Origin of the sequence: Jatrophihabitans cynanchi, from assembly GCF_027247405.1 — a bacterium.
GTDB lineage: Bacteria > Actinomycetota > Actinomycetes > Mycobacteriales > Jatrophihabitantaceae > Jatrophihabitans_B > Jatrophihabitans_B cynanchi.
The window spans coordinates 3911802-4025363 of record NZ_CP097463.1; the positions used below are offsets into that span (position 1 = coordinate 3911802).

The window sequence follows — 113562 nt, forward strand, 5'->3', positions numbered from 1 at the left end:
CCCCAGCCCGTTGGTGACCGCGCGCAGGTCCGGGCCGAACGAGTCGGTGGTTCCGCCGACGTGCCAGCACAGTGAGCCGGCCGACGAACCGGTGAGCACGACGCCGGCCTGCCACGCGGTCCGCAGCGCCGGGCCGAGATCGTGCAACTGCCACATCGCCAGTAGCCCGGCGACGCTTCCGCCCCAGACGAAGATCACGTCCTGCTCGAGCAGGTGCTCCGGCACGTCCCCGACGTTCGGCATCGGGAACAGCGCGAGGTGGCTCGCCGCGACACCCCGTGCCTGCGCCGCGGCGTAGAACGACGCGACGATGAACGGGTCGTCGCCGACGGCGGTGGCCAGCAGGCAGACCCGCGGTGCTCGCCCGTGCACGCCGGACAGCTCGATCGCGTACTCGCTGAGCGGTCCGAACTCCCACCGGACGCGGTGACCCGGCACCACGCCGCCGGAGTTGGCGAGGATGGTCGGAGCGTCGGCAGGCATGCGATCACCGTACTGAGCCGCGCCCTGTGGACAACCCGGGAGTCCGGTCCGGATCGTCCTAGCCTGGGTGGCTATGACGGGCGGGTCGGTGCAGGTGCCGGGCTACGTCCTGGACGTGCCGATCGGCTCGGGCGGGTCCGGGCAGGTGTGGCGCGCCCACCCCGCCGCCGGAGGCAGCGCGGTCGCGATCAAGCTGCTGCCGGCGGTCGGGCCCGAGCAACTCGCGGCGGCGCGGACCGAGGCGGCGATGCTGGCCGGCCTCGACCATCCCCACCTGGTCCGGCTGCACGAGGCGGTGCCGTTCGCCGGTCGGCTCGCTCTCGTGCTCGAACTGGCCGCCGCCGGGTCGCTCGCCGACCTGCTGGAGCGACGCGGCCGGCTCGCGCCGGGCGAGGTGGTCACCGCGGTGGCGCCGGTCGGGGCCGCGCTCGCCTACGCGCACAACGCCGATGTCGTGCACGGCGACGTCAGCGCGGCGAACATCGTGTTCACCGCGGTCGGGCTGCCGCTGCTCGCCGATCTGGGCGTCGCGCGGCTGGCCGGCGACGCGCGCCCCGCGCGCAGCACTCCGGCGTACCTCGATCCGGTCGTGGCGGCAGGCGGCCAGCCGCAACCCGCGTCGGACGTGTTCATGCTGGCCGCGGTCGCGCTGCACGCGCTGACCGGCGAGCCGCCCTGGCGGTCGGGCGCGGCCGACAGGGCGCTGCAGGAGGCTGCTCGCGGTGACCTGGCCGCCGTGCACGCGCGCCTGTCCGCAGCGCCCGCGCCGGCGCCGATGGTCGCGGTGCTGGCCGCCGCGCTCGAGCCCGATCCGGTGCGCCGGCCGACCGCGGCGGAGTTCGCCCTCGACCTGCGGCACGCCGCCGAGCCGGTCGCCGTCGACCTGAACGCCGGGCGCGGACCCAGGCATGCGTGCCCGAGTGCCGACGCCCGTGCCGACGCCCGTGCGGACCAAGCGGCCGCCGACCCGGCGTTCACCCGGCTGGTTGCCCGCGCGCGCCAGCCCGCCGCGCCGCGTGCGGACGCTGGCCGGCGAGAGCGCCGCGGCCACCTACCCAGGGCGGCGCTGGCCGGGGTCGCGGCCGTTGCCGCGGCAGGCGCGGTCGTGGCCCTGGCGCTCGCACTCTGGCTGCCCGGCCACGCGCCGGCCAAGAGCCCGATGGCAGCGCGGTCCGCCCCGCTGCCCGCCGGCCCGCCGCCGGGCGGACCACGGCACCGCACCGCGCCGGCTCCGCACACGATGGCGCCCGTCCCACTCGACGTGGCTGGCGCCGCGCAGGTGCTGGCCACCCTGGACGTGGTGCGTGCGCAGGCGTTCGCGCGGCGTCAACCCGGCCTGCTGGCCCAGGTCTACCGGCCGGGGCCGCTGCGTGACCAGGACGTCGCGACGCTTACCCGGCTGGTGCCGCGCGGTTGCGGGCTGTACGGCGTACGCACCGATTACACCGGGGTACGGATCACCGCGCGCGGAACCGGACGGGTGGTACTCAGCCTCAAGACGACGTTGAGCCCATCAGTGCTCAAGTGCGCAGGCTCGGCGAGGGCGCGGGCGCCCGGCAGCGGCCCGACCGCGCTGCGGGTGGTGCTACAGGCGGTCGACGGCCGCTACCTGCTGGCCGGTATCACCCGGTGACGGTGCTCAGACGCCGCCGGACAGGCCGAGCGAGTGCTCGAACGCGCCGGTCTCCAGTCGCTCCTTCATCGTCGCCAGGAACCGCGCGGCGTCCGCACCGTCGACGATCCGGTGATCGTAGGACAGCGCCAGGTACACCATCGAACGCACCGCGATGGTCTCGCCGAACTCGGGGTCGCTCACGACAGTCGCGCGCTTGACCACCGCACCGGTGCCCAGGATCGCCACCTGGGGCTGGTTGATGATCGGGGTGTCGAACAGTGCGCCACGGCTCCCGGTGTTCGTGATGGTGAAGGTCCCGCCACCGAGCTCGTCCGGGCTCACCCTGTTGGCGCGCGTGCGCTCGGCGAGATCGGCGATCTTGCGCGCGATGCCGGCGAGGTTGAGGTCCCCCGCGTCGTGGATCACCGGCACCGCCAGGCCACGCTCGGAGTCGACGGCGATGCCCAGGTGCGCGGCCTCGTGGTACGTGATCGTCTTGGCCGCCATGTCGACGGAGGCGTTCACCACCGGGTGCGCCTTGAGCGCCTCGATCGCCGCGACCGCGAAGAACGGCAGGAAACTCAGCTTCACGCCCTCGCGCGACTCGAAGTCTGCCTTGGCCGCCGCGCGCAACCGGGCGATCTTGGTGACGTCGACCTCGACGACGGTCGTGAGCTGGGCGGACGTCTGCAGCGACTCGACCATGCGCGCGGCGATCACCTGGCGCATGCGGGACATCGGCTCGGTGCGGCCGCGCAGGTTCGCCGCGGCAGCCGCCGGTGCTGCGGCGCCCGTTGCCCTGGCCGCGGCGGGTGCCGGTGCCTGAGCTGCCTCGGCTTGCGCGGCCTGGGCAGCCTGGGCCGCCTGGGCAGCCGCGAGCACGTCGGACTTGCGGATCCGTCCGCCGATCCCGGTGCCGGAGATGCTCGACAGCTCCACGCCGTGCTCGCTGGCCAGCTTGCGGACCAGCGGGGTCACGTAGGTGCCAGCGACGTCGTCCTCGTCGTCGTCGGACGATGCGGCGGGCTGGGCCGCCGGCTGCGGGGCGGCGGCCGGAGCTGGTGCCGGGACAGGAGCCGGGGCAGGAGCCGGGGCAGGAGCCGGCGCAGGGGCGGGAGCGGGAGCCGCCGCAGCGGCCGGCGGCTGTGGCTGCTCGGCCTGCACGGGCTCGGCCGGCGGTGCCGCCGGTGGCTGCTCCTGTGCCTGTGGTTCGGGTTCGGGCTGCGGTTCGGGTGCGGCCTGCTCGGCCGGCTGCTCGGGTTCGGCGTGCGTGGCCCCCGCCTCCTGCGCGGCCGGCTGCGCGGCCTCCTGCGCGTCGCCGATCACCGCGAGTTCGACGCCGATGTCGACGGTCTCGTCCTCCTGGACCTTGATCGAGAGCACCGTCCCGGAGGCCGGCGACGGCACTTCGGTGTCGACCTTGTCGGTCGAGACCTCGAGCAGCGGCTCGTCGGCGTCGACGTGCTCGCCCTCCTGCTTGAGCCAACGGGTCACGGTGCCCTCGGTGACGCTCTCACCGAGGCGCGGCATGGTCACGGATACCGGCATGGTCCTTGGGGCTCCTTAGGTCGGGGCGAGAAGAAGAACGTCGCGTCAGTCGTGCACGTGCAGCGGCTTGCCGGCGAGCAGCAGGTGTGCCTCGCCGATCGCCTCGGACTGGGTGGGGTGCGGGTGGATCAGCTGCGCGACCTCGCTGGGCAGCGCCTCCCAGTTGTAGATCAGCTGCGCCTCGGCGATGAGCTCACCGACGCGCTCGCCCACGATGTGCACGCCCAGCACCGGCCCGGAGTCCTGCGCGACCAGCTTGACCGCGCCCTTGGCGTTCAGGATCGCGCTGCGGCCGTTGCCGGACAGGTCGTAGGTCACGGTCTTGATGTTGTCGGCCCCGTACTTCTCGGCTGCCTGCGCCTCGCTCAGGCCGACGGACGCGACCTCGGGGGCGGAGTAGGTGATCCGGGGGACGCCGGCGTAGTCGATCGGCACGACCGGCTGGCCGGCGAGGTGCTCGGCCACGAGAATGCCCTCGGCGAAGCCGACGTGCGCGAGCTGAAGGTGCGGTCCGTTGCCCTGGGTGATCAGGTCGCCGACCGCGTACACGCCCTCGACCGACGTGCGGCACAGCTCGTCGGTGACGACGAAGCCGCGCTCGATGGCGATGCCCTGCTCCTCGTAGCCGAGGTTCTGCGAGACCGGCCCGCGCCCGACGGCGACGAGCAGCACCTCGGCCTCGAGGCTCTCGCCGCCCTCGAGCGTGACGCGCACCCCACTGTCGGTGTGCTCCACCTTCTCGAACCGGGCGCCCAGTTTGAAGTTGATCTTGCGGCGTCGGAAGGCGCGCTCGAGCAGCTTGGACGACGCCTCGTCCTCCAGTGGCAGCAGGTGTGGCAGCGCCTCGACGATCGTGACCTGGGTGCCGAAGGACGTCCAGGCGCTGGCGAACTCGACACCGATCACGCCGCCGCCGAGCACGATCGCGGTCTGCGGCACGCGGTCGAGCACGAGGGCGTGCTCGCTGGTGATCACCCGCTGCCCGTCGATGTCCAGGCCGGGCAGCGTGCGCGAGTAGGAACCGGTGGCGAGCACCACGTTGGTGCCGGTGTAGGTGTCCGACCCGACGGTGACCGTCTTCGCCCCGGTCAGCCTGCCCTCACCCTCGACGATCTGGATGCCACGACTCTTGATCAGGCCGGTCAGGCCCTTGTGGTTCTTCGAGACGACGCCGTCCTTGTACTTGTGGACGCCGCTCATGTCGATGCCGTTGAAGGTCGCGTTGACGCCGAACGTCTCGCTCTCCCGTGCCTGGTCGGCGATCTCGCCGGCGTGCAGCAGCGCCTTGGTGGGGATGCACCCGCGGTGCAGGCAGGTGCCGCCGACCTTGTCCTTCTCGATGAGCACGACGGACTTGCCGAGTTCGGCAGCGCGCAGGGCCGCGGCGTAACCGCCGCTGCCGCCGCCGAGGATGACGAGGTCGAACTGGTTGTCGGCCACTGCTGCTCCTGCTTCGTCTGAGGTGCCCCGCGCGGGGGAGGACGCCGCCTCCATCTTGGCACTAGCGGGCGAAGCGGATCACGGCGGGCAAGCCCGGATCAGGCCGCCGCGAGGCGCTCCACCGCGGCGATGATGGTGCGCACGGCCGCGCCCGTCCCACCCTTGGGGGTGTAGCCGTGCGGGGCGCCCAGGTTCCAGGCCGGCCCGGCGATGTCCAGGTGCACCCAGGGCAGCCGGTCGGGCATGAAGTCGGCGAGGAAGTGCCCGGCCACCAGCATGCCGCCCCACCGATCGCCCGGCAGGTTCTGCAGATCGGCGACCTGCGAGTCCAGGCCCGCGCGCAACTCCTCCGGCAGCGGCATCGGCCACACCGCCTCGCCGACGGCGTTGCCCGCCGCCGCGACCTGGTCGCGCCAGCGCTCGGCGCCCATCGCGCCGATCACCCGCGTGCCGAGCGAGACCAGTTGCGCGCCGGTCAGGGTCGAGGCCTCGATCAGGTAGTCCGGTTCGTCCTCGAGCGCCCGGGCGATCGCGTCGGCCAGCACGAGGCGGCCCTCCGCGTCCGTGTCGGCCACCTCGACGGTACGGCCGTTGCGCATCGTGATCACGTCCGACGGCCGGTAGGCCGAACCCGACGGCATGTTCTCGGCCATCGGCACCGTGGCCGTCACCTCGACCGGCAACCGCAGCGCGGCGATCGCGCAGACACTCGCGACCACCGCGGCGGCGCCGCCCATGTCGGACTTCATCCAGTTCATGTTGGCGGTCTTGAGGTTCAACCCGCCGGAGTCGAAGGTGATGCCCTTGCCGACCAGTGCGACCCGCGCCTTGGCACGTGCCGGCCGGTATCCGATCCGCACCAGCCGTGGCGGGCGCGCGGAACCGCCGCCCACTGCGAGGACGGCGCCGAACCGCTCCCGCTTGAGCGCGCGCTCGTCGAGCACCTCGACCTGGAGCTTGGCGGCGCGCGCGAAGTCCGCCGCGTGCTGCGCGAACGTCTCCGGGTACAGGTCGTTCGGCGGGGTGTTCACCAGGTCGCGGACCCGGGTGATCGCCTCGACCACCGCACGCGCGCGCTTGAGTTCCGCCTTCGCCGACGGGTCATCGGTCGCGCCGAGGGTGATCCTGCGCAGCGCCGGCCGTTCGGCTGAGGACTTGTAGCGGTCGAAGGCGTACGCCCCGAGCTGGGCGCCTTCGGACAGCGCTCCCGGCGGTCCGTCCAGTGCGAGGTGCACGTGCGCGTGGTGGCCGAGCCCGCGCACCGCGGCGCCGACCGCGCGCCGCAGGCTCTCGGCCGAGCGGGCGTCGGCGCCCAGCCCGGTGGCCACCACGAGCGGGAACGGCGCCAGCCCGAGCGTCGGCACCTTCAGCACCTCCTCGGGCTGGCCGGTCGCGCCCAGCGTGCGCAGCGCGGCAAGCAGGGTTCGCCCCAGCACCGCCTCGACCGGTTTCGCGCCGCGCGCGAGTCGCGGCCCGTTGTTCCCCGGTACGACACCGACCACGACCGCGTCCGCGTCGGGCAGCGTGCTCGGATCGTGCAGCGATACGGACACCATGACCGCGATCCTAGGGCGGGTGCCGCGCACCGGGTCGGTCCGGTCCGTGCCGGCGCAATAGGGTGACGTGCATGAGCGAGTTGCTGCGGTCACCGCTGTACGAGCGGCACGTCGAGCTGGGCGCCAAGCTCGCCGATTTCGGTGGCTGGGAGATGCCGATCGAGTACCCGGCCAGCGGTGGGGGAGTGCTGAAGGAGCACGCCGCGGTGCGCGACGCGGTCGGCGTCTTCGACGTCTCGCACCTGGGCAAGGCCACGGTGCGCGGTTCCGGTGCGGCGCGGTTCGTGAACGCCTGCCTGTCCAACGACCTGGGGCGGATCGAACCGGGCAAGGCGCAGTACACGCTCTGCTGTGACGAGTCCGGCGGCGTCGTCGACGACCTCATCGCGTACCTGGTCAGCGACGACGAGGTGTTCCTGGTGCCGAACGCGGCGAACACCGCCGAGGTGGTGCGCCGGCTGGCCGCGGCGGCGCCGGCCGGGATCGAGGTGCCCGGCCAGCACCGCGACTTCGGCGTGCTGGCCGTGCAGGGACCGCGCTCGTCCGAGGTGCTCGCCGCACTCGGACTGCCGAGCGATCAGGACTACATGGCGTACGCCGACGCGACGTTCGACGGCACGCCGGTGCGCATCTGCCGTACCGGCTACACCGGCGAGCACGGGTACGAGCTGATCCCGTCCTGGGACGCAAGCGTGCGGCTGTGGGACGCGCTCGTGCAGGTGGTGCGTTCGCTCGGCGGCATGCCGGCCGGGCTCGGCGCCCGCGACACGCTGCGCACCGAGATGGGGTACCCGCTGCACGGTCAGGACCTGTCGCTGTCCATCTCGCCGCTGCAGGCGCGGGCAGGCTGGGCGGTGGGCTGGAAGAAGGACGCGTTCTGGGGGCGCGACGCCCTGCTCGCGGAGAAGGCGGCGGGGCCGGCGCGCGTGCTGTGGGGGATCGAGGCGCTCGACCGCGGAATCCCACGCTCACACATGACTGTTCTCGACGCGTCGGGTTCGGCGATCGGTGAGGTGACCTCGGGGACGTTCTCGCCGACGCTGAAGAAGGGCATCGGGCTGGCGCTGCTCGCCCCCACCGTCGCTGAGGGCGATGAACTGTCGGTCGACGTGCGCGGGCGTAGCGCGGCGGTGCGCGTCGTCAAGCCGCCGTTCGTGCCCTCGCACGTGCGCTGAGCCGACCGATCGCGTCAGGTCGGCCGCAGTGCGCGCGGCAGGTACGCGGCTCCCGCCCCCGCGGTCGCGGCGATGTCGGCGGGGTTGGAGATGGCGCACCGTTTGAGCGACAGGCAGCCGCAGCCGATGCACGAGTCCAGTCCGTCGCGTAGCTTCTCCAGCGCCGTGATCTGGTCGTCCAGCCGGCGGCGCCACGAACGGGACAGCCTGGTCCAGTCGGCCCTCGTCGGCGTGCGCCCGGCGGGCAGGGCGGCGAGCGCGCCGGCCACCTCGTCCAGGCTGAGGCCGACGTTGCGTGCTGCGCGGATGAACGCGAGCCGGCGAAGCACGCTACGCGCATAGCGCCGTTGTCCGCCGCTGGTGCGGCTCGCCGAGATCAAGCCTTCGCGTTCGTAGAAGCGCAGGGCAGACGCGGCGAACCCGCTGCGCGCGGCGACCTCACTGACGGTCAGCAGATCCGTCGTAGAAATCGCCATCAGATTCTCCTTGACTTGAAGTTGACTTCAACTATAACGATGGCGGTTCGAACCGGAACCGTCTAGGAGAACCGATGTCCACTGCACTGATCACCGGCGCGTCCCAGGGCCTGGGCCTGGCCCTCACAACAGCATTCGCCGAGCGCGGCTGGAACCTGGTGGTCGACGCCAGGGACGAGACCCGGCTGCGCGAGGCCGCCCGGACGCTGCCCACCGTGGTCGCGATCGTCGGCGACGTGACCGATCCGGGGCATCGCGAGGCGCTGGCGGCCGCGGCCGAGGTGTTCGGCCCGCTCGACCTGCTCGTGAACAACGCCAGCGAACTCGGGCCCAGCCCGCTGCCCGAGCTGGCGCGGTACCCGCTCGACGCGCTGCGCACGGTGTACGAGACCAACGTCGTCGCACCGCTGGCGCTCACCCAACTGCTGCTGCCTGCACTGCGGGCCGCGGGCGGGACCGTCGTGAACATCAGCTCGGACGCCGCGGTCGAGCCGTACCCGGGCTGGGGCGGCTACGGCCCCAGCAAGGCCGCTCTGGACCACGTGTCGGCGATCCTGGCCGCCGAAGAACCCGAACTGCGGGTCTTCGCGTTCGACCCGGGTGACATGCGCACCGCGATGCACCAGCGCGCCTTTCCTGGCGAGGACATCAGCGACCGGCCGGCGGCGAGCACCGTCGTCCCGGCCGTCCTGCGGCTGTTCGACGAGCGGCCGGCGAGCGGTCGGTACCGCGCGGTGGACCTGCTCGCCGCCGAGGTGGCGCGGTGACGGCGCTTCAGTTCGAGCTGCCGCCGGAGCTGGCGGCGGCGCATCCGCGGGCAGATCGCGACCGGAGCCGCCTGCTGGTCGCCCGCCCGTCCGGCATCGAGCACGCCGTCTTCGCCGAACTGGAGGCGTTCCTGCACCCGGGCGACCTGCTCGTCGTGAACACGTCGGCAACCCTGGCGGCGGCGCTCGACGGCCGCCGAGCGGACGGCCGGGCGCTCACGGTGCACTTCGCGACGGCGTTGGACGACGGACGGTGGATTGTCGAACTGCGGCCGGCGGCGGACGCGACCGGACCGCTACCCGACATCGCGGCAGGTGAGCGGGTGCGACTACCGGACGGCGTCACGCTGACCGTGCTCGAGCCGGCGGCCCCGGCGCCGGGCGTGACCCGGCTGTGGCTCGCCGAGGTCGGGGTCGAGGGCGGTGTCGAGCACTACCTCGCCAGGCACGGCCGGCCGATCCGCTACGGCTACCTGGATGGGGACGTGCCGCTCGCGAACTACCAGACCGTGTTCGCGCGCGATCCCGGCAGCGCCGAGATGCCGAGTGCCGGCCGACCGTTCACCGCGGAACTGGTTGCCGGGCTGGTCGCCGCGGGGATCGCGCTGGCGCCGATCACGCTGCACACCGGCGTCTCCTCGCAGGAGGCCGGCGAGCCGCCGATGCCCGAACGCTTCACCGTCCCGGCCGCCACGGCACGCCTGGTGAACTCGACGCGCGCCGCTGGCGGCCGGGTCGTCGCGGTCGGCACGACGGTGACCCGCGCGCTGGAGTCGGCAGCCGACCGCAGCGGCCGGGTACGCCCGGCCGCGGGCTGGACCGAGCTCGTCCTGGGCCCGAACCGCCCGGCCCGGGTCGTGGGTGGCCTGATCACCGGCTGGCACGCGCCGGGCGCCTCGCACCTGCAGCTGTTGCAGGCGGTGGCCGGCACGCCGCTGGTCGCCGCCGCGTACGAGGCGGCGCTGCGCGAGCGTTACCTGTGGCACGAGTTCGGCGACAGCTGCCTGCTGCTGCCGTGAGCGGTCAGCCGGGCGCGCCGCCGAGCGCGGCCAGGAACTGCCCGTGCAGCAGGCCGTTGGACGCGGCCGCGTTGCCCTGGTGCACGCCGTCGACGCCGTCCAGACCGGTGAACCGCCCGCCCGCCTCGGTGACGATCGGGTAGAGCGCCCCCATGTCCCACAGCGACAGTTCGGGTTCGGCGGCCAGGTCGACGGCCCCCTCGGCGACGAGCAGGTACGACCAGAAGTCGCCGTAGGCGCGGGTGCGCCACACCCGGTCGGTCAGTGCGAGGAACTGCTCGCGCCGGCCTCGGGCGGCCCAGCCGGCGAGCGAGGAGTAGGACAGGCTGGCGTCGGCGAGGTCGCCGACCGCGGAGACGGCGAGGCGCCGCGGATCGCCGCCGAGGGCACGCAGCCAGGCGCCGCCCCCGCGGTGCGCCCACCAGCGGCGTCCGAGTGCGGGCGCCGACGCGACGCCGACGACCGGCACGCCGTCATCGAGCAGGGCGATCAGGGTCGCCCAGACCGGTACGTTGCGCACGAAGTTCTTGGTGCCGTCGATCGGGTCGAGCACCCACTGCCGTCCGGTGCGCGCCTCCTCGCCACCGAACTCCTCGCCGAGCACGGCGTCGCCCGGCAGCGCGGTGGCAAGGTGTGCCCGCACGGCCTGCTCGACGGCGCGATCGGCGTCGCTGACCGGCGTCAGGTCCGGCTTGGCCTCGACCACCAGGTCGGACGCCCCGAAGCGGGCGGTGGTGATCGCGTCGGCGAGATCGGCCAGTTCGAGCGCGATCGCGAGGTCAGCGGCATGGTCCGTCGAGGCAGGCACGGCTGGCAGGTTACCGTCGAGCCGTGCTGCCGCCGACATCTCCGGACGAACGGGAGACCGCGAAGGTGCTGCGCGCGTACCTGCGCGACGGCGTGCTGACGACGATGCCGCGGCGCGGGCGGGCCGGCGCGTCTGCGCGCAGCGACATAGCGCCGTTCCACGTGATGCGGGTGATCGACGCGGTGGTCGCGCGCCGGGCGGCGGGGCTGCCGGTGATCGACCTGTCGGCCGGCCAGCCGTCGACCCAGGCTCCGAGCACGGTGCGTAAAGCCGCTCACGAGGCGCTCGACCGCGACAAGATCGGCTACACGAACTCCCTCGGCATCCCGCCGCTGCGCGCGGCGATCGCGGCGCACTACGAGCGGACGTACGGCGTCGCGGTCGACCCGGCCGCGGTCGCGGTAACGACCGGCTCGTCCGGCGGCTTCCTGTACGCGTTCCTCGCCGCGTTCGAAGCCGGCGACACCGTGGTCATGGCGCGCCCCGGCTACCCGGCCTACCGAAACATGCTTGCCGCGCTGGGCGTTCGCGTGATGGAGCTGCCGTGCGGCGCGCCGACCCGGTTCCAGCCGACGCTCGCGCAGCTGGAGGCGCTGCCCGAGCCGCCCGCCGGACTGGTCGTGGCCAGCCCGGCGAACCCGACCGGGACGATGATCGCGCCGGACGAACTGGCCGCCCTCGCCGCATGGTGCGAGCGGCACGGCACCAGGCTGGTCAGCGACGAGATCTATCACGGCATCACCTTCGGCGAACGGGCCGACACGGCGTGGCGCAGCAGCCGCAGCCCGCTCGTCGTCAACTCGTTCAGCAAGTACTTCTGCATGACCGGCTGGCGGATCGGCTGGCTGCTCGTGCCCGAGGAGTTGCGCGACGCCGTCGACCGGCTGGCCGGCAACTTCGCGATCTGCCCGCCGGCGCTGTCGCAACTCGCCGCCGTCGCCGCGTTCGACGGCTACGAGGAGCTCGACGCGAACGTGGCCCGCTACGCCGCGAACCGCGAACTGATGCTGCAGGCGCTGCCGGCGATCGGCCTGGACCGGCTGGCCCCCGCCGACGGGGCGTTCTACATCTACGCCGATGTGTCGCGGTGGACGGACGACTCGCTGGCCTGGGGCAGGCGTGTGCTGGACGAGTGCGGCGTCGCGGTCGCGCCCGGTGTCGACTTCGATCCGGTCGACGGCGGCAGCTTCATCCGGATGTGCTTCGCCGGCGACGGCGCCGACATCGCGCGCGCCCTTGAGCTGTTCGGCGCCTGGCTCGCCCGCCAGCGCGAGGTCTGACTTCAGCGGGGCGGGCCGTCGGACTCCTCGCGCTCGAGCACCTCGACCGAGTCGCCCACGCTGATCGACCCGCCGGGGGTGTCCGGGATCAGGTTCATCGCGAACCAGGACGAGCCGTCCCACCTGCGGTGCCTCGCGAGCGTGGCGAGCGGCTCCTTGCCGCGTTCGGCGGTGTCCGGATCGGTGATCGTCATGATGCACCGGTCACAGCCCTTGACGACGCGGAACACCGCGTCGCCGATCCGCAGGCGGCGCCAGTGGTCCTCGTCCCAGGCGGGCGCGCCACGCACGACCAGGCTGGGCCGGAACCGCCGCATCGGCAGCGGCCCCTCCTGCGGGTGGCGCCCGCCGGCGATCAGTTCGTTCAGCGCGGCCAGCGAGTCCTCGCTCGCGAGCAGCAGCGGGTAGCCGTCGGCGAACGAGACCCGATCGTCCGATCTGCCGAAGCGCGGGTTGACGGCGCGCCGTGTCGGGTCGTCCAGGTAGACCAGCCGTGCGGGCGCGCCGAGAACCTTGCTCACCCAGGCGTCGGCGGCGGCCCCCGCCGGGGCGGCCTGCAGACTGCTCGACCACACCTGCACGTCGGCCAGCGTCGAGCCGTCCGGAACCGCGACCTCGATCGGGTCGAGGTCCGGGTGGTTCAGCCGCAGCCCGCCGTCGACGAGTTCGGGCACGACCAGCAGCATGCGCGGCACGTCGCGGGCGGTGACGACCATGCCGTCCTCATCGACGACCATCCAGCGACGGTCACCGCGCAGCCCCCACGGTTCGACCAGCGCCGACTGCAGCGCTTCGCCGCGGAAGGACTTCACCGGGTACCGGTGCAGGCCGGTCAGCGTCAGCGTCACCCGGACAGGCTAATCGGCGGAGCGACTGACGAGCAGCCTGCGAAACGCGGCCAATCGCTCGGCCGTGGCCTGCCCGGCAGCGACCCAGCCATCGAGTCTGCAGCCGGCGTCGGCGCTCAGGTGCTCGCACCCCGGCGGGCAGGAGTTCGCACCGTCCTCCAGGTCGGGAAAGGCCCAGAGCAGGTCGTCCGCCGTGACGTGCGCGAGCCCGAACGAGCGCACGCCCGGGGTGTCGATCGCCCAGCCGCCGTCCGGAAGGCGCAGTGCGATGGCCGACGATGACGTGTGCCGGCCCTTGCCGATCGCGCTCACGATGCCCGTCGCCCGGGCGGCCTCCGGGATCAGCGCGTTGATCAACGTCGACTTGCCGACGCCGGAATGGCCGACGAGCACGGACATCTGATCACGCAACCGCGCATGCAGCTCGTCGAGGGGGCCACCGCGACGGATGACGATCGCCGGGACGGACAGCGTCTCGTAGCGAGCCAGCGTGTCGTCGGGCGGCGCCAGGTCGGCCTTGGTCAGGCAGAGCACCGGTTCCATCCCGGCGGTGAGCGCGGCGACGATGCATCGGTCGATCAGCCCGTAGCTGGGCTCGGGGTCGGCGAGCGCGGCGACGATCACCAGCTGGTCGGCGTTCGCGACGATCACGCGCTCGAACGGGTCGTTGTCGTCGGCCGTGCGCCGCAGCACGGTGCTGCGTTCGGCGAGCCGCACGATGCGGGCCAGGGTGTCGGTGGCGCCGGTCAGGTCGCCCACCACGCTCACCCGATCGCCCACGGCGATCCCCTTGCGGCCGAGTTCGCGGGCCCGCATCGCGGTCACCTCGATGTCGTCCACGAGCACGGTGTACCGGCCGCGGTCGACGGTCACCACCATGCCGTCTGCGGCGTTCTCGTGCGCGGGACGCTGCTTCGAACGCGGGCGCGTCCCGCGCGGGTTGGCCCGCACGCGCACGTCGTCCTCGTCGAACCGGCTGACGTCGCGGTTACGGGCCATGAAGCTCAGGCGTCCAGCATCCGCAGCCACCGGCCGGCGAAGTCGGGAAGCGTCTTGCCGGTGCACGCGATGTCGTCGACGAGGACGCCGTCGACGGCCAGCCCGAGCAGCGCACCGGCGGTCGCCATCCGGTGGTCGGCGTAGGACTGCCAACGGCCGCCGTGCAGCGCGGCGGGCCGGATCGTCAGCCCGTCGTCGGTCTGGGTGACGTCGCCGCCGAGCCGAGTGAGTTCGGTGGCCAGCGCGGCGAGCCGGTCGGTCTCGTGTCCACGCAGGTGCGCGATGCCGGACAGGCGCGACTCGCCGTCGGACAGCGCGCACAGCGCGGCGAGCACCGGGGTGAGCTCGCCGACGTCGTGCAGGTCGGCGACCAGCGGTCCGATCCGGCCGGTGCCGCGGACGGTGAGGGCCTCGGACGTGAGCCAGACCTCGGCACCCATCAGCGCGACCAGCCCGCGCAACGCGTCGCCCGCCTGGGTCGTCGCGGCCGGCCAGCGCGGAATGCGCACCTCGCCGGCGGTGACCAGCGCCGCGGCGAGGAACGGTGCGGCGTTCGACAGGTCGGGTTCGACCACGCTGTCGACTGCGCAGATCGTGCCGGGCGCGACCAGCCAGCGGTTGTGCACCGCGTCATCGACCTCGACGCCGGCCCGGCGCAGCACCGCGACGGTCATCTCGATGTGCGGCTGCGACGGCACCGGCTTGCCGACGTGGCGCAGCTCGACGCCCTTGTCGAACCGCGCGCCCGCAAGCAACAGTGCCGAGACGAACTGCGACGACGCGGACGCGTCCAGTTCGACGACCCCGCCGGGCACCGATCCGGTGCCGCGCACCGTGAACGGCAGGCGGCCGGTGCCGCCGTCGTCGACCACGACGCCGGCCAGCCGCAGCGCATCGAGCAGCGCGTGCATCGGCCGGCTGCGCGCGTACTCGTCCCCGTCGAAGACGGTGTCACCGTGCGCCAACGCGGCGACCGGCGGGACGAAGCGCATCACCGTGCCGGCGAGGCCGGTGTCGACCGTCGCGCCGTGAAGGCGCTGCGGCGCGACGACCCAGTCGGCGCCGGAGTCTTCGACCGAGACGCCGAGCGCCCGCAGCGCACCGGCCATCAGGTCGGTGTCGCGGGCGCGCAGCGGTGCGGTGATGCGGCTGGGGGCGTCGGCCAGCGCCGCGAGCACGAGCAACCGGTTGGTCAGGGACTTCGAACCGGGAACCTCGACGGTGGCATGCACCGCTCGGTCCGCTCGCGGCGCCGGCCAATCAGTCACTCAGCAGATTCTGCCAGCTCCGGCTCGGTAGCCCCGCCGTTCGCGATCTGGATGCGCTCGGCCGTCGCGCCGCTGTAGGCGCCGCGGATCCGGACGCTCAGCACGCCGGCGTCGTAGCTGGCGCTGATCGCGTCGGCGGTGACGTGGGCGGGCAGCGCGAAGCTGCGCCGGAACGAGCCGTATCGCAGCTCTCGCAAGGTGGTGCCCGACTGCGTTTCGGTCTTCTCCTGGCGGCGCTCACCGTGCACGACCAGCCGGCCGCGGTCCAGCTCGACGCTGACGTCGTTGGTGACGTCCAGGCCGGGGAGCTCGAGCTTGACGACGGCGTCGTCGCCGTCGCGGGTCAGTTCGCTGGCCGGCACGAACGCGCGCGGGCGTTCGAGCGGGGCGAGCGAGGTGCGGACCAGGGCGTCGAACTCGGCGAACGGGTTGCGCTCGGTCCAAGGGTTGCGTTGCGTCCACAGGGACAAGGTGCTCATCTGTTCCTCCAGCGGTCACGGTGACCGGCCGTCTCGACCGGTTCACTCCATGGAACTTGAGTCGCCTTCGCTCAATTCCGCTGCGTCGTTCGCCGTCGGCGAACCGGGTCCTGCTCCGCGCGTCCTGACCTGCGGCAGACTGATCGGCATGTGCGGCAGGTACGTCTCGGTGCGCTCGGACGGCGACATCGTGGCCGAGTTCGACGCGGTCGACGCCACCGACGCCGAGGACGTCGAGCCGGACTGGAACGTGGCGCCGACCAAGCCGGTGCGGGCGATCGTCAACCGGCCGCTGCGCGACGCCGACGGGAACCCGGCGAAGGCACCCACCCGCCAGTTGCGCGTGCTGTCCTGGGGGCTGGTGCCGTCCTGGGCGAAGGACCGCACGATCGGTGGCCGGATGTTCAACGCCCGGGTCGAGAGCGTGGCCGACAAGCCCGCGTTCCGCACCGCATACGCGAAACGGCGCTGCCTGGTGCCGGCCGACGGCTGGTACGAGTGGCAGACCGTGGACGGCCCGGACGAGCCGATCAAGCAGCCGCTGTTCATGACGCCCGAGGACGGGCACCTGATCGCCTTCGCCGGGCTCTACGAGTTCTGGCGCGGCGCCGGCCCGACGCTGACCACCTGCACGATCATCACCACGCCGTCGGCCGGCGCGCTCGCCGAGGTGCACGACCGCATGCCGCTCGTGCTGCCCCGCAGCGGATGGGCGCGGTGGCTGGACCCCGAGGTTGCCGACCCGCACGACCTGCTGCAGCCGTGGGACGAGGCGGCCGGTGAGCACCTGGAGCTGCGACCGGTGTCCCGGGCCGTGAACAAGGTCGACAACAACGGGCCGGCCCTGATCGAGCGTGCCGAGCCCGTGCCCGAAGCGCAGACGCTGTTCTGAGATGCGCATCGACCTCGCAACGGCGGCCGGGACCGCCTGGGCCGACCTGGAGCGCCCACGCGGCGCGAGCGCGCTGCTCGTCCTGACCCATGGCGCCGGTGGGGGAGTGCAGACCGCCGACCTGCTCGCGATCCGCGACGTGTGCACCGCCGAGGGCATCGCCGTCGCGCTGCTCACCCAGCCGTACCGGGTCGCCGGGCGGCGTACCCCGCCGAAACCCGGGCCGCAGGACGCGGCATGGCTGGAGGCGATCACCGCGCTGGGCCGCCGGCGCGGGCTGGCCGCCCTGCCGCTCGTCCTGGGCGGCCGCTCGAACGGCGCCCGGGTGGCCTGCCGGACCGCGAGAGCGAGCGGCGCGGTCGCGGTGGTCGCACTCGCCTTCCCGCTCCACCCGCCTGGCAAGCCCGAGAACTCGCGCCTGGGCGAGCTCGAGGCCACCGGTGTCCCCACCCGCGTCGTCCAGGGCGACCGCGACCCGTTCGGAATGCCTCCGCCCGGTGCCGGCCGTGACGTCGTGGTCATCGCCGGTGCCGACCACTCGCTCAAGCGCGACACCGTCACCACGGCGGCCGCGGTACTCGACTTCGTCCGCGCGACATTGCCTGACCGCGGCCGGCAAACCCGGGTAGCCGGGCGGGCGGACCGTCAGCCGGGCCCGGTCAGCGCGCCGCGATCGGAGCCAGCCGCCCCCCGGTGAGCCGGACCAGGTCCGCGGGCGCCAGTTCGACCTGCAGCCCGCGCCTGCCTGCGGACACGAACACGGTCGGGTACTGCGCTGCCGAGGAGTCGATGACGACGGCGATCGGCGATTTCTGCCCGAGCGGGGAGATCCCGCCGACCACGTAGCCGGTTGCGCGTGCGGCCGCCGCCGGATCGGCGAGCTCGCAGCGTTTGCCACCGGCGACTGCGGCCAGCGCCTTCACGTCCAGCCGTCCGGCCACCGGCACCACGCCGCACACGAGCGTTCCGTCGACGCTGGCGATCAACGTCTTGAACAGGCGTTCGGCGGGCACCCCGAGCGCGGCGGCCGCCTCCTCGCCGTACGCCTCGGCGCGCGGGTCGTGCCGGTACGGGTGCAGGGTGAAGGCGACCTTTGCCTTGCTCAGCAGGGCCGTCGCCGGGGTGCCGGACGCCACCGGCGCGAGGATACCCGGAATGCGTCCGGCGTCCGGCGGGTTTGTAACCACGAGCCGCGCGTATCGGCGGCCGTCGACGAGGAGCTCGCCAGGCATGATGTGTCAGCTGCAGGAACGTCCGGATGCCCGATCGCCCCGTGAGGCCACCGCGGCGTCCGGGGTCAAGCGCGCGATCGTGCCGCTGTGGCCAGGCGCGCTACGCTCCGAGGACGAGGTCGGCGAGCGAGGGAGTGCAGTGGCTGAGGAGACGGTCGAGCAGCGGCGCGCCCGGTTCGAACGCGACGCCTTGCCGTTCGTGGACCAGCTCTACGCGGCCGCGATGCGGATGACGAGGAACCCGGCCGACGCCGAGGACCTCGTCCAAGAGACGTTCGTCAAGGCATTCGCCGCGTTCCACCAGTTCACCGAGGGCACCAACCTCAAGGCGTGGCTGTACCGGATCCTGACCAACACCTTCATCAACATCTACCGCAAGAAGCAGCGTCAGCCGCTGGAGTCCAACAGCGAGAACGTCGAGGACTGGCAGCTCGCCCGGGCCGAGTCGCACATGTCGACCGGGTTGCGCTCGGCCGAGATGGAGGCCTTGGACGGGCTGCCCGACTCGGACGTCAAGGAGGCGCTGCAGGCGCTGCCCGAGGACTTCCGGCTCGCGGTCTACCTCGCCGACGTCGAGGGGTTCGCGTACAAGGAGATCGCCGAGATCATGGGCACGCCCATCGGCACGGTCATGTCCCGGCTGCACCGCGGCCGCAAGCAACTGCACAGCCTGCTCGCCGACTATGCGCGCGAGCGAGGGCTCATCAGCGCGAGCGTCGGAGGCGAATGAGATGTCCGGCTTCGGCTTCGGTCCCGGCAACATCGACTGTGACGACGTCCTCAAGGACCTCTACCTGTACTTGGACGACGAGTCCGACGACACGCTGCGCAACCGGATCCGTCAGCACCTGGAGGGCTGCGCGCCCTGCCTGAAGCAGTACGGCCTGGAGCAGGACGTCCGCGCGCTGGTGACCAGGTGCTGCGGCGGTGACCACGCGCCGGCCAGCCTGCACGAGCGGATCCGGGTCCGCATCACCGAGATGACCATCGAGTTCGGTGGCCGGGAGTTCCGCGCCGACTGAAACGCGGCTCAGGCCGGCTCGGGGTGCCCTTCGGCGGCTGCGAGCGTGACGGCGGCCTCCTCGGCAACCGCCGGCGAAGCAGCGTCGGAGTGGTAGTCCTGCTTCGCGGTCGCGTCGGTCCCGGCCGGCACGCGCAGCATGCGGAACAGCGCGGTCAGCACGATCGACACCACCAGGTTGATCACGATCGCCGAGACCGCGATGTAGACCTTGGTGTCGGTGAACGGGAACGGAGCCAGCGACGACGCGAAGTGCTCGACCTTCGGCGTGCTCTGCCGGTAGGCCGCGATCGTGCCGTAGACCATCGCGGCGGCCCAGCCGAGCAGCAGCGCCCAGCGGTGGAACCAGCGGGTGTAGAGGCCCGCGACGATGCCCAGGAACGTCTGCATGATCCAGACGCCGCCGAGCAGTTGGAAGTTCAGCGCGTTCTGCTTGTCGAGGAACAGCACGAACGCGAGCGCGCCGAACTTCACCACGAGCGAGGCGAGCTTGGACACCCGCGCCTCCTCGCGCGGGGTCGCGTGCGGACGGATGAAGTCGCGGTAGATGTTGCGGGTGAACAGGTTGGCCGCGGCGATGGACATGATCGCCGCCGGAACCAGCGCTCCGATGCCGATGGCGGACAGCGCGACCCCGGCGAACCAGTCCGGGAACACCTGCGCGAAGAAGTGCGGCGCGGCCAGCTGTGCGTTCGGCTTGCCGTCCTGACCGATGATCGAAGTGTGCTTGTAGATCGCGGCGAAGCCCAACAGCGCAAGGAAGCCGAGCATCAGCGAGTAGAGCGGGAGCAGCGCCGCGTTGCGCCGGATCACGCGGCGGTTCTTCGCGGCCAGCACGCCGGTCACCGAGTGCGGGTACATGAACAGGGCCATCGCCGAGCCGAACGCGAGCGTGGTGTACGCCCAGTAGGTCTGGCCGTTCGGGATGAACACGCCCGGCGGCTTGCCGGTCTTCGGGTCCGCGGTCGTGAACTTCTTCTGCGCGGTGTCGAACATGTTGCCGAAGCCGATCTTCCAGGCGACGTAGACGATCGCCACGATGATCACCACGTAGATCAGGGTGTCCTTGACGAACGCGATGAGCGCCGGCGCCCGCAGTCCTGAGGAGTACGTGTACGCGGCCAGCACCGCGAACGCGATGATCAGCGGCAGATCCTTCTCCAGCGTGCTGCCCGACCCGCCGAGCCCCATCGTGTCCAGCACCGCCTGGATGCCGACCAACTGCAAGGCGATGTACGGCATCGTGGCGAGGATGCCGGTGACCGCCACGGCCAGCGAGAGCAGCCGGCTGTCGTAGCGGCCGCGGACGAAGTCGGCAGGGGTGACGAACCCGTTGCGGTGCGAGACGGACCACAGCCGCGGCATGAAGATGAAGATCATCGGATAGACGACGATCGTGTACGGCACCGCGAAGAAGCCGCTCACCGAACCGAGCGCGTACATCGCGGCGGGCACGGCCACGAACGTGTAGGCCGTGTAGAGGTCCCCGCCGAGCAGGAACCACGTGATGACCGTGCCGAAGCGGCGCCCGCCCAGGCCCCACTCGTCCAGGCTGTGCATCGAGTCCGGACGCTTCCAGCGCGCGGCCACGAAGCCGCCGGCCGTGACCACGACGAAGAAGAACAGCACCACGGCGACCTGCACGCCGTTGACACCCGTCCCGGTGCCCGCGAGCAGGGCGCTCATCGGCGGCCGCCACGTTCGATCAGCAGGTAGGCACCGAACGTGCACGCGCCGGCGATGAGCACCCAGAGCAGCTGGTACCAGAAGAAGAACGGGAAGCCCCACAGGCGCGGCTTCTCCTTGGCGTACGTCCAGACGAGCAGCGGCACGACGATCCCGGCCGCGAGCAGAACGCCGGCGATCAGCTTGTTGGCCAGCGGGACCTCAGGACGCCCCGATTCGTTCGTCACCCTTTGCCTCCAGTTCGCAGCATTGCCGACGACTACGGCGGGTAAAGCGGGATATGTCTAGTGCGTGAACTTAGACCCGACCCGGATCCGTGCCAAGCACCTGCCGTTCGCGCGTCTGCGCGGCATGGCAGGGTAGACGTGTGTCGGCGCTCTCCGAACTGCTCGCGGCGCGCTCGAAGCTGTCCGACGAGCAGGTGGCGCATCTGCAGCGGCTGGTCGGGGAGTGGCAACTGCTGTCCGATCTCGCCTTCGCCGACCTGCTGCTCTGGGTGCCGATCTCGATCGCCGACGGTGAGGCCGGCAGCGTCCCCGGCTTCCTGTGTGTCGCGCAGTGCCGACCCACGACGGGCCCGACCGCGTACCAGCACGACCAGGTCGGCGCCCGGCTGCACGGCGAGCGGTCGGTGCCGTTACGCACCGCGTACACCGAGGGCCGCATCTTCCGCGAGGTCGAACCGGACTGGAGCGGTGACCTGCCGATCCGCCGCGAGGCGATCCCGATCCGCCACGCGGGCGAGGTCATCGCGGTGCTCGGCAAGGACGCGAACCTGGCCAGCGTCCGCACGCCGAGCCAGCTCGAGCTCGTCTACCTGCAGACCGCCGCAGACCTGGCGGCGATGGTTGCCGAGGGCACCTTTCCGGCCGCCGACTCCGGGATCGAGGAGGGCTCGGGCCCACGCGTCGGCGACGGCGTCATGCGCCTGGAGCCGGACGGCACGATCATCTACGCGAGCCCCAACGCGCTGTCCGCGTTCACCCGTCTCGGCGTCACCGGCGCCGTGCTCAGCGAGCCGATCGACACGCTGACCAGCTCGGTCGCCGACGACCCGTTCGACGCGAGCGACCTCGCCGACGCGGTTGCCGCCGCGATCGATGGCGGCCACCCGGCCGCCATCGAGGTGGAAGGCGGCGGCGCGACGATCTTGTTCCGGGCCATCCCGCTGCGGCCGCGTGGCGAGATGCTGGGCGCGCTGGTGCTGATGCAGGACGTCACCGAACTGCGCCGCCGCGACCGCCAGATCATGAGCAAGGATGCGACGATCCGCGAGATCCACCATCGGGTCAAGAACAACCTGCAGACGGTCGCGGCCCTGCTCCGGCTGCAGTCCAGGCGGGTCAGCGTGCCCGAGGCGCGGGTCGCGCTCGAGGAGTCGATGCGCCGGGTCGCGTCGATCGCGCTGGTGCACGAGACGCTGTCCTCGTCGATCGACGAGGAGGTCGACTTCGACGAGATCGTCGACCGGCTGCTGGTGATGCTCTCGGATGTGATGGGGTCGTCCGGACGCGTCACCCTCGCCCGGCAGGGGAGCTTCGGTGACATCCCGGCCGAGATCGCCACCGCCCTCGTCCTGGTGCTGACCGAGCTGGTCCAGAACGCTCTCGAGCACGCCTTCCCGCAAGGCCGGTCGGGGCGCGTGGACCTGACCGCCGTTCGCCGTCGCGGCGAGCTGGTGGTCCGGGTGATCGACGACGGGGTGGGGCTACCCGCGGACTTCGACGCCGAGTCGGCCGAGCGGCTGGGGATGCAGATCGTGCGCACCCTGGTGTCGGCGGAGCTGAACGGGACGGTGGCCTTCGAGCCCGGCGCGCAGGCCGGCGCGTCCGCCGGGACCGTCGCGACGCTGACCATGCCGCTCGGTCGGCGCCCGCGGGTGGGTGGTTAAACGACTCTGCCGAGCGGCTCGCGCTCGGCAGATCGGATTCGACCGGTATGGCCCGGCCAGGCCGGTCGAGTCAGGCCAGTCGAGCTCGGGCTCGGGCGTTCCGGCGCTTCAGTGCGCGCCGTTCGTCCTCGGACAGACCGCCCCAGACGCCCGCGTCCTGTCCGCTCTCCAGTGCCCATGCGAGGCACTCCTGGATAACAGGGCAGCGCCGGCAGACTGACTTGGCCTGCTCGATCTGGAGCAACGCGGGCCCGGTGTTCCCGATCGGGAAGAACAGCTCAGGGTCCTCGTCACGGCAGATCGCGCGGTGACGCCAATCCATTTCTGCTACCTCTCCTCACTGTGCGGCGGCCGAGGTTGCCTGGTGGGTCCCCGTACCGCGCTTGTGAATCCTTTCACGAGCGCCCGCCCGATTCAAGACTCTCCGCTGGCACTGCAACCGACGTCACCCGGACCCTTGGCCGGATCCGGTTCACTTCGCCAGCGTGGCCTACTCTGCCGGGGGACGGCAAGTGGGACCTTCGCGACGTTACAAGCAATCATTCCCAGCGTCGAGCCCTGAATCACCAGAAACCGGTCAAATGACGACGTGGATCGCGCCGGGCTCGGAGCTGAACTGCAGCTTGTCGCGGGCGCCGATGAACTCGCCGTCCACCTGTACCGGCATCGGATCGTCCGCGGTCACGGTCAGCGACGGCAGGTCGTGCTCGACCCAGGCGCCGCGGCGACCGATGCGCGGCGTGTCGCCGGACAGCCTGGCCATGCTGAACAGCACGCCCGCCGTACTCATCCGGCGCCGGGCGTAGAGGGCCAGGCCGGAGTCGAAGTCGGCGTCCGGAGTGGGACGCAGCGGCCGGTTGCCGACGAACGTCCAGGGGTCGGTGTTCGCCACGATCGCGAAGTGCACCGGCTCGAGCACGCTGCCGTCGGCCAGTTCGACGTGCAGCTTGGGATGACGGCGGTCGGTGCCGAAGAAGGCGCGAACGCCGACCTTCGCGTACAGCAGGTGCGTGCTCTTGCGCCCCTTGCGGCGCTGCGCTTCGACCGCCTCGACGATCGCGCCGTCCAGGCCGATGCCGGCTGCGAAGACGAACCAGCGGTCATCGACCCGGCCCATGCTCACCGGACGTCGCCTGCCGGTGCGTAGCGCCTCCAGCAGGACGCCGGTCGACTCCACCGGGTCGTTGGGCATTCCGAGCGCGCGCGCGAACACGTTGGTCGAACCGGCCGGCACGACGCCGAGCGCGGGGATCGCGTCGTGGACCCCGTCGGTGAGCAGGCCGTTGACCACCTCGTTGACCGTGCCGTCGCCGCCGAGTGCGACGACCGCGTCGGTGTGGTTGCGCATCGCCCGGCAGGCCAGCGCCGCGGCGTGGCCGCGGTTGGCCGTCTCGACGATCTCGAGCTCGGCCACGCTGCCGAGCGAATGTGCCAGCACATCGCGCGCCCGGGCCGTCGTGGCGGTCGCGCGGGGGTTGGCTACGACGAGGATGCGCACGGCGGGCACGTTACCCGCAGGTATGGTGACGGCCGTGGATCAGGACACCGAGGTGACGCCCGGGCAGGTGCGCGCGGCGGTGTGCATCGTGGCCGCCGAAGCCCTCGCGCTGCTCGTCGCGGCCGGTGTCCTGCTGACCAAGACGGTGCTCGGCCACCCGGACAGCGTGGCCAGGGCGCTGCTGGACGCCGGCTTCGCGATCTTCGGCGCCGCGCTGCTCGCCCTGGCGGCGCGCGGGCTGTGGCACCTGCGACCGGCGGCGCGGACCCCGGTGATCGTCCTGCAGTTGCTGGCCATTCCGGTGTCGTACAGCCTGGCGTTCCAGGCCGACCGGGTCGCTTACGGCGGCCCGATCCTGCTTGCCGCGCTGGCCGTGATCTACCTGCTGTTCACGCCCGCGGCACGTGAGGCGCTCGACAGGGACGTCTGATCAGCCGGAACCCTGATCAGCCGGGCGGCGCGTCCTGTTCGTCCAGCCGGCTGCGCATCCGCTTCAGACCGCGTGCCACCAGCCGCGACACCTGCATCTGCGAAACGCCGATCAGCCCGGCGATCTCGGTCTGCGTCTTGTTGGCGACGAAGCGCAGCAAGAGCACCTCACGCTCGGTCTCGGGCAGTTCGGCGATCACGTCGCGCAACAGCGCGCGCTGCTCGGCCTGCTCGAATCCCTCGTCGACCACCCCGAGCGCCGGATGATCCGGTGCGCTCTCACCCGGTGGCGTGAGGATCTCCAGCGGGACGCCCGAGTACGCGCGTGCCGCATCCAGAGCCTCGACGACGGCGTCCTCGTCGGCGTCGAGGCGCTGCGCGATCTCGGCGACGGTGGGCGGTCGCCCGAGCTCCTGGCTCAGATCGGCACGAGCGGTGTTCAGGCTCGTCTGCATCTCCTGGGCGCGGCGCGGGACGTGGATCAGCCAGCCGGTGTCGCGGAAATGCCGCTTGATCTCGCCGAGGATGGTGGGCGTGGCGTAGGTGGAGAACTCCAGCTTCCGCTCCGGGTCGAAGCGGTCGATCGCTTTGAGCAGGCCGATGGATCCCACCTGGATCAGGTCGTTGAGCGGCTCGCTGCGTCCGGCGAAGCGTTTGGCGAGGTACACGACGAGCGGCATGTGCTGATGCACCAGCTGCTCGCGCAGCTCGGCGCGCCGCGGGCTGTCCTCGGGCAGCTGAGCCAGCTCGCCCAACAGGGTCAGCGCGTCTGGGCCGTCGTCGTCCGTGTCGCCGGCCCCGGTGGTGCTGTCCGGAGGCGTCGGGCTCACGGCCGGGCTGCCTCGCGCCTCTTCGTGACCGTGATGATCAGGCGCCCGTCGAGGTGGCCGACGTCCACGCTGCTCGCCAGGGCGCCGAGGACCGTCCAGGCGAAGCCGCCGCGATCGATGTCGGCTCCGTTCGCGGCGACGACGCTGGCGTCCACCTGCAGCTCACCGGGTGCGACCACGAACAGTGCCTGCAGCGTGTCGTCGGGCGGCGCCAACTGCAGCAGCAGCGAGCACGCCTCGTCGACGGCCAGGCGCAGGTCCTCGATGTCGTCGACGGTCAGGTCGCAGCGTGCGGCGAGGCTCGCGGCGGCCAGGCGCAGCGTCGCTACGTAGGCGCCGCTCGCCGGCACCCGGATCTCGACGAGCTCGCCGTCGCGGCGGGGAGAGTCGGGGTTCACTGGTGATTCCCTTCGGCCGTCGCTGGGTTGGGCAGGTTCCAGTGGACGATGACGGGGGCGTCGTACTGGAAGCCGAGTACCGACGGCGCTGCGGTGCCGAGGGCGAGGTTGGCCCCTGCCTGGGGCGCAAGTGCGATCCACCGGGCGCCGATCACCCGGCTGATGTGCCCGTGGGCGACCAGCACGACCGGACCGTCGGCGAGTGAGGCACGGGCGCGGGCGATCACGCGATCGGCACGGGCGCTGACCAGCTCGATGCGCTCGCCGTTCGGGACGCCGTCGGTCCACAGCGTCCAGCCCGGCCGGTCCGCGCGGATCTCGGCCGAGGTCCGGCCCTCGTAGTCGCCGTAGTCCCATTCGGCCAGGTCGTCGTCGATCACAATGTCCTGGTACCCGGCCAGGCGGGCGGTATCCCGGGCACGGAGCAACGGGCTGCACAGGACGAGCGCAGGACGGACGTCGGCGAGTACTGCGCGCAGACCGCGCGCCTCGTCCTCGCCGGCCGCGGTGAGCGGCAGATCGGTGCGGCCGGTGTGCCGGCCGGAGCGACTCCACTCGGTCTCGCCGTGGCGGACGAGCCACAGCTGGACGTCGTCGGGCAGTTCGGCAGGTGCGGCGGAGGCCGGTCCCGCTTCGGGACCGGCCTCCGCCGGAGGAGCGTGCACCGCGCTCAGGCGGCCTTGGTCTCCCAGAAGATCTTGTCGATCTCGGCGATCAGGTCCAGCAACTTCTGGCCCTCCGCCGGATCGACGGCGCCCTTGCCGCCCGCGGCGCCGGCGGCCTTGGTGGCGCGGTTGAACAGGTCGTGCAGCTGCGGGTACTTCTCGAAGTGCGGCGGCTTGAAGTAGTCGGTCCACAGCACCCACAGGTGGTGCTTGACCAGTTCGGCGCGCTGCTCCTTGATGATCAGTGCGCGGGTCCGGAACACCGGGTCCTCGTTGCCCTGGTACTTCTCCATGATCGCCTTGACCGACTCGGCCTCGATCCGCGCCTGCGCGGGGTCGTACACGCCGCAGGGCAAGTCGCAGTGGGCGTACGCGGTGATCGTCCGGCGGAACAGTTGCATTTGGTGGACCTCCTGATTTCTCGCAATCGGGGTGCTCGAGACCGACCCTACTACCGGGCGATCGGGCCGAAGGAGGCAGCATTGGCAGCATGCGAGGCGCCGTGATCCCGTGGCAGCGCGTGCGGGTGAGCGGCCCGTCGATGGTGCCGACCTTGCACGACGGCGACGTCGTGCTGGTGCGGCACGGCGGCGTGGTGCGAGCCGGTGACGTCGTGCTGGCCCGGTTCCGCTCGATGCCCGAGCGGTTCGTGCTCAAGCGCGCGGTGCGCGAGGTCGACGGTGGCTGGTGGCTCGCCTCGGACAATGCGGCGGCCGGTGGCGACAGCGCGGTCCACGGCGTGGCCGACGTGCTCGCTCGGGTGGTGTTGCGCGTGGTGCCGGGGAAGTGGCCGGTCCGGGTGCGCTGACTGTGGCGCTCGCCGGTGCTTTGATGAACCGATGGAGGACGAGGATGTCCTACAGGTCGGCCCGCCGCGTAGCCGGCGGCCGGCTCTGGTTCGTGTGCTCGCAGCACTGGCCGTCGCGGGAGTGGTGGCCGGGTACTTCCTGACGCGCGGCGACCAGCACCGTGCGCCGGAGGCTGCGCCGTCAGCCAGTTCGGCATCGCCGTCCGAGGCCGTGCCGTCCGAGGCGGTGCCGACCGGCCCGCCCGCCACGCTTCCACCGTGGCCGCAGGCGGACGGAGCGTGCGGGAACACGGCGTTCCTGCCCCTGGTGACGGCAGCCCCGCTACGGGAACGAACGGGGCTGCGGCTCGTGGTGGGTGACCGGCTCAGCTCGGTCGACGTCGACGCCGGCACGGTCCGTCAGCCGCGCGGCCTGCCTGCCGGAAGCTACGCGACGGCCGTCGCGACGGCCGCGGGCCACACGTACGCGCTGCTCGTCACGTGCGGCGCCGGCTTCGGCGACCCGGCGACGGTGGTGCGCCTCGACAGCTCCGGCGTGGCGCGCACGGTGGCTCACGGCCGGTACGGCGGCCTGCTCGGTGGGGGCGCGCACGTCTGGGCGGTGGCGTGGCCGGGGGACGGCTCGACCGCCGTCCTCGACCCACTGGACGGCGGCCGTACCGTGCGGCTGCCGCACAGCTTCGCACCGGTCGCTGCGTACGGTGACCTGATCGTGGGTGAGACGCCGGACATCGCCACCGCCGGCGGGTCGACCCAGGTCGTGCAGCTGTTCGATCCGTCCACCGGCCGGACGACGCGCACGCTCGGACGGGCGTCCAGCGTCGCGACCGGCGCCGGCCTGGTGATCTGGGCGGGCGCCAACTGCGGACGGTGCCCGGTGGTGAGCTACGACCTGGCGACGCGGGCCCGCACATTGCTGCCGTTCACGGTGCCGGGCGGGTTGCAGTTGTGGTCGGCCGCGATCAGCCCGGACCGGCGGTTCGCGGCGCTGATCCGTGAGCGCAGCGAGCCGGCGCCGTTCGAGACCGAGCACCCGGGCAACCCGAACGAGATGGTGCTGCTGGATCTGCGCTCCGGTGCCGTACACCCGGTCCCGGGGTTGGTGTTGTGGACGAAGTCCTTCCCCGGCATGGCCTTCTCGCCGGACAGCCGCTGGCTGGTGGTCGCGCTGGACGAGGGATCGGCGGTGCGGGTGCTGCTGTGGCGCCCTGGCCTGGCGGCGCCGCTGGAATCGCCGACGCGGGTGCGCGGGCCGGTGGCCCTCGCGCCGTCCATTGCGTCCGTCACATAACGCGGCCATACGCATTTTCGCGCTCTCGTGCCAGACTTACGGGGCCGGGCGAACCCCGGGAGGTCCATGCAACCTGCGCCGTAACCTGGGTGGGATTCGGCTTATTCGAGCAGCGAACGGGGCGCACGGCAGTGGGGTTCGATCCGCAGAGCGAGGTCTTTCGCGTGCACGAGGGCGGCAAGCTCTCGGTGCGCAGCACGTTGCCGCTCACCGATCGCGAGTCGCTGTCACTCGCGTACACGCCCGGCGTGGCCGAGGTGTGCACGGCGATTGCTGAGGACGTGTCGCTGGCGCGCGAGTACACGTGGCGTTCGCGGTTGGTCGCTGTCGTCAGCGACGGGACGGCCGTGCTCGGGTTGGGCAACATCGGCGCGGCGGCCGCGCTTCCGGTGATGGAGGGCAAGGTAGCGCTGTTCAGCGAGTTCGCCGGGCTGAACGCGGTGCCGATAGTGCTGAACACGACCGACCCGGACGAGATCGTCGACACCGTGGCGCGGATCGCGCCGTCGTTCGGTGGCATCAACCTGGAGGACATCTCGGCGCCGCGGTGTTTCGAGATCGAGGCACGGTTGCGCGAGCGGCTGGACATCCCGGTGTTCCATGACGATCAACACGGCACCGCGATCGTCGTGCTCGCTGCGCTCCGCAACGCGGCCAGGATCACAGGGCGTTCGCTGGGGGAGTTGCGGGTGGTGGTGTCCGGGGCGGGCGCGGCGGGCGTCGCCTGCACGAAGATCCTGCTCGCAGCGGGGATCGGTGACATCGCGGTAGCGGACTCGCGCGGCATCCTGCACACCGGGCGGCACGGCCTCACCGCGGTCAAGGAGGAGCTGGTGCGGCTGACGAACCGTGCGGGTGTTTCCGGTTCGCTGACCGACGCTCTCGCCGGTGCGGATGTGTTCCTCGGGCTCAGCGCCGGCGCCGTGGACGAGGAGGCGGTCGCGACGATGGCACCGCACTCGGTGATCTTCGCGTTGGCCAATCCGAATCCGGAGGTCGACCCGGATGTCGCGCACCGGTATGCCGACGTCGTGGCGACCGGTCGCAGCGACTACCCGAATCAGATCAACAATGTGCTGGCGTTCCCGGGGGTTTTTGCCGGTGCGTTCGATGCGGGCGCGACGGCGATAACCGAGAATATGAAGCTTGCCGCGGCCGCTGCGCTGGGAGATGTCGTCGGCGACGCGCTCACGCCCGACTACATCGTGCCGACGCCGTTCGACTCGCGCGTCGCGCCCGCCGTCGCTGCCGCCGTGGCCGCACAGGCGCGTACCGACGGCGTAGCTCGGGTCTGAGCCGATGGGAACGGACGACGTGCGTGCCGCGGTGCTGGAGCATGTCGCCGCGTTCAATTCGTGGGACACCGGCCGGCTTCTGCAGGGCTTCACCCCCGATGCGGTGTGGGTGACCGGGCAGGATCACTTCGCCGGACGCGGCGAGCTGTCGTCGTTGTTCGATGCCGGGCTGTGGGAGCTCGCGCCGCACCTGGACGTGCTCGGGCTGGTGTGCGCGGATCGGGACGCTGCCGCGCAGTTGCACGAGCGATTGACTGTCGACGGCGAGGTGCGCGAGTTCGACATCGCCGTCTTCTTCCAGCTGGACGGTGGCCTGATCACCCGCGCCAAGGTGTACCGCGAAGGCAGCGCCGACCTCTGATCTCAGTGCGGCCGATCGTCAGAACGGTGGCGCTTCGTCGTTCGGGTCGGGTCCGGTATTGGTTGTCTCTGCCGGTGGTGGTTCGGGGACGGGTAGTTCGGGTGGCCGGTACTGGTAGTGGTGTCTGGTGGCGCTGGTCCAGTGGTAGCTGCCGTCGGGGGTTCGGGTGAGGGTCCAGCCGGCGTGATGCTTCAGGTCATGGTGCCGTTTGCATAACGGTTCGAGGTTGACGGCGCTGGTCGCACCGTCGGGCCATGGGAGCCGGTGATCGAGTTCGCAGGTGTGGGCGCGGCGTCGGCAGCCGGGCATGATGCAGTGTTGGTCGCGGGTGATGACGTGTCGGGCGATCGTCACGGTGGGCTGGTACTGGTCGGTGGTCAGGCTGCTGTCGATCACCGGCCCGGTGGGCACTGTGGATGCTGCGGGCGCGTGCGGGCAGGCTTGGTCGAGGAGCCGCCCGGTGCTGTCGACGGGCCAGTAGAAGCGCTTGGCGCCGGGTTGGGTGGCGACGCGTCGGGCGATGTCGGCGGGGACGGGTTCGCCGTTCAGGTAGCCGGGTTGGTTGTCGGCACCGGTGAGGGTGCTGGCGGCGAGGGTGACGTTCACCGTCGGCCTGAGTCCGTGCTGGGCGGGTAGTCCGGGCATGGCCAGGGCTGCCGCGCAGATCTCCACCAGTGCGTCGGCGCGGCGTTGGTCGGCGGTGCGCTGGTCTTCCCGGCTGGGAGCCTGTCAAGTCTTCTGTGTAAGTGGTCAAGATCGTTGGGTTAGAGGCCGGCGGGGAGCCGGCCGGGGTAGGCCAGGTCGAGGGCGTTGATGGCGGCGCGCCAGCCGGTGGTGGTGGCGCCTTCGATCAGGCGGGGCGGGGCGGTGCGCTTGTTCGCCGGCTTGCCTTTGTCCTTCTCTCGCAGAGCGGCGCGCTTGTCTTCGATGTCGAGGATGGCCAGCCAGATGAGCTTGATGATGGCGTCGTCATTGGGGAACTGGCCACGGTTCTTGATGATCTTGCGGAGCTGGTAGTTCAACGACTCGATCGAGTTGGTGGTGTAGATGACCTTGCGAACCTCCAGTGGGAAGGCCAGGAACGGCACGAACCGGTCCCAGGCTCGTTCCCACGCTGCGACGGTGGCGCCGTACTTCTTGCCGAGTTCGGAGTCGGCGAACGTGGTGAGCTCGTCGAAGGCGGCGTCGGCGTTGACCGCGGTGTAGATCGGCTTGAGCGCCGCAGCGACGGCCTTGCGGTCGTTGTAGGACACGTAACGCAGCGAGGCGCGAATCAGGTGGACCACGCAGGTCTGCACCACTGTCTGCGGCCAGGTCGACTCGACCGCCTCTGGCAGCCCGACCAGGCCGTCGCAGCAGGCGATCAGCACGTCGCGCACTCCGCGGTTGCGCAGCTCGCCGAGCACCTGGTTCCAGAACCGAGCGCCTTCTTGCTGCTGAACCCACAAGCCCAGCACGTGCTTCACGCCGTCGGTATCGACGCCGATCACCACGTGACAGGCCTTGTTGCGCACTACGTTCTGGTCGCGGACCTTCACCACCAGGGCGTCGATGAAGATCACCGGATAGACCGCGTCCAGGGGACGGGTCTGCCAGGCCTTGACCTCTTCGAGGACCTCGTCGGTGATCTTGGAGATCGTGTCATGGGACAGCTCGGTGCCATAGACCCGCTGCAGGTGGTGGCCGATGTCGCGCACCGTCATCCCACCGGCATAGAGGCTGATGATCATGTCCGACAGGCCGCCGAGGCGGCGGGTCCCCTTCGGTACCAGCCGGGGCGTGAAGCTGCCGACCCGATCCCGCGGCGTGTCCAGATCGACCGGCCCGACCTCGGTCAACAACGTCTTCGGCGTCGACCCGTTACGGGAGTTGCCAGACCCGGCCCCGGCCGGGTCACCACGCTCGTAGCCCAAGTGATCGGTGAGCTCGGCCTCGAGTCCACGCTCGAGCACCGCCTTGATCATCTCCGGCAGGAACCCGCCGTCGCCGGTCAACGCGACACCGTCGTCACCGACCTTCGACATCAGATCGTCCAGCCAGCCCTGCCCGGCCATCTCGGCCACCAGCTTGCGCGCCGCCACCCGCGCCGGTGGCACCGGCTCGTCCTTGCGGCTGCGCTTGGCCATGTCCTCCAGTGTCGCCGACACCAGCTGATCGGCCACCGCCGACGGCACCTCGTTCACCGCAGCGGCCCGGCCGCCCGGCATCATCGTGATCGTCATGATCGTGTTCTCCGATCTGTGCGACAGCTCCCGCAGGAGCCTCCCGCACGGGGTTAGCTCAACCCCTCACACAGACCATCTGACACGCCCCCGGCTGGTTCTCGAGCCCCAAGCGGTGACGGCGGTCCAGACGGTTTCGATGCCGTCGGCCGGCGCGAACAGGGTCAACCACCCCATCCCGTCCTCCACCTGCTGTTTGCGCACGTGGCGTTGCGCGGCCGCCTGGCGGTGTTTCTCGCTCTGGGTCTTCGCGTCGTGCCTGGCGATGGCGCGGCGGACGGCGGCGCGGAACTCACCGGGTGTCTGACCCGGCGCCCGCTTCAGGACTTGTGCCTGGACTTTCGCGACCACCGGATCGGGCAGCTCGATGGTGGCGGTGGCCAGGATGCGGGCGTGCACCGCGGACAGGTGCCCGGCACGCAGCAGGTCGAACGTGTCCCACAGGCGCGACGTCAACTCGGCCGCGCAGTCGAGGCGGTCCTGGCTGGTGGCCGGCGCCAGATGCAACGCCAGCGCCGCCTCGTCGCGCAGGAACGCCGCACCGTCCGGGTCACGGCGGGCGAGCTCGGCCAGCAGCTCGGTTTGCTTGGCATCCACCAGGGCGCGCAGCCGGTCACAGGCCTGCAGGGCGTCGATCAGGCCGGTGTCCGACAGTCGGCCCGGCAGCAGCGACTCGATCGCGGTGAACACCGCACCCGAGGGTGTCAGCACGGTCGCCGCGCAGGCGACCTGGTCGGGTCGGTGCAGCACGTCCGACGCGGTCGGTAGTGGGGTGCACTGGGCGGGGTCGACCAGGTCGACGGTGGTCCCGTCGATCTGGATCTGATCGGATTCGCCCATGCGTCTGATTCTACAGCACAGATCTGACATGTCAATCCTTTGGGACCGACTTTCGCCTTATTTTATCGACTGATCCCGACAGAAGGAGAACGTCCGGAGCGGATGCAAACCACCAGCCAAAGGCGACCCGGCAGCGCAAGCCAAGCCGCACAGAGCCCCTCGTCGGTGCGCACTTCGACGGAGAGCAACCAGGAGCGGTCGGCGACCCGGCAGCGGCAACCGACCGAGAGCCGGTCCCGTTCGCCGGTGCGCACTTCGACCTACTGCAACCCGAGCGAGAGGCGACCCAGCAACGCAACTCTTCCGGGCGCCAACTCCTCGTCGCCGCGTCTTTCACGGAGCGCACCCACGAGCGGTCGGCGACCCGGCAGCGGCAACCCATCCGACCTGCGAGCCGGCCGTGCTCAACAACGAGGCAACAGAACCAGCAGCGGCCCGCGACTGCCGCAGCTCGAAACGGGTCATGAACCGTCTCAGGCGCTGGCGCACGAGGCGCTCCAGGTCTTCAATGGCGGTGTGCAACTGCGATGGCGGGCATGGATGCGCGGCTGGACGGCGGCTGTCGTACTCGCGGCCGTGGCGTGCGTGACACTCGTCGTGCTGATTATGAGTCGCGATGCCTCAGCTGGGGCGCGTCAGACGAACCGCTACACCGATTTCCTCGACGGTCCGTCTTCCGGCTCGTCGCAGTGCACGGCGCCGCCGGCCGACAGACACGGCGGCTGGACCTGCTACGAGAGCCCTGCACCCTGATCGGTGGCACACCGCGGCGCTGCATGCCGGTCGCCGGTCATGCGGCACTTCCGCCCACCGGCGGGCCGGGCGCCGGGAGCTATGCCACGACGAGCTGGCGGTGCGGTGCGCCGGAGCGATCCAGTTGCGCCCACACGCCGGCGAGCCGGCGCACGGCCTCGTTCAGCCGCTCGACCGGCAGCGAGTAGGGCAGCCGCAGGAACCGCTCGAGCGTCCCGTCGACGCCGAAGCGTGAGCCGGGGACGATGGCGACCCCCGCCGGCAGCGCCATCAGCGTCAGCGGTGTCGACAGCGGCGCGTCCAGCTCGAGCCACAGCGACAGCCCACCCCGCGGCACGTTGGTGCGCCACTGCGGCAGCTCACGCGCGAGCGCGGCGACGAGCGCGTCGCGCTGTGGCCGCAGCTCGGCCAACCGCGTCGCGAAGATCTCGTCCAGGCGGCCGAACAGTTCCGCGGCGACGAGCTGGTCGAGCACCGCGCCGCCGAGGTCGATCGACGCGCGCAACGCGGCCAGCCGCGAGATCACCTCGGCTGAGGCGCGGATCCAGCCGATTCGCAGCCCACCCCACACCGGCTTGGACAGCGAGCCGATGCAGATGACGGACGGGTCTATCGCCGCGCAGGGCCGCTCGTCCGGCTCGAACCCGAGCCCGACGAAGGACTCGTCGATGACGACCGTCGTGCCGGTCTGGCGCGCGGTGCGCAACACAGCTCGGCGCGCGTCGGCGTCCATGAGCGCGCCGGTCGGGTTGTGGAAGTCGGGGATCAGGTAGGCGAGTCGGGGTGCGGTCTGGCGCAGCGTCGCGGTCACCTGGTCGATCTGCCAGCCCGCGCCGCCGGCGAGCGGAACCGGCACCACCCGCGCGCCGTTCGCCCGGATCGCATCCAGTGCGCCCGGGTAGGCGGGCAGGTCGGTGAGCACCCGGTCACCGGGGCCGGCGATAAGGCGTAGCAGCAGGTCGAGACTGTGCAGCGCGCCACTGGTGATCAGCACCTGGTCCGCGGACGTCGGGACGCCGCGGCCGGTGAACCGGTCCGCGACCGCCACACGTAGCACCGCCAGCCCGGCCGGGTCGTACCCGTCGGCGCGGGTGTACGGGCCGAGCGCGTCGGCCGCTGCGGCAATGGCCGGCGCGAGCACGCCCGGCGGCGCCGGCAGCGCAGCGCAGGACAGGTCGATCATGTCGTCGGCGGCGTCCGAACTGACCCAACGGGCCAGCGACGGGCGCGGGTGCGAGCCGGCCGGCAGGGTCACGTAGCTACCCGACCCGGTGCGACTGGCGAGGTACCCGCGCGAGCGCAGCGCGTCGTAGGCCGCGGTCACCGTCGCCCGGCTCACCTGAAGTGCGACGGCGAGCTCACGCTCGGACGGCAGCCTGGTCTCGGTGACCACTCGCCCGTCCAGCACGAGCGCGGTCACCGCGTCGCTGAGTGCCGAGTACACCGGTCCGGGCAGGGCGCGCAGGTCCGGCAGCAGGGCGGCCAGGGCGCGGCCGCCGAGGCGCGATACGGGAGCCATGCAGCCATCGTGCCACACAATGGTCTGGTCGCAGCCTGGCCACTGCCTCGCAATTGGACGGTGGAATTCGATAGACCGGACCGGCAGACTGGCGGACGTGACCCGAGATGGACTGCTGCGGCGGCTGGTGCAGCTCTATATTGGCCTGCTGATCTACGGTCTGGCCGGCGCGCTGCAGGTACGCTCCGGGCTCGGCCTGGACCCGTGGGACGTCTTCCACCAGGGCCTGTCCAAGCACATCGGGCTGGCCATCGGTACCACCTTGATCCTGGTCGGAGCGGCCGTGCTGCTGCTGTGGATCCCGCTGCGGCAGTTGCCCGGCCTGGGCACGCTGAGCAACGTGGTCCTGATCGGCGTCTCGATGAACGCCTCGCTCGCCTGGCTGCCGCACGTGCACGCAATGGTCTGGCGCATCGCCGACATGGTTATCGGCATCGTGCTGTGCGGCGTCGCGACCGGCATGTACATCGGCGCCCACTTCGGGCCGGGTCCGCGCGACGGCCTGATGACCGGGCTGGCACGCCGCACCGGCCGCTCGATCCGGCTGACCCGGACCTGCCTGGAAGTGACCGTGCTCGCGGTCGGCTGGCTGCTCGGCGGCACGGTCGGCATCGGCACCGTGCTGTTCGCCGCCAGCATCGGCCCGCTGGCTCAGCTGTTCATGCGGATCTTCGACACGAAGATCAGTCGAGATCGTCGTCCGAACGGGCCAGCCAGGTGGCGAACCGGTCGACGGCCACCTCGAACTCCGGGTGCAGATCCACGAACGTCTGCAGCCGCTCACCCAGCCATTCCAGGCTGACCCGCTCCGCGCCCCTGCGCTCGGTCAGCTCCTCGATGCCGCGGTCGGTGAAGTACATGCCTAATCCTCGTCAGCGTCATAACGCACGCCGAGTCGGCGGCGTGCGTCGTCGAGTATCTCCAGCACGCCGATCGTGTCCTCGAGCGGGGCGAGCAGGCTCTCGGTGGCGCCGGCGTGCAGGCACGACTCGACCTCGGCGATCTCCCAGTTGAACCCGTTGCCCTGCACCGGCGCGCCGGTGATCATCCGCTCGCCGGCGGCCGTGTGCACGGTCAGCGCGGTCGGGTGGTGCATGCGTCCTTCGAAGCGCACCCAGCCCGACGTCCCGGTCAGCAGCGCGGCGTAGGGGCTCTCGCTGATCGCGCTGCAGTACACCTGCGCGACCCGTCCGTCGTCGTAGCCCAGTTGCAGCGCCGCGGTCAGGTCGACGCCGGTCCGGCCGCGCGACCCGGCGACGTACACGCCGGCCGGGCGGCCGAGCAGCAGCCAGGCCAGGGTCACCGGGTAGACGCCGAGGTCGAGCAGCGCGCCGCCGCCGGCCGCGGGGTCGAACAGCCGCACGTCGCGGTCCGGGTCGAACGTCTTGGACAGGTCCGCCCGCAGCCCGACGACCTCACCCAGCTCGCCGGCGCGAACCAGCTCGGTTACCTGCCGGATCAGCGGATGCACCCGCATCCACATCGCCTCCATGCAGAACAAGCCGCGTTCGCGAGCCTCGGCCACGACCTCGCGTGCCTGCCGGGCGTTGAGCGTGAACGCCTTCTCGACGAGCACCGGCTTGCCCGCGCGCAGCGCCAGCAGCGCCTGCTCGTGGTGCTGCGCATGCGTGGTCGCGATGTAGACGACGTCGACGTCCTCGTCCTCGACCAGCTCTCGGTACGAGCCGTACGAGCGGGGGACACCGAGCCGGCCGGCGAACGCCGCTGCCCGGCCGCCGTCGCGCGCCGCCACCGCGGCGATGGCGCTGCCCGGCGCGGCGAGCAGGTCGCTGCCGAACTTCGCCGCAATGCCGCCGGCGCCGAGGATGCCCCAGCGGATCGGTGCCATCGCTTACGCGAACGCGGTCGCGACGACCTCGTGCTGCTGCCCCTCGTGCACGGTGAGCGAGCCGACCGCGGGCGAGGCCGACGCGCGCCGCGAGGCGCGCAGCAACGGCCGGCCGTCGAGGTGCTCGGGCAGGTTCAGCGCGATGAACGGCCAGGCGCCCTGGTTGGCCGGCTCTTCCTGCACCCAGACGAGTTCGGCGTTCGGGTACTTCGCCAGCTCGCCGCGCAGCTCCTCCGCGGGCAGCGGGTACAGCTGCTCGACGCGGACGATGGCGACGTCGGTGCGGTCCTGCTCCGCGCGCGCGTGGGCCAGGTCGTAGTAGACCTTGCCCGCGCACAGCAGCACGCGGCGCACCTGGGCCGGGTCGGCCGAGCTGTCGCCGAGAACGGGCTGGAACGAGCCGTCGGTGAACTCCTCCAGCGAGCTGACCGCCGCCTTGAGCCGCAGCAGCGACTTCGGCGTGAACGCGATCAGCGGCCGCCGCACCGGGGACAGGCCCTGGCGGCGCAGCAGGTGGAAGTAGTTGGCGGGCGACGAGCACAACGCCACCGTCATGTTGTTCTCGGCGGCGAGCTGCAGGAAGCGCTCCGGACGTCCGGACGAGTGGTCCGGGCCCTGGCCCTCCTGACCGTGCGGCAGCAACAGGGTGACGGCGGAGCGCTGGCCCCACTTGGCCTCGCCGGAGGAGATGAACTCGTCGATGATCGTCTGCGCGCCGTTGGCGAAGTCGCCGAACTGGGCCTCCCAGCACACCAGCGCGTCGTCGCGCACCACCGAGTAGCCGTATTCGAAGCCCATCGCCGCGTACTCGGACAGCAGCGAGTCGTAGGCCCAGAACGGCGCCTGGTCCGGCGACAGGTTGCGCAACGGCGTGTACTCCTCGCCGTCGTTGCGGTCGATCAGCGTGACGTGCCGCTGGGTGAAGGTGCCGCGGCGCGAGTCCTGTCCGGCCAGCCGGACCGCGCGCCCCTCCATGACCAGCGCGCCGAGCGCGAACAGTTCCGCCGTGGCCCAGTCGACGCCGCCGTTGCTGGCCATCGCCACGCGCCGGTCGATCTGCGCCTTGAGCCGCGGGTGGATGGTGAAGCCGTCCGGCAGGTTGGCGTAGGAGTCGGCGATCCGCTTGATCACCTCGAGCCCGACCGCGGTGATCACCCGCTGCGACGGTGAGACGTTCTCGATCTGCCGTTCGGGTGCGGCCTTGCCGGAGGAGTTGCGCGTCTCGACGAACACCTTCTCCAGCTGCGCCTGGAAGTCCTTCAGCGCTGCCTCGGCGTCCTCCAGGGTGATGTCGCCGCGGCCCACCAGCGCCTCGGTGTAAAGCTTTCGCACGCTGCGCTTGCCGTCGATGATGTCGTACATCAGCGGCTGGGTGAACGACGGGTTGTCCGCCTCGTTGTGGCCGCGGCGCCGGTAGCAGACCATGTCGATGACGACGTCCTTGCGGAACTCGCGACGGTACTCGACGGCGAGCTTCGCGACCCGCACGCACGCCTCCGGATCGTCGCCGTTCACGTGGAAGATCGGCGCGGCGATCATCCGCGCGATGTCGGTGCAGTAGAGCGAGGAACGCGAAGCGGACGGCGAGGTGGTGAAGCCGACCTGGTTGTTCACGACGACGTGCACCGTGCCGCCGGTGCGGTAGCCGCGCAGTTGGGACAGGTTCAGGGTCTCGGCCACCACGCCCTGCCCGGCGAACGCGGCGTCGCCGTGCATCATCAGCGGCAGCACCGAGTAGCCGTCCTCGCCCTTGTTGAGCAGGTCCTGCTTGGCCCGGACGATGCCCTCGAGCACCGGGTCGACGGCTTCGAGGTGCGACGGGTTCGCGGTGAGCGCGACCGCCACCTGCTTGCCGCTGGGCGCGTGGAACGTGCCCTCCGCACCGAGGTGGTACTTGACGTCGCCCGAGCCCTGCGCGGTGCCCGGGTCGATGTTGCCCTCGAACTCGTTGAAGATCTTGGCGTACGGCTTGCCGACGATGTTGGCCAGGACGTTGAGCCGGCCCCGGTGCGGCATGCCGATGACGACCTCGTCCAGGTCCTCGTCGGCGGCCTCGGCGAGCACCGCGTCCAGCAGCGCGATGACCGTCTCGGCGCCCTCGAGGCTGAACCGCTTCTGGCCGACGTACTTGGTCTGCAGGAACGTCTCGAACGCCTCGGCGACGTTGAGCCTGCCCAGGATGTGCAGTTGCTGCTCGCGCGAGGGCTGATCGTGCTTGACCTCGACGCGGGCCTGCAGCCAGGCCCGCTGCTCCGGGTCGGTGATGTGCATGTACTCGACGCCGACACGCCGGCAGTACGCGTCGCGCAGCACGCCCAGGACGTCGCGCAGCTTCATCAGCCGCTCGCCGGCGAAGCCACCGACGGGGAACTCGCGGTCCAGGTCCCACAGCGTCAGCCCGTGCTGGGTGATGTCCAGGTCCGGGTGGGTGCGGATCCGGAACTCCAGCGGGTCGGTGTCGGCCATCAGGTGGCCGCGGCTGCGGTAGGAGTTGATCAGCTCGATGACCCGGGCGTTCTTGTCGATCTGCCCCTCGTGCCTGGTCTCGCGGTCGACCATCCAGCGCACCGGCTCGTACGGGATCTTCAGCGCGGCGAAGATCTCGTCGTAGAACGCGTCGGAGAGCAGCAACTCGTGGATGCGGCGCAGGAACTCGCCGGACTGCGCTCCCTGGATGATGCGGTGGTCGTACGTCGACGTGAGCGTGATCGTCTTGCTGATGGCCCGCTCGGTCAGCGTCTCCTCACTCATCCCGCTGAACTCGGCCGGGTACTCCATCGCGCCGACACCGACGATCGTGCCCTGGCCGGCCATCAGTCGCGGGACGGAGTGGTTGGTGCCGATCGTGCCCGGGTTGGTCAGGCTGATCGTGGTGCCGGCGAAGTCGTCGGCGGTGAGCTTGCCCGCCCTGGCCCGCCGGATGATGTCCTCGTAGGCGTTCCAGAACGCGTGGAAGTCCATCGTCTCGGCGGCCCGGATCGCCGCGACGACGAGCGAGCGCGAGCCGTCCTTGCCGGGCAGGTCGATCGCCAGCCCGAAGTTGACGTGCTCGGGCACCAGCAGCGCCGGCTTGCCCCCCACCTCGGCGAAGGCGTTGTTCATCTCCGGGAAGTCGTGGACGGCCCGCACGACGGCGTAACCGATCATGTGCGTGAAGCTCACCTTGCCGCCGCGGGCCCGGCGCAGGTGATTGTTGATCACCACCCGGTTGTCGGCGAGAAGCTTGGCCGGCACCGCACGCACGCTCGTCGCGGTCGGGACCGTCAACGACGTGTTCATGTTGGCCACGACGCGGGCCGCGGCACCGCGTAGCGGCGTCGGCGACGGCGCGGAGCTCGGCTTGGCGGGCTCTGGCTTGGCGTCCGGCTTGGGGGCTGCGGCCGGCTTGGAAGCGGCGTCCGGCTCGGGTTCGGCTGCGGCCGGCTCGGGTCGGGCTGCGGATCGGGCTGGAGCCGCCGACCCCTCGGATTGCGCCGCCGCGGGCTTGCCGGCGGCCGCCTCCGAGCCGTTCGCCCGCGTGGGTGGCACAGTGGCGCTCGTCGCCGGGTCGGTACCGGGACCGGCGACCGCCGTGCCCGAGTCCGTGGCCGGTGCGACGGGGGTGCGGCTGCGTGTGTCCTGGGCGGCGGTGGTCGCCGCGGCGCCGGCGGGGCGGTAGTCGGCGAAGAAGTCGTGCCAGGCCTCGTCGACACTCGACGGATCGGACTGGTACCGCTCGTACAGCTCCTCGACCAGCCACTCGTTGGCGCCGAAGCTTCCGGCTGTCGAGGATGAGGTTTCGCTGCCTGTCGACTGGTCAGTCGTCGCCACTGTGTCCGGCCATTCTCGTGTCGTCATGCGTCCGCCTGGGGCAAACTTGCCAAACGTTGAGCCTACGCGTCGCGGCCGTCCGGGGCATGCAACGCGGGCCGATTGTGCGCCATCAGACGCGCACCACCGGGACCGGCGCGCGCCGCCGGTGTGGGGCGACCGCCGCAGGGGCATGCTGGGCGTATGCGCGCCGTGGTGCTCGCCCTGGCCCTGCTTCTGCTCGGCGGCTGCAGCAGCAGCGGTTCGCCGGGCCATCCCCGGCATGCGGATGCCGCCACGACCGGGACGCCGACCCCGGCCGCGCCACCGGCCGGCTCGCCGTCTTCCAGCCCGACGTCTTCCAGCCCGAGGTCTGCCAGCACGACGTCTTCTGGCACGACGTCTTCCGGCACACCCGCGCCGGCATCCGGTTCGGGCCCGGCCGGCAACGGGCTGCCGCGTCCGGCCCACGTCGTCGTGGTGGTCCTGGAGAACCACTCCTTCAGCGAGGTGATCGGCCGCACGCAGGCGCCCTTCATCGCCGGCCTGGCTCGCAGCGGCGCCGTGTTCACCCGCTTCTACGCGATCACGCACCCGAGCGAGCCCAATTACCAGGCACTGTTCTCCGGGTCGACCCAGGGGCTGACCAGCGACGCCTGCCCGGTGAACTACCGGGCGCCGAACCTGGGCAGCTCGCTGCTTGCGGCCAGGCGGACGTTCGTGGGTTACGCCGAATCACTGCCTCGGTCCGGGTTCACCGGGTGCACCAGCGGCGCGTACGCCCGCAAGCACTGCCCGTGGATCAACTTCGACCTCCCGGCCCGGGTGAGCCTGCCGATGACCGCGTTCCCGCGCGATCTCGCGGCCCTGCCGACTGTCTCGTTCGTGATCCCGAACCTGCAGCACGACATGCACGACGGCACGCTCGCGCAGGCGGACAGTTGGTTGCGTGCGCACCTCGGTGGGTACGCACGATGGGCGCGCGCGCACAACAGCCTGCTGATCGTGACCGCCGACGAGGACGACCGAAGTGCGGGGAACCAGATCCCGACGATCATCAGCGGGGCGCACGTGCGTGCCGGGCACTACGCGCGGCACTACACGCTCTACTCGCTGCTGCGAACCATCGAGGACATGTACGCGCTGCCGCACCTGGGCAACGCGCGGACGGCAGCCACGATCACCGGCTCCTGGTCGTGATCAGCGCAGTGTGCACAGCGCAGATCAGGATGAGCCGGACAGCTCCGGGATCACGCGCCGCTCGAACAGCTCCACGCTGCCGCGGTCGTAGGCGAAGTCGACGAAGTTGCCGATCGCATAGGACAGTCCGAGCTGCTCGGCCTCGCGCAGCCGCTCGATGATCAGCTCCGGGGTACCGACGAGCGGACCGGTCTCGAACATCTTCTTGTACCGCTCGAGCTGATCGGCCGGGACCAGCGCCTCGTAGTGCGCGACGATCCAGGCCAGCTTGTCCTTGACGTCCTTGTCGGTCTCGCCGATCACGACGTTGTAGTTGCCGGAGCGCACGATCTCGCCGAAGTCGCGGCCCAGGTCGCGGCAGTGCTCGGCGAGGACGTCGGACTTGTGCCGGAACACCTCGGGGGTCGCGTCGAAGTTGGTGTACTGCGCGTACTCGGCCGCGATGCGCAGGGTCTTGCGCTCGCCGCCGCCGGCGATCCACAGCGGGATGCCGCCGTCCTGTAGCGGCAGCGGCCGGCAGATCGCGCCGTCGACCTGGTAGTGCTTGCCGGCGAACGTGGCCACCCCGGCGGTCCAGGCCTGGATCATGATCTGCACGCCCTCGTCCAGCATGGCGAGCCGTTCCCCGGCGCTGGGGAACCCGTACCCGTAGGCGCGCCACTCGTGCTCGTACCAGCCTGCGCCGATGCCCATCTCGAGCCGGCCGCCGGAGACGTGATCGACCGTCGCCGCGACCTTCGCCAGGTACGCCGGATTGCGGTAGGCCATGCAGGTGCACATCTGCCCGAGCCTGATCCGCTCGGTCGAGGCGCCGAGCGCGGCCATCAGCGTCCACGCCTCGTGGGTGGCCTCCTCGGTCGGCACCGGGACGGTGTGGAAGTGGTCGTACACCCACAGCGACTCCCACGGACCGGCGTCCACGGACCGGGCGAGGCCGCGCATGGTGGGCCACTGGTCGGCGGGGGCGATGCCGGCGAGGTCGAGCCGCCAGCCTTGCGGGAGGAAGATTCCGAAGCGCATCGCATCAGCCTATTGCCATCGACACGCGCGCCCGACTTCTGCCCTGCCGGCGAACCTGGTGGTGTCGCTGGATTGATCGGGCTCTGCATGCACTCTTGCGTGCAGAGCCCGATCTTCGAGCTCTGCAGGCACTGTTGCGTGCAGAGCCCGATCTTCGAGCGCTGCAGGCACTGTTGCGTGCAGAGCCCGATCGATTCGACTAGCACTGCCTTGTTGCGGCTGCCGGCGCCCAGTGACACGAGTCCGGCAGAACGAGTCCGGCGGAACGAGTCCGGCGACACGAGTCCCGCGACACGAGTCCGGCGAAACAGATCCAGCGCCACTCCCGCCCAGCGCGAGTAGGGGTCCAGCGCCAGTAGGGTCGGGCCGTGCGGACGGGACGACGGCAGGCGCGCGAACTGTTCACGGTCGCGCGGGTCGCGCGGCTGGCCACCGTGTCGCCGGACGGGCGCCCGCACCTCGTCCCGATCGTCTTCGCGCTCGACGGCGACGTCATCTACTCCGTCGTCGACGCCAAGCCCAAGCGCACGATGTCCTTGCAGCGCTTGGCGAACATCGCGGCGAACCCGGCGGTCAGCGCGCTGGTGGACGAATACCACGAGGACTGGACGCGGCTGTGGTGGGCGCGCGCCGACGGCACGGCCCACCTCGTCGCTGACCCCGCGGCTGCGATCACGCTGCTCGCAGTGCGCTACCCGCAGTACCGTGCGATGCCGCCACCCGGACCGGCGATCGCGATCACGGTGAGCGCCTGGTCCGGGTGGTCCGCGTCAGCCCCAGATCTCGGCGGCCGTCTCGACGAACAGCGCTAGCTTGGCGATCTCCTCGTCCTGGGTGAGCTTGTTGCCCTCGACGGTGGAGGAGAAGCCGCACTGCCCGGACAGGCACAGCTGCTCGAGCGGGACGAACTTGGCGGCCTCGTCGATGCGCCGTTTGAGCTCGTCCTTGGACTCCAGCTCCGGTCGCTTGGTGGTGACCAGGCCGAGCACGACCAGCTTGCCGGGCGGGACGAAGCGCAGCGGCTCGAAGCCACCGGAACGCGCGTCGTCGAACTCGAGGAAGAAGCCGTCGACCTCCAGGCCACCGAACAGTGCCTCGGCGACGAAGTCGTAACCACCCTCGGCGGTCCAGGCGGACCGGAAGTTCCCGCGGCACATGTGCGTGGTGACGGTCAGCCCCTCGGGCCGGCCGGCCAGAGCGGCGTTGATCTGCCGGATGTACCGCTCGTGCTGGTGCTCCGCGTCGGCGCCCTTCGCAGCCAGTTGGGCCCGCTGCGCCGGATCGTTCAGGTAGGCCAGGCTGGTGTCGTCCAGTTGCAGATAGGTGCAGCCCAGGGCGGCGATCCCGCTGACCTGCTTGGCGTACGCCGCCGACAGGTCGGCCCAGAACTCGTCCTCGTCCGGGTACACGCCGCGGTCGATAGCGGCCGGACCGCCGCGGTAGTGCACCATGCTGGGCGAGGGGATCGTCAGCTTCGGGGTACCGGTGGTGACGGTTGATTGCAGGAACTGGAAGTCGCGGCCGAAGATCGGCTCGTCGCCGAGGCCGACCTTGCCGTCAACCCGCAGCGCGGCCGAGGTGAAGTCCAGGTCGCCCTGCGCATTGCGGAAGTGCACCTCGATCTTCTCGTCGGTCCGGTGCACGCCCTGCAACTGGTAGATGAAATCCATGTGCCAGGACGTGCGGCGGAATTCGCCGTCGGTCGCGGTCTGCAGGCCGATGCCCTCCTGCAGCCGGACGACGTCGCGGATCGCGTCGTCCTCGATCGCGCGCAGTTGCTCGGCGGTGATGGTGCCCGCCGCGTGGTCGGCGCGCGCCTGGAGCAGGTGCGGCGGCCGGAGCAGGCTACCGACGTGGTCGGCCCGGAACGGCGGTGTCGTGCGCTGTGCCATCTGGATGCACCCTTCTTCGGTTTCGTCTCAGCCTTCGTCGAGTACCTCTTGTGCGATCGCGAACGCCCGGTTCGCGCGGGGCAGGCCGGCGTACAGCGCGGTGTGCAGCAGCACCTCGGCGATCTCGTCTGCCGACAGCCCGTTGCGCTTCGCTGCGCGCACGTGCATCGCCAGTTCGTGCTCCGCGCCGAGCGTCACGAGCGCGGCGAGGGTGACGATGGAGCGCTCGCGCCGGCCCAGTCCCGGCCGCGACCAGACGTCACCCCACGCGTAGCGGGTGAGGAACTGCTGGAACGGCGCGGTGAAATCGCTGGCCGCGGCAACGGCACGCGCGACGTGGTCCTCGCCGAGGACCGCGCGCCGGGTGCCGTAGCCGGCGTCCAGCGTGGCCCCGCCGCCGAAGTGCTGCAGCAAGGCGCGGGCGATCACCCCAGGCTGCTCGACGGTGGCCAGGTGCGCGGCCGGGTCCAGCAACTGCAGCCGCGCGCCGGCAATACCCTCGGCGATCTCACCCATCAGCTCCGGTGGGGTCGCCTCGTCCTGCGCGCCGGCGAGGACGAGCGTGGCGGCGGCGATCCGGCCGAGGTCCGGCCGCAGGTCCATCGTGGCGATGGCCTCGCAGCACTGCGCGTAGCTCTCGGCGTCGACGCCGAGGAACATCGCGCGCAGCCGGCCCACCAGCTCGGAGTCGCGTCCGGCAAGCGCGGGCGTGATCCAGCGCCGCACCGATCCGTCCACGGCCGTCGCCATGCCGCCCGCGCGCACCGCGGCAGCGCGGTCCAGATAGCCGGCCGCGGTCGGCAGGTGGGCGGCCGTGGCGACCAGGCCGAGCCGGCGGACCCGTTCCGGCCGGTGCGCGCCGAGCCACATCGCGATCATCGCGCCGAGCGAGACGCCGGCGACATCGGCCCGCCAGATCTCCAGCTCGTCCAGGGTTTCCAACACGTCGGCGGCCAGTTCGGCCAGCGTCACCGGCAGGTTCGTGACCGCGGCCGGCGAGGACCCGTGGCCGCGCGTGTCGATCCGGATGACGCGGAACTGCTCGGCCAGCGGCGCAATGCACGGCGCCCAGCACTCGGTCGTGCTGCCGATCGAGTTCAGCAGCACCAACGGCGGCGCCTCGGTCCGGCCGTCCGCTCGCCAGGCGAGGATCACGACGGCCTCCCGGCGAGGTAACGGTCGACCAGTTCGCCGGCGTGACCGGTGTCGACGTCGCCGGTACGGGCGGTGAGTCCGTTCAGGTTGCGGGCCATCGCCGCTTCATCGACCCGCAGCCCGGTGAGGCAGACCCGAAGTCGCGACGCCGCCCCGCCGGCCGCGCGAAGTAGCGCGGTCAGCGCCGGCCATTCGGCGTGCCAGGGCCCGGCCCCGCGCTGCAGCTCCGGCGCGCCGGCGGCCAGCAGCGTGGCGACCAGGCCGGGCGCCTGCAGCGCGGCCGCGCGTGCGGTGACGGCCGCGATCGGATTGTGCTTGTGCGCCATGGATGATGAGCCTCCCGACGCCGCCTCGCTCAGCTCACCCAGCTCGGTCTGCGCGAGCAGCACCACGTCGCCGGCGACCTTCGCGACCGACGCCGCGGCAGTGCCCAGCGCGCCGGCAAGCTGGTGCACGACCCCGCGTTCGGTGTGCCAGACGCCGGACGGCACCGCCAGCGCGAGCTCGTCGGCGAACGCGGTGAGGACGTCGAGACCGTGCGGGTGAAGTGTCGCGAGCGTCCCCGCGGCCCCGCCGAGCTGGACCGGCAGTTCGGCGCGAACCGCGTTCAGCCCGGCCACGGCGCGATCCAGGCCGGCGCCCCACACCGCGGCGAGTGCGCCGAACGTGGTGGGGACAGCCTGCTGCAGCAGGGTGCGCCCGGCCATTGCGGTGTTTCGATGCTCGCGCGCGAGCGATGCGGTCGCGGCGGCGCAGCCGTCCAGTTCGGCGATTACCACTGCGAGCGCGCGGTGCGCAAGCAGCATCATCGCGGTGTCCAAGACGTCCTGGCTGGTCGCGCCCGTATGCACCGCGGCTGCGGCGTGATCACCGGCCTGCGCGCGCACCCGCTCGCGCAGCAGGGCGACGAGCGGGATCACCGGGTTGCCGCCCGCGACGGCACCTCGGCCGAGCGCGCCGACGTCACCGCCGGCCAGCTCGGCACCGGCCGCGCCGATCTCCAGCGCGGTCGGCAGGTCGATCACACCGGCCCGCGCGCAGGCCCGGGCCAGCGCCGCCTCGGCCTCGCACAGCGCACCGAGCCAGGCGCGGTCGCCGGTGGCCGCGGCGACCGCGGTTGTCCCGAAGATCGGATCGAAGAGCCGGCTCATCGAATCAGCGTGTCAGACCGCGAAGAACGGTGTCTCGGGCCCGGCTTCGGCGGCCTGCAGCCTGATGTCGAAGCGGAGCGTGCCGTCCGGCTGGGGGAGCGCGGTCAGCAGCGCCCGTTCGGCCGGATCGAGTTCGCGCAGCACGGGGTCCGCCGCGTTGGCGTCCACCTCGTCCGGGAAGTAGACGCGGGTGACCAGCCGGTGCAGCATGCCGCGCGCGAACACCGACACGTCCAGGTGCGGCGCCTCGACGCGGCCGCCCTCGCAGGGCAGCGCTCCGGGCTTGAGGGTGCGGAACCAGAAGGCGCCCCCCGTCTCGGTGGCACACCGGCCGAAGCCGCGAAAGCCCGAGGCGACCGGTCCGCGCGGATCGTCCGGGTGGGCGAACCGGCCGGCCGGGTCGGCCTGCCAGATCTCGACCAGCCCGTCCGGCACCGGCGCCCCGGCGCCATCGGTCAGCGTGCCGGCGATGCGTATCGCGCCCGCGGTGCCCTCCGGGACGACGTCCGGCCCGTCCGGCCATGGCAGCCCGATCGACAGGAACGGCCCGACGGTCTGCGACGGGGTGGAGCCGAGCGGTTCAGTCATCGTCGGGCTCGCTCTCGAACGGTGTCTGCTCGCGCCCGCGCAGGACGATGTCCCAGCGGAAGCCCAGCGCCCAATGATCGGTCGTCGCCTCGTGGTCGTAGGCCGAGACCATCCGCTGCCGCGCTTGCGGATCGGGTACCGAGTTGAAGATCGGATCCTGGAAGAACAGCGGGTCGTCCGGGAAGTACATCTGGGTCACCAGGCGCTGGGTGAACGAGCGGCCGAAGACGGAGAAGTGGATGTGCGCCGGGCGCCACGCGTTCGGGTGGTTGCGCCAGGGGTAGGCGCCGGGGCGGACCGTGGTGAACCGGTAGCTGCCGTCCGCGCCCGTGCTCACCCGGCCACCGCCACCGAAGTACGGGTCGAGCGGCGCCGGCCACTGGTCGGCGACATGGCGGTAGCGGCCGCCGGCGTTGGCCTGCCAGACCTCGACGAGCGTGTTCGGCACCGGCCGTCCGTCCCCGTCGAGCACCCGGCCGTGCACCACGATGCGCTGGCCGATCGCCTCCCCACCGTTCCAACGGGTGAGGTCGTCCTCGCCCGGTAGCACGCGTTCGTCGCCGAACAGCGGCCCGGTCAGCTCGGTGAGCCGGTGGGGGAGCACGTGCAGCGGCCGGGTCGGGTGGCGCAGCGCGGTACTGCGGTAGCCCGCGAAGTCCATCGGTGGGTGGGTGCCGCTCGGGTCGGCGCGGTAGCCGGGGGGCAGGTCGATCGGGGTCATCGGGCCGGTTCCTCGTGCAGCGTGGCTACGAGTTCGCGCAGGACGCGCAACTCGGTGGCGGTGGGCGGTTCGGTCGTGTGTACGTCGGTCGCGCAGCGCAGGTCCCAGCCGGTGGCGGCCCGGACGTCGGCCACGGCCACGCCCGGATGGGTGGCGGTGAGGACGAGCTCGCAGGTCCGCGGGTCCGGGGTGAGCACGCCCAGGTCGGTGATCACCGTGACCGGGCCGCGGCCGCGCAGCCCGAGCCGCTCGCGCGAACCGGGTCCGTCGCCGAAGCCGACGCTCGTGACGAAGTCGACCTGCTCGACGAACGAACGGGTCGACTGCCGCATCACGATCACGACCTCGCGGCAGGACGCGGCGATCTCCGGCGCGCCGCCCGCACCGGGCAGCCGGACGCTCGGGTGCGCGTAGTCACCGCCGATGATGGTGGTGTTGATGTTGGCGTAGCGGTCCAGTTGCGCGCCGCCGAGGAAGCCGATGTCGACCCGGCCGGCCTGCAGCCAGTAGTTGAAGACCTCGGGGACGCCGATGACCGAATCCGCGGTGTCGGCCAGGATCCCGTCGCCGATCGACAGTGGCAGCCGGTCCGGCTTCGCACCGAGCGTGCCCGACTCGTAGATCAGCACCAGGTTGGGCGCGTGCGTGCGCCGCGCCAGGTTGGCCGCGGTGCTGGGCTGGCCGATGCCGACGAAGCACACCGCGGCATCGCGCAGCGCGCGGGACGCTGCGACGATCATCGTCTCGTCGCTGCTGACCTCGCTCACCGGCTCACCGCCCCGTACACCTCGGCGTCCAGCCAGGCCGTGAACGCGTCCCGGTCGCGGCTGATCGCGTCCCACGCACGGTAGTAGCCGTTGTCGCGGTCCGAGTAACCCTGCGCGTACGAGGGGTGCGCACCGCCGGGCGCGGTGGCGATCGCGGTGATCGACCAGCTCGGGAGCACGATCGCGCCCGGCCGCGGCGTCAGCTCGTCCACCACCTCCTCGACGGTGACCAGCGAGCGGCGGGCGGCCAGCACGGCTTCCTTCTGGATGCCGACGATGCCCCACAGCTGCACGTTCCCAGCGCGATCTGCCTGCTGCGCATGGATGATCGTGGTGTCGAGATCCAGCGCCGGCACCGCGGCCAGCACCTCACCGGTGAACGGGCAGGTGATCGGTTTGATGGTCTCGGTCTGGCCGATCAGGTCGGTGCCCGCGTACCCGCGCAGCACGGCGAACGGCAGCCCGGACGCCGCGGCGACGTACCGGTTGGCCATGCCCGCGTGCGAGTGCTCCTCGATCTGGAGCGGGGCGGGCCAGCCGCGCTGGATGGCGTCGCGGAAGCGGTGCAGCGAGCCGACGCCGGGGTTGCCGCCCCACGAGAAGATCAGCCGGCTCGCGCAACCCGCTCCGATCAGCTGGTCGTAGACGAGATCCGGCGTCATCCGCACGAGGGTGAGGTCACGGCGCCGCTGCCGGATGATCTCGTGCCCGGCGGCCATCGGAATCAGGTGGGTGAAGCCCTCCAGGGCGATGGTGTCGCCGTCGTGAACCAGTTCGGCCACCGCGTCGGCCAGCGGCAGATGCCGGGCGTTCACCGGTACGACCAGCCCTGGCTGTACGGCAGGCCCGTGTAGTTCTCGGCGAGCGAGGCTTCCATAGCGCGTGAACTCGCCACGTACTCGAGTTGGGACAGCGCGAGTTGGTGGCCGAACTCGTCCTCGTCCGGGTCGACGTGCAGCATCGTCGTCATCCACCACGAGAAGTGCATCGCCCGCCACACCCGGTGCAGCGCCGTCTCGGTGTAGGCCGCGAGCAGATCGGTGCGGCCGTCGGCGTAGTAGCCGCCGAGCGCGTGGGCGAGAACCCGGATGTCGGCCATCGCCAGGTTCATGCCCTTCGCGCCTGTGGGGGGCACGATATGCGCGGCGTCGCCGGCCAGGAACAGCCGGCCGTGCTGCATAGGCGTACACACGAAGCTGCGCATCGGCGTGATGCCCTTGTCCAGTAAGGGACCTTCGGTGAGCTTGAAGCCGTCGTCGGTGCTCAACCGGGTGTGCAGCTCGGTCCAGATCCGCTCGTCCGACCATTGCGCGAGGTCTTCGTCGGGACGGACCTGCAGGTACATCCGGATGATGTGCGGGGTGCGCATCGAGTGCAGCGCGAAGCCGTCCTCGTGCCGCGCGTAGATCAGCTCGTGTGACGACGGCGGCGCCTCGGCCAGGATGCCGAGCCAGGCGAACGGGTAGTGCCGCTCGTACACGGTGGGGTTGGGCAGGTAGCCACGGCTGACTCCGTGGAAGCCGTCTGCGCCTACGACGACATCGCACTCCAGTTGGTGCTGCTCGCCCGCCGCGACGAAGCGGCAGGTGGGCCGGTCGGTGTCCAGCCCGGCGAGTTCGACGCCCTGGACCTCGAAACGGATGTCTCCGCCGGCGCCGATCCGGGCGGCGAGCAGGTCCTTGACGATCTCCTGCTGCCCGTACACGGTGATGCCGCGGCCGGTCAGCTGCTCGAAGTCGATGCGGTGACGGCGGCGCATGAAGCGCAGCTCGGTGCCGCCGTGGGCCATCCCGAGCTCGTCCATCCGCGCGCCCACGCCCGCCTCGCGAAGGGTCTGCGCGCTGCCGTGTTCCAGCACCCCGGCCCGGACCCGTTGCTCGATGTACGCGCGGTCGTGACGCTCGAGCACCACCGACTCGATGCCTTGCAGCGCCAGCAGTTGGGACAGCAGCAGACCGGCCGGCCCGGCGCCGATGATGCCGACCTGGGTTCGCACTGCCGGACTCCTTCGCGGCTCAGAACGGGTAGGCGGGGATCTCGCTGCGCATGGTCACCCACTGGGTCTCGGTGAACGCCTCGATGTTCGCCTCCGCGCCGCCGAACCGCGAGCCGGTCCCGGAGGCGCCGACTCCGCCGAAGGGGATCTGCGCCTCGTCGCTGACGGTCTGGTCGTTGATGTGCACGATCCCGCTCGGGATTCGCGCGGCAAGCTCGAGCCCCTTGAGCGGGTCCCGGGTCAGGATGCCGAGCGACAGACCATAGTCGGTGTCGGCGGCGAGCCGGGCGGCCTCCTCGATGTCGGCGAAGCGCAGCACGGGCGCGACCGGCCCGAACACCTCCTCGGCGTAGGCGGGCGAGTCCGGACGCACGTCGGTGAGCACGGTGGGCCGGTAGAACAGCTGGTCGTAGCTGCCGCCGGCCACGAGCGTTGCGCCGCCGTCGACACTCGCCCTGACCAGGCCGTGGATCTTGTCCCGCTGGCCGGCGTCGATCACCGGGCCGAGCGCGACCTGGCCGCCGGCCGGATCGCCCACCGGCAGCGCGTCGGCCTTTGCGGCCAACGCCTCGACGTATGCGTCGGCGAGCCGTTCGTGCACCAGGTGCCGGCCGGTAGTCATGCAGATCTGCCCCTGGTGCAGGAAGGACCCGAACGCACCGGCCCCTACCGCGAGGTCCAGATCGGCATCGTCGAGTACGACCAGCGCCGAGTTGCCGCCCAGTTCGAGGTGAACCCGCTTGAGATGCCGGGCGGCCGTCGCGCCAACCTTGCGCCCGGCCGCGGTCGAACCGGTGAACGAGACCACCCGCACGTGCGGGTCGGCGACGAGCGCCTCGCCCGCCTCGGCACCGCCGGGCAAAACGTGCAACAGCCCGTCGGGCAGCCCGGCTTCCTCGAAGACCCGGGCGAGCACGACGCCGCCACACACTGCGGTACGCGGGTCGGGTTTGAGCACCACCGCGTTGCCGAGCGCGAGGGCAGGCGCTACCGACCGGATCGACAGGATCAGCGGCACGTTGAACGGCGCGATCACCGCAACGACTCCGGCCGGCACCCGGCGTTCCAGGCTGAAGCGTGGTTGCTCGCTGGGCAGGATCCGGCCGAACGGCCGGGACGGGAGCGCTGCTGCCTCGTAACACTCCTGGGCGGCCACGTGGGTCTCGAGCTCGGCCTTGGGCTGGACGGAACCGGCCTCGCGGATGATCCACCACTGGATCTCCTCGGCGTGTTGCGCGATCAGGTCGCCGGCGCGGCGCAGCACCGCGGCCCGTTCCTGAAAACCGGTGTTTGCCCAGTCGCGTTGCGCGGTGGCGGCGGCAGCGGCGGCGCGGGCGACATCGTCGCCGTCGGCGAAGCCGATCGTGGCGAGTGTGTTGCCGGTCGCGGGCTCGACCACCGGGCGGGTGCCGCCACTCGCGTCGCGCCAACCGCTGGAGTAGAGCTGTCCGTCCCACGTCGAGGTGTCGAGCAGGGTCATCGCGCCTCCTCGGTGCCGGCTTGCCGATCGGGCACTCTGCTCGTATTGTTCGTATCCCGAACGGCTGTTCTGCGTATGAACTCTGCTGATGAACGTAGTGCCGGGTGCTGCCCGCCGTCAACGAGCCGAGCGTCGGTAGGCCGCTCGGCTCTCGGCATTAACTCTCTTGGCACACTCTCTTGGCACACTCTCTCGGTACACAGTGAGGCGGTAGCGATGTCCGACGAGGTACCAGCCGCGACGCGCAACAGCGAGTTCGTGCAGTCGCTCGAGCGCGGCCTGGCGGTGATCCGTGCCTTCGACGCGGACAACCCCGAGTTGACGCTCAGCGACGTCGCCCGGCTGACCGGGCTCACCCGCGCGGCCGCGCGGCGGTTCCTGCTCACGCTGGCCGACCTGGGCTACGTGCGCACCGACGGCCGCCTGTTCGCGCTACGCCCGCGGGTGCTCGAGCTCGGCTACTCGTACCTGTCCAGCCTCGGGTTGCCGGAGGTCGCCCTGCCACACATGGATGCCCTTGTCGCCCAGGTGCACGAGTCGTCGTCGCTGTCGGTGCTCGACGAGGGCGAGATCGTCTACGTGGCGCGTGTACCGACCCGCCGGATCATGACCGTGGCGATCACGGTCGGCACCCGATTCCCGGCGTACGCGACCTCGATGGGCAGGGTCCTGCTCGCCGGCCTCGACGCGAAGGCGCTGGATGCGTACCTGCACGGGCTGCAGCCGCGCGAGCTCACACCCAAGACCATCACCCAGCCGGCAAAACTGCGCGTCGTGCTGAACCGGGTGCGCAGCCAGCGCTATGCGATGGTCGATCAGGAACTGGAGGTCGGGCTGCGCTCGATGGCGGTGCCTGTGCACGTGGCCGGACGGGTCGTCGCCGCCCTGAACGTGTCGATGCACGCCGGCCGCGGCAGCGCCGAGGCCGCCCGGCAGGAACTGCTGCCGCCGTTGCGCGCGGCGGCCGCCGCCATCGAGTCCGATCTGGCGGCGACCCAGGGCGCCGCGCTGGGCGGGTTGCCTCGCTGAACTCCGACAGTCGCCCTTGACACGTTCAGGGGCTAGGTCGACAGTGGTGGCAATCATGCGGACACGTGTTCGGATGGCGAACGCCATGGACGAACCGGTCCGGTCGACGATCGGAGCCGGACGATGGACCAAGGCAACACCTCGGGCAATGCGCGACTGATCGACCGGGCGGTATCGCGGCGCGCCGTACTGCGCGGTGCCGGCACCGGAGCGGCGGTACTCGCGGGCGGCTCGCTGCTCCAGGCGTGCTCGTCCGGCCTGAAGGGCAACACCAAGAGCACCGGCAAGACCATCACGATCGGGTTCGTCTCTCCGCTGTCCGGTCCACTTGCCGGCTTCGCGGTCTCCGACGGCTTCGTCGTCGATACGGTTCGCAAGACGCCCAAGTACAGCGGTGGGATCAAGATCGGCTCGTCGACCTACGACGTGAAGATCGTTGTGGCGGACAGTCAGTCGTCGACCAACCGCGCGTCCCAGGTGGCCAAAGACCTCATCACCAACGACAAGGTCGACATGGTGCTGGTGACCTCCACGCCGGAGGTGACGAACCCCGTCGCCTCGGTATGCGAGTCGCAGCACGTGCCGTGCGTGTCCACCGTCGTGCCGTGGGAGTCGTGGTACTTCGGTCGCGGTGCGAAGCAGGGTGATGCCTTCAAGTACACGACGATGTTCTTCTTCGGCGTGGCCGAGTTCGGCGAGTGCTTCATCCCGATGTGGAACCGGGTGTCGAACGACAAGGTCGCCGCCGGCATGTTCCCGAACGACGCCGACGGCAACGCCTTCCGCGCAGGCTGGCCGCCGCTGATGAAGCCGGCCGGCTACCGCCTGGTCGACGGCGGCGCGTACCCCGACGGCACCACCGACTACACGTCGATGATCAGCAAGTTCAAGAACGCCAAGTGCGAGATCTACGTCAACGCGCCGTTGCCCCCCGACTTCAACGTGTTCTGGAAGCAGGCGGCACAGCAGGGCTTCCGCCCGAAGCTGGCGACCGTCGCCAAGGTGCTACTGTTCCCCGCCGACGTCGTCGCGCTCGGCGACCTGGTCACGAACATCGCGACCGACGCGTGGTGGACCCCGACGATGCCGTACAAGAGCTCGCTCACCGGCCAGTCGGCGAAGGACCTCGCCGATGCGTTCACGGCGGCGACGGGCAAGCAGTGGGTGCAGGCGCTGGGGAGCACGTACTCGCTGTTCGAGGTCGCGTACAACGCCTTCGCCGCAGTGGACGACCCGCACGATCACGACCAGGTTGCCGAGCAACTGCGGAAGATGAAGTTCTCCGGCATGTCCGGCGCCCTCGACTTCACCGCTGGGCCGGTGCCCGGAGTCGCGATCGTCAAACCTGCCGGGGTGCAGTGGAAGAAGGGGACCGGCAAGTTCCCGTTCGAGCTGCAGGTTGTCGACAACTCAGCGAACAAGGACGCACCCATTGCCGCGGACCTGGAGCCGACCAACGCCTGATGACCGCGCTGCTCGAGCTGGACTCGTTGAGCAAGAGGTTCGGTCAGGTGCTGGTAGCCGACCGGCTGTCGCTGGACGTCCCGGTGGGAACGACCCTGGGCATCGTCGGCCCTAACGGTGCAGGCAAGACCAGCCTGTTCGCCATGGTGTCCGGTGAACTGCGCCCGGACGGCGGAGACATCAAGCTGGCCGGGCGCTCCGTGCTGGGGCTGGACACGGCTCGACGGGTACGCCTCGGTATCGGCCGCACCCACCAGGTGCCACGGCCGTTCACCGGGATGACCGTGTTCGAGAACGTCCTCGTCGCCGCCCACCAAGGGGGTGGGCTGCGCTCCGGCGCAGCGACGTGCGGCGCCCTGGACGTTCTGGAACGCACCGGTCTCGCCGATCAGGCCAACACGCTCGCCGGCCGGCTGGGACTGCTCTCTCGCAAGCGGTTGGAGGTGGCTCGCGCGCTGGCGACCGGGCCGGACCTGCTGTTGCTGGACGAGGTGGCGGGCGGCCTCACCGAGCCCGAGGTGGCCCAGCTGGTGACGCTGGTGCGCGAGATCAACGCGAGCGGCGTGACGATCATCTGGATCGAGCACGTGGTCCGCGCGCTGCTTTCGACGGTCGACCGGCTGGTCTGCCTGGCACTGGGCCGGCTCATCGCCGACGGCGATCCGATCCAGGTGCTCGGCCGAGCGGACGTGAAGGAGCTGTTCCTCGGCACCGACTCGACGGTGATCGATCCGTTGGCTGCGGACGGCGGCCCATGACCAGCCGGCCGGACGCGTTGCTCGTGGCAGAGGGGCTGACCGTCCGGCACGGTCAGCTCACCGCGCTGCACGACGTTGCCCTGCAGGTGCGGCCCGGCGAACTGGTCGCGGTGGTCGGTGCGAACGGCGCCGGCAAGTCGACCCTGCTGCGCACACTGGCCGGGCTGCACCACACGTCCGGGCGGATCACGCTCGACGGCGAGGACATCACCGGCCTCAGCCCCCACCAGCGCGTGCAGCGCGGCCTCGTCATGGTGCCCGAAGGCCGCCGGCTGTTCCGGTCGCTGTCGATCGAGGAGAACATCCTTGTCGGCGCGAGCAACGGGCGAAGCGGCGAGTGGGATCTGGACCGGGTGTTCGACCTGTTCGGGTGGATGCGCGGCCGGCGCCACGAGAAGGCCGACCATCTCTCCGGCGGCGAGCAGCAGGTGGTGGCGATCGGACGCGCACTGGTCGCGAACCCGCGCGTGCTGCTGCTGGACGAGATCTCGCTCGGGCTGGCACCGGTCGTGGTCGGGCAGATCTACCGGATGCTGCCGACCCTGCTGCGCAGCGACATGGCGGTGCTGCTGGTCGAACAGGACGTCGCGCAGGCGATGCGCGTCGCGGTCCGGTTCCAATGCCTGCTGGAGGGCCGTACCACCTTGGCCGGCGCCCCGGACGACTACTCGCACGAGCAGGTCGAGGCGGCGTACTTCGGGTTCGCGACGGAGGGCGGGTCGTGAACTGGGTCAACGCGATCGTGCAGGGGCTGCTCCTGGGCGGGTTGTTCGCGCTGTTCGCGTGCGGGCTCTCGTTGCTGTTCGGCGTAGTCGGCATCATCAACCTCGCGCACGGCGATCTCGCGATCCTCGGCGCGTACGTCGCGGTCGCGCTGTTGCCGTCGGTGCACTCGAATGCTTTGTGGGCGCTGCTGTTCGTGCCGCCGATGTTCGCGGCCTTCGGCTACGTCTCGCAGCGCACCCTGCTGCAGCGCAGCCTGGACAACGGGCCGCTCACCACGCTGCTCGTCACCTTCGGGCTGTCCGTGGTCCTGCAGAACGCACTGCTCGAGGGGTTCTCCGCGGACAGCCACGCGTTCAGCGTCGGCAAGCTTGCGACCAAGGCGTTCCACCCGGCCGGCCAGGTGTCGGTCAGCTACCTGCGGCTCGGCATCCTGGTGGTCGCGGTGCTCGTGCTCGCAGGAGTGCAGGTGTTCCTCGCCCGCACCGGCACCGGTCGGCAGATCCGCTCGGTCGCCGACGACGGCGAGGCGGCCGCCATCGTCGGCATCAACACCAGGCACATCACCGCGATCGCGACGGCCATCGCGTTCGCGACCGTCGCGATCGCCGGCCTCGCGTTCGGCATGTACGCACAGTTCGCGCCCACGAGCGGCAGCAGCTTGCTGCTGTTCGCGTTCGAGGCGGTGATCATCGGCGGGCTGGGCTCGCTCTGGGGCACCCTCGCCGGTGGCTGCGTGCTGGGCCTGGCACAGACGATCGGTGCCGAGTTCGACCCCACCATCGGCGTGCTGGTCGGGCACCTGGTGTTCCTGGCGGTGCTCGCCGTCCGGCCGAGCGGGTTGCTTCCGGCGAGGGCAGAGACATGATCGTGCCGATCCGGCGCTCGACCCGCACGTCCCGGTGGGCGTTGCTGCCTGCTGCCGTGATCCTGATCGTGCTCGGCTACCTGCCGTACCTCGCCGAGCAGAGCACCACGAACACGATGATCGACTTCTTCATCCTGCTGATCCTGGGGATCACCTGGAACATGCTCGCCGGCTACGCGGGCCTGGTGTCGGTCGGCCAGCAGGCGTACGTGGGCATCGGTGCGTACGGCGTGCTGTGGCTCGCGCAACGCGGCGTCAACCCGTTCGTCGGGTTGCCGATCGCAGCAGTGTTCTGCGCGGTCGTGGCGGTACCGGTGTCGTACCTGGTGTTCCGGCTGCGCGGCGGCTACTTCGCGATCGGCACCTGGGCGGTCGCCGAGGTGTTCGCCCTGCTCACGATCCGGTCCTCGGCGCTCGGCGGCGGCACGGGAACCAACCTGCCGGGTCTGGACGGCTACGACCCGGTGCTGCTCGGCGCGATGACCTACTGGGCGGCGCTCGCAGTCGCCGTGCTGACCCTAATCGGCTGCTACCTGCTGTTGCGCACCCGGGTCGGACTGGCGCTCACCGCCGTCCGCGACGACGAAACCGCGGCGCGCGCCGTCGGCGTCGCTGTGCCGCGGGCCAAGCGGATCGTCTACCTGGCCGCGGCGATCGGCGCGGGCGGCTCAGGCGCGCTGCTCGCGATCAGCCAGCTCAACATCGAGGCCGGCAACGTCTACGGTGTCCAGTGGTCGGCCTACATGATCTTCGTGGTGCTGATCGGCGGCATCGGCACGTTGGAGGGGCCGATCATCGGCACCATCGTGTTCTTCACCCTGCAACAGACCCTCGCCTCGCACGGCGCCTGGTACCTGATCATCGTCGGCTCGGTCGCCGTGATCATGGCGGTCTGGGTCCGGCGCGGGTTGTGGGGGCTGCTCGACCGGTTCGGGCTGCGCCTGTTCCCGGTCGGGTACCGCGTGGGCGAGCAGCCGGTGCCGGAACGGTCGTGAGCGACACCGGCCTCGCCGACCTGTCGATCGTCGACGCCTGCACCGCGATCGCGCGCGGCGAGCTCGACCCGCTCGCGCTGACCCAGGCCTATCTCGAGCGCATCGCGCTGCTCGAGCCCGATCTGAACGCGTACGTCACCGTCACGGCGGACGCCGCTCTCGAGGCGGCGAACCAGGCGCGCGAGGAACTGGCAGCGGGCCGGGGCGGGCGGTTGTGCGGCATCCCGCTCGGACTCAAGGACCTCTACGACGTGCGCGGCGTGGCGACCACCGCCGGTTCGGCGTTGCTGCGCGGCAACGTGGCCGACGCCGACAGCACGGTCGCGGCGCGGCTGCGGGCCGCCGGCGCGGTGCTGCTCGGCAAGCACTGCACGCACGAGTTCGCCTGGGGCGGGACGACGAGCAACGGGTACACCGGGCCGACCCACAACCCGCACGCGCCTGCCCGTATCCCGGGCGGCTCGTCGGGCGGATCGGCTGCCTCGGTCGTCGCCGGCACCAGCGCGGGCAGCTTCGGCACCGACACCTGTGGCAGCGTGCGGATCCCCGCCGCCCTCTGCGGCTGTGTCGGTTTCAAGCCGAGCTACGGACGGATCAGCCTGCACCGCGTCGTCCCGCTGGCGCCGGCGCTCGATCACGCCGGCCCGCTGGCCAGGACGGTCCGGGACGCCGCCGTGTTGTACGGCGCGGTCGCCGGCCCCGACCCCGCCGACGCGCGCACGCTCGCGGACCCGGTGGCCGACCCGCTGGCCGGCCTGGGCAGCGGGTTGCGCGGACTGCGGGTCGGCCGGCTGCGCGGCTGGTTCGAGAGCATCCTGGATCCCGGTGTGCGCATCGCGCTGGACGGCGCGGTCGAGGCGCTGCGCGATGCGGGCGCGTCGATCAGCGACGTCCGACCGGCCGGTTCGGACGCGCCGGTGACTGCGGCGTTCGCGTTGGTGGCGGCGGAGGCGGTGCCGTATCACCGGGCCAGGTTCGGAGCGGAGGCGGCTGGCTACAGCGCCGAACTGGCCGAGCTGCTCGGGGCCGGGCCGCCCGACGAGCGAACTTACCGCGCCGCCCGCAACGTGGTCGGGCTCGAGGTCGAGGCGCTGCTCGCCGCGTTGCGCGAGGTGGACCTGCTCGTCTGTGCGACCGTGCCGGCGCCGGCGCCGCTGATCGGCGACAACCAGGTGACCGTGGACGGGCACCGGATGCACGTCGAGTGGATGCTCACCCGGCTGACCTCGGTGTTCGACGCGGCCGGGCTGCCTGCGCTGTCGGTGCCGTTCGGCTCGGCGTCCGGTCTGCCGGTGGGCATCCAGCTCGTCGGACGCCGGCTTGACGAGCCGACCGTGCTGCGCGCCGGGACCGTCGTGGCGGACGCCGGTCACTCAGCGGTGCGCTCCAGCGAGCGCGCGGCCGCGATGACGTCCCGCGGGTACTCGCGCCGGCCGTAGCTCAGGGTGATCACCGCCGACGCGAACAGGGCCAGCAGCATGACCAGGAACGTGTACTGCAGCCCGGAGTCACCGCCGAACACGGTTTGCGCGAGCACGCCGAACAGCACCGGCGCCGAGGCGTCAGCGCCGTTGCGCAGTACCGTGCGCACGCCCTCGGCACGTCCCCACATGCCCGGATGGATGATGTCCAGCCGCGCGGCGTCCAGGGGCGGGGTCGACATGCCGAGGAACAGCGCGGCCACCATCAGCAGTCCGGCCGCCAGCCAGGCGTTCGTCACGAGCAGCGCGGGTACGAAGATCAGTCCGGCCAGCAGTACGGACACACCGGGCACCTCGACGCGCGCGGCAGCCCGGCCGCGCGCGAGCAGCCGGTCGGCCAGACGTCCGCCGGACAGGACGCCGAGCAGCGCGCCGATGCCGAGCAGCAGCGTCAGCGACGAGGCCGCGCCCTGCCCGATCCGGTAGTGCTTCTCGGAGAACTCGATGGCGAAGCCGCGCACGCCGGAGAAGAAGAAGTAGCCGAGTGCGGAGGCGGTGATGAGTACGACGTTGGTGCGCACCCGCAGCACGTACCTGACGGCTTCCCACAACGACAGCTGCGCCGGGTCCCGGTCGAGCAGCGCCTCCGGACGTGGCGCGACGTTAGCCCGGCGGGCCGCCTTGCGGGCCAGGTCGCTCTCCTGCGACCCGGCGTTCGCGTTCCCTGCGTTCGCCTTCCCGGCGCTCTCGGTCGGGAACGGATCGGCGCGGCCGGACTCGATGTCGTCGGCGGAACGGATTTCGTCCGCGCCGCCCGGAAGCCGGCTGGCGCCGCCGCGCGCCGGCTCGGGCAACCGGCGGATGAGCCAGAACACCAGCAGGGTCGGCACGACGAGGAAGAAGAACGGCGCCCGCCACGACAGCGCGGCCAGCTGCCCCGAGACCACGAACCCGAAGCCGGCGCCGATCAGTTCGCCGGCGAGCACGTAGCCGTAGATCCGGCCGCGGTCGTGCTCGGGGAAGTAGTCACCCACGAGCGAGGCGACAGCTGGACCGGACACCGCGGTGACCAGCCCGAGCGCGACGCGAGCCAGCAGCAGGAACAGCAAGCCGGTGGCGAAGCCGGACAGCAGCATCGCGACGCCCCACCACAGCACCGCGATCGCGATCAGCCGGGTGCGGCGGACCCGGTCGACCAGCATGCCGGCGGGGATCGTGGCGAGCGCGCCGATCGCGCTGCCCACCGCGAGCAGCAGGCCGATCTGTGCCTTGCCGATGCCGAAGGCGGACTGCAGTTGCGTGGCGTTCGCCCCGACGGTCGCCTTGTCGGCACTGTCCAAAGCGAGGACGCAGGCGAAGGCGACCACCACCTGGCGTCGCGCCCGGCCGCCGACCAGGTGCTCGAGCCGCCGGACCCCGTGCCGCGCGAGTGCGGTGCCGGGAACCGCCATCACCCGTGCCGATACCGCGACTCGATGCCCACGATACAGGCGATCACTGCCTCCTCTGGTTCCGCTGGCGAGCGCCTCAGGTAGCTGCTACCCGCTGTGAGCTGCCGGAAAACGACGGTCCGCAACGCCGCCCGGTGGGGTGTTCGCCTGCCGGACAAGTGCCGCGTGCCGTGTCACTATGGCGAGGTGATGTCGGCGTGGCGAGGGTCCGAAGCCGACCCGTCGGCGCCGGAGATGTTCCTGCAGCCGATCGTCGACCTGGTCACCGGGCGCACCGTGGCGGTCGAGGCGCTGGCCCGCTTTCCCTCGGCCGCCGGTATCGAGGTCGGCCAGGTCTTCGCCGCGGCCCACGCGACCGGCGGCGGTTTCGCGCTCGAGGCGGCGTGTGTGCGGGCCGCACGTGAGCTGTTGCCCGGCATCCCGGTCGGCGTCGACGTCGCGATCAACGTCAGCCCGGACGCGCTCGAGCATCCGCAGGTGCGCGCCGCGATGGCCGGCGACCTGCGCCGCGTGATCGTGGAGGTGACCGAGCAGCCGGCCGCCGATCCGGCGCGGCTGCAGGGGGAGTTGCGCGCCCTGCGCGAGCGCGGAGCCAAGATCGCCGTCGATGACGTCACGACCGGGTACGCCGGGCTGATCCGGCTCGCCGAGCTGCGTCCGGACCTGATCAAGATCGACGGGGGAGCGGTCGCTGCGATCACCGGCAACACCGAACTGGTCGCCGTGGTCGAAGCGCTCGTCAGCCTCGGCAGGCGACTGGGCTGCCTCGTGCTGGCCGAGGGGTTGGAGCGGCTCAGCGACCTGCAGACGCTCGCCGCCCTGGACGTCGACCTCGTCCAGGGCTGGGCGGTCGGCACCCCGGCACCTGAGTTCCGGCCGGTGTCCGCCGAGGTGCGCGCGGCATGCGCGGCGTCGCGCCGCGAACTGCTGCGGCTCGAACCATCCGCCCCGCCGGCCGACGCCCGGATCGACATCCATCACATCACCGCGTCGCTGGCGAGCACCGCCTACCGCGTCCAGCTCGACCAGGTGCTGACGAACGCCGCACACACCCTCGGCGCGACCTTGATCGGCGTCTCGGTGCTCGACGAGGACGGCATGCTGCGCGAGATCATCGCGACCGGCGGCCAGCTCGACGGCACCACCTACCGGCTCGGCGACTTCCCGGCCACGGCCGCGGCGCTGCGCGAGGGCGTGATGCTCGAGGTGCACGCCGGCTCGGCCGAGTCGGACCCGGCCGAGCGCGAGGTGCTGCGCCGCCTCGGCATGGCCAGCCTGCTGCTCGTGCCACTGATCGGCGTGGACGGCCCGCTCGGTGTCCTGGAGCTGTCCTGCTCGCGGCCACGCCGCTGGACGGCGGGTGATCTGTCGATCGCCCGGATAGTCTCGCGGCACGTGGCACATGCGCTGGCGCGGATCGACTCGGGGGCAGCGGCGCACCGCCAGTGAGCGCCGGCCGGCCTGACCACGGGGCCGTCGACGCCCTACCGCGACCGGGCCCGACCCTTCGCGGTCAGGGTCCGCAGTTCGCCGAGGACGTCCGCGGTGATCTCGTTCAGCGATCGGCGTTCGCCCTTGCCGATCCACTGCGCGAAGGCGATCGCGAAGACGCTGGTACCGGTCTGGGCCGCGAGGGTGGCGGCGAGGGGTTCGACCCCCCGCCGGCGGAGGGCGTCGGCGAGCGTTGCGGCCAGGTTGGCGAACTTGTGCAGTTCGCGCTCCTGCAGCGCGGGGTTCTTATCGATCACGGCTTGCCGCGTCCGGGAGTGGGACCGGCGCTCGTCGGGGAAGAATGACGCCGCTGACTGCAGCGCTGCGGCGATGATCTCGATCGGCGTGGCTCCCGGGGAAGCGGCGCCCACCCCGGCGAGGAAGGCCTGGACGAACACGTCCTGCCCGTGGAAGAGCACCTCGCGCTTGTCGCTGAAGTGGCGGAAGAAGGTCCGCTCGGTCAGGCCGACGGATTCGGCGATCTCGCGAGCGGTGGTCTGGTCGTAGCCGCGGGTCGCGAACAGCTCGAGGGCGGCCTGCTGTAGCCGCTCCGGAGCCCCGGGTTCCCAACGCGCCATGCGGCCGAGTGTAGTGATGACCGCGGAGTGATGACAGTGACTGACGCAGCGAGGTAGGCTATGTCTGTCACTGACATCAGCGGCCGTATCGAAGGAGTTCACCTCATGCACGTTTTCGTCACCGGAGCTTCCGGATGGATCGGCTCCGCCGCGGTCGACGAGTTGCTCGCCGCCGGACACGAGGTCACCGGGCTCGCCCGCTCCGACGCCTCCGCCGCGGCCCTGCAGGCCAAGGGCGTGCGTGCTCGCCGCGGCGACCTGGACGATCTGGCCGGCATCCGCGCCGGCGCCGGAGCCGCCGAGGCCGTCATCCATCTCGCGAACAAGCACGACTTCGCCAACCCTGCCGTCTCGAACGCGGCCGAGCGCGCCGCCGTCCAGACCATCGGCGACGCGCTTGCCGGTTCCGGCCGGGCGTTCCTGCTCGCGGCCGGCGTCGCCGGCCTTGCTCAGGGCAGGCCTGCGACCGAGGACGATCCGTCCCCGGCACGCGGTCCGGATTCGCCCCGTGGCGGCAGCGAGAACCTGGCCTTGGAGTTCGTCGAGCGCGGGGTGCACACGGTGAGCCTGCGCTTCGCGCCGACCGTGCACGGCGCCGGTGACCACTGGTTCATCGCGGCCGTCGCGGCGATCGCGCGGCAGAAGGGCGTCTCCGGTTACCCCGGCGACGGGACGAACCGGTGGGCCGCCGTGCACCGGACCGACGCCGGCCGTCTCGTTTCGCTCGGTCTGCAGAAGGCGCCAGCCGGTGCGCGCCTGCACGCCGTCGCCGAGGAGGGCGTCGCCACCCGCGAGATCGCCGAGGCGATCGGCCGCGCGTTCGAGCTGCCGGTCGCTCCGATCGCCCCTGACGACGTGGCCGAGCACTTCGGATGGCTCGGCAGCTACTTCGCGATGGATCTGGCTGCGAGCAGCATCCGCACCCGCGAACTGCTCGGCTGGACGCCCACCGGACCGACACTGATCGAGGATCTCGACGCGGGCGCGTACTCGCTCTGACTTGCGCTGGCGGGGCGATGGCAACCCGGTCGCCGGACGGTTGAGCGAAGCGGCTGTGACGGGTAGGGAGGTCAGTGCCGAGCGCGCTCGCGGATCACGCGGCCGGCGAGATCGCAAGCACCGGTCGGTGCGGCGTCGCCGCCGAACAGTTGCTAGCGGACATTGCCGGACGCGAACCTACGAGCCACTGATCGAGCACCGCATCGATATCGCGGCCGCGCAGCCGAAGGTGTGGGAGCTTGTCAGCGATGTGCGCCGAGCGCGGTGGTGATCTGCTGTCTCAGCGCGCGAGCAGGGGCGAGCGGGCAGGGCCGTGCCTGCTCGGCAGCTGTCAGGGCCGCGTCGATGGGGTCCTGGTGAGGAATTCGGTGCGTCACCGTCGCTCGATCAGGTCACGGATGACCTGTATCGACGCGTCCGGTGGTCCCGGTCCGCCCGGGGAGTGCAGTTTGTGCCGAACCGCCCAGCGGTCGAGGGTTTGCAGCACGGCGAGGGTCAGTTCGATCAGCAGTTCTTCGGGGAGATCGTCGCGGATGACCCCGATCGTGCGGCCGTGCACGATCGCGTGGCGCAGCCACTGCTCGACCTGGTCCCGGAGTTCTTGCAGCTGCCCGTCGTCATCGCTGGTCGGCCGGTGGAACATCTCGCCGAGGAACCACGTCTCGGGTCGATGCCGTGCCGCCGCGGCGAGTCCTTCGAGCAACTCGGCCATGGCCGGCCAGAATCGAGCGCGCGAGAGCGTCGCGATCTCGGGCGCCCGCAGTTCGGCGACGAGGCGCGCGGCAAGGGCGTTGATCACGTGCTCGTGCAGTCGGCGCTTGTCGGTGAAGTAGTGGTAGAAGGAGCTCTTCGCCCAGCCCGCCTCGGCGATGACAGTGTTCAGCGAGGTGCCGGCGTATCCCGCGGCCGCGAAATGACGTGCGGCCGTGATCAGTAGTTCCTCCTCGCGCCCGGGGTCGAGAGGCTTCGGTGTCCTCGCCATGGTGCTAGTCTAGCCATTCGTGGACCGTGCGGTCCATGAATGGAGGCGTGATGGTGGAGTTCCCGTGACCCCGCGCAGGCTCGTCGTGGGGATCAGCGGCGCGACCGGGATCGGCTACGGCGTGCGGGTGCTCGGCGACGCCCGCGCGGCGGGCGTCGAGACCCACCTGGTGGTCACTCCTGCGGCACAACAGACCCGTGACTACGAGACGGAGCTGTCGGCGCGCGAGTTGTCCGCACTGGCCGACGTTGTCTACAAGCCGGCCGACGTCGGTGCCGCGATCGCGTCCGGCTCGTTCCGGACGGCGGGCATGATCGTCGCGCCGTGCTCGGTGCGCACGCTTGCCGCGATCGCGCACGGCCTCGGTGACAACGCGTTGACCCGGGCCGCGGACGTCACGTTGAAGGAGCGGCGGCGGTTGGTGCTGTTGGTGCGTGAGACGCCGCTGACATTGGCTCATCTGCGTGCCATGACGGCGGTTACCGAGATGGGCGGCGTGGTGATGCCGCCCGTGCCCGCGTTCTACCTCCGCCCGCAACGCGTGCACGACATCGTCCGGCACACCGTCGCCCGCGCCCTTGACCTGTTCGACATCGACGTGCCCGGCACGCCGCGCTGGGGCGGCGGCGACATCGATCTGACCAACCCGAATCCGATTCCACTCGCCACCTCGAATGGCGCGATCCAGAGGTCACAACGTTGAAGCACATCAAGAGTCTCCGTGAGTTCATCGACGAGCTGGACGCCGTCGGCGAGATCCAGAGGATCGATACCGAGGTCGACTGGAACCTCGAGATCGGCGCGATCATCCGTCGCTCCTACGACCTGCGGGCACCGGCGCCGCTGTTCACCAACATCACCGGCTACCAGTCGACCGGGTTCCGAGTGCTCGGCGCGCCCGGCTCGCTCAGCGGACCCGGACACCGGTTCGCGCGGCTCGCACTGGCCGTCGGTCTGCCGGTGGACGCGACCGGGCAACAGATCGTGCAGGCGCTGGCCGACGCCCGCTCCCGCCCCGGCATCGCGCCGGTAGAAGTGTCGGCCGCCGACGCGCCGTGCAAGCAGAACATCGTGACCGGCGAGGACATCGACCTGTGGGCCTTCCCCACCCCGTTACTGCACGGCAACGACGGAGGCCGTTACATCCAGACCTACGGCATGAACATCGTGCGGAGCCCGGACGGCTCGTGGACGAACTGGTCCATCAACCGCATGATGGTCGCCGGCAAGAACACGCTCGCCTGCCTGATCCCGGCACCCCAGCATCTGGGCATCATCCGATCGCAGTGGACGGAGCTCGGCGAGCCGATGCCGATCGCGCTGGCCATCGGAGTGGAGCCGGGGCTGCCGCTGGTCGGCGGGATGCCGCTGCCCGAGGGCGCCGACGAGAGCCATTACCTCGGCGCGCTGTTCGGCGAAGGCATCGAGGTCGTCCGCGCCGAGACCGTCGATCTGCTGGTGCCGGCGACGGCAGAGATCGTGATCGAGGGACACATCAGCATCGACCAGACGGTCATGGAGGGCCCGTTCAACGAGTTTCCGGGCTACAACTCGATCGAATCCTCCCCCAAGCAGCTGTTCACCGTTTCGGCGATCACCTACCGCGACTCGGCGATCATGCCCGCGGTGGCCGCCGGCCCACCGGTCGAGGAGGACCACACCATCATCGGGAGCACGAGCGCCGCGGAGATCCTCCACCTGCTCGGCCAAGCCGGGCTGCCCGTCTCGTCGGCCTGGTACAACTTCGAGGCCGCTGTGCATTGGCTCGTCCTGGCAGTGCACGAAGACTGGCACGCGACCACCGGTCTGAGCGCTCACAAACTCGCGGATCGGGTCGCCGAGATGGTCTTCGCCGGAAAGCCGGGTGTCAACGCACCGAAGATCATGCTTGTCGAGGACGACATCGACATCACCGATCTCGAACAGGTCATGTGGGCCTTCGCCACCCGCTGCCACCCCGACGTCGACCGCGGCGCGTTCCACTACCCGAACAAGGTCAGCGACCATCTCGCCGTCTACCTCTCCCCGCAGGAGCAGCACACCTTCCTGGCCGGCAAGGTCATCTACAACTGCCTGCTCGCCGACCTCTACCCCGAGCAGCGGGTGCCCGTGAAGGGCAGCTTCGAGAACGGATGGCCCCGCGAGGTCCGGGAGAAGGTGCTCGCCGACTGGCACAACTACGGCTATCGCTAGCCACGACCCACCGAAAGGACTCACCTGCCATGGAATCAGCGAGCTACGGCGCGACCGGCGGTGTCGGCACGGCCGAGGCCGAGGGCCTCGACACCGCCGAGCGGGTAGCCGCCGAGTACGACGTCGTCGCGTGTGCGCTGGGCCGAGCCGCGAACTCGGTGGCGATCCCAACGCCTACCCGGGCATCGTCGCCGGCCTGGGCCGGCGACCAGAAGGTGACCGGGCAATGAGGGTCCTCGTCGCCGGTTCAACCGGCTACCTGGGAAGGCACATCGTCCAGGCGCTGCACGAGCGCGGACATCATGTGCGGGCCCTCGCGCGCAACCCCGCCCGACTTGAGCCGATCCGCGACGCGGTCGATGAGGCATTCACGGCCGACGCCACAGACCGCGAGGGTCTCGCCGGCAGCTGCGATGGCATCGACGCCGTAGTCAGTGCTGTCGGGCTCGTAGGCAAATCCGGCGCACAGACATGCTGGGACGTCGACTACGGGGCCAACGCGAACCTGCTCGCCGAGGCCGTCCGGGCCGGCGCGGGCAAGTTCGTCTATACCTCCGTGGTCCGCGCGCCCGCCCTGGAGAAGCTCCAACTCGTCCGCGCCAAGCGCGCGTTCGAAGAACACCTCCGCAGTTCCGGCCTGGCGCACACGATCCTGTTCCCGAACGGCTACTTCTCTGACTTCGACGCGTACCTCAACATGGCCCACAAGGGCCGGGTGTACCTCTTCGGCGACGGCACCTTCCGCATCAACCCCATCGCCGGCGCCGACGTCGCAACGGCAGCGGTCGACGCTCTCACCTCCGACGCCGACGAGGTCGAACTCGGCGGCCCCGAGGTCCTCACACACGAGCAGATCGCCCAGCAAGCCTTCCGCGCACTCGGCGTGGCCCCCCGCATCACCCATGTCCCGGCCGGGCTCCTCACCTCGGCTCTGGCGCTGATGCGCCTGCTGACCCCATTGCGAGTCCACGGCGTCATCGAGTTCCCGCTCACCGTGCTCACCCACGACGTGATCTCCCCGACCACCGGTCAACGGCACCTCGCCGAGCACTATCGAGAGGCGGCCGCGGCCGACCCGGCCAGTGACCAGGTCACCCCGGCGGACGGATCAGCGCAATGAACCTCGGACGCGGCGAGCTGTCGTTCCGCGCGCCTGTCCCGATTGGCGCGCACGCCGGCAACGAGCCGGCCCGGGTACCCGAGGCTCGCGTCCGGATGTCGGCGTGACGGGGACGCCGACTCTCGCCCTGGCCGAGCAGGTGCTGGCGGCGCAGCCGTTCAACGCGCTGATCGGGGCCCGGATAACACGGTACGAGGACCGAGAGGCGGTTCTCGAGCTCGACATCGCCGAGCACCACCGTCAGCAGTCCGGCATTGTCCATGGCGGCGTACTCGCCTATCTGGTCGACAACACCCTGGCCTTCGCATGCGGGACCGTGCTCGGCCCTCGAATCGTCACCAGCGGCCTCACGGTCAGCTACCTCGCCGCCGCGCGCGGCGGCGTGCTGCGGGCAATCGGGGTCGTCACCGCCTACGACCGGACGCGGGCAGTCGCGACCGTCACGATCGACGAGCTCGGCCCGGACGGCTCGGCGCGGACGTGCGCCGTCGGCCAGGGGAGCGCGGTCACGGCCAGATCGTAGGCATGAGTGATCAACACGCGATGCTCGATGTCCCTTCGGACCTCGAGTTGGCCGGCGGGATCGACAACCTGGCGACGGAGTTGGACTGTGCGGACTCGACTATCGGCTAGGCGGTAAGGGTGATCTTGCTGAGCCCCGTCGGCGTGTCGGGTAATCGGTCGCGAGCGATCGCCAGTTCATGGGCGAGTTGCTGTCCGCGCACGGTCTCAACGATCGGCAAGAGGACGTCGGCGATCCCGGTCGCAGCAGGGAGTCGGCGCACGTCCGCGCCGATCGCGAGCAGCCGCTGCTCGACCTCGGTGACGTCGGCACGGATGGCCGGGTCGGCGTCGAAGAGCAGCACCGGGTCGCCTGGCCGGACGGCAGCGATCGGTCCGTGCACCAGGTCGGCGGTGGATGTCCCGACAGCGAGCACCCCAGCTGTCTCGCGTACCTTGAGCGCCGTCTCCTGCGCCGCCGCGATCAGCGGTCCCCGCGCCACGACCAGCAGGCTGCGCGCGTTGCGCCACCGGGCCGCCAGGTCCGTCGCGGGCGCGGGATCGGCGAGCACGGCCGCAACCGCGCCCGGGAGCGCGGCCAGCGATGCAGCCGGCAGATCCAGGTGTCCGAGTGCTGCGGCGAGCGCGACCACGGCGAGCAGTTGCGCGGTGACCGTCTTGGTGGCCGGCACCGCAACCTCGGGACCGGCGTCCAGGCTGATCGTCAGCTGCGCCACGTCCGCGAGGGGACTGGTGGGCTCGTTGGTGACCGCGATCGTGGCAGCGCCGCAGCCGCGCAGCCTGCCGAGTGCGGCAACAAGCTCCGGGGTCGAGCCGGACTGGCTGATGCCGAGCGCGAGCACGCCGCGGTAGTCGCCGTCTTGGCCGTAGCGGGTCCACAGCGACGGGCTGCCGGACGCGACGGCGCAGCCGACCGCCCGCTCTACGAGGTAGCGCGCCAGGGTTGCCGCGTTGTCGGACGACCCGCGGGCGAGCGTGACGGCTGCGCGCGGCGGGTCGTCGGCAACGAGTGAACGCACGGCCTCGAGTACCGCGTCCCAGCGGGACACGAAGCGGTCGAGAACCGCCGGCTGTTCGAGCATCTCGAGCCACATCAGAGTCTGCACCCAGTCAGTATACCGAGTATGCGTGCCGAGGTCATACCGAATATGTCCTCTTGACCTAGACTGCTTGCGTGGCGAAGCGATCACTGGATTCCGAGGCGTCGGGCGCCGAACGCCGGCTCCGGTACGAGCGCGTCTACGACTACGTCCTGGAGCTGATCAAGCGCGAGCGGCTCAAGCCCGGTGACCGGCTGCCCAGCGCTCCGGAGCTCGCCGAGCGCACCGGCGTCAGCATGATCTCGGTGCGCCGTGGCCTCGAGGAGCTCGAGCGCGAGGGGCGCGTCTCTCGGCACCAGGGCGTCGGCACGTTCGTCGGCAGCGGCAGGATCGTCGCCGATCCGAGCCGCGGCGGCGAGCTACTGGCGTCGCTGAGCGACGGCAGCGCCCGGCCGAAGCTGCGCACCGAGCTGCTCGGCATCACGGTCGGGACGACGAGCCACAACATCGCCCGCGCTCTGGTGATCGACGCCAGCCAGCCGGTCTGGGAGGTGCGCCGGCTGCGCCGGGTCGGCGGCTCGGCGGCGATCCTCGAGCGTGCGGTGCTCCCGCTGAGCCGGGTGCCGGCGCTGGACGAGAGCTACCTGCGCGCCGGCAAGTCGCTCTACACCTACCTTGCCGAGCAGTACGGGCTGCGCGACGACTACGTCGAGCAGGCCATCGAGGTCGACCGGCCGAGCCCGGCCGACCGGCAGGTGCTGGAGCTCGGCCGGACCGATCATGTCGTGCGCATCCGCGGGGTCAGCTTCGACGCCGATGGCAGCGCGTTCGACTGCTACGAGCAGACCTACCGGGCGACCGAGTTCATCTTCTACAGCGCCGGCGGGACGAACCGGCAGCTGCTGCAGCCGGGCAAGGCAGGGGAGTGGCTCGTCCGGCCGCTGACCGCGGTCACGCCTGCGAGCGCTCCGCGACGTCGCCGGTGAGCGCGAGTCGCTGCGGCCGGACCTGCGGATCGGGGCTCGGCACCGCGGCGAGCAGCATCTTCGTGTAGCCGTCCACCGGCTCGTTGACCACCTGCCAGGCCGGCCCGTGCTCCACGATCCGGCCCTCGTGCATGACCAGGATCCGGTCGGCGTACGTGGCCGCGGTCGACAGGTCGTGGGTGATCATCAGGATGCCGAGCGACGAGTCGGTCCGCAGCTCGTCGAGCAGGTCGAGGATGCCGGCGCGCAGCGAGACGTCCAGCATCGACACCGGCTCGTCGGCCAGCAGCAGCTCAGGCTGGAGCACCAGGCAGGCGGCGATCGACACCCGCTGCCGCTGCCCGCCGGACAGCTCGTGCGGGTAGCGGTCGAGGTAGCGGCCGGCCGGCGTGAGGCCGACCCGTTCGAGCGCGCCCCGGACGATCGCCCGCCGCTGCTCGCGGCCCGCCGCCGCCCGGTGGATGCGCAGCGGCTCCTCCAGCGTGTCGCGCACCCGGAACCGTCCGTCCAGCGACTCGTACGGGTCCTGGTAGATCATCTGCACGCGACGGCGCAGCTGGCGTAGGCCCGAACGGTCGAGGTCGCGGGTGGACTCGCCGTCCAGCCGGATGTCGCCGCCGGCCGCCGGCACCATGCCGAGCACGGCCTGCACGGTGCTCGTCTTGCCGCAGCCGGACTGCCCGACCAGCGCCACCAGCTCGCCGCGATTGACGGTCAGCGAGATGCCGTCGACGGCGACCTGTTCGGGACCCGGCCGGCGCAGCAGCGCATCGGTCATGCCACGCCGGCCGGAGTAGCTGACCCGCAGCCCGTCCACCTCGAGCAGCGCGGACGGCGCCGCCGCGGCCGGCGCAGCGGGACGGGCGTCGCCGAGGCTGGGCGTCGCCTCGAACAGCCGCTTGGTGTAGGAGTGGGTCGGGTTGCGGTGCAGGTCGAGCACCGGCCCGTGCTCGACGATCTCACCGTCCAGCATCACCGCGGCCCGGTCGCAGGTCTGCGCGACGACCCCGAGGTCGTGGGTGACGAGGATCAGCGCGAGCGCGAGCTCGTCGCACAGCCTGGTGAGCAGCGCCAGGATCTGATCCTGGATCACCACGTCCAGCGCGGTGGTCGGCTCGTCGGCCAGCAGCACCTTCGGCTCGCAGGCGAGTGCCATCGCGATCACCGCCCGCTGCCGCATCCCGCCGGAGAACTCGTGCGGGTACGCGTCCGCGCGGCCGGCCGGGATGCCGACCAGCTCCAGCAGCTCGTGGACGCGGCGGGTGATCGCCTCGCGCGGCGCCGGCCGGTGGATACGGAGCGCCTCGGCGATCTGCCAGCCCACCGTGTGCACCGGGTTGAACGCGTTCATCGCGCCCTGGAACACCATCGCGAGGTCCGTCCAGCGATGCGCCGCGACCGAGCGCTCGCCGCGGGCGAGGAGGTCCTCGCCGCCGAGCAGGATCCGGCCCGCGACGCTCGCGGACGGCGGCAGCAGGCCCATCGCGGCGAGGATCGTCGTCGTCTTGCCGCAGCCCGACTCGCCGACCAGGCCTACCCGCTCGCCCGGCGCCACGGCCAGGCTGATGCCCTTGAGCGTGTGCGTCTCGGTCGAGCCGGTGCCGAACCAGACGTGCAGGTCCTCGATCGCCAGGACGGGTGCGGCCGGCATCAGATGGCCTCCGGGCCGCGGCCGACCAGCGGCCGCAGCGTCCAACTGCGCGGCGAGAGGTACGAGACGCGCAGGCGTGGGTTGAGCGCGTCCTCGATCGAGCGGCCGATGAGGTAGCAGCCGACGATGAACAGCGCGACCGCGACACCGGCCGGTGCGATCGCCCACCAGGCGCCTGCGCCGGCGGCCGCCCGGTCGAACGCGTGCTCCATGATCGTCCCCCAGGTGATCGCGGTCGGGTCGGAGAGGCCGAGGAAGGCCAGCGCCGTCTCGTTGAAGATCGCGACGGTCATCGCGAGCACCGCGTTGGCGGCGAGCAGCGGACCGACCTGCGGGATGATGTGGTGGGCGATGATCCGCAGGTGGCCGGCGCCGAGCGCTTCGACCCGGCGCACGTACGCACGCTCTCGGATACTCATGACCTGAGCCCGGACGACCCGCGCCGTCCCCGTCCACATCAACGCACCGATCACCACGATCACGTGGCTGAGGTTCGGACCCCACACCGCGGCGATGACGATCATCAGCACGATCTGCGGGATGACCAGGAAGTAGTCGGTGATGCGCATCAGCACGATGTCCACCCAGCCGCCGAAGTAGCCGGAGAGAATACCGAAGCCGGCGCCGACGATCATGCAGATCAGCGTGGCGAAGACACCGACGATCATCGAGACGCCGCCGCCGTGCAGCACCAGGCTGAGCACGTCGATGCCGCCGTCGTCGCAGCCCAGCCAGTGCTTGCCGGACGGCGGCGCGAAGACCTTGCAGCTGGACTGCGAGACGCTGTACGGCGCGATGACCGGGGAGAGCACGGCGCTGAGGACGAACAGGCCGACGATCACCAGGCCGACGATCGTGCTCGGCTGGCGCAGCACGGAGCGGATCGTCCGCCACGCCCCGGAGCCGAGATCGGCGTCGGTGTCAACCCCGATCGTGCTGGTCACAGTGGTGCTCATCGTCCTGCCTTTCAGTGCCTGATGCGCGGATCGAGTCGGGCGTAGAGCAGGTCGGCGAGCAGGTTCAGCACGACGACGGTGATGGTGATGACGAGGAAGCCGCCCTGGAGCATCGGGTAGTCGCGCGCCAGTACGGCGCCGTAGAGCGCGCGGCCGATGCCCGGCCAGGAGAAGATCACTTCGATGAGGATCGCGCCGGTGACGATCGAGCCGAGGGACAGCGCGATCAGCGTGATCGTCGGCAGCATGGCATTGCGCAGCGCGTAGGAGCGGATGATCCGCCGGCGCGGGACACCCTTCGCCCGCGCGGTGAGGATGAAGTCCTCGCCGAGCGTCTCGAGCATCGCCGAGCGGACGATCAGTGCGTTCTCGGCGTACAGGGTGAGGACGAGGGTGGCGACCGGCAGGATCATGTGCTTGCCGATGTCGACCAGGTGGCTCCAGCCGGACGGGTTGATCGCGAACGCGTCGCTCATCCCGGCCGTCGGAAGCACGCCGGCGAACATCATCAGCAGCATCAGGCCGAGGAACTGCGTCGGGAAGGCGTAGAACAGCACCGCGAGGTTCGTGCTCGCGTGGTCGGTGACCGTGCCTCGGCGCACCGCGGAGAGCACGCCGACCGCGACGCCGATGACCAGCGCCAGCACGGTGCCGATCGCGACCATCGGGATCGTGTTCTGGAGCGCGTCGCGCAGGTTGTCGAACACCGGCCGCTGGTTGACGTAGCTGATCCCGAGGTTGCCGTGGAACAGTTGGTCGAGGTAGCGGCCGTACTGCACCCAGAGCGGCCGGTCGAGGCCGAACTGCACCTCGAGCGCGTGCTTCAGCTTCGGGGAGGCGTTCGGCACCCGGGAGATCCGGGTGACCGCGTTGCCGGGAAGTACCCGAAACAGGACAAAGTTCAGGGTCAGTACGACGTAGATCGTGATGACGGCGAAGACGATCCGCCGGACGACGTACCCGCTGCCGCGCATGGCCCGCCCTTCTCGACGTCACATGCGTCGTTGACAGGAGACATTATACTGAGCAGACTCAGCACGCCTAGTCCCTTTGCGACGTCCGCAACAAGCCGGATGGAGACACCGTGCCTCGACGCCTGCGCATCATCGTGATAGCCCTCGGTCTGGTCGGTCTGGTAGCGACCGGCTGCTCCAGCTCACCCTCGGGGGGTGGCAGCAAGCACGGCGGGGTGCTGCGGATCGGCGTCAGCACGCCGATCGACTCGCTGAACCCGTTCGTCTCGCAGTCGGACTACAGCTCGGTCGTCTATCAGTACGTGTATCCGCACCTCGTCCAGTACAACGCCAAGGTGCAGCTCGTCGGCTCGTTCGCGAAGAGCTGGCAGACCACCGACGGCGGCCGGACCTGGACGTTCCACACCGTCTCCGGCGCGAAGTGGTCGGACGGCAAGCCGCTGACCGCGAACGACGCGGCGTTCACGCTGAACATGATGGTCAAGTACCAGGACGGCCCGACCGGCGACCTGGCCGGCCTGGTCACCAGCCTGAAGGACGCCAACGCGACCGACGCGAACACGCTGGTCCTGCACTACACGGCGCCGGTCGCGAATGTGCTGGCGCAGATGCAGGGCGTGCACATCCTGCCCGAGCAGGTCTGGGGACCGCTCGCCACCGGCAACGGGAACAAGATCAAGACATTCCAGAACGACGCGACGCCGCTGGTGTCCGGCGGGCCGTTCGAGATGGTGAAGTACCAGACCAACCAGGTCGCGCTGTTCCGCCGCAACCCGAACTGGTGGGGCCAGAAGCCGCACATCGACGGCTTCGGCATCCAGATGTTCGCGACCGACGACGCGATGGTGGCGGCGCTGAAGTCCGGTCAGCTGGACATGATCGGCGAGCACACCCCACCGACCGTCGTCGCCAGCCTGAAGTCGGCGGGCATGGTCGTGCTGACCGCGCCCAGCCTGACATTCATGGACTTCATCATCAACACGAACACCACGCAGAAGAAGCACCCGGAACTGGCGAACCCGCAGGTTCGCGAGGCGATGGAGTACGCCATCGACCGCAAACGGATCATCGACACCGCCTGGCTCGGCTACGCGACGCCCAGCGCGAGCGTGGTTGCCCCCGCGTCCGGCTGGAACGATCCGGCGGTCAAGCCGCTGCCGTTCGACCTGGCCAAGGCGAACGCGATCCTGGACGGCCTCGGCTTCCACAAGGGCTCGGACGGCGTGCGGGTCGCGAATGGGCACCCGATGAGCTACCAGCTGATCTTCCCGACCGAGATCAACGGTTCGGGCGACCGCACCTTCCAGATCATCCAGCAGGACTTCGCGCAGATCGGCGTCAAGCTCAACGAGCGCAAGATGGACCCCACCGCGGCGTTCACCGCGATCGCCGGGTCGAACAACAAGTACGAGGACTACGACGTCGCGATGTGGGACTGGGTGCTGCCGCCCGACCCCCAGAACATCCTCGGCGACCTCACCTGCGCGCAGTGGGGCAACAACAGCGACAGCGGCTACTGCAACAAGGAGTTCGACGCGCTGTACGCGCAGCAGAGCACGCTGCTCAACCGGGCCGACCGGCAGCGGGTCGTCAACCAGATGCAGCAGATGGTGTTCGACGACCGGCCCTACATCGTGCTGAACTACCCGGACATCATCGAAGCGCACAGCCCGAAGTGGACGGGGTTCGAGATGTCACCGCTGCTCGGCTCGGTCAACAACATGTCGATCGACACGCTGCTCGACGTGCACCAGAAGGGCTGAGCGCCGGTGACCTCGGTGCAGCTCACCAACCGAGGAGTCGCCGCGCTGCGCCCGGACGCGGTCGTGCTCGTGGCCTCCGCCGGCGCACGCGGCGCGGTGTTCGACGACGCGAGCCGGGACGTGGCGGCGGCGTTGGGCCTCGACCTCGACGCGGTCGTCCGGCGCCACGCGCCGGCGTTCGGTGCGGCGGTCGGTGAGACGTGCGCGCTCGTCGTGCCGTCGTGCGGCGTGACCGTGGTGCTGGTCGGCGTGGCTGCGGGCCTGGCAGGCGTGGCCGAGGCCGCGATGGCCGCCGCCGCGGCGATCCGCGGCCACCGCCGGGTCGCGACCACGCTGGCCGGCCTCGGCACCGACCGGCCCGCGGCGGTGCGGGCCTGCGTCGAAGGGCTGCTGATCGGCGGCTACCGGCAGCGCGCCGACCGCGGTGCGCGCCCGGCCGGCGCGGTCAGTCTGCTGCTCGCGGCCCCGGACCGGGCCGCCGATCCGGCGCTGCGCGCTGCGGTGCGGACGGCACAGGCCGCGGCCGCGGCGACGTCCTGGGTGCGCGAGCTGGTCGAGCGGCCGGCCGGCGAGCTCGTCCCGTCCGTCCTGGCCGAGGAGATCCGGGCGCGGGCCGGCAACGCCGGTGTGCGGGTGCGGGTGTGGACGCCACGCCAACTGGCGACGCGCGGCTTCGGCGCGACGCTCGGCGTGGCCGCCGGCAGCGCGCAGCCGCCGGCCGTGGTGGAGCTGCGGCTCGGCGCCGAGCGCCGCGACGTCCTGGGCCTGGCCGGCAAGGGCATCACCTTCGACTCCGGCGGCCTCGACCTCAAGCGCGACCCGGACGAGATCGCCTGGATGAAGTCGGACATGGCCGGCGCCGCCGCGGTGGCTGCCGCGGTGTGCGCGGCCGCCGAACTCGGCGCGTCCCGCACCGTGCACGCGGTGCTGCCGCTCACCGAGAACATGCCGGGGTCGCGCGCCCTACGGCCCGGCGACGTCGTCACCCATCCGGACGGCCGGCGCACCGAGGTGGTCGACACCGACAGCGAGGGCCGGCTCGTCCTCGCCGACGCGGTTGCCCACCTCGCCCGCAGCGGCGCACGATGCATCGTGGACGTCGGCACGCTCACCGACGGCGGCGGCCTCGGCCACCTGCGCTGGGGCTGCTGGGGCAACGCGCCCGATCTGGTCGCGGACGTGCTGCGCGCCGGCACGGCGGCGGGCGAGCCGGGTTGGGAGCTGCCGCTGCTGCCGCGCTATCGCGAGCTGTTCCGCTCCGGTGTGGCCGACCTGCGCAACTGTGCGCGGGACGTTTCGGACACCGCGATGATGGCGGCCACCTACCTGAGCACCTTCGCCGACGGCGTCGCCTGGGCGCACGTCGACAACGGCGGCACCGCGTACCTGCCGGCGGCGCTCGCGCCGTGGCCCGAGGGCGCGACCGGCTCACCGACCCGTGCACTGCTCGAGCTGATCACGAGTACGCCGACTTGAAAGAATATACAGAGTATATGTACTGTGAGAGTCATGACTGACGCGACGGCTTTCGAGATCGAGTACGAGCGCCGGGCGGCGCTGTCCCGCAAGCTGTTCACCCGCGCCAGTCAGGTGATCCCGGGTGGTGCCGGCAGCAGCGCGCGCACCGTCGGCTTCGGTTGGCACCCGTACCCGCCGTTCATCGCCGAGGGGCGCGGTTCCCGGCTGCGCGACGTGGACGGCAACGAGTACATCGACTACCTGCTCGGCCTGGGTCCGATGATCCTCGGCCACCGGCACCCAGTGGTGACCAGGGCGGTCGCGGACGCGATCGACGAGTACGGCACCTGCTTCGGGCTGCCGTACGAGCTGGAGATCGAGGCCGCGGAGAAGGTCGTGGACGCGGTGCCCGGCATCGACCAGGTCCGGTTCACCAACTCCGGCTCGGAGGCGGTGGGCACCGCCGTCCGGCTGGCCCGCGCCACCACCGGCCGGCGGCTGGTGATCCGCTTCGAGGGCCACTACCACGGCTGGCAGGACGTCGTGTACTGGTCCAACCACGTCGACCCCGAGCTGGCCGGCCCGGCCGACCAGCCACGTCCCGTGCCGTCCGGCCCCGGCGTGCCACTTGAACTCAGCGACACGCTGATCGTGCTCAGCTGGAACGACCCGGAGAGCTTCGTCCGGGTCATGCGTGAACGCGGCGACGAGGTCGCGGCGGTGATCACCGAGGCGGCGGTGTTCAACACCGGCTGCATCCTGCCCGAGCCCGGCTACCTGCAACTGCTGCGCGACGTCACCCGCGAGTACGGCGCGCTGCTGATCTTCGACGAGGTGATCACCGGCTTCCGATTCGCCCGCGGCGGCGCGCAGGAGTACTTCGGCGTCACGCCGGACCTCACCACGCTCGCCAAAGGGCTCGGCGGCGGCTTCCCAGTGGCGGCGATCGGTGGCACTCTCGACGCGATGCGCCTGATCGCCGAGGGCCGGTACTCGCACTCCGGCACGTACAACGCCAACGTGATCCAGTGCGCTGCGGTGTCCGCGACGATGGACGTGCTCGCCGAGCCCGGCCTGTACGAGCGGCAGCGCGCGCTCGGCGATCGGCTAGCCGACGGGCTGCGCGCGCTCACCGCGGAACGTGGCATCGACGCCTACGTCGAGGGGCTGGGGACGGTCTTCCAACTCTGGTTCGCCAACCGGCCGATCAAGAACTGGCGAGACGCGTCCGCCTACGCCGACGAGGCGATGTTCACCCGCTGGTTCCAGGAGATGCTGCTGCGCGGCGTGCTGTTCCACCCGCTCCAGTTCGAGAACCTTTTCGTCTCGCTCGTGCACACCGACTCGGACATCGACGAGACGCTGACCGCGGCCGCCGACGCGCTGACCGCCGCGGTGCGCCGCGCGTGACGCCGGACCGCCGGGCCGTCCGGTGACGATCAGCGTGGGCCTCGACCTCGGCACGTCCGCGGTCAAGGCGGTGGCGCTATCAGCGGACGGTGTGGTGCTGGCCCGTGCCCGGCACGGCTACCCGACCGCCCGTCCGGAGCCGGGCGCGGCAGAGCAGGACCTGGCCGACTGGTGGCGCGCGGTCGGCGCCGTGCTGCGCGAGCTGGCCGCGGCCGCGCCGGCCGAGCGGTGGACGGCGATCGGGCTCGCCGCGATGCTGCCCACCCTCGTCGCGCTCGACGAGCGCAACGAGCCGACCGCGCCGGCGATCACGTGGGAGGACGCCCGGGGCGAGCCCGCCGCCGCGCAGTTGCGCGCGCGGGTCGGCGGCGCGGAGCTGTACCGGCGGACCGGGCAGTGGGTGGACGGCCGGTACCTGCTGCCGATGGCGGCCGCGCTCGCCGACCGGGCGCCCGAGGCCGGCGGCCGGACGAGGACGGTGGCAGGCGCGAAGGACTACCTGTTCCACCGGCTGACCGGCGAGCTGCTGACCGACCCGAGCACCGCGGCCGGCTACGGCTGCTACCTGCTCACCGACGGGACGTGGGAGCAGGCCTGGTCGGACGGCCGTGCGCTGCCCGCCGTCCGCTCGGCCACGGCGGCCCGGCCGCTGCACGACGCGGCGGCGGCCGAGCTCGGCATCCCGGCCGGTGTCCCGATCGTGCTCGGCGCCGGCGACTCGGTGCTCGGTGCGCTGGCCGCCGGCGCAGTCCGGCCGGGGGACACCGCGTACCTGTGCGGGACGAGTACCGCCGTCCTCGGTATGCGTGCGGAGGCCGTCCTGGACGACGCGCACCGCTACCTGCTCACGCCCACCATCGACGACGGCTGGGCGGCCGAGGCGGACCTGCTCGCCACCGGCTCGGCACTGGCCTGGCTGGCCGGGCTGTTCGAACTGCCCGGCGGCGCGGCGGAGTTGGCCGAGCTGGCGTACCGGGCGGACGAGCCGGCGTGGCCGGCCTTCCTGCCCTACCTCGGGCCGGGCGAGCAGGGCGCGCTGTGGGACCCGGACCTGCGCGGCGCGCTGCTCGGCCTGCACCTCGGCCACGGCCGCGCCGAGCTCGGCCGCGCGCTGCTGACCGGCATCGTGCTCGAGTCCGTCCGCTGCGTGGACCTGGTCGGCGGCGACGGGGCGGTGTTCGCCGCCGGCCGGATGCTGTGCCGGCCGTTCGCGCAGGACCTCGCGGACGCCACCGGTCGTCCGGTCTGCTTCGACCCGGACGAGCCGGCGCACTCGGCACTCGGCGCGGCGCTGCTCGCCGCCCGCGCGGTCGGCCTGGACGTCGCGGCACCGGCCGCCGGTCGCGTGCACGTGGAACCGCGGGCGGACCGCGCCGCACGGTGGGCCGACCTCTTCGACCGGCACGAGCACTTGAGGCAGCGCGTGGGTCACATCGGCAGCGAGGCGTCCGATGATCGCTGACCTGAGCCTGTACCCGGACGGCAGCACCCTGGACGCCGCCGGCCGGCTGGTCGTCGGTGGTTGTGTCGTCGCCGACCTCGTCGCGGAGTTCGGCACGCCGCTGTTCGTCGTCGACGAGGGCGCGCTGCGCGCGCACGTCCGCGGCTTCCGGGACGCCTTCGCCCGGCGGCACCCGCGCAGCACCGTGCTCTTCGCCTCCAAGGCCTACCCCTGCGCCGCCGTTCTCGGCCTGATGGCGCAGGAGGGCTGCGGGCTGGACGTGGCGGCCGGCGGCGAGTTGGAGCTCGCACGGGCCGGCGGCGCGGACCCGGCGACGATGGTCTTTCACGGCAACGCGAAGACCGACGCCGAGCTGCGGCTCGCGATCGAGGCCGGCGTGCGCTACGTCGTGATCGACAACCTGGACGACGTCGATCGCGTCGCCCGGCTGGCCGACGCACCGGTGCCGGTGCTGCTGCGGGTCAGCCCACAGGTGGCGGCCAGCACGCACGAGGCGATGATGACCGGCCACGACACCGCCAAGTTCGGCATCCCGTCCGGACAGATCGCCGAGGTGATCGCGCGCATTCGCCGCGAACCGATGCTCGACCTGCGCGGCCTGCACGCGCACATCGGTTCGCAGGTGCTCGACGTCGAGCAGTTCGTCGCCGAGGTCGAGGCGCTGAGCCGGCTCGAACGCTTTCCGGTGTACGACCTGGGCGGGGGCCTCGGCGTCCGGTACGTGTCCTCGGACGTCGCGCCGTCCGTTGACGAGTACGCCGACCGGCTGGTCGACGCCGTGCACCGGCACCTCGGTGCGGGCGTGGAGATCCTCGTCGAGCCCGGCCGGTCGATGGTGGCCTGCGCCCAGCTGACCGTCTACCGCGTGGTGACCGTCAAGCGCGGCCCGCGGGTGCACGTCGCGGTCGACGGCGGGATGGGTGACAACCTCGAGGTCGCGCTGTACGGCCAGCCGTTCGAGCCGGCGATCATCGACCGGGACGACGAGCCGGAGGTGTGCGATGTAGTCGGCCGGCATTGCGAGTCCGGCGACACCCTGGCGCGTGACGTCGCACTGACCCGGCCGCGGGTCGGCGACCTGCTCACCGTCCCGGTCACCGGCGCGTACTGCTACACGATGAGCAACAACTACAACGCGGCGCTCCGGCCGGCCGTCGTCTTCTGCGCTAGCGGGACCGCCCGGCTCGCAGTGCGTCGCGAGACGATCGACGACCTGCTCGTCCGCGAGCAACTGCTGCCATGACGCAGGACCTCATCCGTGCCGCGGCCGAGGAGCTGCTGCGCCACCAGCCGCTGCCCGGCGGCGTGGTCGTTGCCGTCGACCGCGACCGCACGCTATTCACCCTCCCGTTCGGGCACGCCGACCCGGACCGGCGCACGCCGACCCGGGACACCCACCTGTTCGAGATCGGCTCGATCAGCAAGCTGCTGACGTCCGTGCTGATCGGCCAGCTCGTCGACGACGGCAGGCTCGATCTCGACGATCGCACGCTCGACCACCTCCCCTGGCTGTCCGCCGGACCGCACACCGGCGCGATCACGGTCGGCCGGCTGCTCGCGCACACGTCCGGCCTGATCAGCGGCTCCGATGCGGTCCCGGACGCCGCGGCGCAGGTATGGACGCTGCGCGACCGCGACGCCGCGCCGCCCGGCGCGCACTTTCACTACTCGAACGTCGGTTACCTCGTGCTCGGCGAGATCGTCCGCGCGCTGACCGGCGAACCACACTGGACGGTGCTGCGGCGCCGGGTGTTCGTGCCGCTCGGCATGCGCGACGCGCTGGCTCGGGTGACGCACGCCGACCGCCCGCTGCTGGCGGTCGGCAGCACGCCCGCGCGCGACGACCGGCCGTGGCTGCCCGGCGACCCGCTTGTCCCGAGTACCTGGCTGGAGGTGGACGGCGCGGACGGCAACGTGGCGCTCGACGCAGCCGGCCTGGGTACCCTGCTGCGCCTGCTACTGGGCGACGGCGCGGTCGACGGCCACCGGGTGATCTCCGCCGAGTCCTGGCGGCGGGTCACCACGGCCACGGCACCGGACGGCGAGGACGTCGTCGCACCGCCCGGCAGCCTGCCGGTCAGCCTCAGCCGGTACGGCCTCGGCGTGAACGTGGAACGGATCGCCGGCGCCGACTGCGTCACGCACGGCGGCGGGATGATCGGCTACGGCAGCTTCGTGCTCGCCGATCGGACCAACGGCGTGGCGGTCGGCGCGCTGACCAACGCCGACGGCGACTGCCTCGCGGCGCAACTGCTCGCCCGGTTCGCGCATCAGGTGCTCATCGCGGACGCGCCGCCGCAGCTGCCCGACTTCGACCCCGCAGTGCGCGCGGGCGAGCTGGCCGACCTGGCCGGGCTGCGCGGCACGGACGTGGCCGGCGAGCCGGTCGAGGTCGAGCTCGGGGCCGACGGCGATCGCGCGCTCGTCCACGCCGGCGGCGCATCGGGGCGGATCTACCGAGACCCGTACGCCCGGCTGGCCACCGACCACCCGGCGCTGCGGTTGCACTGGCTGTACCGACCGGTCGAACCGTCCGCCTCGTCTGCCGAGCCACGGGCGAGCGCGGCCCAGCTCACCACGTTGCCCGGCCACTACCGCGCGCACACGCCGTGGTTCGCGAACTTCCGGATCGTCGCGCGCGAGGATCGGCTCTGGCTCACCGCCTGCCGCGGCGTCGAGGCGCCGACCGCCGACCAGCAACTCGTCCCGATCGACGGCGACACGTTCCGGATCGGTGCCGCGCCGTGGCTGCCCGAGCGGCTGACGTGCCGGGCGGTCGTCGACAGCCGGGCGGTGCTGCTGGACCTGGACGGCTGCGGGTACTCGCGCACCGGGACACAGTGAGAGGTCGGGAGATGCGCGGATTCGCTAGCGACAACTGCTCCGGCGTGCACCCGGCCGTCCTCGCCGCGATCGCGGCGGCGAACACCGGCCACGCCGCGAGCTACGGCGACGACCCGTGGACCACAGAGTTGCAGGACCGGGTCCGCGAGCACTTCGGCCCGACCGCGACGGCCTATCCGGTGCTCACCGGCACCGGCGCGAACGTCGTCGCACTCCAGGCGATGTGCCACCGGTGGGGCGCGGTGGTCACCGCGGCGAGCGCGCACGTCGCCTACGACGAGTGCGGCGCGCCGGAGAAGATCGGCGGGCTGAAGGTGTACGAGGTCGAGACGCCGGACGGCAAGCTGACCCCCGAGTTGGTGTCCCGCCAGGCGCGCGGCTTCGACGACGTGCACCGCGCCCGTCCCGAGGTCGTCTCCCTCACGCAGAGCACCGAGCTCGGCACCGTCTACCGGCCGGACGAGCTGGCCGCGCTCTGCGAGCACGCGCACGGGCTCGGCATGACCGTGTACCTGGACGGCGCGCGGCTGGCGAACGCGGCCGCCTGCCTCGACGTCCCGCTCGCCGCGCTCACCGTCGATGTCGGCGTGGACGTGCTCTCCTTCGGCGGGACGAAGAACGGCGCGCTGCTCGGCGAGCTGGTCGTCGTGCTCGACCCGGCCGCCGCCGGCCGGGTCGACTACGTCCGCAAGTTCTCCGCCCAGCTCGCGTCAAAGCTGCGCTTCGTCTCGGCGCAGTTCCTCGCGCTGTTCGCGGACGATCTCTGGCTGGCCAACGCCCGGCAGGCGAACGCCGCCGCGACCGAGCTGCGCGCCGCGCTGGCCGGCGTCGAAGGCGTCGAGGTCTGCCATCCGGTCGAGGCGAACGCGGTCTTCCTGCGCCTGCCCGCGCGGACCGTGCGCGCGCTCGCCGAGCAGGTCGCGTTCCAGGTCTGGAACACCCCCGGTACGCAGATCCGGCTGATGACCAGCTTCGACACCACCGAATCGGTCGTGCACGAGCTCGTGCGCGTCGTCCGGACGACCATGGAGGACACATGACGACCATCGACCGGGACCGGCTGGCCAAGCTGCTGGACGCCGAGCAGCGTGGCTACGTCCAACGGCATCCCGCGTCCGAGGCCGCGTTCCGCCGCGCCGAACACCAGTTCGGCCGGGTGCCGATGACCTGGATGAACAAGCGGGCCGGCAACTTCCCGCTCTTCCTCGCGCACGCCCGCGGCGCACGAGTGAGGGACATCGACGGCCACGAGTACACCGACTTCTGCCTCGGCGACACCGGCGCGATGGCCGGGCACGCCGCGCCCGCGGTGACCGAGGCGATCGAGCGGCACCTGCGCGACGGAGGCGGGCTGGCCGCGATGATGCCGACGACCGACGCCGAGTGGGTCGCCGCCGAGCTGACCGCGCGGTTCGGGGTGAGCCAGTGGAGCTTCTCACTCACCGCGACCGACGCGAACCGATGGGCGATCCGGCTGGCGCGAGCCGTCACCGGCCGGCCGAAGATCCTGTTCCACAGCTACTGCTACCACGGCACGGTGGATGAGTCGCTGATCGTCACCACCCCCGGCGGCGGGTCCGCACCGCGCGAGGGCAACGTAGGCGCGCCGACCGACGTCCGGCTCACCAGCCGGGTGGCCGAGTTCAACGACGTCGAAGGGCTGGCCCGCGAACTCGCGCACGGCGACGTCGCTGCCGTGATCATGGAGCCGGCCTTGACGAACATCGGCATCGTCCTCCCCGAGCCGGGCTATCTCGAGGCGGCCAGTCGGCTCGCCCGCGAGCATGGCGCACTGCTGATCAACGACGAGACGCACACCTTCTCCGCCGGCCCAGGCGGCGCAACCCGGGCCTGGGGACTCGACCCGGACATCGTCACCCTTGGCAAGGCGATCGGCGGCGGCGTCCCGATCGGCGCGTACGGCCTCAGCGCCGACGTGGCCACGCGACTCCAGGACCGCGCGGACCTCGACCTGGTCGACATGGGCGGCGTCGGTGGCACCTTGGCCGGGAACCCGCTGTCGATCGCGGCCGCCCGCGCCACGCTGGAGCACGTCCTGACACCGGCCAACTTTGAGAGCATGCACCGCCGATCGGCACGGATCGCCGCGTCCGTACGCGCGGCGATCGAGCAGCACCGGCTCCCGTGGACCGTGAGCGAACTCGGCGCGCGCTCCGAGGTGCGCTTCCGCGACCCTGCACCGCGCACCGGCACCGAGTCGCACCTCGCCCAGGACGACCAGCTGGACGACTACCTGCACCTGTTCATGGCAAACCGCGGGATCCTGCTGACCCCGTTCCACAACATGACCTTGGTGTGCCCGGAAACAACCGACGAGCAGGTGGCCGAGTACAGCGAGCTGTTCGACGCTGCCGCCGCGAACCTCGTCGCCTGACCCCGGGGTCGCGAGACCGGCAACCGCTCAGGACCCACCGCTACTCGTTAGCGGCAACCTTGCCGCGCACCAATGCGCCAAGCTGCGCCGAGGCGTCAGGGTCGACGGCGCTCGACATCGACGGTTTCGTCGGCCGTTCGGCGGAGCATGCGATTCGTTGCTGAGATGCTCGCTCAGCGGGGCGGGCATCGAGCCGGAGGTCGGCGTCGCGCGGCACATGATCGCTCGGCGCCGCTGTACACGACAAGTCGTTCCGGGCGCTTTAGTGTTCTGTGATGACCGACAGCTGGCTGTCTGACACGCGGACCTCGTACGACACCGACGCCTTCGGTTACGCCGACAAGGTACGTGGCCTGCTCGAGGAGAGTCCTTACTTGCGCGCAAGCCTGGCGTTGTTCGCCGAGTTGGTGCGTGCTGCCGGTGGCGGTCGGGTAGTCGACGTCGGCTGCGGTCCGGGCTACGTCACCGATTACCTCCATCACCTTGGCGTGGACGCATTCGGCATCGATCTTTCGCCCGGCATGATCGCTATCGCGAGGCGCGACTACCCAGACCTCGACTTCGAGGTGGGGACGATGACCGACCTCGACTTGGCCGACGACTCCGTCACGGGAGTACTCGCGTTCTGGTCAGTGATCCACGTGCCCGATCACGCCGTGCCCGCGGTGTTCGCCCAGTTCCATCGCGTGCTGCACCCGGGATGTCCGTTGCTCGTTGGCTTTCATGTCGGTGATGGGACGCGCCATAGGTCTGAGGGCTACTCGGGTGGCTCGATCAACGTCGACAGTCACCGTCGCCGGCCGAACGAGGTTGCACGTTGGCTGCGGGAGGCAAGGTTCACCATAGAGGCCGAACTGGTGATGCGACCGGACGAGGAGACCCCAGGGGCGATCATCATCGCGCGAAGTCAGATCTGACGTCAGCGTGGCCGTCGCCGGCCGACCCGAGTTGGCGCGGCAGCTACAGACCGGCCCCATGCCCTCGGGATCGCCAGGTCGCGGCGTCGGCATACGACGGGCAGCTCCCGCGACGCGAGCGTGCCGGCTTCTGATTGGCAAGGCGCTACCGCGTGAAGTTGACGTGGATGGTGCCGCTCTCAGCCACTTCGGTCGTCACGGTGTGGGTCTGCTCGAGGCCGCCCAGGTCGTCCCACAGCCGGGTTCCCTTGCCCAGGATGATCGGGGCGATCATCACGTGAAACTGATCGACCAGCCCGGCGAGCAGGAAGGCACGCGCGGTGCCGATCCCGCCGCCGACGCGCACGTCGTTGCCGCCGGCGGCCCCGCTCGCCTCCGCGAGCACCTCCTTGATGGCGGCGTTGCGGAAGTGGAACGTCGTTCCCCCTTGCATCGGAATCGACGGACGGGGTGCGGTGTGGGTGAGCACGTAGACCGGGGTGTGGAACGGCGGCTGGTCGCCCCACCAGCCCTTCCAGTCCGGATCCTCGGGGAACGAGTGCAGACCGAACATCGCCGCGCCCATGATTTCCGAGCCGATGCCCTCGAAGGACGCACGGGCGTACCGGTCGTCGATGCCGGTCGTGCCGGCGCCACTGCTGTCGCCGAAGACGAGTTCGCGAAACGTGCGGGTGGCGACGTAGGCGGCAGTGAGCCGCTCCCAGTCCTCGCCCATCGGGCTTTCGGGAGTCGGTTCTGCGGTCGCGGCGTAGCCATCGAGCGAGAGGAACAGGTCGAGTCGAACGCGGGTCATGTCAGTCTTCCTTCGGTGCCGTGCGGACCAGGTGGATGCCGAGCCGGTCGGCTTGGCGTTTCGCGGGGATCCGGTGGTCACCGAGCCGCAGTTGCAGCACGTCGAGCCCGCCGGGTTTCAGGCTCACCGTGTGAACGCCTCCGTGCTTCTCCGACGTGCCGGTCCCCGCGTCCTCGAGAACGCGAACGTGCTGCTTGAGCGACGGCAGTGCCATCGGGAACGGCGTGGCGAGTGCAGACGCGACCGCCGGCGACTTCACCAACCGTTCCACGATGCTGGATACTTAGGGACATACCTAACTATCGCCGAAGGGCACAAGTCTGTCAACCAAGCTTGCTTGCCCGGTTGGGTGATCAGTCGGTGGTCACGACTCGGAGCTAGCCGCGTCGCCGTCCTTCGCCGCGGTGCTTGCGTCGTAGCTCTTCGTGTAGCGCTTGCGCGCGGGCGGCCGGGATGGTGCGGCCTTGCTCGACGAGTTCGGTCGGCACCGGTTGGGGTGCGGGCATCAGCGCCGTCCAGGGGTCCGCGTCGCCGATCAGGGCGGGTGCCGTGCGCACGGTGAAGTCGGCCGGGGTCACGTCGGCGAGATCTGACCACGCGACGGGAAAGGACACCGGCGTGCCCGGCCGCAGCCGCGGGCTGTACACGGCGGCCACGCTGGCACCGGCGGCGCGGGTGGAGTCGAGGAAGACCTTCCCCTCGCGATCGTCTTTGATGAATGCGGTCGTGGCGGCCGCCCTCGGGTGGGTCGAGGTCGAGGACGAGGTGGGTGGGGACGTCGGTGTCCGGAATCCGGAACAGGGTCGGATGGAATTCGACGGCACGCTGATTGGCGAGCCACAACAGGGTCCGGCGGTCGTTGCACAGCGCGTAGGCGATCTCCCGCTTCGAGGCCGCGGACCACACCGGTGTGGTGGCGACCCAGTCCGGCGTGTACTTCGGCACGTTCTTCTGCATGAACGGCTTCTGACCGCGCAGCGCGCGGATGACCGACAGCGGCCGGTCGCTGAGGGCCTCGATGATCTGCGGGTGAAGCGCGTCGAGGTAGTCGACGAGGTCGCGCTTGGTGGCTTGGGCACCGTCGAACAGCGGCTCGTCCAAGTTGGTGAGCGCGACGCCGTCGCGGGTTTCACTCGCAGCCACGGGACCATCTTCTCCCGGCGAGCGGACAGCCCGTCAGTTTCGGGTCAGACCGAATCGTCATCCGTGCGCCCGAGAGCCAAAGAGTGTTTCGGCTGATAGATGCCGACGATGCCGCCACCAGGCAGGGTGATCCTGGTGATCGACCCCCACCGCGCCTGCTCAACCGGCGAACACGTCACCCCGCGTGCTGATCGCCTGTGAGTTCGCGTGGAAGGTCCGGGACGTTGGCCCCGTCCACGCAGGTTCACGTGCCCCTGCATCACACCACGTCGCGGTGCACCGTGGTGTGACGATGTCATTCACCCGTCTGCAGGGAGCGCTCAGATGATGGGGCACGACGGTAGCTGGGGTGCGGGTAGTTGGGTACTACTGAGCCTGCTCATGCTGATCTTCTGGTCAGCGGTCGCCGCCGGCATCGTGCATACGGTGCGTGGGGCGCGGCGTGAGCATCCTGCAGAACCGGGCGCGCAGACGCCGGTCACGGCGCAGAACTGCGCGGCGCAGCGGACTCTGGATGAGCGCTTCGCCCGTGGCGAGATCGACGAGGACGAGTATCGGCGCCGACGCGACGAACTCGCACTCTCGTGATCACCGACCTGGCGGTGCGCCGTCGCGATTTCGCACTCGCCGCCGCCGCGGTCGTCGTGCTGACCGCCGCCTCTACGGTCAGCCTCGGTGCTGCCGCGGGTGCGTTCGACCACCGTTCGAACACGGTCGCGTACACCACGTGCTCGAGCCCCGCGTTGTCGGGCTCGGTGGTCCACGTGTCGCTCGTGGACATGCGCGGCATGGGCGGCGGCATGATGGGTGGCCAGGGCCGTTGGCGCTCCTGGCATGCCGGGATGATGCGGATCGTTGCCAGCACGGCATCCGTTGGCGTCGGTACCGTGTCGTTGCGCGTGACCAACAGCGGCGTGCTGACGCATGAGTTGGTCGTGCTGACTCTGCCCGCAGGAGCGACTGTCGGCAGCCGCGCCGTGGGCGCCGATGGGAAGGTCGATGAGGCGGGCAGCGTCGGCGAGGTGTCGAACACATGTGGCGCGGGAGCAGGCCCGGGTCTCGCCCCTGGAAGTACCGGTTGGACGACGCTGACCCTTCCCGCCGGGCGATACGAGCTGGTCTGCAATCTGCCTGGCCACTATGCCGCCGGAATGTCCACCGAACTCGACGTCGGTTAGCGCATGGTGCCGAACGGTTGCGGCCACGATCGGCTGAACGATGTCGGTCGCTGCTGAGTGGTCGTCCTACATGCGATGACTGATCAAGTTAGCTAGCGCAGCGTGAGTTGGGCGCGGTGGTGGTCGTAGTGCAGCGTCGCGTAGTGGTACACGTCGGTCAGGCTCATGGTGCTGGTGAAGTACCGATCCCACCGAGATGGAAAGCGCATCGTTCGCCGCAGCGCGCGGTCCGACTCGTGATCCAAGTACCGGTGCAGGGAGGCGATGACGCGGCCCATCCACACGTTCATGTGTCCGGGCGTGACGAGTCGCCCCCGATGACGGAACCCCAGTAGTTGATGACATCGAACGGTCTCGATGCGGCGTTCAGTGAACCGGCGAAGGCGCGTTGAGCACGCAGCGGTAGGCGTGACACGAGTTTCACGATCGACCGCAGATTGCGTGTGATGAGGAAGGCGAACAGCATGTGGAACAGCAGTTGCCGGTTCGTCCATCGCGTCCGTCTGACGCTCGCGCGAGCGACTCGGCGTTGCTCTGCGCGACGAGGTCTGCGAAGTCGGCTCGGACCCGGTCCAGCTCGTCGTGGATGTCTCGCGGCGTGCTCACCTACGACAGCCTGCCACTCGCATGTCGCGGGTAGCTCGCTTCCGCGGCCCAGCCCAGACGGACGGATTAGGGGTGCTGGTTGTGCGGGATCATCAGGTGCGGTTCGGTCAGATCGACGCGCACGCTGCCGACGAGCACCTGCTTGCCGGTGTCCCAGTCTTCCTGAGCGCGGCTCCAGATGCATGCGGAGGTGGTCGCGATCAAACCGCGCTGCTGCAGACTGTCGATCACTGAAACGTAGCGTGCCGCGTCGTCCCGGCTCGAAGCGCGCAAGCTGGGTCCCGTTGTCTACAGGTAACCAGGTAACGATCATGGACAGCGTTCAGAAAATGGGAGCCTGTAGCGCTGTGCCCCCGGCAGGATTCGAACCTGCGCTCCCGCCTCCGGAGGGCGGTGCTCTATCCCCTGAGCTACGGGGGCGGCAAACCCGATCAGCCTAGCAGTGCCGGGCGAGTCGGCTGAACTACCCGGCCGGCAGCCAGAGCGGGTGGCCGAACGCGCTCGGATGCGCCTTGAACGCCGGCATCGAGCACGTGGCGCCGTACTCGGGCGTCGTCTGCGGGTTGTAGCGCAGCGCAGCGATGAACCGGGCGATCCGCGGATCGTTCGCGCTGTCGACGAACAGCTGGTAGCCCCACGCTTGCAGTGAGACCGGCGCCTTGAGGTCCGGGTAGGGGCTCAACGCGAGGTGATCGACGCCGGCCACGAGCCGCTGCAACGTCGCGAGCTGAGCGGCGGGCAGGGTTGCGGCGTTGTAGGTGATCCAGACCGCGCCGTGCTCGAGCATGTGGACGGCGTTCTCGTTGGCGATCGGCTGCGTGTACACGGTGCCGGTGCAGTCCGCCCACAGCTGGCTGTGGTTGCCACCGGTCGGCGGAGTGGTGTCGTACGAGATGGTGCCCTGTACGTGGTTGTGGTCCGGTTCGACGTGGAAGCGCACGCCGTCGATGGCCTGCGCGGCCGGCGCCTCGGGGCGCCGGTACGCCTCGGCCGCGTCCGGCTGCACCGAGGCCGGCGGCGAAGCTCGTGCCGAAGCCGCCGCCGACGTGTCGGTCGGTCCCTTCTGGTGTCCGGCGCCGGACGTGCTGGACGAGCACGCGGACGCCGCCAACCCGAGCGCGACCGATGCCACGACGAGCCTCGCGAACCGCCTCGTCACGAGGCGGGCGGCGGCAACGGCGACCCGCCGAGTTGGCGCAGCAACTGCTCCATGACGACGATCTCGTTGCTCTGCACGGTGACGATCGCGGTGGCCATCGTCTGCACCTGCGGGGTCTTCGCATGGTCCGCGGCGTACTGCGCCATCGGCAACCCGCCCTGGTGGTGATGGATCATCAGCTGCAGAAACAGGATGTCCAGCGCGGTGCCGTGCGAGGACTCCAGCTTGCTCATCTGGGCCGGCGTGGCCATGCCGGGCATCAGCCCGTCGTCCTCCAGGTGGCCCGAGTGCCCCATCCACTGCATCTGCGGGATCGACGACTGCCGCCCGAGCTTCCACCCGTCCAGCCAGCCCTGCATCTGGCCGAGCTGGAACTGCTGGGACGTCTCGATGTCGAAGGCCAGGATCTTCAGCGAGGCGTTCGTCGTGTTGTCGCGCTCGTAGCCGGCCATGGTCACGGCCTGGGTGTGGTGCGTGGACATGTCCCGTGCGAAGCCCGCGTCGACGGACGACGCGGTGACCCGGTCGCCGGACGCACCGTCGCCGCGCACCAGCCAGCCGACCGTCCCGGCGATCACCAGCGCCGCGGCCCCGAGCAGCGCCACCAGCACCACGGTGACCGGACGGCGCCCGCCCCGCGGTGGGTCATCCTCCGCGATCGGTGCGGCGTCGAGGTCGGCAGCCATCACGGCATCGTCGCTCCGGACCCGCCGCTGGCGGGCGTCCACAGCGGATGCCCGAACGTGCTCGGGTTGGTCTTGAAGGTGGGTTGCGAGCAGGAGGCGCCGAACTCAGGAGTCGTCTTCTGGTTGTACCGCAGCGCGCTGATGAACTCCTGGATGCGCGCGTCGTTCGCGTTGTCGACGAACAGCTGGTAGCCCCACGCCTGGAGCGAGATCGGCGACTTCAGGTCGGGATACGGGCTCAGCGCGAGACCGTCCTTGCCGCTGACGAGCTTGGTCAGGGTCGCCAGCTGGTCGGCGGGGAGGGTCTTGGCGTTGTAGGTGATCCAGATCGCGCCGTGTTCGAGCATGTGCACGGCGTTCTCGTTCGCGATCGGGGCGGAGTAGACCGTGCCGGTGCAGTCGGCCCAGTACTGGCTGTGATTGCCGCCGACCGGTGGGGTGGAGTCGTACTTGATCACGCCCTCGACGTGGGTGTGATCGGGCTCCTTCTTGTACGTGACCCCGGCGATCGCCTTGGCGTCGGCGAGCTCGGGCTGCGTGTACGGGTTGCTGCTCGAGTTGTCCTTGTGCCGGGTCACCGCGAAGACCACGATGCCGACGGCGAAGATCACGATCACTACGGTGGTGGCGATCAGCCCCCACGGCGTCTGCTTCTGGTTGACGATCGACTTGCCCGGCTTCTTCTTCACCGGCGGCCGCCCGGCGGACGACTTGGTCAGCGCGGACTTCGCGGCCGCCGCGGACTTGGCTGCACCGGGCTTGCTGTCGGTGCGGCCGCTTGCGGGCTTGCCCGACGGTGGCGTGGACTTGCGCTGGGCCATCGGCCTGCCTTCGTGACGAGGGGACGGATCGATCCGCCCGCAAGTCTAGGTGCTCGCCCCGGCGAGGGCGGTGTGCTCACAGCCGCCGCCAACCAAAAGGGGCCGGGCCGCGGCCACTAGGATTGCGAGGTGACTCCCGCCGAGCTCTCCGCTGCCGTGCTGTCGGCCGTCGCAGCCTGCCTGCAGTCCGGCGATTTCGCCGGCACGGTGCCCACCGAGGCCGTCGTCGAGCGACCCAAGAGCCGCGAGCACGGTGACTACACCACCAACGTCGCGCTGCGGCTGGCGAAGGCGGCCGGGAAGAGCGGGCGCGAGGTGGGTGAAGCGGTCGCGGCGCGGTTGCGCGACACGTCCGGAATCGCCCGGGTCGACGTCGCCGGCCCCGGCTTCCTGAACATCACGCTGGCCGCGGGCACCCTCGGCGAGACGGCGCACGCGGTCGTGCAGGCCGGGCAGACGTACGGCACGAGTGACGCGCTCGCCGGCCAGCAGATCAACCTGGAGTTCGTGTCGGCCAACCCGACCGGCCCGGTGCACCTGGGGCACACCCGCTGGGCCGCGCTCGGCGACAGCCTGCACCGGCTGCTGGAGGCTGCCGGCGCCCAGGTCACGTCCGAGCACTACACCAACGACCACGGTTCGCAGCTGGACAAGTTCGCCGCCTCGCTCTACGCGGCGGCACAGGGCCGTCCGGTTCCTGACGACGGCTACCACGGCGACTACATCCTGGACGTCGCCGCGCAGGTCGTCGCGGCCGAACCCGGCGTCCTCGAGCTGCCCGCGGGCGAGGCGCTCGAGGCGTTCAGGTCGACCGGTCAGCAGCTGATGCTGGACTCGGTACGGGCCAGCCTGGCGCGGTTCCGGGTGGAGTTCGACGTCTGGTTCTCCGAGGACAGCATGTACGCCTCCGGCGAGGTCGACGCCGCGATCGACCGGCTGCGCGCGCAGGGCCACGTGTATGACGCCGACGGCGCCGTGTGGCTGCGCACCACCGACTTCGGCGACGACAAGGACCGGGTGCTGGTGCGCAGCAACGGTGAGAAGACCTACTTCGCTTCGGACGCCGCGTACTACCTCGACAAGCGCGGGCGCGTCTTCGACCGGCTGGTGTACATGCTCGGCGCCGACCATCACGGCTACGTCGGACGGTTGCGCGCGATCGCGGCCTGCGCGGGTGACGATCCGGCGCAGACCCTGGAGATCCTGATCGGCCAGCTCGTCAAGCTGGTGCGTGACGGCGAGGAGCTGCGCCTGTCCAAGCGATCCGGCACGATCGTCACGCTCGACGATTTCGTCGATCTCGTCGGCGTCGACGCCGGCCGCTACTCACTCGCCCGCTGGTCGGCAGACACCCCGCTCACCCTGGACATCGCCGAGATCACCCGCAAGTCCAGCGACAATCCGGTGTATTACGTGCAGTACGCACACGCGCGCACCTGCAACGCCAAACGCAACGCCGCTGAGGTCGGCATCGGGCTGGACGTCTTCGTGCCCGAGCTGCTCGAGAACCCGCGCGAGACCGTGCTGCTCACCGCGCTCGGCGACTTCCCGCGGGTCGTGGCAACGGCCGCCGAACTTCGCGCACCGCACCGGATCGCGCGCTACCTCGAGGACCTCGCCGGCAACTATCACCGCTGGTACGACGAGTGCCGGATCATCCCGAAGGCAGACGAGCCGATCGAGGACGTCAACCGCACCCGGGCCTGGGTGAACGAGGCGACCCGGATCGTCCTCGCGAACGGCCTGCAACTGCTGGGTGTCTCGGCACCGGAGCGCATGTAGCCATGTCCCGGTCAGCCCACCCGGCCGGGCCGCGGCACGCCGACGTCCTGCCCGAAGCGCACCTGTCGTCGGCGCCGGCGGACGTCAACGGCCTCGACCCCGCCATCTGGCCGCTCACCGCGCGGCGCGTCGACGGCGTGCTCAGCATCGGCGGCGTCGGTGTCACCGACCTGGTGGCCGAACACGGCACGCCGGCACTGTTCATGGACGAGCACGACGTCCGCAGCCGGGCGCGCTCCTACGCGAGCGCGTTCGACGACGTGGACGTGTACTACGCGGGCAAGGCGTTCCTGTGCACGACGATGGCACGCTGGATCGCCGACGAGGGCCTCGGGCTGGACGTGTGCACCGGCGGCGAGCTGGCAGTCGCCCTCGCCGCCGGCTTCCCGGCCGGGCGGATTGCCTTGCACGGCAACAACAAGACGCGCGCGGAGCTTCGGCGCGCCGTCGACGCCGGGGTCGGGCACGTGATCGTCGACTCGTTCGACGAGATCGACAGGTTGGCGCTGATCGCCACGACTGCCGGGATCCGCCAACGCGTCCTGGTGCGCGTGACGGTAGGCGTCGAGGCGCACACGCACGAGTTCATCGCCACCGCCCACGAGGACCAGAAGTTCGGCTTCTCGCTGCGCGACGGGGTGGCCGAGCGTGCGGTGGCGCAGGTCCTGGCGAGCGACTGGCTCGAGCTCGCCGGATTGCACTCGCACATCGGCTCGCAGATCTTCGACACCGCCGGCTTCGAGGTGGCCGCGCACCGGGTGGTCGGCCTGGCCGCACGGATCCGGGACGCCCACGGTGTCGAGGTCGGCGAACTGGATCTCGGTGGCGGGCTGGGCATCGCCTACGTGAGCGGCGATGACCCGCAGACCCCGAAGCAGACGGTCGACCGCCTAGTGTCGATCGTCGAGCGTGAGTGCGCGGCAGCCGGGCTGCGCGTGCCGCGGCTGTCGGTCGAGCCGGGCCGCGCGATCGTCGGGCCGAGCACGATCACGGTGTACGAGATCGGCACCGTCAAGCAGGTGGCGCTCGACGGCGGGCTGACGCGCACCTATGTGTCCGTCGACGGCGGGATGAGCGACAACATCCGCACCGCGCTGTACGACGCGGAATACACCTGTCTGCTGGCCAACCGCGAGTCGGCGGCGGCGCCCACACCGGCGCGCGTGGTCGGAAAGCACTGCGAGAGCGGGGACATCGTGGTGCGCGATGCCTGGCTTCCGTCCGATATCGCGCCCGGCGATCTGCTGGCCGTGGCCGCGACGGGCGCCTACTGCCGCAGCATGGCGAGCAACTACAACCACGTACCGCGCCCGCCCGTGGTGGCGGTGCGCGAGGGGCGGGCGAGCGTGCTGCTGCGCCGGGAAACCGAGGACGACCTCCTTCGACTGGACGTGGGGATCGGCTGATGGGCGATGCCTTGAGAATCGCGCTGCTGGGGTGCGGCGTCGTCGGGTCGCAGGTGGTGCGATTGCTGGACGAGCAAGCCGGCGACCTCGCGGCACGCGTAGGTGTGCCGTTGGAGCTGGCCGGCGTGGCCGTCCGCCGGCCAGCGCGGCACACGGACCTGCCGGCCGGCCTGGTCACCACCGACGCGGCCGGGCTCGTCGCCCGCGGGGACGTCGACATCGTCGTCGAGGTGATCGGTGGCATCGAGCCGGTGCGCAGCCTGCTGCTCGACGCGCTGGCCGGCGGCAAGAGCGTCGTCAGCGCCAACAAGGCGTTACTCGCCGAAGACGGCGCGACCCTGCACGACGCCGCCGCCAAGGCCGGGGTGGACCTGTACTACGAGGCCGCCGTCGCGGGCGCGATCCCGTTGCTGCGGCCGCTACGCGAATCGCTGGCCGGCGACCGGATCACCCGGGTCATCGGCATCGTCAACGGCACCACCAACTTCATCCTCTCGCGGATGGATGCCACTGGTGCCGGCTTCGACGAGGCGCTCGGCGAGGCGACCGAACTCGGGTACGCCGAGGCCGATCCGACCGCCGACGTCGACGGCTTCGACGCGGCCGCCAAGGCCGCCATCCTTGCCGGGCTCGCCTTCCACACCAGGGTGACCGCGTCCGACGTGTACCGCGAAGGCATCGGAGCGGTGAGTGCGGCGGACGTTGCCAGTGCGAAGGCGATGAACTGCACCATCAAGCTGCTCGCGATCTGCGAGCGCACCCGTGGCGCCGACGGCACCGAGCAGGTCGCGGTACGGGTGCATCCGGCGATGCTGCCGCGCAGCCACCCGCTCGCCGGCGTGGGCGACGCGTTCAACGCGGTGTTCGTCGAGGCCGACGCCGCCGGCTCGCTGATGTTCTACGGCCGCGGGGCTGGGGGAGCACCGACGGCGAGCGCGATCCTCGGCGACCTCGTCGCGGTGGCTCGCAACCGGGTGCGGGGCAGCCGCGGAACCGGCGAGAGCTCGTATGCCGCGCTACGCGTGCAGCCGATGGGCGAGGTGACCACGCGCTATCACGTCGCGCTCGACGTCGCCGACCAGCCCGGCGTGCTGGCCGCCGTCGCCGGCGCGTTCGCCGAGCAGGGCGTCAGCATCCAGACCGTCCGTCAGGAAGGGCGCGGCGACGCGGCAACCCTGGTGCTCGTCACGCACACCGCGACCGACGACGCGCTCTCCCGCACCGTGCGCCACCTCGCGGACATGCCGTTCGTGCGGCGCGCGGCGAGCGTGATGCGGGTCGAGGGCACGGTGAACGAGTGACGGCGCAACTGTGGCCCGGGCTCATCGACGCGTTTCGCGACCGCCTGCCCGTCAGCGACCGCACGCCGGTGATCACGCTGTTCGAGGGCGGCACGCCGCTCGTCCCGGCGGCCGAGCTGTCGCGGCGCACCGGCTGCGAGGTCTACCTGAAGGTCGAGGGCGCGAACCCGACCGGATCGTTCAAGGACCGCGGGATGACCATGGCGATCTCCAAGGCGGCCGAGGAGGGTGCCCGGGCGGTGATCTGCGCTTCGACCGGCAACACCTCGGCGAGCGCGGCGGCCTACGCGGTGCGCGCCGGGATGACCTGCGCGGTGCTCGTCCCGCAGGGCAAGATCGCGCTCGGCAAGATGGCGCAGGCGCTGGTCCATGGCGCGAAGCTGCTGCAGGTCGACGGCAACTTCGACGACTGCCTGGAGCTGGCCCGCAAGCTGGCCGTCGACTACCCGGTGGCACTGGTGAACTCGGTGAACCCGTACCGCATCGAGGGGCAGAAGACCGCCGCGTTCGAGGTCTGTGACCGCCTCGGCCGCGCCCCCGACGTGCACTGCATCCCGGTCGGCAACGCGGGGAACATCACGGCGTACTGGAAGGGCTACCGGGAGTATGCGAGCGACTGCGTGGTGGCCGGCACGCCACGCATGTTCGGCTTCCAGGCCGCCGGCGCCGCACCGATCGTCAACGGCGCGCCGGTGCTCGCGCCGATGACGATCGCGACCGCGATCCGGATCGGCAACCCGGCGTCCTGGGCCCTCGCCGAGGCAGCGCGTGACGAGTCCGGCGGCCTGATCGACTCGGTCACCGACAAGCAGATCCTCGAGGCGTACCGGCTGGTCGCCCGCAGCGAGGCGGTGTTCGTCGAACCGGCCTCGGCTGCGAGCATCGCCGGGCTGCTCAAGACCGCTGCCGACGGCCGGCTGCCGACCGGCTCGACGGTGGTGTGCACCGTGACGGGCAACGGGCTGAAGGACCCGGAGTGGGCGATCGCCGGCGCGCCGAAGCCGATCACCGTTCCCGTCGACAGCCACGCGGCGGCGGCCCAGCTCGGACTCGTCCGTTGAGCGCACCGCGGTCTCATCCGTTGAGTGGCGGGTTACGCGTTCAGTGGCGGCCTGTAGCTCGCCACTCAACGTCCAACCCGCCACTCAACGAGAAGGACGGGCGGGGACGATGAAACCGGCGTTCCGGGCCGGCCCGGTGCACGTGCGGGTGCCGGCGACCAGCGCGAACCTCGGGCCGGGCTTCGACGCACTCGGACTGGCCCTGGACCTGCACGACGACCTGGTCGCCCGGGTCGTCGACAGCGGGCTGGCGATCGACGTGGCCGGCGAGGGGGAGGAACTGGCGCGGGACGAGTCGCACCTGGTCGTGCGCGCGTTGCGGGCCGGCTTCGAGGTGCTCGGCGGCCAGCCTCCGGGCCTGGAACTGTCCTGCGCCAACCGGATCCCGCACGGCCGCGGCCTCGGCTCCTCGGCCGCCGCGATCGTCGCCGGTCTGCTTCTCGCGCGCGCGCTGGTGCTGGGCGGGGAGGAGACGCTGAGCGGCGCCGCGGTGCTCGAGCTGGCCGACCGGTTGGAGGGGCACCCGGACAACGTGGCGCCCGCGCTGCTCGGCGGTCTGACCGTCGCCTGGCGCGACGGTGCCGCGGTCGGTGCGCTCCGGCTGCAGTGTGACGAGCGGGTGCGCCCGGTGGTTCTCGTCCCGCCGTTCCAGGCGTCCACCGAGGCGGCGCGCGGGCTGCTGCCGCCGGCCGTCGCGCATGCCGATGCGGCGGCGAACTCGGGACGCGCTGCACTGCTCGTGGCCGCCTTGACCACCGCGCCGCAGCACCTGTTCGCGGCCACCGAGGACCGGCTGCATCAGGCCTACCGCGAACCGGCGATGCCGGCGAGCATCGAGCTGGTGAACGCGCTGCGCGCAGCCGGGTTGCCGGCGGTCGTGTCCGGTGCCGGGCCGACGGTGCTGGTGCTGGCTCGAGATGATCGTGAGGTCGCGCAGGCAGTTGCCGCGGCGCCCGGCAGGTGGCGGCCGAGCGTGCTCTCGATCGCGCCGCGCGGCGGTCACCAGGTGGCGGCGGGCCACTGACCGGCCGGTTGCCGCGCTCGGGCGGGTGAACCGCGGGAACACGCCGAGAGCCCGCAGTGTTGCCGCTATGAGCGCGAGCGTCTAGGCTCAACGGCGTCAGTCCCGGAGCCCCCGTGTATTCGGCAGGCCCAAAGACTTCGTTCCCCAACCGCCTCGCGGCGAGCTTTGTGGATCGGAAGCTGACTGACATCTCCCCGGAACGGAGCTGGCGTGCCTGCCAGACCGGCCGTCGAGACAGGGCCCGCCCCGGTCACCCGGCAACGGCCTCGCCATCGGTCGCAGCGCATGATGACGTTCGCCGGCCACCCCTCGGAAGGATCCGACAGCACGTGACAGACACCCAGGAGCAGACCCTGCCCGGCACGGATACCGTGCCCACTGCATCGACGGGCGGCTCCGCCCGCACCGCGAAGGGCTCGCTGAACTCCAAACTGCTGCCCGAACTGCAGCAGATCGCCGCCGGCATGGGCATCGCGACCGCGAAGGTCAAGAAGAGCGATTTGATCGCCGCGATCCAGGCCGGCCGTGGCGCCGGCGCGCAACGCGCCGCGAACAGCGCGGACAACGGTGCCACGCACGGCGCCGCCAGCACCGCGAGCAGTGCCGCCGGTAGCGCCGCTGCCGCCGCGGGCGACCCGAGCGGCACCGGCGACACCGCCCCGGCGGCCCCGCCGAGGCGCCAGCGGCCCGAGCGCACCGCGCGCGCGCAGACCCGCTCCGCCGGTCCGAACAGCAGCCCGCCGGACGCTGTCGCGACAGCCGATGCCGCACCGACCGGTGCCGCACCGGTCGACGACCGCGCTGAGAGCCCCGACAGTGCGCCGGGCAGAGCCGCCGCCGGCGTTCGTGGCAACGGCGCGCGCACCGCGGGCACTGCAGGTCAGGACCAGCAGCAGGACCGTCAGCGCAGCGGCTCCGGCACGCAGGACGCTCAGCACAACCAAGGTGGCGGCTCGAACCAGAGTCGCCAGCAGACCCGCGACGGCCAGAGCCGTCCCGACGGCCAGACCCGTCCCGACGGCCAGAGCCGTCCCGACGGCCAGAGCCGTCCCGACGGCGGGCAGAGCCAGAACCGCCAGCAGCACAACCAGAACGCGCCGGGCGCGCCGAACCAGAACCGGCAGGACGGCGGCCAGAACCGCCGCGACGACGACGACGACTTCGACGGCGGCCGGCGCCGCGGTCGCCGCTACCGCGATCGGCGCGGCCGCAACCGCGAGCGTCCCGTGGGTAGCGTCGCAGGCAACGCCGACGTCGAGCCGATCGTGTCCGAGGACGACGTGCTCGTCCCGGTCGCCGGAATCGTCGACGCGATCGAGGAGAAGAACACCTGGTTCGTGCGTACCGGCGGCTACTTCGCCAGCCCGGACGACGTGTACGTCGCCAACTCGTACGTGCGCCGGTTCAACCTGCGCCGCGGGGACGCGATCACCGGCGCGGTGCGCCAGCAGCGCGAGGGCGAGCGGCGCGAGAAGTACAACCCGCTGGTGCGCCTGGACACCGTGAACGGCAAGGACCCGGAGCAGTCCAAGAACCGCGTCGAGTTCACCCGGCTCACCCCGCTCTACCCGCAGCAGCGGCTGCGGCTGGAGACCGAGCCGCACATCCTGACCACGCGCGTGATCGACCTGGTGATGCCGATCGGCAAGGGCCAGCGCGCGCTCATCGTCTCGCCGCCCAAGGCCGGCAAGACGATGGTGCTGCAGGCGATCGCGAACGCGATCACGGTGAACAACCCCGAGGTGCACCTCATGGTCGTGCTCATCGACGAGCGGCCCGAAGAGGTCACCGACATGCAGCGCTCGGTCAAGGGCGAGGTCATCGCCTCGACCTTCGACCGCCGCCCGCAGGACCACATCACCGTCGCCGAGCTGTCCATCGAGCGAGCCAAGCGCCTGGTCGAGATGGGGCACGACGTGGTCGTGCTGCTCGACTCGATCACCCGGCTGGGCCGTGCCTACAACCTGGGTGCGCCGGCGAGCGGGCGCATCCTGTCCGGCGGCGTCGACTCGACCGCGCTGTACCCGCCGAAGCGCTTCCTCGGCGCCGCCCGCAACATCGAGAACGGCGGCTCGCTCACCATCCTCGCCACTGCCTTGGTCGAGACCGGCTCGGCCGGCGACACGGTGATCTTCGAGGAGTTCAAGGGCACCGGTAATGCCGAGCTCAAGCTGGACCGCAAGATCGCCGACAAGCGCGTCTTCCCGGCCGTTGACGTGGATCAGTCGTCGACTCGAAAGGAAGAGATCCTGCTCTCCCCGGACGAGCTGGCGGTCACGATCAAGCTGCGCCGGGTGCTGCACGCGCTCGACCCGCAGCAGGCGATCGATCTGCTGCTGGACCGGCTGAAGAAGACCCGGACGAACACCGAGTTCCTGATGCAGATCGCCAAGACGACACCCGGTCAGGACTGACGCCGAGGACGGCCAAGGCTGATCGGCCGAGGACGGCCCGGGCTGATCGGCCGGGACGGATCGGCCAGGGCTGATCACCTGATCCGGGAAACCACGACATAGCTGGACACAAACCCCGCCGCGATACCCGCGGCGGGGTTTGTTGCGCGGCAGAGCATTTGGCAACGACCCGGTAACGGATGGGCGTAACCCTTCCCTGGCACCCTCAGCTGTGCCATCGTTCCGTAAGCGTTACCGGAGGGTTCGTGGTAGCGCTCTCACGCCCGAGCGGAGAAGGGGACAAGGGATGCGCTGGAAGAGGATGACCGCCGTGCTCGCGGCGGGATCCGCGGTTGTCGCGCTGGCTGCCGGTTGTAGCAGCAGCGGGAACAAGGGCGGCGGCGGAAACGGCACGAACAACGGGACGTCATCGAACGGCCCCGACCTGAGCAAGCAGCCCAAGAGCAAGATCAAGGCCGTCACCATGACCGGCGACTGCGCGCCGTACGGCAAGTACGGCAAGTACACCAACGCCACGGTCACCATGTACTCCTCGATCACCGACCCCGAGGGCCAGCACCTGCAGGACTCGTGGAAGCAGTTCGAGCAGTGCACCGGCATCAAGATCGCGTACACGGCCGACAAGGAGTTCGAGAGCTCGGTGAAGACGAAGGTCCAGGGCGGCAACGCGCCGGACATCGCGATCATCCCGCAGCCCGGGCTGCTGCAGAGCTTCGCCACGTCCGGCAAGCTCGTACCGGCCACTGACGCGCTCACCAAGGAGGCGTCGGACAACTGGACGAAGGACTGGATCTCGTACGCGACCGTCGACGGCGTCTACTTCGGCGCGCCGATGGGGGCGAACCTCAAGTCGCTGGTCTGGTACTCGCCGAAGTACTTCAAGCAGTACGGCTACACCGTGCCCACCACCTGGGACGACATGATCAAGCTGTCGGACAAGATGGCGGCCGACGGGCACAAGCCGTGGTGCGCGGGCATCGAGTCCGGAACGGCGACCGGCTGGCCGGCCACCGACTGGATGGAAGAGGTCATGCTCCGGCTGTACGGCCCGGAGGTCTACGACCAGTGGGTCAACCACCAGATCCCGTTCAACGACCAGAAGGTCCAGGACGTGCTGGCCAAGGTCGGCCAGATCCTGAAGAACCCGAAGTACGTCAACGCCGGCATCGGTGACGTGAAGTCGATCGCCACGACCGCCTTCCAGAAGGGCGGCCTGCCGATCGAGACCGGCAAGTGCATGCTGCACCAGCAGGCCAGCTTCTACGCCGCCAACTGGGACAAGGGGTACAAGGTCGCGCAGGACGGCGACCTCTACGCCTTCTACGAGCCGACGATGAGCGACAAGTTCGGCAAGCCGATCGAGGGTGGCGGCGAGTTCGTCACCGCGTTCGCCGACCGTCCCGAGGTCGAGTCCGTGCAGCTGTACCTGGCCAGCGGCGAGTGGGCGACCTCGCGTATCAAGGTCGCGTCGGGGTGGGTGTCCGCGAACAACAAGGCGGACAAGAACGCCTACACCGACCCGATCGACAAGCTGTCGGCGCAGTTGCTCACCGACCCGAGCGCCACCTTCCGCTTCGACGGCTCGGACGCCATGCCGGCCGAGGTGGGTGCAGGCAGCTTCTGGACGCAGATGACGCAGTGGATTCTCGGCCAGAGCGACAAGGACACACTGGACAAGATTGAGGCCTCTTGGCCAAAGTAGGTCGCTATCCGGACGTGTCTGGTTCACGTTGATCGGGTGGTCGGGTGCCCCGCGAGGGGTGCCCGACCACCCGATGTGGAATCGGGTGGTTGCTCGGCGAAGGGGTGATCGGGTCCATGCACTGGCTCTACGATCTGGCGCATTCGAGTTCGGCGGCAGGCAAGATCGGCTTCGCCGTACTGATGGTGGTCGCGTTCTTCGCGGTCATCGGTGTGCTACTGGTGGTCATCGACCACGTACCGCGCAGGGGCCGGGAGAGGTACCAGGCGTTCTTGTTCCTGCTGCCGGCGATCATCCTGCTCGCCGCCGGCCTGGTCGGCCCCATGTTCAAGACGATCATCTCCTCGCTCACCTCGGCCGAGGTGACCCGCAAGGGATGCGTACCGATCCCGAGCCCGGCCCGATGCCTGATCGACAAGGGCGGCGAGTGGAACAACTTCGCCAACTTCCGCTGGCTCTTCAGCAACCACGATGCGCTGTTCGCGCTGTGGCACACCGTGCTGTGGACCCTGGTCACACCGGCTGTCGCCACGATCGTCGGCCTCGCCTACGCGTACGCGATCGACAAGATCCGGGGCGAGGCGTTCGCCAAGGCGCTCGTCTTCCTGCCGACCGCGATCTCGTTCGTCGGGGCGGCGGTGATCTGGGGCCTGATGTACCAGCAGCCGTCGCAGAGCGGCGCGTCCGGGCTGGTCAACGTCGTGCTCAACTGGGTCGGCCTCGGGCCGATCAACTTCCCGACCGTCGGTGGCTGGCGACTCACCATGTGGATGATCGTGGTGATGATCTGGATCCAGGCCGGCTTCGCCACGGTGGTGCTCTCGGCCGCGATCAAGGCCGTGCCCGGCGAACTGAGCGAGGCCGCCAAGATCGACGGGGCGACGAACGGCCAGGCGTTCCGGCGCGTGGTCATCCCGTCGATCCGGCCCACGATCATCGTGGTGATGGTGACCATCTCGGTCGCCACGCTGAAGGTCTTCGACCTGGTCAACACCTTCGGCGGTGACCGGTTCGGCGGCGACACGCTCGCCAACCTCATGTACAACACGTACAAGACCGCAGGCATCGGGCTCGCCGGTGGCAAACTCGGCGAGCACCACTCCTCGGCGCTCGCGACCCTGATCTTCCTGCTGGTGATCCCGTTCGTGGCCTTCCAGGTGCGGCAGATGGTCAAGCAGCGGGCGGCCCGATGAGTACCTACCCGACGAGTACCCCGATGACGCCCCCAGCGATCACCAGCCGGAACCACGCAGGAGGTGTGCGATGACCGTCGTCATCAACCCGACCGGCGAGGTGCCGGACGTCCCGCAGGTCCCCGACCAGCACGTGCCGACCACGGCGGCCGGTCGGGTGCGCAAGGGCATGTCGAACCCGGTCGCCTCGACGATCGCGATCGTGATCGGCGTGCTGTGGACGATCCCGACGCTCGGCCTGCTGGTGCAGTCCTTCCGGTCCAAGGCCGGCCAGGACCAGCGCGGCTGGTGGACCTTCAGCGACATGACGCTGGACAACTACAAGCGCGTGCTCAGTGGCAGCGGAAACGTGCTGCCGTACGTGATCAACTCGATCGTCATCGTGATCCCCGCGGCAATCATCCCGATCGTGGTCGCCGCGCTCGCGTCGTACGCGCTGGTGTGGATCGACTTCCGCGGCCGCGACTGGATCTACATCGCGATCTTCGCACTGCAGGTGGTCCCGCTGCAGGTGGCGGTCGTCCCGATGCTGCGGCTGGTCGTCAGCGGCGTGCACATCGGAAGCATCACGATCCTGCCGCCGCTCGGCCTGGCCGGAACCGTCGGCGCGGTGTGGCTCGCGCACTCGTGCTTCGCCTTGCCGCTCGCGGTGTTCCTGATGCACAACTTCATGTCCGAGATCCCGCGCGACCTGCTCGAGGCGGCACGGATCGACGGCGCCAGCCATGGCCAGATCTTCCGGCAGATCATGCTGCCGCTGATGCGTCCGGCCCTCGCTGCGTTCGGCATCTTCCAGTTCCTGTGGGTGTGGAACGACCTGTTCGTCGGCCTGGTGATGTCCGGCGGAACGACCGGCATCAGCCCGATCACCGTCAAGATCAACCTGCTGGTCGGCTCCACCACCGGTGCAGGCGGCGAGGTCATCCCCGCCGCGGCCTTCGTCTCGATCGTCATACCGGTGATCGTGTTCATGGCGCTGCAGAGGTACTTCGTCCGCGGGCTGCTCGCCGGCAGCGTCAAGGGTTGATGAGCGGCTCGGGGCGGACGACACTCGAGCTGTGGGGACGGCGCTGCTGCTGATCGTGGCCGTCCTGCTGCCCACCGTGGCCGGCTACGCGGTGTTGGCCGCCGTGCGCGGCCGGCGCGCGCTCGCCGCACGCCGAGCCACACCGGTGCCGCGCGCAGCGTTGACCCGGCTCGGCAGCGACCTGCGGCGGCTGCACGCCCAGTTCAACGCGGTGGAGCTCAGCCCCGGGCTGCCGGCGAAGGCCGTCCGCCGGAGCGCCGTTCGTGCGGCGTATCTCGATGTGCTGACCGCGGCGTGCCGCGCGGTCGACGTCCGGCCGCCGGAGCCCGGCGCCGATCACGCGGTACCCCGGGCCGAGATCTACCGGGTCGAGGACGCGCTGCGGCGCAAGGGCTTGGACGTCCGGGCGGCTCCGGCCCGCTGAGGCGGACAATCGGGGCATGGTGCGTGTGCTCGCGGTCGCCGACGAGGTGGACGAGGCGCTCACGGCAGGCGTCGATCCGGTGCGCGGGGCGGAGCTGATCCTCGCCTGCGGTGACCTGCCGTTCGACTACCTCGCCTACTTGATGAATGCGCTCGACGTCCCACTCGTCTTCGTCCCCGGCAACCACGACCCGGACGTCACCGGGTACCGATCCTCGCGCGCCGGGCTGCCGCTGCGGGCCGGGCTACCGGCAGAACCGCCGTGGCCACCGGGTGCGCTCAACGCCGACGTCCGGGTACTCGACGTGCTCGGTCTGCGGCTGGCGGGCCTCGGCGGGGCGCCGCGCTATCGCGATGGCCCGAACCAGTACAGCGAGCGGCAGTTCGCGCGGCGGGCGCGGCGCCTGGCGCGGCGGGCGCGGTGGCTCGGCCGCGACGGCCGCGGCGTGGACCTGCTGCTCACCCACGCGCCGCCGCGCGGCGTCGGCGACAGGGAGGATCCGCCGCACCGCGGCGTCGGCGCGCTTCACCCGCTGCTCGCGCGGCTGCAGCCGAGGCTGCTGCTGCACGGGCACGTGCACCCGTACGGCGCAGGTGCGCCCGAGCTGAAGGTCGGGAGCACGGCGGTGCGCAACGTGGTGGGCCGGCACCTTTTCGACATCTCACCGGCTTCGCGGTATACCCGGTGACGTGCGGCAAACGGGATTTCCGAGAGCTGACGTCGAGAACGACTTCCTGCGGGCACGGCGGCGGCAGGTGCTCTCGCGGCTCGCCCACCGGCTGCGCCGCGAGCCGGACGACGTCAACCTGATCCTGCCGTTCGACGACGTGGTGGCAGCGCTCGGCCGCCGCGGGGAGCGCTTCCTCGGCCTGCACACGCTATCCCTCGACTCGATCGTCGGCACGGTCGACAGCAGCCGGGACTTCGACCGCCGGTTCCGTCCGACCTCCAGCCGGGTGCGCGAGCGCTGGGAGCGGCTCGCGCTGGCGCAGCGCCGTGGCGAGAGCGTGCCACCGATCGACGTGTACCGGATCGGCGGGCTGCACTTCGTGCGCGACGGCCACCATCGCGTGTCGATAGCGATCGCCACCGGACAGCAGACGATCGAGGCGTACGTGACCGAGGTGCTGACCACCGTGCCCGCGCGTGGCATCCGCCACCGCGGCGACCTGCTCGTCCGCAGCTACGAACTGCTGTTCCGCGCCCGAGTACCGCTCACGGCCCAGGCCTACGCCAAGCTCACGGTGCGCGACCCGTGGGGCTACGCCGAGCTAGGGGAGGCCGTCGAGGCGTGGGGATTTCGGTGCATGCAGAACGCCGGCACGTTTCTGGATCGTGCCGAGGTCGCGCGGCGCTGGTACGCCGAGGAGTACACGCCGGTCGTGCGGATGGTGCGCGAGGCGCAGTTGATCGGCGACGGCACCGACGCCGAGGCCTACCTGCGCGTCTCGCGCGAGCGGTACCGGCTGATGCGCACCCACGAGTGGAGCGACGAGGTGATCCGCCGGCTGCGCGACGACGGCCACGGCCACTGACCGGCGCCGGTCAGGCGGGGGCCGGCTCGCGGTCCGCGGTGAGGTTCTCGCCGGTGCCCGGGTCGAAGACGTGTACCGCCCGCACGTCTGCCCACAGTTCGGCCTCCGCGCCCTCGCGCACGGTGGTGGCCGCGTCCAGCCGGGCGACGACCTGGCCGGCATCGCCCCCGGTGTCGGCCTGACCGGAGTCGCGTGCCAGTTCGGCGAGTTCGGCGCTGGTGACCTTCTCCTGGCCGTCGAAGGCGAAGTACGCGTACACCTCCGAGCCCATCGACTCCACGACGTCGATGGTTGCCCGGAAGGTGACGCCGTGTTCACGGTTCTCCGGCGGGACGAGCGCAGCGTCCTCGAACGCCTCCGGCCGGATACCGAGCAGCACCTCGCGGGTGTCGGCGCGCGTCTCCAGCGTCCGGCGCAGCCCGTCGTTGAGGGGGACGTCGCCCATCAACGTGCGCAGCTTGCCGTCTTCCAGCCTGCCGGCCATGAAGTTCATCGCGGGAGAGCCGATGAACCCGGCGACGAACAGGTTGGCCGGCTGCTCGTAGAGAACCTGGGGCGGCCCCACCTGCTGCAGGCGGCCGCCGCGCATCACCGCGACGCGGTCACCGAGAGTCATGGCCTCGGTCTGGTCGTGCGTCACGTAGACGGTGGTGGTGCCCAGCCGCTTCTGCAGCCGGGACACCTGCGTGCGCATCTGCACGCGCAACTTCGCGTCCAGATTGCTCAACGGCTCGTCCATCAGGAACGCCGCCGGGTCGCGCACGATCGCCCGGCCCATCGCCACCCGCTGCCGCTGGCCGCCGGACAGGTTCGCCGGCTTGCGATCCAGGTGCTGGGTGAGCTCCAGGACCCGCGCGGCCTCCTCCACCTTCTGGTTGATTTCCTGCTGCGGACGCTTGGCGAGCTTGAGGGCGAACGCCATGTTCTCGCGCACGGTCATGTGCGGGTAGAGCGCGTAGCTCTGGAACACCATCGCGATGTCCCGGTCCTTCGGCGCCACGTTGTTCACGAGCTTGCCACCGATGCGCAGCTCGCCGTCGCTGATGTCCTCCAGCCCGGCGATCATGTTCAGCGTCGTGGACTTGCCGCACCCGGACGGCCCGACCAGGATCACGAACTCACCGTCGGCAATTTCCAGGCTGATGCGGTCGACCGCGAGCGCCCCGTCCGGGTACCGCTTGGTCACCTCGTCCAGCTTGATGTCGGCCACGTCGAACCCCTATCCCTTGACGGCGCCGGAGGTCAGCCCGGCAACGATGCGGCGTTGGAAGAACAACACGAACACGATGATCGGGATCGTGATGATCACGGCGGCGGCCGAGATCGACCCGGTCGGTGCGGTGAACTGCGAGCTGCCGGTGAAGAATCCGATCGCGGCGGGCACCGTGCGCGCCCGCGTCGTCGACGTCAGCGAGATCGCGAACAGGAAGTCGTTCCAGCAGAAGATGAACACCAAGATCGCGGTGGTGAACATGCCCGGTGCGGCGAGCGGGGCGATGACCTTCGTGAACGCCTGCCACGGCGTGGCGCCATCCATCTTCGCCGCCTTCTCCAGCTCCCACGGGATCTCGCGGAAGAATGCCGAGAGCGTGTAGATGCCCAGCGGCAGCCCGAACGCGATGTACGGGATGATCAGACCGGGCCAGGTGTCGAACAGGTGCAGGCTGCGCTCGATGTTGAACAGTGGTGTCACCAGTGAGATCGCCGGGAACATCGCGATGAGCAGCGACATCCCGATCAGCACGCCCTTGCCCGGGAAGGACAGCCGGGCGACGGCGTAGGCCGCCATCGAGGCGAGGACGACCGCGATGAACGTGGCGATCAGCGCGATCCCGATCGAGTTGATCAGCGCGTGGGTGAACTCCGAGGTCTTGAAGATCCCGCGGTAGTTCTCGAGCGTCCACCGCTTCGGCCAGAACGACGCGTCGGTGATGGTGGCCGGGTCCTTGAACGACAGCGACACGATCCAGAGCACCGGCACGATCGCCAGCACGACGGCGACGGTGTTCGCGGTGCCCCAGCCGATCTTCTGTTTCGCGGTTGCCATCTGCCCTCACTTGTCCGATCCGGGAGCGGCGGCGCCGAAGCCCTTGATGAACAGGAAGGCGATGATCGCGACGCAGATGAAGATCAGGATCGAGATCGCCGACCCGATGCCCAGGTTCAGCGCGGTGAACAGGTTGTCGTAGCCGAGCATCGACACCGAATAGGTGCCGTTGGCGCCGGCGGTGAGGATGAAGATGTTGTCGAAGATCCGGAACGCGTCGAGTGTGCGGAACAGCAGCGCGACGAGGATCGCCGGCTTCATCAGCGGCAGCGTCACGCGCACGAAGCGCTGCCAGGTACTGGCGCCGTCCATCTTCGCCGCCTTCTGCAGGTCCTCCGGGACGAGCGCGAGACCGGCCATCAGCAGCAGCGCCATGAACGGGGTCGTCTTCCACACCTCGGCGAGGATGATGATCCCGATCGCCTGGACGTTGTGGGTCAGCGGCGCGCTGTTGCCGAACATCGCCGACAGGTAGCCGGTGCTCGGCGTCCACGCGTACTGCCAGCTGAATGCGGCGACGACGGTGACGATGCCGTACGGGATGAGGACCGCCGTGCGCACCGTCCCGCGCCCGAACAGCGTCCGGTGCATCAGCACCGCGAGCAGCATCCCGAGCACCAGTTCGACCACCACCGAGATCACCGTGATGATCAGGGTGACCCACAGCGCGTGCCACCAGTAGGGCGAGGTCAGCACCGCCGTGTAGTTGTCGATTCCGATGAACTTCGCCTTCTGCGGGAAGCGCAGGTCATAGCGCTCCAGCGACAGGTAGACCGCGTAGGCGATGGGATACGCGGTGACGGCGATCATCACGAGCACCGCGGGCGCGCACAACAGCCAGCCCAGCCGGCGCTCGGCGCGAGCCCCCTCGGACAGTTGCCTGCGTCGCCGCTTGGGCTCCGCGCCGCGTGCGGGCACTGCGGGCGCCGACGTCTCGGCGTGGACGCTCACGGGATCAGGCCCTTGGAGGCGAGGGCGTCCTTGATCTGGCTCGCGATCGTGCTCTCGGTCTTGTCGGGATTGATCTTGCTCGGCGGCGAGATCGAGTGCGAGATCACGATCGAGATGTTCTGGTAGGCCGGCGTCTTGGGACGCACGCTGGCGTTCTGCAGCGCCTGCAGGATGTCCTCGTGGAACGGGTAGCTCTGGGCGAGGTCGGGATCGCTGTACAGCGATTCGAGGGTGGGCGGCAGCCCGCCCTTGACGGCGGCCACCTTCTGGTTGTCCGCGTCCCGCAGGCACAGCGCGGCCTCGAACGCGAGGTCGGGGTGCTTGGAGTACTTGCTGATCGCCATGTCGATGCCGCCGATCGTCACGTGGCTCGGCTCGCCCGCCGAGACGGCCGGGTACTGGGCCCACTTGAAGTTCTTGAACAGGGCCGGCTTGTTGGTCTTCATCGAGGGATAGACGAACGGATAGTTGAGCTCGAACGCCGCGGTGCCGGCTTCCATCGCGAGCCGGTTCTGATCCTCCATCTGCACCGACAGCGAGGGGTCGGCCGCCGGCGAGGACGCCAGCCGCTTCATGATCTGCAGCGCCTTGCGCGCCGGCTTGCCGAGCGCCGGCGCGGTGGCCTGCTCGTTGAGGATGCTGCCGCCCGCACTGGCCACCAGCGTGTTGAACCAGACGACGACGCCCTCGTACTGCGCGCCCTGGATCTCGATGCGGTGTGGCTTGCCCTCCTTGGCGAGTCGGATGGCGTCGTCGATCATCTCGTCCCAGGTGGCGGGCGGCTTGTCGACCAGGTCGGAGCGGTACCAGAGCAACTGGGTGTTGCTGTTGTACGGCACCGCGTAGAGGCGGCCCTTCCAGGTCGCCGTCTCCAGCGGCGCTTTCAGCGTCCCCTCGGTGGCCTTGGCGCGGTTCGCGCCGGTCCACGGCAGGATCCAGCCGGCCTCGGCGAACTCGGGCGCCCAGGTGACGTCCAGACCGAGAATGTCCATGCTGCTGTCCCGGGCGGCGAGGCGGCGGACCAGTTGCTGCCGCTGCCCGTCGGCGGCGGTGGGCAGTTTGTTGTACTCGATCGTGTACTTGCCGCCGCTCTGCGCCGTGCATCGCTCGACCGCCTGGGCGATGGCGCCGGAGTTGTCCGGGAAGTTGTAGAAGTGCAGTGTCGGGGGGCCACCGTTGCCCCCGCCGCACGCGGACAGCCCGGCCGCAGCAAGCAGGCCCGCCCCGAGGTAACCGGCCAGCCGGCTCACACGAGGTCGGGGTCGCCGGGCGAGCGGTGCGGGGATACTCGAACGCATGGGCCGAACTCCCTTCGCCGGACGAAGGCGCGGCCATTCGCTTCTCTGCAAAAGGCGTCGTCGCCCCGTGTGCGAGTGCAATTCGGACGCTACGCATGCCGGGCGAAAGCCGCAATGACCTTCTGTTCGGAACAAACGGTTCCGGGCCGGCGTTGAGCACCTGTTTGGTCACTGTCGACCCGTCCTGGCACACTGGGGCGGACAACCACCCGGCTCCGGTTCACGCCCGCACGTCCCAGGCGACCCGGCGGCCACCTGAAAGGGATCCAGATGAAGAACGACATCCACCCCGAGTACGTGCTCACCCAGGTCACCTGTTCCTGCGGCAACACGTTCACCACGCGCAGCACCGCCAAGGGCGGGTCACTGCACGCTGACGTCTGCTCGGCCTGCCACCCCTTCTACACCGGCAAGCAGAAGATCATGGACGTCGGCGGCCGCGTCGACAAGTTCGAGAAGCGCTTCGGCAAGCGCGTCCGGAACTCCTAGCAACCCCGACGGCGCTCGGGTGCCCCCGCACGGGGTGCACCCGGGCGCCGTCGTCATTTCACGATCCGTCGT

The 113562-nt window shown here is 70.7% G+C and carries 110 protein-coding genes, 1 tRNA gene and 2 pseudogenes (1 of these 113 cut by a window edge); 57 read left to right on the plus strand and 56 right to left on the minus strand.

The genetic code is table 11. The features are described from left to right. On the minus strand, positions 1 to 483 hold the 5' portion of the coding sequence (locus M6B22_RS19040) for a Type 1 glutamine amidotransferase-like domain-containing protein (RefSeq protein ID WP_269443144.1). It extends 246 nt beyond the left edge of the window; the window shows 483 of its 729 coding nt (coding positions 1-483); the start codon lies at positions 481 to 483; the stop codon falls past the left edge of the window. Positions 484 to 556: 73 nt separating this feature from the next. Between M6B22_RS19040 and M6B22_RS19045 the strand changes: the two genes are divergently transcribed. Then, positions 557 to 2116, plus strand: coding sequence for a serine/threonine-protein kinase (locus M6B22_RS19045; RefSeq protein ID WP_269443145.1), 1560 nt, complete (start codon positions 557 to 559; stop codon positions 2114 to 2116). Positions 2117 to 2122: 6 nt separating this feature from the next. Here M6B22_RS19045 and sucB read toward each other — a convergent pair whose 3' ends face one another. From sucB to M6B22_RS19060, 3 genes are read right to left on the minus strand one after another with little or no spacing between them, the layout of a single operon-like run. Next, positions 2123 to 3646: a 2-oxoglutarate dehydrogenase, E2 component, dihydrolipoamide succinyltransferase gene (gene sucB / locus M6B22_RS19050; protein WP_269443146.1), complete on the minus strand. Its 1524-nt coding sequence runs from the start codon at positions 3644 to 3646 to the stop codon at positions 2123 to 2125. Positions 3647 to 3691: 45 nt separating this feature from the next. Continuing rightward, the gene (gene lpdA / locus M6B22_RS19055) at positions 3692 to 5140 is read right to left on the minus strand and encodes a dihydrolipoyl dehydrogenase (protein WP_407935552.1); all 1449 of its coding nucleotides are present in this window, start codon (positions 5138 to 5140) and stop codon (positions 3692 to 3694) included. 44 nt (positions 5141 to 5184) lie between these two features. Continuing rightward, positions 5185 to 6642, minus strand: coding sequence for a leucyl aminopeptidase (locus tag M6B22_RS19060; RefSeq protein WP_269443148.1), 1458 nt, complete (start codon positions 6640 to 6642; stop codon positions 5185 to 5187). Between the two features lie 71 nt (positions 6643 to 6713). Here M6B22_RS19060 and gcvT point away from each other — a divergent pair, with 71 nt between their 5' ends. Next, positions 6714 to 7817 carry a glycine cleavage system aminomethyltransferase GcvT gene (gcvT, locus tag M6B22_RS19065; RefSeq protein ID WP_269443149.1) on the plus strand — a complete coding sequence of 368 codons (1104 nt, stop codon included), beginning with the start codon at positions 6714 to 6716 and terminating at the stop codon, positions 7815 to 7817. A 14-nt stretch (positions 7818 to 7831) separates the two neighbouring features. Here gcvT and soxR read toward each other — a convergent pair whose 3' ends face one another. Continuing rightward, entirely contained in the window at positions 7832 to 8287 is a 456-nt protein-coding gene (soxR, locus tag M6B22_RS19070; protein WP_407935739.1) for a redox-sensitive transcriptional activator SoxR, read from the minus strand. A gap of 80 nt (positions 8288 to 8367) precedes the next feature. Between soxR and M6B22_RS19075 the strand changes: the two genes are divergently transcribed. Next, positions 8368 to 9060, plus strand: a complete 693-nt coding sequence (locus M6B22_RS19075; RefSeq protein ID WP_269443151.1) for an SDR family NAD(P)-dependent oxidoreductase — start codon at positions 8368 to 8370, stop codon at positions 9058 to 9060. Then, complete coding sequence (locus tag M6B22_RS19080; RefSeq protein ID WP_269443152.1) at positions 9057 to 10079, plus strand: S-adenosylmethionine:tRNA ribosyltransferase-isomerase; 1023 nt, start codon at positions 9057 to 9059, stop codon at positions 10077 to 10079. Before M6B22_RS19075 ends, M6B22_RS19080 begins: the two co-directional genes overlap by 4 nt. A 4-nt stretch (positions 10080 to 10083) precedes the next feature. Here the strand turns inward: M6B22_RS19080 and hisN are convergent, their stop codons facing one another. Beyond that, positions 10084 to 10887: a histidinol-phosphatase gene (gene hisN, locus M6B22_RS19085; protein WP_269443153.1), complete on the minus strand. Its 804-nt coding sequence runs from the start codon at positions 10885 to 10887 to the stop codon at positions 10084 to 10086. Between the two features lie 104 nt (positions 10888 to 10991). On the opposite strand from hisN, the gene M6B22_RS19090 reads away from it, so the two are divergent. Continuing rightward, positions 10992 to 12167 (plus strand): aminotransferase class I/II-fold pyridoxal phosphate-dependent enzyme, encoded by a 1176-nt coding sequence (locus tag M6B22_RS19090; protein WP_407935740.1) that lies wholly within the window; start codon positions 10992 to 10994, stop codon positions 12165 to 12167. Positions 12168 to 12169: 2 nt separating this feature from the next. Here M6B22_RS19090 and M6B22_RS19095 read toward each other — a convergent pair whose 3' ends face one another. Genes M6B22_RS19095 through M6B22_RS19110 form a run of 4 tightly spaced genes read right to left on the minus strand, consistent with a single transcriptional unit; the run spans position 12170 to position 15761 of the window. Then, the gene (locus M6B22_RS19095) at positions 12170 to 13015 is read right to left on the minus strand and encodes an MOSC domain-containing protein (protein WP_269443155.1); all 846 of its coding nucleotides are present in this window, start codon (positions 13013 to 13015) and stop codon (positions 12170 to 12172) included. A 9-nt stretch (positions 13016 to 13024) separates the two neighbouring features. Then, complete coding sequence (gene rsgA, locus M6B22_RS19100) at positions 13025 to 14014, minus strand: ribosome small subunit-dependent GTPase A (RefSeq protein ID WP_269443156.1); 990 nt, start codon at positions 14012 to 14014, stop codon at positions 13025 to 13027. Between the two features lie 5 nt (positions 14015 to 14019). Continuing rightward, a complete protein-coding gene (aroA, locus tag M6B22_RS19105; RefSeq protein WP_269443157.1) occupies positions 14020 to 15282 on the minus strand; it encodes a 3-phosphoshikimate 1-carboxyvinyltransferase in 1263 nt (420 codons plus the stop codon). Next, on the minus strand, positions 15279 to 15761 hold the full coding sequence (locus tag M6B22_RS19110; RefSeq protein WP_269443158.1) for an Hsp20/alpha crystallin family protein: 483 nt from the start codon (positions 15759 to 15761) through the stop codon (positions 15279 to 15281). Before M6B22_RS19110 ends, aroA begins: the two co-directional genes overlap by 4 nt. A 148-nt stretch (positions 15762 to 15909) precedes the next feature. Between M6B22_RS19110 and M6B22_RS19115 the strand changes: the two genes are divergently transcribed. After that, on the plus strand, positions 15910 to 16653 hold the full coding sequence (locus tag M6B22_RS19115) for an SOS response-associated peptidase (protein WP_269443159.1): 744 nt from the start codon (positions 15910 to 15912) through the stop codon (positions 16651 to 16653). A gap of 1 nt (position 16654) precedes the next feature. Next, entirely contained in the window at positions 16655 to 17350 is a 696-nt protein-coding gene (locus M6B22_RS19120; RefSeq protein WP_269443160.1) for an alpha/beta hydrolase family protein, read from the plus strand. Here the strand turns inward: M6B22_RS19120 and ybaK are convergent. Beyond that, positions 17313 to 17885 (minus strand): Cys-tRNA(Pro) deacylase, encoded by a 573-nt coding sequence (ybaK, locus tag M6B22_RS19125; protein ID WP_269443161.1) that lies wholly within the window; start codon positions 17883 to 17885, stop codon positions 17313 to 17315. The two genes, M6B22_RS19120 and ybaK, sit on opposite strands and share 38 nt — an antisense overlap. On the opposite strand from ybaK, the gene M6B22_RS19130 reads away from it, so the two are divergent. Beyond that, on the plus strand, positions 17809 to 18615 hold the full coding sequence (locus M6B22_RS19130) for a sigma-70 family RNA polymerase sigma factor (RefSeq protein ID WP_407935554.1): 807 nt from the start codon (positions 17809 to 17811) through the stop codon (positions 18613 to 18615). The two genes, ybaK and M6B22_RS19130, sit on opposite strands and share 77 nt — an antisense overlap. Position 18616: 1 nt before the next feature. Further along, positions 18617 to 18907 carry a mycothiol system anti-sigma-R factor gene (gene rsrA, locus M6B22_RS19135; protein WP_269443163.1) on the plus strand — a complete coding sequence of 97 codons (291 nt, stop codon included), beginning with the start codon at positions 18617 to 18619 and terminating at the stop codon, positions 18905 to 18907. 8 nt (positions 18908 to 18915) lie between these two features. Here rsrA and mctP read toward each other — a convergent pair whose 3' ends face one another. Both mctP and M6B22_RS19145 read right to left on the minus strand, forming a co-directional pair. Next, the gene (gene mctP / locus M6B22_RS19140) at positions 18916 to 20592 is read right to left on the minus strand and encodes a monocarboxylate uptake permease MctP (protein WP_269443164.1); all 1677 of its coding nucleotides are present in this window, start codon (positions 20590 to 20592) and stop codon (positions 18916 to 18918) included. Then, the gene (locus M6B22_RS19145) at positions 20589 to 20819 is read right to left on the minus strand and encodes a DUF3311 domain-containing protein (RefSeq protein WP_269443165.1); all 231 of its coding nucleotides are present in this window, start codon (positions 20817 to 20819) and stop codon (positions 20589 to 20591) included. Before M6B22_RS19145 ends, mctP begins: the two co-directional genes overlap by 4 nt. Before the next feature lie 140 nt (positions 20820 to 20959). Here M6B22_RS19145 and M6B22_RS19150 point away from each other — a divergent pair, with 140 nt between their 5' ends. Beyond that, positions 20960 to 22483, plus strand: a complete 1524-nt coding sequence (locus tag M6B22_RS19150) for a sensor histidine kinase (RefSeq protein ID WP_269443166.1) — start codon at positions 20960 to 20962, stop codon at positions 22481 to 22483. A gap of 70 nt (positions 22484 to 22553) precedes the next feature. Here the strand turns inward: M6B22_RS19150 and M6B22_RS19155 are convergent, their stop codons facing one another. Then, entirely contained in the window at positions 22554 to 22805 is a 252-nt protein-coding gene (locus M6B22_RS19155; protein ID WP_269443167.1) for a WhiB family transcriptional regulator, read from the minus strand. Positions 22806 to 23060: 255 nt separating this feature from the next. Continuing rightward, positions 23061 to 23981: a diacylglycerol/lipid kinase family protein gene (locus M6B22_RS19160; protein ID WP_269443168.1), complete on the minus strand. Its 921-nt coding sequence runs from the start codon at positions 23979 to 23981 to the stop codon at positions 23061 to 23063. A 34-nt stretch (positions 23982 to 24015) separates the two neighbouring features. Here M6B22_RS19160 and M6B22_RS19165 point away from each other — a divergent pair, with 34 nt between their 5' ends. Continuing rightward, positions 24016 to 24411 carry a hypothetical protein gene (locus tag M6B22_RS19165; RefSeq protein WP_269443169.1) on the plus strand — a complete coding sequence of 132 codons (396 nt, stop codon included), beginning with the start codon at positions 24016 to 24018 and terminating at the stop codon, positions 24409 to 24411. A gap of 16 nt (positions 24412 to 24427) precedes the next feature. On the opposite strand, the gene M6B22_RS19170 is transcribed toward M6B22_RS19165, so the two are convergent. The 4 genes from M6B22_RS19170 to sodN all read right to left on the minus strand — a co-directional run bounded on the left by M6B22_RS19170 (position 24428) and on the right by sodN (position 26704). Next, positions 24428 to 25240, minus strand: a complete 813-nt coding sequence (locus M6B22_RS19170) for a SigB/SigF/SigG family RNA polymerase sigma factor (RefSeq protein WP_269443170.1) — start codon at positions 25238 to 25240, stop codon at positions 24428 to 24430. Next, the gene (locus tag M6B22_RS19175) at positions 25237 to 25638 is read right to left on the minus strand and encodes an ATP-binding protein (protein WP_269443171.1); all 402 of its coding nucleotides are present in this window, start codon (positions 25636 to 25638) and stop codon (positions 25237 to 25239) included. The genes M6B22_RS19170 and M6B22_RS19175 overlap by 4 nt, the downstream gene beginning before the upstream one ends. Further along, entirely contained in the window at positions 25635 to 26240 is a 606-nt protein-coding gene (locus M6B22_RS19180) for a histidine phosphatase family protein (protein ID WP_407935741.1), read from the minus strand. Before M6B22_RS19180 ends, M6B22_RS19175 begins: the two co-directional genes overlap by 4 nt. 68 nt (positions 26241 to 26308) lie before the next feature. Next, on the minus strand, positions 26309 to 26704 hold the full coding sequence (sodN, locus tag M6B22_RS19185; RefSeq protein ID WP_269443173.1) for a superoxide dismutase, Ni: 396 nt from the start codon (positions 26702 to 26704) through the stop codon (positions 26309 to 26311). Positions 26705 to 26793: 89 nt separating this feature from the next. Here sodN and M6B22_RS19190 point away from each other — a divergent pair, with 89 nt between their 5' ends. The 4 genes from M6B22_RS19190 to M6B22_RS19205 all read left to right on the plus strand — a co-directional run bounded on the left by M6B22_RS19190 (position 26794) and on the right by M6B22_RS19205 (position 30058). Continuing rightward, on the plus strand, positions 26794 to 27111 hold the full coding sequence (locus M6B22_RS19190) for a S24 family peptidase (RefSeq protein ID WP_269443174.1): 318 nt from the start codon (positions 26794 to 26796) through the stop codon (positions 27109 to 27111). A gap of 31 nt (positions 27112 to 27142) precedes the next feature. After that, positions 27143 to 28402: a WD40 repeat domain-containing protein gene (locus tag M6B22_RS19195; protein WP_269443175.1), complete on the plus strand. Its 1260-nt coding sequence runs from the start codon at positions 27143 to 27145 to the stop codon at positions 28400 to 28402. A gap of 131 nt (positions 28403 to 28533) precedes the next feature. Continuing rightward, positions 28534 to 29697 carry an NAD(P)-dependent malic enzyme gene (locus M6B22_RS19200; RefSeq protein ID WP_269443176.1) on the plus strand — a complete coding sequence of 388 codons (1164 nt, stop codon included), beginning with the start codon at positions 28534 to 28536 and terminating at the stop codon, positions 29695 to 29697. A 4-nt stretch (positions 29698 to 29701) separates the two neighbouring features. Beyond that, positions 29702 to 30058, plus strand: coding sequence for a nuclear transport factor 2 family protein (locus tag M6B22_RS19205; RefSeq protein ID WP_269443177.1), 357 nt, complete (start codon positions 29702 to 29704; stop codon positions 30056 to 30058). Positions 30059 to 30076: 18 nt separating this feature from the next. Here the strand turns inward: M6B22_RS19205 and M6B22_RS19210 are convergent, their stop codons facing one another. From M6B22_RS19210 to yczR, 4 genes are all read right to left on the minus strand, one after another. Continuing rightward, positions 30077 to 30730, minus strand: a complete 654-nt coding sequence (locus M6B22_RS19210; RefSeq protein ID WP_331459747.1) for an HNH endonuclease signature motif containing protein — start codon at positions 30728 to 30730, stop codon at positions 30077 to 30079. Between the two features lie 92 nt (positions 30731 to 30822). Then, a complete protein-coding gene (locus tag M6B22_RS19215) occupies positions 30823 to 32184 on the minus strand; it encodes an IS256 family transposase (protein ID WP_407935646.1) in 1362 nt (453 codons plus the stop codon). A gap of 162 nt (positions 32185 to 32346) precedes the next feature. Further along, complete coding sequence (locus M6B22_RS19220) at positions 32347 to 33120, minus strand: DUF222 domain-containing protein (RefSeq protein WP_269443178.1); 774 nt, start codon at positions 33118 to 33120, stop codon at positions 32347 to 32349. Between the two features lie 832 nt (positions 33121 to 33952). After that, positions 33953 to 35392, minus strand: coding sequence for a MocR-like transcription factor YczR (gene yczR / locus M6B22_RS19225; RefSeq protein WP_269443179.1), 1440 nt, complete (start codon positions 35390 to 35392; stop codon positions 33953 to 33955). Positions 35393 to 35480: 88 nt separating this feature from the next. Here yczR and yczE point away from each other — a divergent pair, with 88 nt between their 5' ends. Then, entirely contained in the window at positions 35481 to 36194 is a 714-nt protein-coding gene (gene yczE, locus M6B22_RS22300; RefSeq protein ID WP_456237621.1) for a membrane protein YczE, read from the plus strand. Here yczE and M6B22_RS22305 read toward each other — a convergent pair. The 3 genes and pseudogenes from M6B22_RS22305 to M6B22_RS19240 form a co-directional block, all read right to left on the minus strand. Further along, positions 36139 to 36252, minus strand: a pseudogene (locus M6B22_RS22305) (DUF6104 family protein); the annotation flags it as partial. The gene yczE and the pseudogene M6B22_RS22305 overlap by 56 nt on opposite strands. 2 nt (positions 36253 to 36254) lie before the next feature. Then, positions 36255 to 37241, minus strand: a complete 987-nt coding sequence (locus M6B22_RS19235) for a Gfo/Idh/MocA family protein (RefSeq protein WP_269443181.1) — start codon at positions 37239 to 37241, stop codon at positions 36255 to 36257. Positions 37242 to 37244: 3 nt separating this feature from the next. Next, positions 37245 to 41078 carry a multifunctional oxoglutarate decarboxylase/oxoglutarate dehydrogenase thiamine pyrophosphate-binding subunit/dihydrolipoyllysine-residue succinyltransferase subunit gene (locus M6B22_RS19240; RefSeq protein WP_269443182.1) on the minus strand — a complete coding sequence of 1278 codons (3834 nt, stop codon included), beginning with the start codon at positions 41076 to 41078 and terminating at the stop codon, positions 37245 to 37247. Positions 41079 to 41234: 156 nt separating this feature from the next. Between M6B22_RS19240 and M6B22_RS19245 the strand changes: the two genes are divergently transcribed. Then, the gene (locus M6B22_RS19245) at positions 41235 to 42230 is read left to right on the plus strand and encodes an alkaline phosphatase family protein (protein ID WP_269443183.1); all 996 of its coding nucleotides are present in this window, start codon (positions 41235 to 41237) and stop codon (positions 42228 to 42230) included. Between the two features lie 24 nt (positions 42231 to 42254). On the opposite strand, the gene M6B22_RS19250 is transcribed toward M6B22_RS19245, so the two are convergent. After that, positions 42255 to 43250, minus strand: a complete 996-nt coding sequence (locus M6B22_RS19250; protein ID WP_269443184.1) for an LLM class F420-dependent oxidoreductase — start codon at positions 43248 to 43250, stop codon at positions 42255 to 42257. A 368-nt stretch (positions 43251 to 43618) separates the two neighbouring features. Between M6B22_RS19250 and M6B22_RS19255 the strand changes: the two genes are divergently transcribed. Then, entirely contained in the window at positions 43619 to 44062 is a 444-nt protein-coding gene (locus M6B22_RS19255) for a TIGR03668 family PPOX class F420-dependent oxidoreductase (RefSeq protein WP_269443185.1), read from the plus strand. Here the strand turns inward: M6B22_RS19255 and M6B22_RS19260 are convergent. Genes M6B22_RS19260 through M6B22_RS19300 form a run of 9 tightly spaced genes read right to left on the minus strand, consistent with a single transcriptional unit; the run spans position 44021 to position 53000 of the window. Then, positions 44021 to 45142 carry a 5-methyltetrahydropteroyltriglutamate--homocysteine S-methyltransferase gene (locus tag M6B22_RS19260; protein ID WP_269443186.1) on the minus strand — a complete coding sequence of 374 codons (1122 nt, stop codon included), beginning with the start codon at positions 45140 to 45142 and terminating at the stop codon, positions 44021 to 44023. The genes M6B22_RS19255 and M6B22_RS19260 overlap by 42 nt on opposite strands. A gap of 27 nt (positions 45143 to 45169) precedes the next feature. Continuing rightward, a complete protein-coding gene (gene pcaDC, locus M6B22_RS19265; protein ID WP_269443187.1) occupies positions 45170 to 46297 on the minus strand; it encodes a bifunctional 3-oxoadipate enol-lactonase/4-carboxymuconolactone decarboxylase PcaDC in 1128 nt (375 codons plus the stop codon). Next, positions 46294 to 47448: a lyase family protein gene (locus tag M6B22_RS19270; protein ID WP_269443188.1), complete on the minus strand. Its 1155-nt coding sequence runs from the start codon at positions 47446 to 47448 to the stop codon at positions 46294 to 46296. Before M6B22_RS19270 ends, pcaDC begins: the two co-directional genes overlap by 4 nt. A gap of 12 nt (positions 47449 to 47460) precedes the next feature. Then, positions 47461 to 48036 carry a protocatechuate 3,4-dioxygenase subunit alpha gene (gene pcaG / locus M6B22_RS19275; RefSeq protein ID WP_269443189.1) on the minus strand — a complete coding sequence of 192 codons (576 nt, stop codon included), beginning with the start codon at positions 48034 to 48036 and terminating at the stop codon, positions 47461 to 47463. Beyond that, on the minus strand, positions 48029 to 48757 hold the full coding sequence (pcaH, locus tag M6B22_RS19280) for a protocatechuate 3,4-dioxygenase subunit beta (protein WP_269443190.1): 729 nt from the start codon (positions 48755 to 48757) through the stop codon (positions 48029 to 48031). Before pcaH ends, pcaG begins: the two co-directional genes overlap by 8 nt. After that, positions 48754 to 49497: a CoA-transferase subunit beta gene (locus tag M6B22_RS19285; protein WP_407935742.1), complete on the minus strand. Its 744-nt coding sequence runs from the start codon at positions 49495 to 49497 to the stop codon at positions 48754 to 48756. The genes pcaH and M6B22_RS19285 overlap by 4 nt, the downstream gene beginning before the upstream one ends. Before the next feature lie 23 nt (positions 49498 to 49520). After that, on the minus strand, positions 49521 to 50339 hold the full coding sequence (locus M6B22_RS19290; RefSeq protein WP_269443192.1) for a CoA transferase subunit A: 819 nt from the start codon (positions 50337 to 50339) through the stop codon (positions 49521 to 49523). Next, the gene (locus M6B22_RS19295) at positions 50336 to 51520 is read right to left on the minus strand and encodes a 4-hydroxybenzoate 3-monooxygenase (protein ID WP_269443193.1); all 1185 of its coding nucleotides are present in this window, start codon (positions 51518 to 51520) and stop codon (positions 50336 to 50338) included. The genes M6B22_RS19290 and M6B22_RS19295 overlap by 4 nt, the downstream gene beginning before the upstream one ends. Positions 51521 to 51539: 19 nt before the next feature. Further along, entirely contained in the window at positions 51540 to 53000 is a 1461-nt protein-coding gene (locus M6B22_RS19300; RefSeq protein WP_269443194.1) for a benzaldehyde dehydrogenase, read from the minus strand. A gap of 216 nt (positions 53001 to 53216) precedes the next feature. On the opposite strand from M6B22_RS19300, the gene M6B22_RS19305 reads away from it, so the two are divergent. The 7 genes from M6B22_RS19305 to M6B22_RS19335 all read left to right on the plus strand — a co-directional run bounded on the left by M6B22_RS19305 (position 53217) and on the right by M6B22_RS19335 (position 60276). Continuing rightward, complete coding sequence (locus M6B22_RS19305) at positions 53217 to 54029, plus strand: IclR family transcriptional regulator domain-containing protein (RefSeq protein ID WP_269443195.1); 813 nt, start codon at positions 53217 to 53219, stop codon at positions 54027 to 54029. Between the two features lie 123 nt (positions 54030 to 54152). Next, positions 54153 to 55493, plus strand: a complete 1341-nt coding sequence (locus tag M6B22_RS19310; RefSeq protein WP_269443196.1) for an ABC transporter substrate-binding protein — start codon at positions 54153 to 54155, stop codon at positions 55491 to 55493. After that, positions 55493 to 56251: an ABC transporter ATP-binding protein gene (locus tag M6B22_RS19315; RefSeq protein WP_269443197.1), complete on the plus strand. Its 759-nt coding sequence runs from the start codon at positions 55493 to 55495 to the stop codon at positions 56249 to 56251. Before M6B22_RS19310 ends, M6B22_RS19315 begins: the two co-directional genes overlap by 1 nt. Further along, positions 56248 to 56976: an ABC transporter ATP-binding protein gene (locus M6B22_RS19320; protein WP_269443198.1), complete on the plus strand. Its 729-nt coding sequence runs from the start codon at positions 56248 to 56250 to the stop codon at positions 56974 to 56976. Before M6B22_RS19315 ends, M6B22_RS19320 begins: the two co-directional genes overlap by 4 nt. Further along, positions 56973 to 57842: a branched-chain amino acid ABC transporter permease gene (locus tag M6B22_RS19325; protein ID WP_269443199.1), complete on the plus strand. Its 870-nt coding sequence runs from the start codon at positions 56973 to 56975 to the stop codon at positions 57840 to 57842. Before M6B22_RS19320 ends, M6B22_RS19325 begins: the two co-directional genes overlap by 4 nt. Next, on the plus strand, positions 57839 to 58837 hold the full coding sequence (locus M6B22_RS19330) for a branched-chain amino acid ABC transporter permease (protein WP_269443200.1): 999 nt from the start codon (positions 57839 to 57841) through the stop codon (positions 58835 to 58837). The genes M6B22_RS19325 and M6B22_RS19330 overlap by 4 nt, the downstream gene beginning before the upstream one ends. After that, complete coding sequence (locus tag M6B22_RS19335) at positions 58834 to 60276, plus strand: amidase (protein ID WP_269443201.1); 1443 nt, start codon at positions 58834 to 58836, stop codon at positions 60274 to 60276. The genes M6B22_RS19330 and M6B22_RS19335 overlap by 4 nt, the downstream gene beginning before the upstream one ends. Here the strand turns inward: M6B22_RS19335 and M6B22_RS19340 are convergent. Beyond that, a complete protein-coding gene (locus M6B22_RS19340; protein WP_269443202.1) occupies positions 60207 to 61709 on the minus strand; it encodes an MFS transporter in 1503 nt (500 codons plus the stop codon). The genes M6B22_RS19335 and M6B22_RS19340 overlap by 70 nt on opposite strands. A 165-nt stretch (positions 61710 to 61874) precedes the next feature. Between M6B22_RS19340 and M6B22_RS19345 the strand changes: the two genes are divergently transcribed. Continuing rightward, positions 61875 to 63158 (plus strand): EAL domain-containing protein, encoded by a 1284-nt coding sequence (locus M6B22_RS19345; protein WP_269443203.1) that lies wholly within the window; start codon positions 61875 to 61877, stop codon positions 63156 to 63158. A gap of 35 nt (positions 63159 to 63193) precedes the next feature. Here the strand turns inward: M6B22_RS19345 and M6B22_RS19350 are convergent, their stop codons facing one another. After that, a complete protein-coding gene (locus M6B22_RS19350) occupies positions 63194 to 63778 on the minus strand; it encodes a TetR/AcrR family transcriptional regulator (RefSeq protein WP_269443204.1) in 585 nt (194 codons plus the stop codon). A 105-nt stretch (positions 63779 to 63883) separates the two neighbouring features. On the opposite strand from M6B22_RS19350, the gene M6B22_RS19355 reads away from it, so the two are divergent. Further along, positions 63884 to 64777: an SDR family oxidoreductase gene (locus M6B22_RS19355; protein WP_269443205.1), complete on the plus strand. Its 894-nt coding sequence runs from the start codon at positions 63884 to 63886 to the stop codon at positions 64775 to 64777. Between the two features lie 373 nt (positions 64778 to 65150). Here the strand turns inward: M6B22_RS19355 and M6B22_RS19360 are convergent, their stop codons facing one another. Then, positions 65151 to 65759, minus strand: a complete 609-nt coding sequence (locus tag M6B22_RS19360; RefSeq protein ID WP_269443206.1) for a TetR/AcrR family transcriptional regulator — start codon at positions 65757 to 65759, stop codon at positions 65151 to 65153. Between the two features lie 64 nt (positions 65760 to 65823). Between M6B22_RS19360 and M6B22_RS19365 the strand changes: the two genes are divergently transcribed. From M6B22_RS19365 to M6B22_RS19385, 5 genes are all read left to right on the plus strand, one after another. Continuing rightward, positions 65824 to 66462 carry a UbiX family flavin prenyltransferase gene (locus tag M6B22_RS19365; protein WP_269443207.1) on the plus strand — a complete coding sequence of 213 codons (639 nt, stop codon included), beginning with the start codon at positions 65824 to 65826 and terminating at the stop codon, positions 66460 to 66462. Next, positions 66459 to 67952 carry a UbiD family decarboxylase gene (locus M6B22_RS19370; protein WP_269443208.1) on the plus strand — a complete coding sequence of 498 codons (1494 nt, stop codon included), beginning with the start codon at positions 66459 to 66461 and terminating at the stop codon, positions 67950 to 67952. The genes M6B22_RS19365 and M6B22_RS19370 overlap by 4 nt, the downstream gene beginning before the upstream one ends. A gap of 29 nt (positions 67953 to 67981) precedes the next feature. Further along, positions 67982 to 68182, plus strand: a complete 201-nt coding sequence (locus M6B22_RS19375; protein WP_269443209.1) for a hypothetical protein — start codon at positions 67982 to 67984, stop codon at positions 68180 to 68182. Beyond that, positions 68179 to 69072: an SDR family oxidoreductase gene (locus M6B22_RS19380; protein WP_269443210.1), complete on the plus strand. Its 894-nt coding sequence runs from the start codon at positions 68179 to 68181 to the stop codon at positions 69070 to 69072. Before M6B22_RS19375 ends, M6B22_RS19380 begins: the two co-directional genes overlap by 4 nt. Before the next feature lie 103 nt (positions 69073 to 69175). Then, the gene (locus tag M6B22_RS19385) at positions 69176 to 69595 is read left to right on the plus strand and encodes a PaaI family thioesterase (RefSeq protein ID WP_269443211.1); all 420 of its coding nucleotides are present in this window, start codon (positions 69176 to 69178) and stop codon (positions 69593 to 69595) included. Between the two features lie 106 nt (positions 69596 to 69701). Here M6B22_RS19385 and M6B22_RS19390 read toward each other — a convergent pair whose 3' ends face one another. After that, positions 69702 to 70700 carry an SIS domain-containing protein gene (locus M6B22_RS19390; RefSeq protein WP_269443212.1) on the minus strand — a complete coding sequence of 333 codons (999 nt, stop codon included), beginning with the start codon at positions 70698 to 70700 and terminating at the stop codon, positions 69702 to 69704. Between the two features lie 68 nt (positions 70701 to 70768). Between M6B22_RS19390 and M6B22_RS19395 the strand changes: the two genes are divergently transcribed. Beyond that, positions 70769 to 71620, plus strand: coding sequence for a GntR family transcriptional regulator (locus tag M6B22_RS19395; protein WP_269443213.1), 852 nt, complete (start codon positions 70769 to 70771; stop codon positions 71618 to 71620). Here M6B22_RS19395 and M6B22_RS19400 read toward each other — a convergent pair. Genes M6B22_RS19400 through M6B22_RS19410 form a run of 3 tightly spaced genes read right to left on the minus strand, consistent with a single transcriptional unit; the run spans position 71586 to position 75201 of the window. Beyond that, positions 71586 to 73271 (minus strand): dipeptide ABC transporter ATP-binding protein, encoded by a 1686-nt coding sequence (locus tag M6B22_RS19400; RefSeq protein WP_269443214.1) that lies wholly within the window; start codon positions 73269 to 73271, stop codon positions 71586 to 71588. The genes M6B22_RS19395 and M6B22_RS19400 overlap by 35 nt on opposite strands. Continuing rightward, positions 73271 to 74227 (minus strand): ABC transporter permease, encoded by a 957-nt coding sequence (locus M6B22_RS19405; protein ID WP_269443215.1) that lies wholly within the window; start codon positions 74225 to 74227, stop codon positions 73271 to 73273. The genes M6B22_RS19400 and M6B22_RS19405 overlap by 1 nt, the downstream gene beginning before the upstream one ends. Positions 74228 to 74238: 11 nt before the next feature. Continuing rightward, a complete protein-coding gene (locus tag M6B22_RS19410) occupies positions 74239 to 75201 on the minus strand; it encodes an ABC transporter permease (protein WP_269443216.1) in 963 nt (320 codons plus the stop codon). 110 nt (positions 75202 to 75311) lie between these two features. On the opposite strand from M6B22_RS19410, the gene M6B22_RS19415 reads away from it, so the two are divergent. From M6B22_RS19415 to M6B22_RS19455, 9 genes are all read left to right on the plus strand, one after another. Then, a complete protein-coding gene (locus M6B22_RS19415) occupies positions 75312 to 76964 on the plus strand; it encodes an ABC transporter substrate-binding protein (RefSeq protein ID WP_269443217.1) in 1653 nt (550 codons plus the stop codon). A 6-nt stretch (positions 76965 to 76970) separates the two neighbouring features. After that, positions 76971 to 78440 (plus strand): leucyl aminopeptidase family protein, encoded by a 1470-nt coding sequence (locus tag M6B22_RS19420; protein ID WP_269443218.1) that lies wholly within the window; start codon positions 76971 to 76973, stop codon positions 78438 to 78440. Between the two features lie 33 nt (positions 78441 to 78473). Next, positions 78474 to 79832 (plus strand): aspartate aminotransferase family protein, encoded by a 1359-nt coding sequence (locus M6B22_RS19425; protein ID WP_269443219.1) that lies wholly within the window; start codon positions 78474 to 78476, stop codon positions 79830 to 79832. A 22-nt stretch (positions 79833 to 79854) separates the two neighbouring features. Further along, the gene (locus tag M6B22_RS19430) at positions 79855 to 81294 is read left to right on the plus strand and encodes a xylulokinase (RefSeq protein ID WP_269443220.1); all 1440 of its coding nucleotides are present in this window, start codon (positions 79855 to 79857) and stop codon (positions 81292 to 81294) included. Next, entirely contained in the window at positions 81284 to 82537 is a 1254-nt protein-coding gene (gene lysA, locus M6B22_RS19435; protein WP_269443221.1) for a diaminopimelate decarboxylase, read from the plus strand. The genes M6B22_RS19430 and lysA (M6B22_RS19435) overlap by 11 nt, the downstream gene beginning before the upstream one ends. After that, on the plus strand, positions 82534 to 84138 hold the full coding sequence (locus M6B22_RS19440) for a serine hydrolase domain-containing protein (protein ID WP_269443222.1): 1605 nt from the start codon (positions 82534 to 82536) through the stop codon (positions 84136 to 84138). The genes lysA (M6B22_RS19435) and M6B22_RS19440 overlap by 4 nt, the downstream gene beginning before the upstream one ends. An 11-nt stretch (positions 84139 to 84149) precedes the next feature. After that, the gene (locus M6B22_RS19445; RefSeq protein WP_269443223.1) at positions 84150 to 85178 is read left to right on the plus strand and encodes a threonine aldolase family protein; all 1029 of its coding nucleotides are present in this window, start codon (positions 84150 to 84152) and stop codon (positions 85176 to 85178) included. Continuing rightward, positions 85175 to 86533, plus strand: coding sequence for a transaminase (locus M6B22_RS19450; protein ID WP_269443224.1), 1359 nt, complete (start codon positions 85175 to 85177; stop codon positions 86531 to 86533). Before M6B22_RS19445 ends, M6B22_RS19450 begins: the two co-directional genes overlap by 4 nt. A gap of 272 nt (positions 86534 to 86805) precedes the next feature. Then, positions 86806 to 87450: a class I SAM-dependent methyltransferase gene (locus tag M6B22_RS19455; protein WP_407935557.1), complete on the plus strand. Its 645-nt coding sequence runs from the start codon at positions 86806 to 86808 to the stop codon at positions 87448 to 87450. 145 nt (positions 87451 to 87595) lie between these two features. Here the strand turns inward: M6B22_RS19455 and M6B22_RS19460 are convergent, their stop codons facing one another. The 3 genes and pseudogenes from M6B22_RS19460 to ligD form a co-directional block, all read right to left on the minus strand. Continuing rightward, a complete protein-coding gene (locus tag M6B22_RS19460; RefSeq protein ID WP_269443226.1) occupies positions 87596 to 88243 on the minus strand; it encodes a dihydrofolate reductase family protein in 648 nt (215 codons plus the stop codon). A gap of 1 nt (position 88244) precedes the next feature. Continuing rightward, entirely contained in the window at positions 88245 to 88517 is a 273-nt protein-coding gene (locus M6B22_RS19465; RefSeq protein WP_407935743.1) for an ArsR/SmtB family transcription factor, read from the minus strand. A 103-nt stretch (positions 88518 to 88620) separates the two neighbouring features. Further along, positions 88621 to 89386 (minus strand): annotated as a pseudogene (gene ligD / locus M6B22_RS22310) (non-homologous end-joining DNA ligase LigD). Between the two features lie 381 nt (positions 89387 to 89767). Between ligD and M6B22_RS19480 the strand changes: the two are divergent. Together M6B22_RS19480 and M6B22_RS19485 are read left to right on the plus strand one after the other, a co-directional pair. Then, on the plus strand, positions 89768 to 89974 hold the full coding sequence (locus M6B22_RS19480; RefSeq protein ID WP_269443230.1) for an SHOCT domain-containing protein: 207 nt from the start codon (positions 89768 to 89770) through the stop codon (positions 89972 to 89974). Next, on the plus strand, positions 89971 to 90564 hold the full coding sequence (locus M6B22_RS19485; protein WP_269443231.1) for a sulfocyanin-like copper-binding protein: 594 nt from the start codon (positions 89971 to 89973) through the stop codon (positions 90562 to 90564). The genes M6B22_RS19480 and M6B22_RS19485 overlap by 4 nt, the downstream gene beginning before the upstream one ends. A gap of 92 nt (positions 90565 to 90656) precedes the next feature. On the opposite strand, the gene M6B22_RS19490 is transcribed toward M6B22_RS19485, so the two are convergent. The 6 genes from M6B22_RS19490 to M6B22_RS19515 form a co-directional block, all read right to left on the minus strand. Beyond that, entirely contained in the window at positions 90657 to 90854 is a 198-nt protein-coding gene (locus M6B22_RS19490) for a hypothetical protein (RefSeq protein WP_269443232.1), read from the minus strand. Positions 90855 to 91236: 382 nt separating this feature from the next. After that, a complete protein-coding gene (locus tag M6B22_RS19495) occupies positions 91237 to 91401 on the minus strand; it encodes a hypothetical protein (RefSeq protein WP_269443233.1) in 165 nt (54 codons plus the stop codon). 117 nt (positions 91402 to 91518) lie between these two features. Next, positions 91519 to 91590: transfer RNA gene (locus M6B22_RS19500), tRNA-Arg, on the minus strand. 43 nt (positions 91591 to 91633) lie between these two features. After that, positions 91634 to 92302, minus strand: a complete 669-nt coding sequence (locus M6B22_RS19505) for a DUF3105 domain-containing protein (protein ID WP_269443234.1) — start codon at positions 92300 to 92302, stop codon at positions 91634 to 91636. A gap of 23 nt (positions 92303 to 92325) precedes the next feature. Continuing rightward, positions 92326 to 93015, minus strand: coding sequence for a DUF305 domain-containing protein (locus M6B22_RS19510; RefSeq protein ID WP_269443235.1), 690 nt, complete (start codon positions 93013 to 93015; stop codon positions 92326 to 92328). Beyond that, a complete protein-coding gene (locus M6B22_RS19515) occupies positions 93015 to 93836 on the minus strand; it encodes a DUF3105 domain-containing protein (protein ID WP_269443236.1) in 822 nt (273 codons plus the stop codon). The genes M6B22_RS19510 and M6B22_RS19515 overlap by 1 nt, the downstream gene beginning before the upstream one ends. Positions 93837 to 93965: 129 nt before the next feature. On the opposite strand from M6B22_RS19515, the gene argS reads away from it, so the two are divergent. The 12 genes from argS (at position 93966) to M6B22_RS19575 (ending at position 108705) form a co-directional block, all read left to right on the plus strand. Beyond that, positions 93966 to 95618 (plus strand): arginine--tRNA ligase, encoded by a 1653-nt coding sequence (gene argS / locus M6B22_RS19520; protein ID WP_269443237.1) that lies wholly within the window; start codon positions 93966 to 93968, stop codon positions 95616 to 95618. A gap of 2 nt (positions 95619 to 95620) precedes the next feature. Further along, positions 95621 to 97024: a diaminopimelate decarboxylase gene (lysA, locus tag M6B22_RS19525; protein ID WP_269443238.1), complete on the plus strand. Its 1404-nt coding sequence runs from the start codon at positions 95621 to 95623 to the stop codon at positions 97022 to 97024. Beyond that, positions 97024 to 98325 (plus strand): homoserine dehydrogenase, encoded by a 1302-nt coding sequence (locus tag M6B22_RS19530; RefSeq protein ID WP_269443239.1) that lies wholly within the window; start codon positions 97024 to 97026, stop codon positions 98323 to 98325. Before lysA (M6B22_RS19525) ends, M6B22_RS19530 begins: the two co-directional genes overlap by 1 nt. Then, on the plus strand, positions 98322 to 99386 hold the full coding sequence (gene thrC / locus M6B22_RS19535; protein WP_269443240.1) for a threonine synthase: 1065 nt from the start codon (positions 98322 to 98324) through the stop codon (positions 99384 to 99386). The genes M6B22_RS19530 and thrC overlap by 4 nt, the downstream gene beginning before the upstream one ends. Before the next feature lie 109 nt (positions 99387 to 99495). After that, a complete protein-coding gene (gene thrB / locus M6B22_RS19540; protein WP_269443241.1) occupies positions 99496 to 100410 on the plus strand; it encodes a homoserine kinase in 915 nt (304 codons plus the stop codon). A gap of 329 nt (positions 100411 to 100739) precedes the next feature. Further along, positions 100740 to 102824 (plus strand): transcription termination factor Rho, encoded by a 2085-nt coding sequence (rho, locus tag M6B22_RS19545; protein WP_269443242.1) that lies wholly within the window; start codon positions 100740 to 100742, stop codon positions 102822 to 102824. 286 nt (positions 102825 to 103110) lie between these two features. Then, positions 103111 to 104526 carry an ABC transporter substrate-binding protein gene (locus M6B22_RS19550; RefSeq protein ID WP_269443243.1) on the plus strand — a complete coding sequence of 472 codons (1416 nt, stop codon included), beginning with the start codon at positions 103111 to 103113 and terminating at the stop codon, positions 104524 to 104526. A gap of 116 nt (positions 104527 to 104642) precedes the next feature. After that, entirely contained in the window at positions 104643 to 105719 is a 1077-nt protein-coding gene (locus M6B22_RS19555) for a carbohydrate ABC transporter permease (protein ID WP_269443244.1), read from the plus strand. A gap of 70 nt (positions 105720 to 105789) precedes the next feature. Beyond that, a complete protein-coding gene (locus M6B22_RS19560; protein ID WP_269443245.1) occupies positions 105790 to 106746 on the plus strand; it encodes a carbohydrate ABC transporter permease in 957 nt (318 codons plus the stop codon). A 31-nt stretch (positions 106747 to 106777) separates the two neighbouring features. Further along, positions 106778 to 107170: a hypothetical protein gene (locus M6B22_RS19565; RefSeq protein WP_269443246.1), complete on the plus strand. Its 393-nt coding sequence runs from the start codon at positions 106778 to 106780 to the stop codon at positions 107168 to 107170. Between the two features lie 16 nt (positions 107171 to 107186). Further along, complete coding sequence (locus tag M6B22_RS19570) at positions 107187 to 107858, plus strand: metallophosphoesterase family protein (protein WP_269443247.1); 672 nt, start codon at positions 107187 to 107189, stop codon at positions 107856 to 107858. 1 nt (position 107859) lies between these two features. After that, on the plus strand, positions 107860 to 108705 hold the full coding sequence (locus M6B22_RS19575) for a hypothetical protein (RefSeq protein ID WP_269443248.1): 846 nt from the start codon (positions 107860 to 107862) through the stop codon (positions 108703 to 108705). A gap of 10 nt (positions 108706 to 108715) precedes the next feature. Here the strand turns inward: M6B22_RS19575 and M6B22_RS19580 are convergent, their stop codons facing one another. From M6B22_RS19580 to M6B22_RS19595, 4 genes are read right to left on the minus strand one after another with little or no spacing between them, the layout of a single operon-like run. After that, the gene (locus M6B22_RS19580; protein ID WP_269443249.1) at positions 108716 to 109915 is read right to left on the minus strand and encodes an ABC transporter ATP-binding protein; all 1200 of its coding nucleotides are present in this window, start codon (positions 109913 to 109915) and stop codon (positions 108716 to 108718) included. A gap of 9 nt (positions 109916 to 109924) precedes the next feature. Further along, complete coding sequence (locus M6B22_RS19585) at positions 109925 to 110752, minus strand: carbohydrate ABC transporter permease (protein ID WP_269443250.1); 828 nt, start codon at positions 110750 to 110752, stop codon at positions 109925 to 109927. A gap of 6 nt (positions 110753 to 110758) precedes the next feature. Continuing rightward, complete coding sequence (locus M6B22_RS19590) at positions 110759 to 111703, minus strand: carbohydrate ABC transporter permease (protein WP_269443251.1); 945 nt, start codon at positions 111701 to 111703, stop codon at positions 110759 to 110761. Then, a complete protein-coding gene (locus M6B22_RS19595; RefSeq protein WP_269443252.1) occupies positions 111700 to 113001 on the minus strand; it encodes an ABC transporter substrate-binding protein in 1302 nt (433 codons plus the stop codon). The genes M6B22_RS19590 and M6B22_RS19595 overlap by 4 nt, the downstream gene beginning before the upstream one ends. Positions 113002 to 113271: 270 nt before the next feature. Here M6B22_RS19595 and rpmE point away from each other — a divergent pair, with 270 nt between their 5' ends. Next, positions 113272 to 113490 carry a 50S ribosomal protein L31 gene (rpmE, locus tag M6B22_RS19600; protein WP_269443253.1) on the plus strand — a complete coding sequence of 73 codons (219 nt, stop codon included), beginning with the start codon at positions 113272 to 113274 and terminating at the stop codon, positions 113488 to 113490. Positions 113491 to 113562: the final 72 nt, after the last annotated feature.

Bases quoted from the DNA above. Each gene is read 5' to 3' on its own strand.
- M6B22_RS19120 (WP_269443160.1), top strand. From the start codon at position 16,655: ATGCGCATCGACCTCGCAACGGCGGCCGGGACCGCCTGGGCCGACCTG.
- M6B22_RS19350 (WP_269443204.1), bottom strand. From the start codon at position 63,778: ATGGCGCGTTGGGAACCCGGGGCTCCGGAGCGGCTACAGCAGGCCGCC.
- M6B22_RS19250 (WP_269443184.1), bottom strand. From the start codon at position 43,250: ATGCGCTTCGGAATCTTCCTCCCGCAAGGCTGGCGGCTCGACCTCGCC.
- M6B22_RS19195 (WP_269443175.1), top strand. From the start codon at position 27,143: ATGGAGGACGAGGATGTCCTACAGGTCGGCCCGCCGCGTAGCCGGCGG.
- M6B22_RS19310 (WP_269443196.1), top strand. From the start codon at position 54,153: ATGGACCAAGGCAACACCTCGGGCAATGCGCGACTGATCGACCGGGCG.
- M6B22_RS19300 (WP_269443194.1), bottom strand. From the start codon at position 53,000: ATGACCCTGCTCGACACCTCGACGTGGGACGGACAGCTCTACTCCAGC.
- M6B22_RS19595 (WP_269443252.1), bottom strand. From the start codon at position 113,001: ATGCGTTCGAGTATCCCCGCACCGCTCGCCCGGCGACCCCGACCTCGT.
- M6B22_RS19090 (WP_407935740.1), top strand. From the start codon at position 10,992: ATGCCGCGGCGCGGGCGGGCCGGCGCGTCTGCGCGCAGCGACATAGCG.
- M6B22_RS19130 (WP_407935554.1), top strand. From the start codon at position 17,809: ATGCGTCCGGCGTCCGGCGGGTTTGTAACCACGAGCCGCGCGTATCGG.
- M6B22_RS19340 (WP_269443202.1), bottom strand. From the start codon at position 61,709: ATGGCGGTTCCCGGCACCGCACTCGCGCGGCACGGGGTCCGGCGGCTC.
- M6B22_RS19220 (WP_269443178.1), bottom strand. From the start codon at position 33,120: ATGGGCGAATCCGATCAGATCCAGATCGACGGGACCACCGTCGACCTG.
- M6B22_RS19270 (WP_269443188.1), bottom strand. From the start codon at position 47,448: ATGAGCCGGCTCTTCGATCCGATCTTCGGGACAACCGCGGTCGCCGCG.
- ybaK (WP_269443161.1), bottom strand. From the start codon at position 17,885: ATGCCTGGCGAGCTCCTCGTCGACGGCCGCCGATACGCGCGGCTCGTG.
- M6B22_RS19490 (WP_269443232.1), bottom strand. From the start codon at position 90,854: ATGAACGTGTGGATGGGCCGCGTCATCGCCTCCCTGCACCGGTACTTG.
- M6B22_RS19155 (WP_269443167.1), bottom strand. From the start codon at position 22,805: ATGGATTGGCGTCACCGCGCGATCTGCCGTGACGAGGACCCTGAGCTG.
- rsrA (WP_269443163.1), top strand. From the start codon at position 18,617: ATGTCCGGCTTCGGCTTCGGTCCCGGCAACATCGACTGTGACGACGTC.
- M6B22_RS19115 (WP_269443159.1), top strand. From the start codon at position 15,910: ATGTGCGGCAGGTACGTCTCGGTGCGCTCGGACGGCGACATCGTGGCC.
- pcaH (WP_269443190.1), bottom strand. From the start codon at position 48,757: ATGACCCCGATCGACCTGCCCCCCGGCTACCGCGCCGACCCGAGCGGC.
- rsgA (WP_269443156.1), bottom strand. From the start codon at position 14,014: ATGGCCCGTAACCGCGACGTCAGCCGGTTCGACGAGGACGACGTGCGC.
- M6B22_RS19075 (WP_269443151.1), top strand. From the start codon at position 8,368: ATGTCCACTGCACTGATCACCGGCGCGTCCCAGGGCCTGGGCCTGGCC.
- M6B22_RS19320 (WP_269443198.1), top strand. From the start codon at position 56,248: ATGACCAGCCGGCCGGACGCGTTGCTCGTGGCAGAGGGGCTGACCGTC.
- pcaG (WP_269443189.1), bottom strand. From the start codon at position 48,036: ATGACTGAACCGCTCGGCTCCACCCCGTCGCAGACCGTCGGGCCGTTC.
- M6B22_RS19380 (WP_269443210.1), top strand. From the start codon at position 68,179: ATGAGGGTCCTCGTCGCCGGTTCAACCGGCTACCTGGGAAGGCACATC.
- M6B22_RS19240 (WP_269443182.1), bottom strand. From the start codon at position 41,078: ATGACGACACGAGAATGGCCGGACACAGTGGCGACGACTGACCAGTCG.
- sucB (WP_269443146.1), bottom strand. From the start codon at position 3,646: ATGCCGGTATCCGTGACCATGCCGCGCCTCGGTGAGAGCGTCACCGAG.
- M6B22_RS19260 (WP_269443186.1), bottom strand. From the start codon at position 45,142: ATGGCACAGCGCACGACACCGCCGTTCCGGGCCGACCACGTCGGTAGC.
- M6B22_RS19450 (WP_269443224.1), top strand. From the start codon at position 85,175: ATGACGACCATCGACCGGGACCGGCTGGCCAAGCTGCTGGACGCCGAG.
- yczR (WP_269443179.1), bottom strand. From the start codon at position 35,392: ATGGCTCCCGTATCGCGCCTCGGCGGCCGCGCCCTGGCCGCCCTGCTG.
- M6B22_RS19440 (WP_269443222.1), top strand. From the start codon at position 82,534: ATGACGCAGGACCTCATCCGTGCCGCGGCCGAGGAGCTGCTGCGCCAC.
- M6B22_RS19445 (WP_269443223.1), top strand. From the start codon at position 84,150: ATGCGCGGATTCGCTAGCGACAACTGCTCCGGCGTGCACCCGGCCGTC.
- M6B22_RS19570 (WP_269443247.1), top strand. From the start codon at position 107,187: ATGGTGCGTGTGCTCGCGGTCGCCGACGAGGTGGACGAGGCGCTCACG.
- M6B22_RS19045 (WP_269443145.1), top strand. From the start codon at position 557: ATGACGGGCGGGTCGGTGCAGGTGCCGGGCTACGTCCTGGACGTGCCG.
- M6B22_RS19315 (WP_269443197.1), top strand. From the start codon at position 55,493: ATGACCGCGCTGCTCGAGCTGGACTCGTTGAGCAAGAGGTTCGGTCAG.
- M6B22_RS19555 (WP_269443244.1), top strand. From the start codon at position 104,643: ATGCACTGGCTCTACGATCTGGCGCATTCGAGTTCGGCGGCAGGCAAG.
- lysA (WP_269443238.1), top strand. From the start codon at position 95,621: ATGTCCCGGTCAGCCCACCCGGCCGGGCCGCGGCACGCCGACGTCCTG.
- rpmE (WP_269443253.1), top strand. From the start codon at position 113,272: ATGAAGAACGACATCCACCCCGAGTACGTGCTCACCCAGGTCACCTGT.
- M6B22_RS19245 (WP_269443183.1), top strand. From the start codon at position 41,235: ATGCGCGCCGTGGTGCTCGCCCTGGCCCTGCTTCTGCTCGGCGGCTGC.
- thrB (WP_269443241.1), top strand. From the start codon at position 99,496: ATGAAACCGGCGTTCCGGGCCGGCCCGGTGCACGTGCGGGTGCCGGCG.
- M6B22_RS19360 (WP_269443206.1), bottom strand. From the start codon at position 65,759: ATGGCGAGGACACCGAAGCCTCTCGACCCCGGGCGCGAGGAGGAACTA.
- M6B22_RS19405 (WP_269443215.1), bottom strand. From the start codon at position 74,227: ATGAGCACCACTGTGACCAGCACGATCGGGGTTGACACCGACGCCGAT.
- M6B22_RS19400 (WP_269443214.1), bottom strand. From the start codon at position 73,271: ATGCCGGCCGCACCCGTCCTGGCGATCGAGGACCTGCACGTCTGGTTC.
- M6B22_RS19510 (WP_269443235.1), bottom strand. From the start codon at position 93,015: ATGGCTGCCGACCTCGACGCCGCACCGATCGCGGAGGATGACCCACCG.
- M6B22_RS19515 (WP_269443236.1), bottom strand. From the start codon at position 93,836: ATGGCCCAGCGCAAGTCCACGCCACCGTCGGGCAAGCCCGCAAGCGGC.
- lpdA (WP_407935552.1), bottom strand. From the start codon at position 5,140: ATGGAGGCGGCGTCCTCCCCCGCGCGGGGCACCTCAGACGAAGCAGGA.
- M6B22_RS19215 (WP_407935646.1), bottom strand. From the start codon at position 32,184: ATGGCCAAGCGCAGCCGCAAGGACGAGCCGGTGCCACCGGCGCGGGTG.
- gcvT (WP_269443149.1), top strand. From the start codon at position 6,714: ATGAGCGAGTTGCTGCGGTCACCGCTGTACGAGCGGCACGTCGAGCTG.
- M6B22_RS19235 (WP_269443181.1), bottom strand. From the start codon at position 37,241: ATGGCACCGATCCGCTGGGGCATCCTCGGCGCCGGCGGCATTGCGGCG.
- M6B22_RS19530 (WP_269443239.1), top strand. From the start codon at position 97,024: ATGGGCGATGCCTTGAGAATCGCGCTGCTGGGGTGCGGCGTCGTCGGG.
- M6B22_RS19410 (WP_269443216.1), bottom strand. From the start codon at position 75,201: ATGCGCGGCAGCGGGTACGTCGTCCGGCGGATCGTCTTCGCCGTCATC.
- M6B22_RS19190 (WP_269443174.1), top strand. From the start codon at position 26,794: ATGCGAGGCGCCGTGATCCCGTGGCAGCGCGTGCGGGTGAGCGGCCCG.
- M6B22_RS19375 (WP_269443209.1), top strand. From the start codon at position 67,982: ATGGAATCAGCGAGCTACGGCGCGACCGGCGGTGTCGGCACGGCCGAG.
- sodN (WP_269443173.1), bottom strand. From the start codon at position 26,704: ATGCAACTGTTCCGCCGGACGATCACCGCGTACGCCCACTGCGACTTG.
- mctP (WP_269443164.1), bottom strand. From the start codon at position 20,592: ATGAGCGCCCTGCTCGCGGGCACCGGGACGGGTGTCAACGGCGTGCAG.
- M6B22_RS19305 (WP_269443195.1), top strand. From the start codon at position 53,217: ATGTCCGACGAGGTACCAGCCGCGACGCGCAACAGCGAGTTCGTGCAG.
- M6B22_RS19550 (WP_269443243.1), top strand. From the start codon at position 103,111: ATGCGCTGGAAGAGGATGACCGCCGTGCTCGCGGCGGGATCCGCGGTT.
- M6B22_RS19480 (WP_269443230.1), top strand. From the start codon at position 89,768: ATGCTGATCTTCTGGTCAGCGGTCGCCGCCGGCATCGTGCATACGGTG.
- M6B22_RS19330 (WP_269443200.1), top strand. From the start codon at position 57,839: ATGATCGTGCCGATCCGGCGCTCGACCCGCACGTCCCGGTGGGCGTTG.
- M6B22_RS19460 (WP_269443226.1), bottom strand. From the start codon at position 88,243: ATGACCCGCGTTCGACTCGACCTGTTCCTCTCGCTCGATGGCTACGCC.
- lysA (WP_269443221.1), top strand. From the start codon at position 81,284: ATGATCGCTGACCTGAGCCTGTACCCGGACGGCAGCACCCTGGACGCC.
- M6B22_RS19285 (WP_407935742.1), bottom strand. From the start codon at position 49,497: ATGATCGTCGCAGCGTCCCGCGCGCTGCGCGATGCCGCGGTGTGCTTC.
- M6B22_RS19355 (WP_269443205.1), top strand. From the start codon at position 63,884: ATGCACGTTTTCGTCACCGGAGCTTCCGGATGGATCGGCTCCGCCGCG.
- M6B22_RS19060 (WP_269443148.1), bottom strand. From the start codon at position 6,642: ATGGTGTCCGTATCGCTGCACGATCCGAGCACGCTGCCCGACGCGGAC.
- M6B22_RS19560 (WP_269443245.1), top strand. From the start codon at position 105,790: ATGACCGTCGTCATCAACCCGACCGGCGAGGTGCCGGACGTCCCGCAG.
- M6B22_RS19425 (WP_269443219.1), top strand. From the start codon at position 78,474: ATGACTGACGCGACGGCTTTCGAGATCGAGTACGAGCGCCGGGCGGCG.
- M6B22_RS19110 (WP_269443158.1), bottom strand. From the start codon at position 15,761: ATGAGCACCTTGTCCCTGTGGACGCAACGCAACCCTTGGACCGAGCGC.
- M6B22_RS19205 (WP_269443177.1), top strand. From the start codon at position 29,702: ATGGGAACGGACGACGTGCGTGCCGCGGTGCTGGAGCATGTCGCCGCG.
- M6B22_RS19585 (WP_269443250.1), bottom strand. From the start codon at position 110,752: ATGGCAACCGCGAAACAGAAGATCGGCTGGGGCACCGCGAACACCGTC.